This is a genomic window from Actinomadura parmotrematis, from assembly GCF_019458805.1.
GTDB classification, from domain to species: domain Bacteria; phylum Actinomycetota; class Actinomycetes; order Streptosporangiales; family Streptosporangiaceae; genus Spirillospora; species Spirillospora parmotrematis.
Genome location: NZ_JAIBOA010000012.1, coordinates 110687 through 224693 on the forward strand (window position 1 = coordinate 110687; position 114007 = coordinate 224693).

The 114007-nt window shown below is 74.7% G+C and carries 103 protein-coding genes (2 of these 103 cut by a window edge); 45 read left to right on the top strand and 58 right to left on the bottom strand.

Going from position 1 to position 114007, the window contains the following annotated elements:
• Window positions 1–1758: the 5' portion of a hypothetical protein gene (locus K1Y72_RS19720; protein ID WP_220167859.1), read on the bottom strand. 297 nt of this gene lie to the left of the window's left edge; the window shows 1758 of its 2055 coding nt (coding positions 1–1758); it begins with the start codon at window positions 1756–1758; the stop codon falls past the left edge of the window.
• 187 nt (window positions 1759–1945) lie between these two features.
• Between K1Y72_RS19720 and K1Y72_RS19725 the strand changes: the two genes are divergently transcribed.
• The 5 genes from K1Y72_RS19725 (at window position 1946) to K1Y72_RS19745 (ending at window position 10486) form a co-directional block, all read left to right on the top strand.
• Entirely contained in the window at window positions 1946–2797 is an 852-nt protein-coding gene (locus K1Y72_RS19725; protein WP_220167860.1) for a TIGR03089 family protein, read from the top strand.
• A 106-nt stretch (window positions 2798–2903) separates the two neighbouring features.
• Window positions 2904–4304, top strand: coding sequence for an LCP family protein (locus K1Y72_RS19730; protein ID WP_258572894.1), 1401 nt, complete (start codon window positions 2904–2906; stop codon window positions 4302–4304).
• A gap of 78 nt (window positions 4305–4382) precedes the next feature.
• On the top strand, window positions 4383–5567 hold the full coding sequence (locus K1Y72_RS19735; protein WP_220167862.1) for an acyltransferase family protein: 1185 nt from the start codon (window positions 4383–4385) through the stop codon (window positions 5565–5567).
• 139 nt (window positions 5568–5706) lie between these two features.
• Window positions 5707–9243 (top strand): bifunctional glycosyltransferase/CDP-glycerol:glycerophosphate glycerophosphotransferase, encoded by a 3537-nt coding sequence (locus K1Y72_RS19740; protein ID WP_220167863.1) that lies wholly within the window; start codon window positions 5707–5709, stop codon window positions 9241–9243.
• Window positions 9244–9475: 232 nt separating this feature from the next.
• On the top strand, window positions 9476–10486 hold the full coding sequence (locus tag K1Y72_RS19745; protein WP_220167864.1) for a CDP-alcohol phosphatidyltransferase family protein: 1011 nt from the start codon (window positions 9476–9478) through the stop codon (window positions 10484–10486).
• 64 nt (window positions 10487–10550) lie between these two features.
• On the opposite strand, the gene K1Y72_RS19750 is transcribed toward K1Y72_RS19745, so the two are convergent.
• From K1Y72_RS19750 to wecB, 9 genes are all read right to left on the bottom strand, one after another.
• Window positions 10551–12563 carry a glycosyltransferase family 2 protein gene (locus K1Y72_RS19750; RefSeq protein WP_220167865.1) on the bottom strand — a complete coding sequence of 671 codons (2013 nt, stop codon included), beginning with the start codon at window positions 12561–12563 and terminating at the stop codon, window positions 10551–10553.
• 208 nt (window positions 12564–12771) lie between these two features.
• Entirely contained in the window at window positions 12772–14313 is a 1542-nt protein-coding gene (locus K1Y72_RS19755) for a DUF6020 family protein (RefSeq protein ID WP_220167866.1), read from the bottom strand.
• Entirely contained in the window at window positions 14310–15620 is a 1311-nt protein-coding gene (locus tag K1Y72_RS19760) for a lipopolysaccharide biosynthesis protein (protein ID WP_220167867.1), read from the bottom strand. Before K1Y72_RS19760 ends, K1Y72_RS19755 begins: the two co-directional genes overlap by 4 nt.
• Window positions 15617–16054 (bottom strand): DUF2304 domain-containing protein, encoded by a 438-nt coding sequence (locus tag K1Y72_RS19765; RefSeq protein WP_220167868.1) that lies wholly within the window; start codon window positions 16052–16054, stop codon window positions 15617–15619. Before K1Y72_RS19765 ends, K1Y72_RS19760 begins: the two co-directional genes overlap by 4 nt.
• The gene (locus K1Y72_RS19770) at window positions 16051–16743 is read right to left on the bottom strand and encodes a glycosyltransferase family 2 protein (protein WP_372452933.1); all 693 of its coding nucleotides are present in this window, start codon (window positions 16741–16743) and stop codon (window positions 16051–16053) included. The genes K1Y72_RS19765 and K1Y72_RS19770 overlap by 4 nt, the downstream gene beginning before the upstream one ends.
• 493 nt (window positions 16744–17236) lie before the next feature.
• Window positions 17237–18751 (bottom strand): hypothetical protein, encoded by a 1515-nt coding sequence (locus K1Y72_RS19775; protein WP_220167869.1) that lies wholly within the window; start codon window positions 18749–18751, stop codon window positions 17237–17239.
• A 120-nt stretch (window positions 18752–18871) separates the two neighbouring features.
• Complete coding sequence (locus K1Y72_RS19780) at window positions 18872–21070, bottom strand: glycosyltransferase (RefSeq protein ID WP_308287147.1); 2199 nt, start codon at window positions 21068–21070, stop codon at window positions 18872–18874.
• Window positions 21071–21081: 11 nt separating this feature from the next.
• Window positions 21082–21768: a hypothetical protein gene (locus tag K1Y72_RS19785; RefSeq protein ID WP_220167870.1), complete on the bottom strand. Its 687-nt coding sequence runs from the start codon at window positions 21766–21768 to the stop codon at window positions 21082–21084.
• Window positions 21761–22867, bottom strand: coding sequence for a non-hydrolyzing UDP-N-acetylglucosamine 2-epimerase (wecB, locus tag K1Y72_RS19790; protein ID WP_220167871.1), 1107 nt, complete (start codon window positions 22865–22867; stop codon window positions 21761–21763). Before wecB ends, K1Y72_RS19785 begins: the two co-directional genes overlap by 8 nt.
• 23 nt (window positions 22868–22890) lie before the next feature.
• Between wecB and K1Y72_RS19795 the strand changes: the two genes are divergently transcribed.
• From K1Y72_RS19795 to K1Y72_RS19805, 3 genes are all read left to right on the top strand, one after another.
• The gene (locus K1Y72_RS19795; RefSeq protein ID WP_308287148.1) at window positions 22891–24339 is read left to right on the top strand and encodes a glycosyltransferase family 4 protein; all 1449 of its coding nucleotides are present in this window, start codon (window positions 22891–22893) and stop codon (window positions 24337–24339) included.
• Between the two features lie 22 nt (window positions 24340–24361).
• Window positions 24362–25627 carry a nucleotide sugar dehydrogenase gene (locus K1Y72_RS19800; protein ID WP_220167872.1) on the top strand — a complete coding sequence of 422 codons (1266 nt, stop codon included), beginning with the start codon at window positions 24362–24364 and terminating at the stop codon, window positions 25625–25627.
• A 104-nt stretch (window positions 25628–25731) separates the two neighbouring features.
• The gene (locus K1Y72_RS19805; RefSeq protein WP_220167974.1) at window positions 25732–26844 is read left to right on the top strand and encodes a glycosyltransferase family 4 protein; all 1113 of its coding nucleotides are present in this window, start codon (window positions 25732–25734) and stop codon (window positions 26842–26844) included.
• 139 nt (window positions 26845–26983) lie between these two features.
• On the opposite strand, the gene K1Y72_RS19810 is transcribed toward K1Y72_RS19805, so the two are convergent.
• On the bottom strand, window positions 26984–28777 hold the full coding sequence (locus K1Y72_RS19810; RefSeq protein WP_220167873.1) for an outer membrane protein assembly factor BamB family protein: 1794 nt from the start codon (window positions 28775–28777) through the stop codon (window positions 26984–26986).
• Between the two features lie 45 nt (window positions 28778–28822).
• Here K1Y72_RS19810 and K1Y72_RS19815 point away from each other — a divergent pair, with 45 nt between their 5' ends.
• The 8 genes from K1Y72_RS19815 (at window position 28823) to K1Y72_RS19850 (ending at window position 35723) form a co-directional block, all read left to right on the top strand.
• Window positions 28823–29419: an HD domain-containing protein gene (locus K1Y72_RS19815; protein WP_220167874.1), complete on the top strand. Its 597-nt coding sequence runs from the start codon at window positions 28823–28825 to the stop codon at window positions 29417–29419.
• Between the two features lie 13 nt (window positions 29420–29432).
• Entirely contained in the window at window positions 29433–29930 is a 498-nt protein-coding gene (locus K1Y72_RS19820) for an SRPBCC family protein (protein WP_220167875.1), read from the top strand.
• A 31-nt stretch (window positions 29931–29961) separates the two neighbouring features.
• Complete coding sequence (locus K1Y72_RS19825) at window positions 29962–30657, top strand: acetoacetate decarboxylase family protein (RefSeq protein WP_308287149.1); 696 nt, start codon at window positions 29962–29964, stop codon at window positions 30655–30657.
• Entirely contained in the window at window positions 30654–31409 is a 756-nt protein-coding gene (locus tag K1Y72_RS19830) for an SDR family NAD(P)-dependent oxidoreductase (RefSeq protein ID WP_220167876.1), read from the top strand. Before K1Y72_RS19825 ends, K1Y72_RS19830 begins: the two co-directional genes overlap by 4 nt.
• A 13-nt stretch (window positions 31410–31422) precedes the next feature.
• Window positions 31423–31914 carry a cupin domain-containing protein gene (locus tag K1Y72_RS19835; RefSeq protein WP_220167877.1) on the top strand — a complete coding sequence of 164 codons (492 nt, stop codon included), beginning with the start codon at window positions 31423–31425 and terminating at the stop codon, window positions 31912–31914.
• 105 nt (window positions 31915–32019) lie between these two features.
• Window positions 32020–34419 carry a HelD family protein gene (locus tag K1Y72_RS19840; protein ID WP_220167878.1) on the top strand — a complete coding sequence of 800 codons (2400 nt, stop codon included), beginning with the start codon at window positions 32020–32022 and terminating at the stop codon, window positions 34417–34419.
• Between the two features lie 88 nt (window positions 34420–34507).
• On the top strand, window positions 34508–35383 hold the full coding sequence (locus K1Y72_RS19845) for a hypothetical protein (protein ID WP_220167879.1): 876 nt from the start codon (window positions 34508–34510) through the stop codon (window positions 35381–35383).
• 4 nt (window positions 35384–35387) lie between these two features.
• Window positions 35388–35723, top strand: a complete 336-nt coding sequence (locus K1Y72_RS19850; RefSeq protein ID WP_220167880.1) for a hypothetical protein — start codon at window positions 35388–35390, stop codon at window positions 35721–35723.
• A gap of 164 nt (window positions 35724–35887) precedes the next feature.
• Here the strand turns inward: K1Y72_RS19850 and K1Y72_RS19855 are convergent, their stop codons facing one another.
• From K1Y72_RS19855 to K1Y72_RS19880, 6 genes are all read right to left on the bottom strand, one after another.
• Window positions 35888–36769 carry a glycosyltransferase family 2 protein gene (locus K1Y72_RS19855; protein ID WP_220167881.1) on the bottom strand — a complete coding sequence of 294 codons (882 nt, stop codon included), beginning with the start codon at window positions 36767–36769 and terminating at the stop codon, window positions 35888–35890.
• Window positions 36769–37629 (bottom strand): CDP-alcohol phosphatidyltransferase family protein, encoded by an 861-nt coding sequence (locus K1Y72_RS19860; protein ID WP_258572901.1) that lies wholly within the window; start codon window positions 37627–37629, stop codon window positions 36769–36771. Before K1Y72_RS19860 ends, K1Y72_RS19855 begins: the two co-directional genes overlap by 1 nt.
• Window positions 37619–38692, bottom strand: a complete 1074-nt coding sequence (locus K1Y72_RS19865; protein WP_220167883.1) for an iron-containing alcohol dehydrogenase family protein — start codon at window positions 38690–38692, stop codon at window positions 37619–37621. The genes K1Y72_RS19860 and K1Y72_RS19865 overlap by 11 nt, the downstream gene beginning before the upstream one ends.
• A gap of 70 nt (window positions 38693–38762) precedes the next feature.
• Window positions 38763–39497: a phosphocholine cytidylyltransferase family protein gene (locus tag K1Y72_RS19870; protein WP_220167884.1), complete on the bottom strand. Its 735-nt coding sequence runs from the start codon at window positions 39495–39497 to the stop codon at window positions 38763–38765.
• Complete coding sequence (locus tag K1Y72_RS19875) at window positions 39494–40138, bottom strand: DUF5941 domain-containing protein (protein WP_220167885.1); 645 nt, start codon at window positions 40136–40138, stop codon at window positions 39494–39496. The genes K1Y72_RS19870 and K1Y72_RS19875 overlap by 4 nt, the downstream gene beginning before the upstream one ends.
• A complete protein-coding gene (locus K1Y72_RS19880; RefSeq protein WP_220167886.1) occupies window positions 40135–41664 on the bottom strand; it encodes a CDP-alcohol phosphatidyltransferase family protein in 1530 nt (509 codons plus the stop codon). Before K1Y72_RS19880 ends, K1Y72_RS19875 begins: the two co-directional genes overlap by 4 nt.
• A 99-nt stretch (window positions 41665–41763) precedes the next feature.
• On the opposite strand from K1Y72_RS19880, the gene ispD reads away from it, so the two are divergent.
• Together ispD and K1Y72_RS19890 are read left to right on the top strand one after the other, a co-directional pair.
• A complete protein-coding gene (ispD, locus tag K1Y72_RS19885; protein WP_220167887.1) occupies window positions 41764–42471 on the top strand; it encodes a 2-C-methyl-D-erythritol 4-phosphate cytidylyltransferase in 708 nt (235 codons plus the stop codon).
• The gene (locus K1Y72_RS19890) at window positions 42468–43229 is read left to right on the top strand and encodes a glycerophosphodiester phosphodiesterase (protein ID WP_220167888.1); all 762 of its coding nucleotides are present in this window, start codon (window positions 42468–42470) and stop codon (window positions 43227–43229) included. The genes ispD and K1Y72_RS19890 overlap by 4 nt, the downstream gene beginning before the upstream one ends.
• Window positions 43230–43332: 103 nt before the next feature.
• On the opposite strand, the gene K1Y72_RS19895 is transcribed toward K1Y72_RS19890, so the two are convergent.
• Both K1Y72_RS19895 and K1Y72_RS19900 read right to left on the bottom strand, forming a co-directional pair.
• A complete protein-coding gene (locus K1Y72_RS19895) occupies window positions 43333–43974 on the bottom strand; it encodes a hypothetical protein (RefSeq protein ID WP_220167889.1) in 642 nt (213 codons plus the stop codon).
• 70 nt (window positions 43975–44044) lie between these two features.
• A complete protein-coding gene (locus tag K1Y72_RS19900) occupies window positions 44045–45109 on the bottom strand; it encodes a glycosyltransferase family 2 protein (protein ID WP_220167890.1) in 1065 nt (354 codons plus the stop codon).
• 225 nt (window positions 45110–45334) lie between these two features.
• Here K1Y72_RS19900 and K1Y72_RS19905 point away from each other — a divergent pair, with 225 nt between their 5' ends.
• Window positions 45335–47008: an LCP family protein gene (locus K1Y72_RS19905; RefSeq protein WP_220167891.1), complete on the top strand. Its 1674-nt coding sequence runs from the start codon at window positions 45335–45337 to the stop codon at window positions 47006–47008.
• A gap of 212 nt (window positions 47009–47220) precedes the next feature.
• Here the strand turns inward: K1Y72_RS19905 and K1Y72_RS19910 are convergent, their stop codons facing one another.
• From K1Y72_RS19910 to K1Y72_RS19920, 3 genes are all read right to left on the bottom strand, one after another.
• Entirely contained in the window at window positions 47221–47463 is a 243-nt protein-coding gene (locus K1Y72_RS19910) for a hypothetical protein (RefSeq protein WP_220167892.1), read from the bottom strand.
• A 203-nt stretch (window positions 47464–47666) separates the two neighbouring features.
• The gene (locus K1Y72_RS19915) at window positions 47667–48533 is read right to left on the bottom strand and encodes a helix-turn-helix transcriptional regulator (protein WP_220167893.1); all 867 of its coding nucleotides are present in this window, start codon (window positions 48531–48533) and stop codon (window positions 47667–47669) included.
• A 487-nt stretch (window positions 48534–49020) separates the two neighbouring features.
• Window positions 49021–49653: a TetR family transcriptional regulator gene (locus tag K1Y72_RS19920; RefSeq protein WP_220167894.1), complete on the bottom strand. Its 633-nt coding sequence runs from the start codon at window positions 49651–49653 to the stop codon at window positions 49021–49023.
• A 96-nt stretch (window positions 49654–49749) separates the two neighbouring features.
• On the opposite strand from K1Y72_RS19920, the gene K1Y72_RS19925 reads away from it, so the two are divergent.
• On the top strand, window positions 49750–51000 hold the full coding sequence (locus tag K1Y72_RS19925) for an acyltransferase family protein (protein WP_258572905.1): 1251 nt from the start codon (window positions 49750–49752) through the stop codon (window positions 50998–51000).
• Here the strand turns inward: K1Y72_RS19925 and K1Y72_RS19930 are convergent.
• Window positions 50993–52162, bottom strand: a complete 1170-nt coding sequence (locus K1Y72_RS19930) for an acyl-CoA dehydrogenase family protein (RefSeq protein ID WP_220167895.1) — start codon at window positions 52160–52162, stop codon at window positions 50993–50995. The two genes, K1Y72_RS19925 and K1Y72_RS19930, sit on opposite strands and share 8 nt — an antisense overlap.
• A 100-nt stretch (window positions 52163–52262) precedes the next feature.
• Here K1Y72_RS19930 and K1Y72_RS19935 point away from each other — a divergent pair, with 100 nt between their 5' ends.
• Window positions 52263–53597: a UDP-glucose dehydrogenase family protein gene (locus tag K1Y72_RS19935; protein WP_308287151.1), complete on the top strand. Its 1335-nt coding sequence runs from the start codon at window positions 52263–52265 to the stop codon at window positions 53595–53597.
• Window positions 53598–53604: 7 nt separating this feature from the next.
• On the opposite strand, the gene K1Y72_RS19940 is transcribed toward K1Y72_RS19935, so the two are convergent.
• The gene (locus tag K1Y72_RS19940) at window positions 53605–54513 is read right to left on the bottom strand and encodes a zinc-binding dehydrogenase (protein ID WP_220167897.1); all 909 of its coding nucleotides are present in this window, start codon (window positions 54511–54513) and stop codon (window positions 53605–53607) included.
• 83 nt (window positions 54514–54596) lie between these two features.
• On the opposite strand from K1Y72_RS19940, the gene K1Y72_RS19945 reads away from it, so the two are divergent.
• The 4 genes from K1Y72_RS19945 (at window position 54597) to K1Y72_RS19960 (ending at window position 57045) form a co-directional block, all read left to right on the top strand.
• Window positions 54597–55220, top strand: coding sequence for a TetR/AcrR family transcriptional regulator (locus K1Y72_RS19945; protein ID WP_220167898.1), 624 nt, complete (start codon window positions 54597–54599; stop codon window positions 55218–55220).
• A gap of 93 nt (window positions 55221–55313) precedes the next feature.
• Window positions 55314–55895, top strand: coding sequence for a Uma2 family endonuclease (locus K1Y72_RS19950; RefSeq protein WP_220167899.1), 582 nt, complete (start codon window positions 55314–55316; stop codon window positions 55893–55895).
• A gap of 143 nt (window positions 55896–56038) precedes the next feature.
• Complete coding sequence (locus tag K1Y72_RS19955) at window positions 56039–56632, top strand: Uma2 family endonuclease (RefSeq protein WP_220167900.1); 594 nt, start codon at window positions 56039–56041, stop codon at window positions 56630–56632.
• 17 nt (window positions 56633–56649) lie between these two features.
• On the top strand, window positions 56650–57045 hold the full coding sequence (locus tag K1Y72_RS19960; protein ID WP_220167901.1) for a CoA-binding protein: 396 nt from the start codon (window positions 56650–56652) through the stop codon (window positions 57043–57045).
• Here K1Y72_RS19960 and K1Y72_RS19965 read toward each other — a convergent pair.
• Window positions 57042–57515, bottom strand: a complete 474-nt coding sequence (locus K1Y72_RS19965; RefSeq protein WP_220167902.1) for an SRPBCC family protein — start codon at window positions 57513–57515, stop codon at window positions 57042–57044. The genes K1Y72_RS19960 and K1Y72_RS19965 overlap by 4 nt on opposite strands.
• Window positions 57516–57634: 119 nt before the next feature.
• Between K1Y72_RS19965 and K1Y72_RS19970 the strand changes: the two genes are divergently transcribed.
• Together K1Y72_RS19970 and K1Y72_RS19975 are read left to right on the top strand one after the other, a co-directional pair.
• Window positions 57635–58882: an ion channel protein gene (locus K1Y72_RS19970; protein WP_308287153.1), complete on the top strand. Its 1248-nt coding sequence runs from the start codon at window positions 57635–57637 to the stop codon at window positions 58880–58882.
• 318 nt (window positions 58883–59200) lie between these two features.
• Window positions 59201–59716, top strand: a complete 516-nt coding sequence (locus K1Y72_RS19975) for a hypothetical protein (RefSeq protein ID WP_220167903.1) — start codon at window positions 59201–59203, stop codon at window positions 59714–59716.
• 117 nt (window positions 59717–59833) lie between these two features.
• On the opposite strand, the gene K1Y72_RS19980 is transcribed toward K1Y72_RS19975, so the two are convergent.
• The gene (locus K1Y72_RS19980; protein ID WP_308287154.1) at window positions 59834–60148 is read right to left on the bottom strand and encodes a winged helix-turn-helix transcriptional regulator; all 315 of its coding nucleotides are present in this window, start codon (window positions 60146–60148) and stop codon (window positions 59834–59836) included.
• Between the two features lie 103 nt (window positions 60149–60251).
• On the opposite strand from K1Y72_RS19980, the gene K1Y72_RS19985 reads away from it, so the two are divergent.
• The gene (locus K1Y72_RS19985) at window positions 60252–60905 is read left to right on the top strand and encodes an NADPH-dependent F420 reductase (RefSeq protein ID WP_220167905.1); all 654 of its coding nucleotides are present in this window, start codon (window positions 60252–60254) and stop codon (window positions 60903–60905) included.
• Window positions 60906–60918: 13 nt separating this feature from the next.
• Here the strand turns inward: K1Y72_RS19985 and K1Y72_RS19990 are convergent, their stop codons facing one another.
• The 3 genes from K1Y72_RS19990 to K1Y72_RS20000 all read right to left on the bottom strand — a co-directional run bounded on the left by K1Y72_RS19990 (window position 60919) and on the right by K1Y72_RS20000 (window position 63298).
• Window positions 60919–61359: a PaaI family thioesterase gene (locus K1Y72_RS19990; protein ID WP_220167906.1), complete on the bottom strand. Its 441-nt coding sequence runs from the start codon at window positions 61357–61359 to the stop codon at window positions 60919–60921.
• 254 nt (window positions 61360–61613) lie between these two features.
• Complete coding sequence (purE, locus tag K1Y72_RS19995; RefSeq protein WP_220167907.1) at window positions 61614–62120, bottom strand: 5-(carboxyamino)imidazole ribonucleotide mutase; 507 nt, start codon at window positions 62118–62120, stop codon at window positions 61614–61616.
• On the bottom strand, window positions 62117–63298 hold the full coding sequence (locus K1Y72_RS20000; RefSeq protein WP_220167908.1) for a 5-(carboxyamino)imidazole ribonucleotide synthase: 1182 nt from the start codon (window positions 63296–63298) through the stop codon (window positions 62117–62119). The genes purE and K1Y72_RS20000 overlap by 4 nt, the downstream gene beginning before the upstream one ends.
• A 250-nt stretch (window positions 63299–63548) precedes the next feature.
• Between K1Y72_RS20000 and K1Y72_RS20005 the strand changes: the two genes are divergently transcribed.
• Window positions 63549–64130, top strand: a complete 582-nt coding sequence (locus K1Y72_RS20005) for a GtrA family protein (protein ID WP_220167909.1) — start codon at window positions 63549–63551, stop codon at window positions 64128–64130.
• 4 nt (window positions 64131–64134) lie between these two features.
• Here K1Y72_RS20005 and K1Y72_RS20010 read toward each other — a convergent pair whose 3' ends face one another.
• Both K1Y72_RS20010 and K1Y72_RS20015 read right to left on the bottom strand, forming a co-directional pair.
• Window positions 64135–65412: a sensor histidine kinase gene (locus K1Y72_RS20010; RefSeq protein ID WP_220167910.1), complete on the bottom strand. Its 1278-nt coding sequence runs from the start codon at window positions 65410–65412 to the stop codon at window positions 64135–64137.
• A gap of 102 nt (window positions 65413–65514) precedes the next feature.
• A complete protein-coding gene (locus tag K1Y72_RS20015; RefSeq protein WP_220167911.1) occupies window positions 65515–66186 on the bottom strand; it encodes a response regulator transcription factor in 672 nt (223 codons plus the stop codon).
• A gap of 124 nt (window positions 66187–66310) precedes the next feature.
• On the opposite strand from K1Y72_RS20015, the gene K1Y72_RS20020 reads away from it, so the two are divergent.
• Window positions 66311–66781, top strand: a complete 471-nt coding sequence (locus K1Y72_RS20020; RefSeq protein ID WP_220167912.1) for a hypothetical protein — start codon at window positions 66311–66313, stop codon at window positions 66779–66781.
• Here K1Y72_RS20020 and treZ read toward each other — a convergent pair.
• Genes treZ through glgX form a run of 3 tightly spaced genes read right to left on the bottom strand, consistent with a single transcriptional unit; the run spans window position 66744 to window position 72851 of the window.
• On the bottom strand, window positions 66744–68498 hold the full coding sequence (gene treZ / locus K1Y72_RS20025; protein WP_220167913.1) for a malto-oligosyltrehalose trehalohydrolase: 1755 nt from the start codon (window positions 68496–68498) through the stop codon (window positions 66744–66746). The genes K1Y72_RS20020 and treZ overlap by 38 nt on opposite strands.
• Window positions 68495–70732 (bottom strand): malto-oligosyltrehalose synthase, encoded by a 2238-nt coding sequence (gene treY, locus K1Y72_RS20030; protein ID WP_308287155.1) that lies wholly within the window; start codon window positions 70730–70732, stop codon window positions 68495–68497. Before treY ends, treZ begins: the two co-directional genes overlap by 4 nt.
• Complete coding sequence (glgX, locus tag K1Y72_RS20035) at window positions 70725–72851, bottom strand: glycogen debranching protein GlgX (protein ID WP_220167914.1); 2127 nt, start codon at window positions 72849–72851, stop codon at window positions 70725–70727. The genes treY and glgX overlap by 8 nt, the downstream gene beginning before the upstream one ends.
• Window positions 72852–73069: 218 nt before the next feature.
• Between glgX and K1Y72_RS20040 the strand changes: the two genes are divergently transcribed.
• Window positions 73070–73375 (top strand): (2Fe-2S)-binding protein, encoded by a 306-nt coding sequence (locus K1Y72_RS20040; protein WP_258572911.1) that lies wholly within the window; start codon window positions 73070–73072, stop codon window positions 73373–73375.
• Between the two features lie 114 nt (window positions 73376–73489).
• Window positions 73490–73987: a bacterioferritin gene (bfr, locus tag K1Y72_RS20045; RefSeq protein ID WP_220167916.1), complete on the top strand. Its 498-nt coding sequence runs from the start codon at window positions 73490–73492 to the stop codon at window positions 73985–73987.
• Between the two features lie 58 nt (window positions 73988–74045).
• On the opposite strand, the gene K1Y72_RS20050 is transcribed toward bfr, so the two are convergent.
• Together K1Y72_RS20050 and K1Y72_RS20055 are read right to left on the bottom strand one after the other, a co-directional pair.
• Window positions 74046–75089: an adenylate/guanylate cyclase domain-containing protein gene (locus tag K1Y72_RS20050; RefSeq protein WP_220167917.1), complete on the bottom strand. Its 1044-nt coding sequence runs from the start codon at window positions 75087–75089 to the stop codon at window positions 74046–74048.
• A gap of 68 nt (window positions 75090–75157) precedes the next feature.
• Window positions 75158–76027, bottom strand: coding sequence for a biotin--[acetyl-CoA-carboxylase] ligase (locus tag K1Y72_RS20055; RefSeq protein WP_220167918.1), 870 nt, complete (start codon window positions 76025–76027; stop codon window positions 75158–75160).
• Between the two features lie 83 nt (window positions 76028–76110).
• Here K1Y72_RS20055 and K1Y72_RS20060 point away from each other — a divergent pair, with 83 nt between their 5' ends.
• Complete coding sequence (locus K1Y72_RS20060; RefSeq protein ID WP_258572913.1) at window positions 76111–76884, top strand: enoyl-CoA hydratase/isomerase family protein; 774 nt, start codon at window positions 76111–76113, stop codon at window positions 76882–76884.
• 10 nt (window positions 76885–76894) lie between these two features.
• Here the strand turns inward: K1Y72_RS20060 and K1Y72_RS20065 are convergent, their stop codons facing one another.
• Window positions 76895–77362 (bottom strand): GNAT family N-acetyltransferase, encoded by a 468-nt coding sequence (locus K1Y72_RS20065; RefSeq protein WP_220167919.1) that lies wholly within the window; start codon window positions 77360–77362, stop codon window positions 76895–76897.
• Window positions 77362–79995 carry a phosphoenolpyruvate carboxylase gene (locus tag K1Y72_RS20070; protein WP_220167920.1) on the bottom strand — a complete coding sequence of 878 codons (2634 nt, stop codon included), beginning with the start codon at window positions 79993–79995 and terminating at the stop codon, window positions 77362–77364. Before K1Y72_RS20070 ends, K1Y72_RS20065 begins: the two co-directional genes overlap by 1 nt.
• A 107-nt stretch (window positions 79996–80102) precedes the next feature.
• Between K1Y72_RS20070 and K1Y72_RS20075 the strand changes: the two genes are divergently transcribed.
• The 4 genes from K1Y72_RS20075 (at window position 80103) to K1Y72_RS20090 (ending at window position 84392) form a co-directional block, all read left to right on the top strand.
• Complete coding sequence (locus tag K1Y72_RS20075; RefSeq protein ID WP_220167921.1) at window positions 80103–81698, top strand: acyl-CoA carboxylase subunit beta; 1596 nt, start codon at window positions 80103–80105, stop codon at window positions 81696–81698.
• 27 nt (window positions 81699–81725) lie between these two features.
• Window positions 81726–81968 (top strand): acyl-CoA carboxylase subunit epsilon, encoded by a 243-nt coding sequence (locus K1Y72_RS20080; protein WP_220167922.1) that lies wholly within the window; start codon window positions 81726–81728, stop codon window positions 81966–81968.
• A gap of 135 nt (window positions 81969–82103) precedes the next feature.
• Window positions 82104–83189, top strand: coding sequence for an NYN domain-containing protein (locus tag K1Y72_RS20085; protein ID WP_220167923.1), 1086 nt, complete (start codon window positions 82104–82106; stop codon window positions 83187–83189).
• A gap of 69 nt (window positions 83190–83258) precedes the next feature.
• Complete coding sequence (locus K1Y72_RS20090) at window positions 83259–84392, top strand: YncE family protein (protein WP_220167924.1); 1134 nt, start codon at window positions 83259–83261, stop codon at window positions 84390–84392.
• Between the two features lie 102 nt (window positions 84393–84494).
• Here K1Y72_RS20090 and K1Y72_RS20095 read toward each other — a convergent pair whose 3' ends face one another.
• Window positions 84495–87383: a BTAD domain-containing putative transcriptional regulator gene (locus K1Y72_RS20095; RefSeq protein ID WP_220167925.1), complete on the bottom strand. Its 2889-nt coding sequence runs from the start codon at window positions 87381–87383 to the stop codon at window positions 84495–84497.
• A 294-nt stretch (window positions 87384–87677) separates the two neighbouring features.
• Window positions 87678–88019 carry a DUF4288 domain-containing protein gene (locus K1Y72_RS20100; protein WP_220167926.1) on the bottom strand — a complete coding sequence of 114 codons (342 nt, stop codon included), beginning with the start codon at window positions 88017–88019 and terminating at the stop codon, window positions 87678–87680.
• A gap of 98 nt (window positions 88020–88117) precedes the next feature.
• Between K1Y72_RS20100 and K1Y72_RS20105 the strand changes: the two genes are divergently transcribed.
• The 3 genes from K1Y72_RS20105 to K1Y72_RS20115 all read left to right on the top strand — a co-directional run bounded on the left by K1Y72_RS20105 (window position 88118) and on the right by K1Y72_RS20115 (window position 89878).
• The gene (locus K1Y72_RS20105) at window positions 88118–88741 is read left to right on the top strand and encodes a LysE family translocator (protein WP_220167927.1); all 624 of its coding nucleotides are present in this window, start codon (window positions 88118–88120) and stop codon (window positions 88739–88741) included.
• A gap of 103 nt (window positions 88742–88844) precedes the next feature.
• Window positions 88845–89585, top strand: a complete 741-nt coding sequence (locus K1Y72_RS20110) for an HAD family hydrolase (protein ID WP_220167928.1) — start codon at window positions 88845–88847, stop codon at window positions 89583–89585.
• Window positions 89582–89878, top strand: a complete 297-nt coding sequence (locus K1Y72_RS20115; RefSeq protein WP_220167929.1) for a cold-shock protein — start codon at window positions 89582–89584, stop codon at window positions 89876–89878. Before K1Y72_RS20110 ends, K1Y72_RS20115 begins: the two co-directional genes overlap by 4 nt.
• A 12-nt stretch (window positions 89879–89890) precedes the next feature.
• Here K1Y72_RS20115 and K1Y72_RS20120 read toward each other — a convergent pair whose 3' ends face one another.
• Genes K1Y72_RS20120 through K1Y72_RS20160 form a run of 9 tightly spaced genes read right to left on the bottom strand, consistent with a single transcriptional unit; the run spans window position 89891 to window position 96323 of the window.
• Window positions 89891–90313: a TadE/TadG family type IV pilus assembly protein gene (locus tag K1Y72_RS20120; RefSeq protein ID WP_308287156.1), complete on the bottom strand. Its 423-nt coding sequence runs from the start codon at window positions 90311–90313 to the stop codon at window positions 89891–89893.
• A complete protein-coding gene (locus tag K1Y72_RS20125; protein WP_258572918.1) occupies window positions 90310–90750 on the bottom strand; it encodes a TadE family protein in 441 nt (146 codons plus the stop codon). Before K1Y72_RS20125 ends, K1Y72_RS20120 begins: the two co-directional genes overlap by 4 nt.
• Complete coding sequence (locus tag K1Y72_RS20130) at window positions 90747–91175, bottom strand: TadE family protein (RefSeq protein ID WP_220167982.1); 429 nt, start codon at window positions 91173–91175, stop codon at window positions 90747–90749. Before K1Y72_RS20130 ends, K1Y72_RS20125 begins: the two co-directional genes overlap by 4 nt.
• Window positions 91175–91390 carry a hypothetical protein gene (locus tag K1Y72_RS20135; protein ID WP_220167930.1) on the bottom strand — a complete coding sequence of 72 codons (216 nt, stop codon included), beginning with the start codon at window positions 91388–91390 and terminating at the stop codon, window positions 91175–91177. Before K1Y72_RS20135 ends, K1Y72_RS20130 begins: the two co-directional genes overlap by 1 nt.
• A gap of 34 nt (window positions 91391–91424) precedes the next feature.
• Window positions 91425–92342, bottom strand: a complete 918-nt coding sequence (locus K1Y72_RS20140; RefSeq protein ID WP_220167931.1) for a type II secretion system F family protein — start codon at window positions 92340–92342, stop codon at window positions 91425–91427.
• Complete coding sequence (locus tag K1Y72_RS20145) at window positions 92339–93301, bottom strand: type II secretion system F family protein (RefSeq protein WP_220167932.1); 963 nt, start codon at window positions 93299–93301, stop codon at window positions 92339–92341. The genes K1Y72_RS20140 and K1Y72_RS20145 overlap by 4 nt, the downstream gene beginning before the upstream one ends.
• Window positions 93298–94602, bottom strand: a complete 1305-nt coding sequence (locus K1Y72_RS20150) for a TadA family conjugal transfer-associated ATPase (protein ID WP_220167933.1) — start codon at window positions 94600–94602, stop codon at window positions 93298–93300. Before K1Y72_RS20150 ends, K1Y72_RS20145 begins: the two co-directional genes overlap by 4 nt.
• Window positions 94603–95454, bottom strand: coding sequence for a CpaE/TadZ family protein (locus tag K1Y72_RS20155; protein ID WP_258572920.1), 852 nt, complete (start codon window positions 95452–95454; stop codon window positions 94603–94605).
• 2 nt (window positions 95455–95456) lie between these two features.
• The gene (locus K1Y72_RS20160) at window positions 95457–96323 is read right to left on the bottom strand and encodes a hypothetical protein (protein WP_220167934.1); all 867 of its coding nucleotides are present in this window, start codon (window positions 96321–96323) and stop codon (window positions 95457–95459) included.
• A gap of 342 nt (window positions 96324–96665) precedes the next feature.
• Here K1Y72_RS20160 and K1Y72_RS20165 point away from each other — a divergent pair, with 342 nt between their 5' ends.
• Window positions 96666–101123 carry an FtsK/SpoIIIE domain-containing protein gene (locus tag K1Y72_RS20165; RefSeq protein WP_220167935.1) on the top strand — a complete coding sequence of 1486 codons (4458 nt, stop codon included), beginning with the start codon at window positions 96666–96668 and terminating at the stop codon, window positions 101121–101123.
• A 74-nt stretch (window positions 101124–101197) separates the two neighbouring features.
• On the opposite strand, the gene K1Y72_RS20170 is transcribed toward K1Y72_RS20165, so the two are convergent.
• From K1Y72_RS20170 to K1Y72_RS20195, 6 genes are all read right to left on the bottom strand, one after another.
• The gene (locus tag K1Y72_RS20170; protein WP_220167936.1) at window positions 101198–101941 is read right to left on the bottom strand and encodes a hypothetical protein; all 744 of its coding nucleotides are present in this window, start codon (window positions 101939–101941) and stop codon (window positions 101198–101200) included.
• A 98-nt stretch (window positions 101942–102039) separates the two neighbouring features.
• A complete protein-coding gene (locus K1Y72_RS20175) occupies window positions 102040–102627 on the bottom strand; it encodes a hypothetical protein (RefSeq protein ID WP_220167937.1) in 588 nt (195 codons plus the stop codon).
• Entirely contained in the window at window positions 102624–104636 is a 2013-nt protein-coding gene (locus K1Y72_RS20180; RefSeq protein WP_220167938.1) for a hypothetical protein, read from the bottom strand. Before K1Y72_RS20180 ends, K1Y72_RS20175 begins: the two co-directional genes overlap by 4 nt.
• Window positions 104636–104875, bottom strand: coding sequence for a hypothetical protein (locus tag K1Y72_RS20185; RefSeq protein WP_220167939.1), 240 nt, complete (start codon window positions 104873–104875; stop codon window positions 104636–104638). Before K1Y72_RS20185 ends, K1Y72_RS20180 begins: the two co-directional genes overlap by 1 nt.
• A 214-nt stretch (window positions 104876–105089) precedes the next feature.
• Window positions 105090–105362, bottom strand: a complete 273-nt coding sequence (locus K1Y72_RS20190) for a WXG100 family type VII secretion target (RefSeq protein ID WP_220167940.1) — start codon at window positions 105360–105362, stop codon at window positions 105090–105092.
• Between the two features lie 286 nt (window positions 105363–105648).
• Window positions 105649–106188, bottom strand: coding sequence for a hypothetical protein (locus tag K1Y72_RS20195; RefSeq protein WP_220167941.1), 540 nt, complete (start codon window positions 106186–106188; stop codon window positions 105649–105651).
• A 119-nt stretch (window positions 106189–106307) separates the two neighbouring features.
• On the opposite strand from K1Y72_RS20195, the gene rpmG reads away from it, so the two are divergent.
• Window positions 106308–106472: a 50S ribosomal protein L33 gene (rpmG, locus tag K1Y72_RS20200; protein WP_220167942.1), complete on the top strand. Its 165-nt coding sequence runs from the start codon at window positions 106308–106310 to the stop codon at window positions 106470–106472.
• Complete coding sequence (locus K1Y72_RS20205; RefSeq protein ID WP_220167943.1) at window positions 106469–106714, top strand: type B 50S ribosomal protein L31; 246 nt, start codon at window positions 106469–106471, stop codon at window positions 106712–106714. The genes rpmG and K1Y72_RS20205 overlap by 4 nt, the downstream gene beginning before the upstream one ends.
• Before the next feature lie 94 nt (window positions 106715–106808).
• On the opposite strand, the gene K1Y72_RS20210 is transcribed toward K1Y72_RS20205, so the two are convergent.
• Both K1Y72_RS20210 and K1Y72_RS20215 read right to left on the bottom strand, forming a co-directional pair.
• Entirely contained in the window at window positions 106809–107108 is a 300-nt protein-coding gene (locus K1Y72_RS20210; protein ID WP_220167944.1) for a hypothetical protein, read from the bottom strand.
• Window positions 107109–107184: 76 nt separating this feature from the next.
• Window positions 107185–108207, bottom strand: a complete 1023-nt coding sequence (locus tag K1Y72_RS20215; RefSeq protein WP_258572932.1) for an SPFH domain-containing protein — start codon at window positions 108205–108207, stop codon at window positions 107185–107187.
• Between the two features lie 186 nt (window positions 108208–108393).
• On the opposite strand from K1Y72_RS20215, the gene K1Y72_RS20220 reads away from it, so the two are divergent.
• The gene (locus K1Y72_RS20220; protein ID WP_220167945.1) at window positions 108394–110157 is read left to right on the top strand and encodes an acetyl/propionyl/methylcrotonyl-CoA carboxylase subunit alpha; all 1764 of its coding nucleotides are present in this window, start codon (window positions 108394–108396) and stop codon (window positions 110155–110157) included.
• A 16-nt stretch (window positions 110158–110173) separates the two neighbouring features.
• On the opposite strand, the gene K1Y72_RS20225 is transcribed toward K1Y72_RS20220, so the two are convergent.
• Complete coding sequence (locus K1Y72_RS20225) at window positions 110174–113005, bottom strand: hypothetical protein (protein WP_220167946.1); 2832 nt, start codon at window positions 113003–113005, stop codon at window positions 110174–110176.
• 173 nt (window positions 113006–113178) lie between these two features.
• On the opposite strand from K1Y72_RS20225, the gene K1Y72_RS20230 reads away from it, so the two are divergent.
• Window positions 113179–114007, top strand: partial view of a hypothetical protein gene (locus K1Y72_RS20230; RefSeq protein WP_220167947.1) — the 5' portion only. Its footprint extends 545 nt past the window's final position; only the first 829 of its 1374 coding nucleotides appear in the window; it begins with the start codon at window positions 113179–113181; the stop codon falls past the right edge of the window.

The following is a 114007-nucleotide window of genomic DNA, read 5'->3' on the forward strand; positions in this document are numbered from 1 at the left end:
GTCCACGACGATGATCGAGTGCCCGGCGCCGCCGAACGCGGTGCACATGCGGCGCACCGCGGCGACCTCGCCCCGGTCGGTGCGCGCGGCGGCGAGGCCCGCCGAGGAGATCGCGACCGGGACCGCCAGCGCGGCGGCGGCCGCGACGGCGGCGGCGCGGACCGCCCACCGGCCGTACCCGGCGCGCCGGACCCGGCGCATCGCCCAGGCGGTGCCCCAGAGCGCGAGGAGCAGCAGGCCCGGGACGACCACCGCGACGAGCCGCCGGGTCGCCCACGGGTGGTCCGGGGTGATCGCCGGGCGGACCAGGGTGGTCAGCGTCGTCCACATGATCGCCGCGAACGGCGCGAGCCACTCGGCCGACCGGCCGCGCAGCAGCCGCCGCGCGAGCAGCGCGGCGCCGAGCACCGCGAGCAGCAGGGCGGGCACGCCGATGTACCAGATCACCCAGTACAGCGACAGCTCGCCGTACTGGCGGGTGCCGTCGACCGGCAGCCCGTCGATGCGCTGCACCGCCTCGATGAAGCCGGCGTTCAGCCGGTCGTCGGCGTTGGCCGGGACGCGGCGGACGGTCTGGAAGGCGGGGCGGGCCGCGAACGCCGCGAACACCAGCAGCGTCAGCACGGCCGCGGCGCCCGGCAGCCGGCCGCGCGCGACGGCCCGCCCGGCGGCGGCGAGCCGGTCCGCCGCCGCCGGCGCCCGGAGCACCACCACCAGCCCGGCCGTCGCGGCGATCACCAGGGCGGTCATCGCGAGCAGCGGCTCGACCGAGGCGTGCAGGTAGTGCAGGTAGGGCCGGGACAGCACGAACCCCTCCAGCAGCCCGGCGCCCGCCCCGACCGTGAGGCCCGCCGCGAACGGGTACCCCGAGCGGCGGCGGCGCGCGACGAGCAGCCCGGCGAACGCCACGAACGGCAGCAGGTCGCGCAGCGCGTCGATGCGGGTCAGCACGATCAGGCCGAGGGTGAGGCCGGCGAGGAACGCCTTGGAGCGGACCGTGCGGGTCCGCCCGGACGCCGCCGCGGCCCGCACGTCGTACAGCAGGGCGAGCGCGCCGAGCAGCATGACGAGGGCGGGCAGCTCGCTGAGCGTCGTCCGCGACACCCAGATCATCGGGGTGGTGAGGGCGAGCAGCAGCGCCCCGGCGGGCGCCCAGCGCGGCCCGACGTAGCGGGCGACGACGCCGCCGAAGGACAGCACGCACGCGGCGCCGAGCAGCGGGCCCATGAGCAGCAGCCCGTGCGTGCCGCCGATCCAGGCGCCGAAGGCGAGCAGCAGCGGCAGGCCCGCCATGAACTGCGGGACGAGGACGTCCCCGGGCTGCTCGTAGAAGGCCGGGCTCGCGTAGCCGAGCGCCGGGTCGTCGCCGCCGAAGGCCCAGCGCATCTGCGGGATCGGCAGCGAGCCGTGCTCGGCGAGCCAGGTGCCGAACTGGGCGTAGGACGCCGGGTCGCGGCGCACGATGATCTGCTCGGCGCACATCCAGGACTGCACGGCGAGGAACACCAGGGCGACCGCGATGACGCCGCCCGTCGACCACCAGGACACCCGGCCGAGGACGCCGTCGCCCGCGCTCTCGGGGTCGGGGTCGCGCAGGCCGAGCCAGAGCAGCACGGCGGCGACCGGCGGGACGAGCAGGAGGGCGGGGCCGAAGCGGAACAGGTCGGCGAACAGCAGCGGCAGGCCGACGGCGAGCCCGGCGACGGTGAGCAGGGCGGGGGCGACCGTGAGCCGCGCGAGCAGCCGGCCCGCGCTCACATGTGCCCCCTGGGTGTCAGATGCGGGTGCCGGTGCGCCGCCCCGTGCCACCTGGGACGGTCCCGCCCGCCGGGCGATCCGGTCGATCGGGGCCGATCGTACTCACGCAGGGTGACCGGAGCAAGCGGGCCGCGCGCCGCCCGCCCGGTGCGGGCGGGCGGGCCGCGCCGGCCCTACGCTCGCCCCTATGACCACCTCGGACCCGGCCGGGCTGCTCCGGCACCGCGTCGCCGCCGATCCGGCGCGGCCGCTCGTGACCTTCTACGACGACGCGACCGGCGAGCGGATCGAGCTGTCGGCGCGCACCTTCGACAACTGGGTCGCCAAGACCGCGAACCTGCTCGTCGACGGCCTCGCCGCCGAGCCGGGCACGCCGGTGGTGCTCGTGCTGCCGCCGCACTGGCAGACCGCGGTCTGGCTGATGGCGTGCTGGACGGCCGGCGCCGTCGCCGTCCCGGTGTGGGACGCGGCGGGGGGCGGGCCGGCGGCGCTCGCCGAGGCGGCCGGCCCGGCCGTCACCGGCGGTGACAGCGGTGACTACATCGTCGTCGCGGCCGAGGAGGCGCTCGCGGACGCTCTGGCCGCCTTCCCGGACGCGGCGGAGGTCGTCGGGCTGTCCCTGCACTCGCTCGGTGGCCCGCTCGCCGCCGTCCCGGGCGGCGTCACCGACTACGCGGCCGAGGTCCGCGGGTACGGCGACCGGTTCGCCGCCGCTACCCCGATAAATCCTGACGAACCGGCCCTGGTCATGACAAAGATCACATACAGTGGGGCCGAGCTGGTGCGAGAGGCCCGCGCCGCGGCCGCGAAATGGGAGCTGGACGTGCAGGACCGCCTTCTGGTTGACATGCCGTTCGTCACATGGGACGGCCTTCTGGCCGGACTGCTCGCACCGCTAATCTCAGGATCTTCCGCAATAATCCAACGCAACCCCGACGAAGCTCGTCGCGAGCGTCGTATCGCCCTGGAGAACGTGACCGCGGTGGCGGGTGCGGCCGGATGGAATGACGCATCCGGGTCCGTGCGGCGCCTCCCCTGACCTACCCTCTGTCTCCCGACCCCCTTGGGCGTCCCGAGACTCCCGACCCCCAGAAAGCGGGCCTTCACGCCCTGCGCCGGAGCCGATGAACAGTAACCCGTTGTACATGGAGTACGTCGACGACGCCGATCCGCAACCGCCGCGCCGGCGCGGTTGGCGCATCCTCGGCTGGGTGTCGGTCGGCCTGTCGGCGGTCATGGTGGCCGGATCCCTCACCGCGTACGGCTTCTACCGCGACGCCATGGGCAACATCGGCCACCAGAACCTGGACGACGTCGGGCCCGACCGGCCGAAGAAGCTGAACAGCGCGCTGAACATCCTGATGATCGGCTCCGACACCCGCGCGGGCGCGAACGCCTCCTACGGGCGGTCGATGAAGAACGAGGCGCCGCGCTCGGACACGATGATCCTGCTGCACCTGTCCCCGGGCGGCACCCAGGCGATGGGCATCAGCTTCCCGCGCGACCTCATGGTGCCGATCCCCTCCTGCAAGACCGGGACCGGCTACTCGGCGGCGACCAACCGCGGCCAGATCAACTCGGCCTTCACCACCGGCGGCGCCAAGTACGGCGCGCTCTGCGTGGTGAAGACGATCGAGAAGATGAGCGACATCCACATCGACCACTTCATGCAGGTCGACTTCACCGGGTTCAAGTCCATCACGACCGCCGTCGGCGGCGTCCCGGTCTGCCTGCCGAAGGACGTCGACGACAAGGACTCCAAGCTGCACCTGTCCAAGGGGCGGCACGTCATCAAGGGCGAGACGGCGCTCGCCTACGTGCGCAACCGGCACGGTCTCGGCGACGGCTCCGACACCCAGCGCATCAAGCGCCAGCAGCAGTTCATGGGCGCCCTCGCCAACAAGGTGCTGAGCGCGGGCACGCTGTCCAACCCCACCAAGCTGTTCAAGCTGGTGCAGGCGGGCACCCAGTCCCTCACCACCGACACCCAGCTCAACGCCACCGGCATCATGTCGATCGCCAAGGGCATGTCGGGGATCTCCTCGGGCAAGCTGCGCTTCGTCACGGTGCCCTCCGGCCCCGACCCGCTGGACCCGAACCGGGTCGCGCTGACCTCGGCCGCGCAGCCCTTCTTCCAGACGATCCGCAACGACAAGACGGTGCAGACCGAGACCAAGCAGGCCGCCCCGAAGATCCCGGCGAGCCAGGTGCGGGTCCGCGTCTACAACTCCTCCGGCATCTCGGGCCGGGCCGGCCGGGTCGCCCAGGACCTGGAGGCGCAGGGCTTCCAGGTGGAGGTGGCCGGCAACGCCCCGAACAGCGCCACCACCAAGGTGATGTTCGGCAGCGGCGCCGACCAGCAGGCCGTCACCCTCGCCCAGGCGCTGAAGAACGCCCCCGCCCCCGCCGCCCGCGCGAAGGGCGTCGCCGGCACCGTCGACCTGTTCATCGGCGCCGACTACGAGGGCCTGCGCGCCAAGTCCGGCATCCCGACCCAGCAGGGCGAGATCCGGGCCAGCGACGACATCTGCAAGAAGACGACCTGATCCGGCGGGCCGGACCCGCCGCGCACCGCTCCGGGTCCGGTCCGCCGGCCGGGTGACGCCGACCCGTCCGGAAGGCCCATGATCCACACCACCGGTTCCCCCGCTCCCCCGCCGGCCCCCGCACTCCCGCCCGGCGCCCCCGCCCCCGCCCCCGCGGCCGGGAGCGCGGACGCCCCGCCCGCCAGGCCGCGCCGGCAGCGCGACCCGTTCTTCGACAACGCCAAGTTCCTGGCGATCCTGCTGGTGGTGATGGGGCACTGCCTCGCGCAGCTGCTCAACGTCGACTTCGCGCGCGGGCTGTACATCTTCATCTACATGTTCCACATGCCGCTGTTCATCGTGATCACCGGCTACTTCTCGCGGAACTGGACGTTCTCCGGCGGCAAGGCCCGCAAGCTCATCACCAACGTCGGCGTGCCGTACGTGGTGTTCGAGATCGCCTACTCGGTGTACGACTGGCTGGTCGGCCGCAACGACCTGGAGATCAGCCTGCTCAAGCCCTACTTCCTCACCTGGTTCCTCTGCGCGCTGTTCATGTGGCGGCTGTCCACCCCGGTCTGGCAGCAGATCCGCTGGCCGCTCGCCGTCGCGCTGGTGTTCTCGCTGCTGTCCTACATGAGCGACCTCGGCGGCACCTTCAACATCCACCGGGTGATCGGGCTGCTGCCGTTCTACGTGTTCGGGCTGATGCTGAAGCCCGAGCACTTCGAGATCGTCAAACGGCCCGCCGCGCGCGTCGCCGGGATCGCCGTCCTCGCCACCGGCCTCTGCGTGTCGTACCTGGCCATGCACCACATGAACAAGGACTGGATCTACTGGAAGGACCCGCACTCCGAGCTCGGCGTCGGCAACCTCGTCGGCACCGGCATGCGGCTCGGCATGTTCGCCTGCTCCATCGTGCTCGTCGCGGCGTTCCTCACCCTGGTCCCGAAGCGGCACACCTGGTTCACCGCGCTCGGCTCCACCACCCTGTACGCCTACCTGCTGCACGGGTTCGTCACCCGCCTGCTCCAGTTCGCCGGCTGGTGGGGCGAGCCCTGGATGCACACGATCCCCGGCGTCCTCGCGGTGATGGCGGGCGCCTGCGTCGTCGGCACCTTCCTCTGCTCCAAGCCGGTCGTGAAGTGCATGAGCTGGGCCCTGGAACCCAAGATGACCTGGGCCTTCACCGGCCTCCGCCGCCCCGGCGCGTCCCGCCCCGTCGGCGCCCCCGCCGCCCCGGCGGGCGCCCCCGGCGGCCCCCCGCCGGGCCCCGGCCGATGACGCCGCCCGGCACTGGCCCGCGACCCCATCCGATAATCTGCCATCCGTCCCCCCAGCGCCCGCGGGGCGCTTCCGCCCGTGCCGCCTCGGCGCGGGCGACCGTGACGGCGCCCGGCGCGCCGGTGTGATCAGGAGAGACGTGTCACCGCTGCTCAGCGTCGTCGTGCCGTTCTACAACGTCGAGGAGTACCTCGCGGACTGCCTGGAGTCGGTGCAGCACCAGACGCTCCGCGACGTCGAGGTGCTGATGGTCGACGACGGCTCGCCCGACGGCAGCGCCGAGATCGCCCGCCGGTTCGCCGCCGCCGACGACCGGTTCACGCTGATCACCCAGGAGAACCAGGGCCTCGGCCCGGCCCGCAACACCGGCGCCGCCGCCGCCACCGGCACCTACCTGGCGTTCCTGGACTCCGACGACGTGGTCCCGCGCTACGCCTACGAGCTGATGGTCGGCACCCTGCAGGAGACCGGCTCGGACCTCGTCGCGGGCGCGGTGCGCCGCCTCACCTCGGCCGGCCCCCGCCGGTCCCCCATGCACACCGAGATGTTCCGGGTCACCGACAAGCGGACCCACGTCTCCCGGCGCCCCGACCTGCTCGGCGACCGCACCGCCTGGAACAAGGTGTTCCGCCGCGAGTTCTTCCGGGAGCACGGCTTCGCCTTCCCGGCCGGGCTGTACGAGGACGCGCCCGTGACGATCCCGGCCCACTTCCTCGCCTCCGCCGTCGACGTCCTGGACGACGTCGTCTACTACTGGCGCGAGCGCGAGGGCGAGTCCCAGTCGATCACGCAGCGGCGCACCGAGCCCGGCAACCTGGAGGACCGGGTCCGCAGCACCCGCGCCGTCACCGACTTCCTGAAGGACCGCTCCCCCGAGCTCTGGCGCGCCCAGCTCACCTCGGTGCTCGCCGGGGAGCTGCCGCTCTACATCGACGTGGCGGGCGACGGCGGCCCCGAGTACCGCGAGCGGCTGCGCGCGCAGGTGAACGAGGTGCTCGCCGAGACCGACGCGGGGATGATGCGCGAGCTGACCGCGCTGAAGCGGCTGAAGTACCACTTCGTGTCCACCGGCCGGACCGACGAGCTGCTGACCATGCTCGCCTACCAGCAGGCGCAGATCTTCACCGCCGACGTGGTGCGCCGCGGCGACCGCTGGTACGGCGTCTACCCGTTCTTCGACGACCCCGCCCGCGGCGTCCCCGACGAGCTGTACGACGTCACCGACGAGCTGTCCTTCATCGGCCGCGCCGACACCGCCTGGTGGCGGGACGGGCGGCTGCACATCGCCGGGCACGCCTACATCACCCGCATCCCGATGACGCCCCCCGGCGAGCCGGAGTCGCCCGCGGTGCGGGTCTGGCTCCAGCACACCCGCTCGGGCGCGACCGTCGAGCTGCCCGCCGCCCGCGTGCACCGGCCCGACGTGTCCGCCGACGCGCGCCGCGCCGCCGCCGACTACGACTGGGCCGGTTTCAAGGTCGAGGTGGACCCCGCCGACCTGAAGGCGGGCAAGTACCGGTTCCTGCGCTCCGCCTCGCTGCCCGGCCTGAAGGGGTTCCGCACCGGCAACTGGGAGCTGCACGCCGAGGTGACCGCGCCCGGCGGGCTCGCCCTGCGCGGCCCCGTCGGCGGCCCGCGCCGGAGCGACGTGCGCTGGGCCAACGCCTGGCAGGCGGGCCGGGACCTGTCGATCCGCCCGGTGACCATGCCGGGCGACCGGTTCGCGCTCCAGGTCCGCGCGCTCACCGCGCAGGTGACCGAGGCCCGCGTCGAGGGCGACGGCATCGTCCTCGCGGGCCGCCTCGCCGGCCACCGCTCCGGCACCGGCGAGCTCCGGCTGGACCGGCGCCAGGGCATGGACACCGTCCGGCTGCCCGCCGCCCTGGACGGCGGCTCCTTCCGCGCCGTGATCCCGGCCGGCGCCATGGCCTCGCACTCCCCGGACACGGCCGCCGGCCCGTCCGCCTGGGTCGCCGAGGGCCTCGACTGGGACGTCTCGCTCGCGCTCCCGGGCACCGCCAAGCCGCTCCGGCTGACCGTCGCCGACGACGTGGACCTGCGGCACCCGCTCGGCTCCGACGAGCTCGTGGTGACCCGCACCAAGTTCGGCAACCTGCGGATCATCGAGCGCTCGCTGCGGCCCTCGGTGACCAGCGCCGCGTGGGGGCCGGACGGCCGGCTCGTGCTGCGCGGCGAGCTGGCGGGCGACGACCGCCCCGAGCGGATGCTCGTCCGGCTGCGCGGCGGCGGCGACACCGCCGAGTTCCCCGTCTCCTGGGACGGAGCGCGGTTCACCGCCGAGTTCGATCCGACCCGCGTGCCGCAGTTCGGGCAGCTGCTGCCGCTCGCCGGCGGGTTCTGGGGCTTCTTCGTCCGGGTCGGCGCCCGCGAGGTGCCGGTGTCGGTGGCGCGCAGCTCGCTCGCCGACCTGCCGCCGCAGGAGTTCGCCGGCCTGCACGAGCTGCGCCTGCACACCTACCAGGGCGACTCGCTGCGGCTGGAGGTGCGCACCGCCCTCGCCGACGAGGAGCGCGGCGTCTTCGGCCTGAAGCGCATCGCGCTGCGCGAGTACCCGGCGTTCCGCCGCCAGCCGCTCCGCGACCTCGCGGTGTTCGAGAGCTTCCGCGGCCGCCAGTACTCCGACAGCCCCCGCGCGATCTACGAGGAGATGGTGCGCCGCCGTCCCGACCTGGAGTACGTCTGGATCACGCTGGACGGCCGCTACCAGGCGCCCGAGGGCGCCCGCACCGTCCTGCAGGGCAGCCGCGCCCACTTCGAGGCGCTCGCGCAGGCCCGGTACCTGGTCGGCAACGACCCGATGCCGGAGTGGCTGGACAAGCGCGCGGGCCAGTTCTACCTGCAGACCTGGCACGGCACGCCGCTGAAGCGGATCGGCTACGACATCGAGCGGCCCCAGTTCAAGAACGCCCAGGACTACCTGCGCCGGTTCAGCGCCGACGTCGCCCAGTGGGACGCGCTGGTGTCGCCCAACCCGTTCTCCTCCCCGATCATGCGGCGGGCGTTCCGCTTCGACGGCGAGCTGCTGGAGTCCGGCTACCCGCGCAACGACCTGCCGGTCCGCGGCGACGCCGAGCGCGCGTCCGCCGTCCGCAAGCTGCTCGGCGTCCCCGAGGGCAAGCGGGTGGTGCTGTACGCGCCGACGTGGCGCGACGACCAGGCCCGCGCCGGCGGCTACAGCATGGACCTGCGCTTCGACCTCGACGCGGCCCGCGCGGCCCTGTCCGACGACCACGTGCTGCTCGTCCGCGGCCACTTCAACCTCGGCGGCGGCGTGACCGGCGCGGACGGCCGGTTCGTGGTGGACGTGAGCCGCTACCCCGACATCGCCGAGCTCTACCTGGTCTCCGACATCATGATCACCGACTACTCGTCGGTGATGTTCGACTTCGCCGTCACCGGCCGCCCCCAGCTGTTCTTCACCTACGACCTGGAGCGCTACCGCGACCAGCTCCGCGGCTTCTACTTCGACCTGGAGGCCGAGTCGCCGGGGCCGCTCGTGGCCACCTCCGACGAGCTGATCGCCGCGATCCGGGACGTGGACGACCTCACCCCCGGGTACGCGGACCGCTACCGCGCGTTCCAGGCGAAGTTCTGCGCCTGGGACGACGGGAACGCCGCGGCGCGGGCGGTCGACCGGATCCTCGCGGGGCCCTGACCGGCGCGTCCGCGCGGTGCCGGCCCCGGCACAGGGTGATCACGAACGGGCCACAGGGCGAATATGTGGCGAATGTCCGGTGACCGGCACCCGATAGCATCGGTCTCCGGCGCTCCCGGGCGACGGCGTGCGATCGTGGGGGACGAGGCGCGCCGCGCACTTCCCAGGCTCCCGCGGCCCGTCCCACGGCGCGACCGGGAGGCCACGTTCCATGATGAAAGGACAGCTCTCCATGGCGAACTTCACGCTCGACGACGTCCGGCAACGGACGTACAAGGCGCGTGACGCGTGGTGGACGGTGCTGCTGGTCGATCCGCTCGCCTCCCGGCTGGTGCGCTTCACCGCGAACCGCACCCGCGTGACGCCGAACCAGCTCACCGTCGGCGCGCTCATCCTCGGCCTCGCCGCCGGCGCCTGCTACGCCGTCGCGACCTGGCCGTTCCTGCTGCTCGGCGCGCTCCTCTACCACCTGTCCTTCACGCTCGACTGCATGGACGGCAAGATCGCCCGGTTGAAGGGCACCGGCTCGGTGTTCGGCGCCTGGCTGGACTACATCTTCGACCGGGTCCGCGTGCTCGCCTGCGCGATCGCGCTGATGGGCGGCCAGTACGCCGCCACCGGCAACGTGGCGTACGTGTGGACGGCCGTCGCCGTCGTGTTCCTCGACATGCTGCGGTACATGGACGCGCTGGAGATCTACAAGGTCCGCAACCAGATGCGCTCCAAGCTGGTGAAGGGCCGCGAGGAGGCCGCCGCGCTCCAGCTCGCCGTGCGGCAGGCGCGGGGCGAGGCCCCGGCGCCGGGCGAGGTCGGCGCCGAGCTGTCGTCGGCCGACGCCGCGATCGGCACCGACCCCGAGGCCGACATGGAGGAGCAGGTCGTCGGCGACGCGCCGAACCCGAACGCCGAGCTGCAGGCCGGCTTCAACAAGCGCTTCCCCTGGTACGCGCGCATCCGCAACGTGCTGCTGCGCGGCCGGATCCGCCCCCACCTGATCAGCGGCATCGAGTTCCAGATGGGCGTGTTCATCGTCGCCCCGGTGATCGCCGCCGCGCTGCCCGGCGCGATCATCCCGGTCACCGTGCTGTCGGCGGTCGGCATGCTCGCCTTCGAGCTGGTGATCATCTACAAGTTCTACCTGTCCAGCCGCGACTACAGCCGCAGCATGGCCAAGCTGGACGCCAAGATCGAGGGCTACCGGGCGCAGCTGCCCGCCGAGCAGGAGTTCGGCGCCACGGTCTAGCGGCCCCGCCCCTTCGAGCCCCGGACGGCCTCGCCGTCCGGGGCTCGCGCGTCCGCGGGGCCGGTCAGGCCCGGCCGAGGAGGCGGCGCAGCACCCGCAGCCGGCCGCCGCGGGCGGGCGCGGCCCGCACCAGCGACAGGTTGCCCTTCTTGGTGCGCACCGCGTCCGGAGCGGCGGCCGCCTCCGGGGCGGCCGGGGCGCGGAACCGCACCGTGCCCCCGGCCACGCTGATCTCGTAGGACACGTCCCAGATCCCCTCGGGCAGGTCCTCCAGCGGCAGCTCGGCGGTGATGCGGCGGCGCTCGGGGCCGTCCGCCGCGACGGCGGCGGCGACGGCGCGGACCTCGTCGCCGTGCCGGCGGCCGAGCAGCACCCGCACCTCGACGCGGTCGGCGCCCGGGAGCGCGGTGGCGATCCCGGCCGCCAGCCGGCGGCGGCCCGGCCCGGCCGGGTGGACGGTGGCGCCCTCGACGGGCGGCGCGGCGCCGCCGGTGCGGCCGACGAGCAGCGCGAGACCGCCCGCGTGCGGGGTGAAGTAGGGGGTGACGACGGGCGGCCCGGCCGCGACCGCGGCCACCCGCGCGCCCGGCGCGGCCGGGTCCTCGCCGGCGCCGTCCGGGCGGGGGCCGTCCGGGCGGGGGCGCAGCAGGCGCGTCTCGGCGACCACGCCCTGGAGGGAGACGACGGCGTGCGCGTCCCACCGGCCGGCGGGCAGCGGGCCGCCGTCCGCGACGGTCCCGAGGTCGATCATCGCGGTGCGGAGCCGGGGCGCCGCGGCGGCCGGGGCCGCCGCTCCCCGGCCGGCGGCCGGTGGAAGCGGGTAGGGGTCGAAGGGGACGCGGTACTCGCGCTCCCCGCCGCGCTCGCGGAGGGCGAGCTCGACCCGCTGCGCCCGCTCGTCGACGCGCTCGGCGCGGGCGTGCCCGTCCACGGCCAGGTACCCGGCGTCCCAGCGGACGGCGGTGACCGTGCCGCTCGCCCGCAGGGGCTGCCCGGACAGGAACATCTCGTCGGGGATGGCGAGCTCGGCGGCGCGGAAGAAGCCGGGGTAGGCGTGGTAGGTGCGGCGGCCGTCCACCACGATCGGCGGCTGCTGCTCGGCGTGGACGCGGGCGAGCTCGTCCACGAGCCCGTCGTGGCCCGACCGCAGCAGGTGGGCGAGCACCCGGTTGTAGGGCGACAGGTCCTTCAGCGCGCCGTGCCCGGCGTACCGGCGCACCAGGGCGCGGGCGCCCTCCTTGGTGTCGCGGCGCTCGGTGTCGTCGAAGGAGGGGTAGCGGCGGTCGAACCGGGAGAACACCTCGTAGGCGAAGTGCCGGCGGAGCAGCCGGTCGCGGACGGGGCCGGGCTCGGTCCGCTCGGTCACGTAGGCGAGCAGCTTGTCGATCTCGGGGAAGTAGTCGCGGGCGGGCGCGCCGCCGACCTGCAGGGCGCTGGTGCCGTCGGACCGGTCGACCCAGTAGTAGCAGTCGTAGTCGGCGAGCACCGACACGCCCTTGGCCTCGAAGTAGGCGCGCACCGCGAAGATCTGGTCCTCCCCCGACAGGACCCGCTCGGGGAAGCGGATGCCGTGCTCGTCGAGCATCCGGCGGCGGTACAGCTTCAGCGCGGTGAGGCTGCCGTACAGGTTGGGGACGGCGTCGTGGATGGTGGTGAAGGGGACGGTCCGCTCGAACAGCGCCCGGTTGACCCGGCGGCCGACGCCCACGTACTTGGGCACCACCACGTCGGTGCCGTTCTCGTCGGCCATCGCGACGCAGCGGGCGAGCGCCTCGGGGCCGAGGTGGTCGTCGGCGTCCAGGAAGAACACGTACTCGCCGGCGGCGGCGTCCAGCCCGGTGTTGCGGGGCCGGCCGGGGCCGCCCGAACCGGTCGCGTGGCGCAGGACGGTGACGTGGGGGTGCCCGGCGGCGAGGCGCTCCAGCTCCTCGCCGCTGCCGTCGGTGGAGGCGTCGTCCACGGCGATGAGCTCGACGGCGCCGGGCGGCATCGTCTGCTCCAGCACCGAGCGCACGGTCAGCTCCAGGCTGGGCCTGCAGTTGTACACCGGCACGATGACGCTGACTCTCGGATCCACCTTCTCCACTCCAGGGCTCGACGCGAAGGCCGCAGAACGGCGAGCCGAGGACCTGGACCGCCCTCCAGGGGCGGATGCCTGGAGGAGGGCCCCTGGGGTGGCAGGCGATCCTGCAATCCCGGCGGATGCCATGGGCCGAAGCCGGGTCGATCCTATCGAAGGGACGCCACCGGGACGGTTGCGACGCGAGGAGTCCCGGCGCTTCCCGCTAGGGCTCGCGGTCGCCCTGGGCGGTCGCGCCGGCCGGCTCCTGCGCGGGCTCCGGCTCGGGTTCCGGCTCGGGTTCCGGCGCGGGCGGCTCCTCCTGCGGTTCCCGCGCGGCGGGGGGCGGCCCGGTGCGGGACGCGGCGCGGCGCGCTCCGGCGAACGCCAGCGGGACGGCGAGGACGCCGATCAGCATCGGCCCCGGCATGTAGCGGAACAGCTGGGCGGGGTTGGCGGCGAGCACCGACAGCTGCCCGGCGACGATCATGGCGGTGAGGGCGAGCGCGGCGGGGCTCCGGCGGCGCCGCGCGTACAGCGCGATCGCCGCGATGCCCGCGTAGCACCAGATCGGGGCCCGCCAGAGCAGGAACTCCAGCTGCTCCATGCGGCTCGCCCGCAGGACGAACACCATCGCGTCGCGCTCGGGCTGCAGGAGCGGGCGCGTCCTCAGGTCGGCCAGGTAGGGGTTGCCCTCCATCCGGCCGCCGGGCGCCGCCCAGCCGAACCGGTCGGGCGTGACGCCGCCCTCGCCGACGATGGTGTGCCCGTCCAGCTCGCGCGGCCCCGGCCAGATCCGCCAGGCGATGGAGCCGCGGCAGACGCGGGCGCCGATCGCCGCGTCGGGGGTGCGGCGCAGCGTGCGGCCCCACAGCGCGAGCAGCTCGTCGGTGCGCCCGTCGGCGACGGTCTTGTCGAACCGGGGCCGGTTGGTCAGCCAGTCGGAGCTGTAGCAGCTCGTCCCGGCCTGGTCCCAGAACCACAGCGGCGCGACCTCGGCCATGACGGCGCGGTCCCGCGCGGTGAAGGTCTCCGGGCGGTCGTGGTAGGTCACCGCGATGTCGGCGTACGCCGAGGCGTAGGTGAGGCTCGGCTGCGCCGCCTCGATCTTCAGGGCGGGGTAGACGAGCGAGGTCAGCACGAAGGAGAACGCGATCGGCACGAGGGTGAGGGCGAGCAGCCGCGCCCAGTACCGGCGGAGCGCGATCACCAGGACGGGGACGGCGACGAGCGCCGTCAGGAACCCGTTGTTGCGGAACAGCACGAGGCCGAGGAAGCCCGCGCCGATCAGCCAGAACGCCCGCGCGGGCGGCGCCTCGCCGGCGAGGCGCCGGGCGACGATCCGGCCGGTCGCGGCGAACACCACGACCGCCGAGATGGTGAACGGCACGTCCTTCCACACGAACGAGGGGAACTGGCCGAGCGAGGGGATCGCCACCGCGACGAACGCCGCGAGCGCGGCCCAGCGTGCGCGCACCCCGAGGTCGTGCAGGACGTCGGCGGCGTAGGCGAGCGCCACCGCCCACAGCACGACCTGGAGGAAGGTGAGGGTGGCGAGGGTGCCGGTGCCCTTCAGCGACAGCCAGACGAGCCCGTCGTAGGGCACCGAGTGGTTCGCCATCCAGTGCCCGGTGGTGACGTGCCACACGTAGGCGACCGAGTCGTAACTCATCGCCCCCGGGTAGAAGGCCGCCCACCAGAGGAGCAGCACGACCTGGCAGACCGCGTAGACGGCGAGCGGGAGCCGCAGCCGTGCGGGAAGTCTCAAAGGGTCACCATTCCATCGTCGATCCGTCCCCCCGCGGGGACCGTGGCGCGGGCGGCGCCCGCCAGCCGCAGCCCGAGCAGCAGGACCGCCGCGGCGCACGACAGCACGAGCGCGACCTCGACCCGCGGGAGCACGTCCATGGGGAGCAGGCAGGCCAGCACGAAGACCAGCAGCGCACCGGCCCACCCTAGGCCGTTGCCGGCGTGCCTGCCGAGCGCGACGAGCCCGGACTGGAACACCTGCGCGATCATGTAGAGGGCGGTGGCGCCGGCGAGCACCACGATGTCGAGGCGGCCGAGGTGGAAGCCGGCGCCGAACGCCAGGTGCAGCACCTGCGGGCCGGCCAGCGCGGCGCCGAGCACGCCCGCCGCGCCGACGGCGCCGGTCGCGGCGAGCACCCGGCGCAGCTCGCGGCCGAACGCGGGCCGGTCGCCGGCGGCGAGCGCCCGCGACAGGCCGGGCAGCAGCACCGCCTGCACCGCCTGGAACAGGAACAGCGGGACGCGGGCGACGACGAACGCGGCGAGGAACCGCCCGGCGGCGTCGCTGCCGGGGTCCAGCAGCCGGACCGCGACCATCGCGGCGTTGGCGACGCCCTGCGCGCAGACGGCGGCGAGCAGCAGCCAGCCGAGGTTCACCGAGATCTCCGACCAGGCCGCGGCCGGGCCGGGGCGGAGCGCGGCGCGCGTCCCGGGGGCGGTGGCGAGCACCGACAGCAGCGGCGCGGCCGCGAGCAGCCAGGCGTAGGGGGCGGCGGTGTGCACGCCGGCCGCGAACAGCGCGAGGCAGCCGGCGATGCGGACGCCGCCCTCCAGCCCGAGCTGGGCGGAGTACCAGCCGAACCGGCCGGTGCCCGAGAACGCGCCGCGGGTGACGTACTGGGCCGACATCGCCGCGAGCGCGGCGCCGAGCGCGAGCAGCGGCGCCCAGCGGCCGTCGAACAGCCGGCCGACGAGGGCGGGGGCGAGCAGCGCGCCCGCCGCGAGGAGCACGGCGAGGACGGCGGCGGCGCCCGCGGCGGTGCGGGCGAGCACCGGGGCGCCGCCCTGGCCGAGCTGCCCGCGGTGCGCGAGGGCCCGCCCGGCCTCCTGCTCGAACGGCAGGAAGGCGCCGATGCCGAAGGTGTAGACGAGCGTCCACAGCGTGGACAGCGAGGCGAACTCGCGCGGTCCGACGGCGCGCGCCGACAGGACCAGGTAGACCGTCGCCGACACGCCGAGCAGCACCAGCCCGGCACCGACGATCATGGTGCCCCGGCCGGCGGTCGGCGCGGCGCGGCGGCCGGGGGGTGCCGTCGCCGCGCTCACCGGCGCTCGGGCCGCTCGTCGCGGGGCTCCGCCGAGGCGGCGGGCGCGGTACCGGCGGGCGCGGCGTCCGGGCGCTGGAGCAGCGCCGCGCAGCGGCCCTCGTGCTCCAGCCGGTCCAGGCGCTCCAGGCCGATCGTCTCGGCCAGCGTGCGCACCTTGTCCTCCAGCCGGCTCACCTCCGAGCTGAGCTGCACGTTCGCGGTGAGCAGGACCAGGCTCGCCCCGAAGAACAGCAGGTTGGCCGGCACCTGCACGCCGGTGATGTCGGCGAGCCAGGTCAGCACGTCCGGGAAGATCGCGAGGACGGCGATGGCGACGGCGACGAGCACCCACACGACCGCGTACTTCTCGCGCAGCCGGCGCCGCCGCAGCATCTCGAAGATCACCAGCATGGAGATGCCGGCGCCGAGCAGCCCGAGGCCGTAGACGTTCACTCCGGCCGCACCTTCTGCGGGCGGACGAGCGCCATGCCGAGCGCGACGACGGCGCGGCAGAGGTAGATCGCGGCGCGCACCGGGGACTGGCTCGCCCGGCCGCCCGCGCGCGGCCGCATCGCGACCGGGAGCTGGCGGACGGTGCAGCCCGAGCGGATCGCGATGACCAGCGTCTCCACCGTGTCGCCGAGGTACTCGGCCGGGTAGTGCTCGGCGAACAGCTCGATGGCGCGCGGCCCGGCCGCGCGGAACCCGCTGGTCGTGTCGGTGAGGCGGGTGCCGGCGAGGCGCGACAGCACCGCCGACAGCATGACCATGGCCCAGCGGCGCGGCCCCCGGCCCGCCGAGTAGGCCCCCTCGCCGGCGAAGCGGGCGCCGACGACCACGTCGGCCTCGCCGAGCGCGGCGACCAGCGCGCCGATGTAGGAGGCGTCGTGCTGGCCGTCGCCGTCCACCTGGACGACCGACCGGTAGCCGTGCGCGAGGGCGTACCGGTACCCGGCGCGCATCGCGCCGCCGACCCCGAGGTTGAAGGGGAACTGCACGACGGGGGCGCCGGCGTCGCGGGCCGCGCCCGCGGTGTTGTCGCTCGACCCGTCGTCAACGACGAGCACGTCCACCGGCGGCTCGCAGAGCGCGAGCTCGGCGAGGACGCCGCCGATGCTGGCCTCCTCGTTCAGCGCGGGCACGACGACGAGCGTCGCGGCGCGCGGCGGCTCCCCGGCGTCGCCGGGCGGTGCGTCCGTGGCGAGTTCGGAAATGGTGCGGCCCTCCGTTCCCCGTCGCCCCGGCGCCGCGGGGGCGCCGGGACGGCCCCCTCCGCCGGGCGGAGGAGGCTTCCTTGCGGATGTGCGTCGCCGGGGCCCGCGGGCCGGCCCCCACCGGCGCGCCCCGGCGGGTCAGGGCGTGGGCCGGCGGCATGGGACCGGACGTCGGTCCGGCTGTCGCGCGTCCACCGGCGCCGCCGTGCGAGCAGGGCGGTGAAGGCCGACCGGCGGAGCGGGCACGGCCCACGACGAGAAGACCAGGGCAATCCGTGAGTATAACGACGCGGGCGCGCCGATCGTGCCCGGCGCGCGCGGGCGGGCTCCCTTCGGCTCACCTGGCCCATGACGGCCCTGTACCCCGGAAACCACCGGACCCTTCCCCCCGAAAGGGTTCTTTGCCCCCGGCCGGGGACCGCTAGAGCCGGCCCGCCTCCTCCACCGCCCGGTCCTCGGCGGGGGCGGGCGCGGGCCGCCGCCCCGGCTCGCGGACGCAGGCGAGGACGGCGGCCAGCACCGCGAACGGGACGGCCGGCAGCACGTACCGGTAGTCGAAGTCGGCCGTGGCGGCCGGCACGACGAGCAGGGCCAGCCCGACCGACCAGGGCAGCAGCACGGCGCCGCCGAGGCGCCGGATCCGCAGGACGATCCCGGCGAGGCCGACCGCCAGCATGATCCCGAGGGGCGTGCCGTGCAGGTAGGCCCAGGACTGGTAGCCGCGCATCGTCGCCGCGTAGGGCTCGACGACGCGCACGTCGGCGGTCCGGCCCCCGTACAGGCGGCCGGGCACCGCGTCCCGGTCGGTGATGGCGGCGCCGACCGGGAACTCGTACGTCCGCATGATCGCCGCCGACGGGTAGGCGGTGCGCCGCCAGGCGAAGGCGCGCCAGGTGTCGCGCCAGACCACCGCCAGGTAGTCGCCGGGCTGCTCGGTGATCGCCGCCGTCGCGAACGCGCCGGCCAGCTCGTTGGCCTGCGGGTCGTACAGCCCGCCCGGCAGCTGCCGGAACCCCGAGTTCCCGCCCCACAGCGCCGACAGCGCCGGCGCGTACGCGGGGTTGGGCGGGATGCCGTCCCGGCAGAGGATCGCCACCCGCGGCTCCGGCTTGATCACCGAGCACTTGGCGAACGCGACGGTGCGGCCGTACAGCCAGATCTTGTCGGTGGTGGTGATGGAGTAGGTGCCGTAGAAGGCGTGGAACCAGGTCATGTAGGCGGCGACGGGCAGCACCGCCGCGGCCGCGGCGGCGGCGATCGGCCGCCAGCCCGCCCGGCGGAGCGCGAGGCAGACCAGCACGACGATCAGCATGGGCAGCCCGACCGAGCGGACCATCGCGGCGGCCGAGACGGCCAGCCCGGCGAGCGCGCCCGCCCACCAGCTCGTCCGCCGCCGCCACATGACGAGGGCGACGCCGGCGACCAGCCCGAAGGTGAACAGCGAGTCCGACATCATCATGTGCTCGAGCTGGATCGTGTACGCGTCGTAGAGCACCGGGACCGTCGCGAGGGCGGCGACCGCCCCCGCGAGCAGGGGCCACCGGGGCCGGGAGGCGAGCACGGCCCGCCGGCACAGGGCGTAGACGATGACGCCGACGAGCAGCCCGAGGGCGTGCTGCGCGGCGAGCACCACGCGGAAGTCGTGGGCGGGCTTCAGCAGCAGCAGGAACAGCGAGTACCCGCCGGGCCGCAGCTGCGAGGGCCGCCCGTCCAGCGCCGTCTGGAGGTAGGTGTGCGAGTCGCCGAACAGCCCCATCGTCGGGTAGCCGCGGATCGCCGTCCAGCGCAGCCAGGCCGCGCCCGCGAGGACCACCGCGAACAGCCCGTGCGCGCGCAGCCACCGCAGGAGGGACCGCGCCCCCGACCCCGCCGCCTCCACCACGCGCTCCTGCGACGGCACGCTGCGAACGGCCGCCTTCGAGACCCTCTCAAGCACCCTGGCTCCGTAGCTGGATCCGCTCGGCCGACACCCGCCCGAAAGCGCCGGGCCTCCCGCCAGAGCATAGTGCCGGGGGGCCCGGAGCCTTGCCACAGCACGCTTTCGGCGGTTCCGCCGTCAGCGCATCATGGCCGGGCCGAGGTCGGCGGGCGCGTGCCCGGCGAGGGCGTCGACGAGCTGCGCGCAGACCTCGTCCAGGCCGTAGGCGGCGCGGACCTGGGCGCGGCCGTCGCGCCGGTCGGCGTCCCAGCGGCCGAGCCGGACGGTGTCGGCGATCGACTGCGCCATCTCCGTGGTGCTGCGGTGGATCCACCGGGTGTCGTAGATGGTGTCGGCGCCCGGCCAGTTCAGCAGGGCCGGGACGGCGCCCGCCGCCATGCCCTCGGCCGGTGCGAGGTGGAAGCTCTCGTCGTCGCTGGTGGACAGCACGAACCCGATGCGGCGCAGCCACGCCGCGACGTCGCGCCCGTAGTCGTCGAAGACGACGCCGCCCGACAGCAGCGGCGAGCGCCGCACCCGCCGGAACGCCTCCTCGAAGTGGGCGCGCTCCTCGGGCTTCTGCCAGATCCACCAGTAGTCCCACGGCAGCTTGGACTTCACGAACAGCGTGAACCGCGGGTCGTCGCGGCGCAGCTCCTCCAGCACGTCCAGGGCCAGGTCGAAGCGCTTGCGCGACGGGGCGAGGCCGATGAAGCCGAGGTGGTGCTCGGCGCCCTCCAGCTTCGGCCGGTCGAGCTGCTTGTCGTCGACCCAGTTGGGGATGACGACGACCTTGTCCGACGGCCAGCCGGTCTTGGCGAGCGTCAGGTCGCGGTAGTGCGGGCTGACGCAGATGACCTTGTCGACGTTGTCGATGGCGAGCTTGCGCGGCCAGTCGGCGTACAGCTCGAACCGGTGCAGGCGGACCAGCAGCCGCTGCCCGGGGCGCTTCCGCTCGGCGTACCAGAGCGCGTTCGGGCCGCACCACTCGCAGAGGATGACGTCGGCCCAGTCGAGCAGCTCCTCGCCCTTGGCCGGGTCGTGGACGCGCAGCGCCGACCAGTGGTCGACGCGGACCTCCATGTCGGGCCGCGAGTTCAGGTAGTCCAGCAGCCGGGTGAAGAACTTCAGGTCGTGCCCGGCGATGCCGACGCGCAGCTTGCGGCCGCCGCCCGCCGCGAGGACCTTCTCGTCGGCGGCGGGGAACGCGTCCGCGAGGTATCCGGCGAGCCGCGCCGACGAGGCGTCCAGGGTGTAGTCCTCGGCGGCGGCGCGGCAGCGGGCGGCGGCCAGCGCGTACAGCTCGGGGTCCTTGGCGACGCGGTCGAGGGCGTCGGCGACGTCGTCCTCGGTCGCGACGAACAGCGGGTAGTCGGCGCCGAACAGCCGCTCGTGCATGGGCGTGCGGTTCAGCACGACCGGCACGTTGAGCAGGCCGCACTCCAGCAGCTTGGTCGACAGCTCCAGGCTGGAGTCCAGCGACGGGTGCCGCCAGGACAGGCCGACGTCGCAGGCGGCGGTGAGCCGCATCGCCTCGGCGCGCGGGTGGCCGCCGTGCCAGACGACGCCGGGCGCCGACTCCAGCGCGGCCTGCATGCGCGGCGCGTAGCCGGGGTCGCCGGGGTCGACGTGGACCTTGTCGCCGATCATGTGGACCTCGGCGTCCACGGTGAGCCGCGCGGGCAGCCGCGTCATCTCGTAGGTGTTCCAGCGCGGCGCGAACTTGCCCGTGTAGACGAGCTTCAGCGCGCGCCCGGCCGGGGCGCCCTCGGCGCGCGGCTCCAGCCCCTCGGGCAGCGCCACGACCGGCGGGAACAGCACGCTCTTGCCGGCCGTCGCGGGGACGGCGCTCTCCATGAAGCAGCGCAGCTCCTCGGTCTGGCAGAGCAGCATCCGGGAGGCGTCGGCGATGCGGCGCAGCTCCCCGAACGCGGCGCCGGTGAACTCGGCCGGGTGCTGCGGGACGTCGGTGAGGTACGTCCAGAGGCGCCCGGCGAGCGGCCCGGCGGCGAGCTTGGCGGCGATCTGCCGGCCGCGCACCACGACCAGGTCGAACGGGTCGGCCTCGTCCAGCTCGGCGAGCACCCCGGCCGCCCAGCGCGGCACCATGACGGCGTGGTCGGGGATGCGGCCGGCGGCGTGCGGGCTGTGCACGGTGACGCCGGGCAGGCCGCGCAGCGGGTCGACGAGGCGGCCGGTGCGCACCGGCGCCTTCAGCACGAGGGTCACCTCGCAGCCGGCGCGGGCCAGGGACTGCACCATGCCCTGGACCCAGATCGCCGAGCCGTCGATCAGGTTCAGATCGACGTCTCCGTAGACGAGGGCGCGAAGCGGCACGTTGGTTCCTTTCACGGGACGAGCAGGTCGGCGAGCTGGACGGGCGCGGTCGCCCGCGCGTCCCACTCCAGGCAGGCCAGGGTCGGCGGCGGGTTCTCGCCCCACAGCACCACGGGCAGCTCCCGGGCCTTGGCGATCCGGCGCAGGTCGTGGACGGCGCGGTCGCGGTCGTACATGCCGGGCTGGCCGAGGTAGGCCCACGGGCCGCCGGGCGCGCCCGCCGTCGTGTCGATCAGCAGCAGGTCGGCGTCGGCGGACGCCAGCACGATCTTGGCGTCGTGCGGGTAGAGCGGGACCGTCCGCGCGTGGTCCGCGAGCGCGTCCCGGGTGCCCGCGCCGAACACGCCCGCGACGATGAGCGTGGTGCACGGGTTGGCGACGAGCAGCCGGTCCTCGGGCCGCTCGGCGGCCTCGAACACCGCGGCGTCGCCGCCCTTGACGGCGGGCGCGGCCTGCGGGACGTGCCGGTTCTTCCACAGCCGGTACAGGTCGCGCGGGAGCCGGGTGCCGCGCTTGGGGTTGCGCGCGGTGCCGGCGAGCAGCCGCCCGGCCTGCCAGGTGGTGGAGCCCTCCAGCGCGGCGAGGCGCTTCTCGGCGAGCGCGAGGCGCTCGTCCCGGTCGCGCAGCGCCGAGCGCAGCTTGGCGGCCTGCTGGTGCGCCTTGGCGAGCGCGGCGGCGTCGGAGGCGGGGTCAGTCACCGAGGAACTCCATGATCACGTCGGCGATGCGGGGGCCGGCCTGGCCGTCCCACAGCGGCGGCTTGCGGTGCTCGGCCGCCGGTTCGGCGTCGAGGGCCTTGCGGACGGCGGGGACGAGCTCCTCGAAGGTGACGAGGCGGTTCGTCCCGTGGGTGAGGGTGATGGGCCGCTCGGTGTTCGGGCGGACCGTCAGGCAGGGCACGCCGAGGATCGTCGTCTCCTCCTGGAGGCCGCCCGAGTCGGTGACGACGGCCGCGGCGCCGCGCACGGCGGCGATGAAGTCGATGTAGCCGAGCGGGTCCAGGACGTGCACGCGCGGGTGGTCGTCCAGGCCCGCGGCGAGCAGCGTGGCGCGGCCGCGCGGGTGGACGGGGATGACGACGTCGGCGAGGTCGGCGACGCCGTGCAGCTGCTGCACGAGGGCCGCCGCGGTCTCGGGGTCGTCGACGTTGGCGGGCCGGTGCATGGTCGCGAGGACGTACCGGTCGGGCAGGCCGTGGGCGGCGCGGACGCGGGCGGTGTCGAACCGGTCCAGGTTCCGCAGCAGCGTGTCGATCATCGGGTTGCCGACCAGGTGCGTCCGGTGCACGTCCACCCCCTCGGCCGCCAGGTGGCCGATCGCCTCGGGGCTGGTGACCAGGCAGAGGTCCGACAGCTGGTCGGTGAGGCGCCGGTTGACCTCCTCGGGCATGGTCATGTCGAACGAGCGGAGGCCCGCCTCGACGTGCGCGACGGGGATGTGCAGCTTGGCCGCGACGAGCGCGGCGGCGATGGTGGAGTTCACGTCGCCGTACACGATGACGAGATCGGGTGAACGGGTCGTGAACTCCGCCTCAAGCCCCGTCATCAGGGCGGCGGTCTGCCGGGCATGGCTCCCCGACCCGACGCCGAGGTTCACGTCCGGCTCGGGCAGCCCGAGCTCGTCGAAGAACACCTCGGACATGGCCCGGTCGTAGTGCTGGCCGGTGTGCACCACCACCTGCTCGACGCCCCGGCCCGCCAGCGCCCGGATCACCGGCGCGGCCTTGACGAAGTTGGGGCGCGCCCCGAGGACGTGCACCAGCACGTGCGAAGCCGTCATCATTTGCCTTTCGTTCATCGGGGTCGCCTACGCTCCCCGCCGTGTCACCGAGAACCACCGCGCCGAAAACGGCGATCTACCTGCTGGGTTCCGCCTGCCGCCAGCTCCGCGACGACCCGGGGCGGCTGCCCCGGCTCGCGGCCAGGCTGACCCCCGTCCCGGCCGTCCGCCGGTCCAAGCTGGCGCTGCCCCGCCCCCGCGACCCGCGGCGCGAGTCCGCGGACCTGCAAAAACTTCTTGACGCTCCGGCGGCCTCCCCGAGACCCGGGCCCCACCTCACCCCGGGGAACGGACCGCGGACCGTCCTCATGTTCGTCACCAATGCGTTGCCCGTCACGAACGCGGGTTACACCGTCCGGACGCATCGCGTCGCGCTCGCCCAGCGCGAACTCGGCCTGGCCCCGCACGTGGTGACCCGGCCCGGCTACCCGCTGGGCCAGGGCGTCCGCGACGCCCGCGCCCGCGTCGACGTCGACGGCGTGCCCTACCACCGGCTGCTGCCGTGGCTGCCCGCCGCCGACCCCGTCCGCGACGTCGCCCAGGGCGCCCGGCTCGCCGGCCGCCTCATCGACGAGCTCCGGCCGGGCGTCCTGCACGCCGTCAGCAACCACCAGAACGCGGCGGTCGCGCTGGCGGCGGGCCGCCGGCACGGGCTGCGGGTCGTCTACGAGGTGCGCGGCTTCCTGGAGGACTCCTGGCTGTCGCGCGACCCCGCGCACTCGCCGGACGACGACTTCTACCGGCTCACCCGCGCGCTGGAGACCCGCCGCATGGCCGAGGCGGACGCCGTCGTCACGCTCGGCGAGGCGATGCGCGCCGAGATCGTCTCGCGCGGCGTCGACCCGGCGAAGGTGTTCACCGTCCCGAACGGCGTCGACGACGCGTTCCTGGAGCCGCTGCCCGACGGCGCGCCGCTCCGCGCCGAGCTCGGCATCGCGCCGGACGCGACCGTCGTCGGCTTGACCTCGTCGTTCTACGGCTACGAGGGCATCGGCACGCTCATCGACGCGGCCGCGCTGCTCCGCGACCGGGGCACCCCGGTCGTGCTGCTGCTCGTCGGCGACGGCCCCGAGCGGGGCGCGCTGGAGCGGCGCGCCGCCGAGCGCGGCGTGCGCGCCGTGTTCACCGGCCGGGTGCCGGTCGCGGCGGTTCGCGGGTATCACGCGGTCCTCGATGTCTTCGCGGTCCCCAGAACGGCCGACCGAGTTTGCCAATTGGTGACCCCACTCAAACCGATCGAAGCGATGGCAGGGGGAATCCCTGTCATAGCAAGTGATGTCAAGGCACTCCGCGAAATCGTGGAACCCGGCGTGACAGGGACGTTAACACTTCCGGAAGACCCGGGAGCCTGGGCCGATTCTCTCGGTTCGCTCATTTACAGTCCCGAACGACGCCGAAAAATCGGACAGGCCGGTCGGGATCAGGTCAGGGCGGAACGCACGTGGCGTGCCGTCGCCTCCCGCTACCGGGCGGCCTACGCAATCGAATGATCTTCGCGAAGGGAGCCACCTGGTGGATCTGGTGGTCATCGGGCTCGGCTACGTCGGGCTGCCGCTGGTGCGCGAGGCCGCCGCCGCGGGCCTGCAGACCGGCGGCCTGGACCTGAACGCCCGGGTGGTGGACGGCCTCGCCGCGGGCCGGTCGCACATCGACGACGTGTCCGACGCCGAGGTGGCGGCGATGCTCGCCGCCGGCTTCCGGCCGAGCACCGACGAGAGCGTGCTGGACGGCGCGCAGACCGTGGTGGTCTGCGTGCCGACCCCGCTGTCGGAGGAGGGCGGCCCGGACCTGCGGGCCGTCAAGGGCGCGGCCGCGGCCATCGCCCGCCACCTGCGGCCGGGCGTCCTGGTCGTGCTGGAGTCCACCACCTACCCCGGCACGACCGAGGAGGTGCTCCGCCCCCTCCTGGAGGAGGGCTCCGGCCTGACCGCGGGCACCGACTTCCGCCTGGCGTTCTCGCCCGAGCGCATCGACCCGGGCAACCCGGTCTACGGCGTCCGCAACACGCCCAAGATCGTCGGCGGGCTGACGCCGGCGTGCGCGCAGGCCGCCGCCGCCTTCTACGGCAAGTTCGTGGAGCGGGTCGTGCAGGCCAAGGGCACCCGCGAGGCCGAGATGGCCAAGCTGCTGGAGAACACCTACCGGCACGTCAACATCGCGCTGGTCAACGAGATGGCGGTGTTCTGCAACGAGCTCGGCATCGACCTGTGGGACGCGATCGACTGCGCCGCCACCAAGCCGTTCGGGTTCCAGGCGTTCCGGCCCGGCCCCGGCGTCGGCGGGCACTGCATCCCGATCGACCCGAACTACCTGTCGTACAAGGTCCGCTCGCTCGGCTACCCGTTCCGGTTCGTGGAGCTGGCCCAGGAGATCAACGACCGGATGCCGCGGTACGTCGCCGAGCGGGCGCAGCAGCTGCTGAACCGCGAGGGCCGGGCGCTGAAGGGCGCCAAGGTGCTGCTGCTCGGCGTCACCTACAAGGCCGACATCGCCGACGAGCGCGAGTCCCCGGCCCGCCCGGTCGCCCGCCGCCTCGCCAAGCTCGGCGCCGACCTGGCCTTCCACGACCCGTACGTGACGCGCTGGTCGGTGCGGGACGAGGAGGTGCGGTACGCCGGCGACGACCTCGCCGCCGCGCTGGAGGACGCCGACCTCGTCGTCGTCCTCGCCGACCACGCCGAGTACGACGCCGGGCTGCTGTCGCGGCACGCGCGGCTGCTGTTCGACACCCGCGGCCGCACCCGCGGAATCCGCAGAGAATCCGTCGAACTGCTGTGACAGGCACCCTGAATGCGCCCCGCGTTCACCCGGGGGGCGCCCGGAATTCACCGGCGCCGGGAATGGTCTCAACGGCTCATCGAAACACTTCCGGAGTGAGTGGAATGCGGGTCTGCGTTTGCACGATCGTGCACCATCCCGAGGACGCCAGGATTCTGCACCGGCAGATCCGCGCCCTGCTCGACGCGGGCCACGAGATCACCTATATCGCCCCCTTCCGCGCGTGCAACGTCACGCCGTGGCGCGAGGTGAGCCCGGTGGACGTCCCGCGCGCCACGGGCCGCAAGCGGCTCGCCGCGCTGCGCGCCGCGCACCGGGCGCTGGAGGAGCATTCGGCGTACGCCGACCTGGTGCTGCTGCACGACCCCGAGCTGCTCGTCGGGCTGCCCGCCACGGTGCGGCGCCGCACCGTCGTGTGGGACGTGCACGAGGACACCGCGGCGGCGCTGTCGGCCAAGGGCTGGGTGCCCGGCCCGGCCCGGCCGCTGCTCCGCCCGCTGGTGCGCCGCCTGGAGCGGCGCACCGAGGACCGCCACCACCTGCTCCTCGCCGAGAACGGCTACGTCGACCGGTTCACCCGGGCGCACCCGGTCGTCCCGAACACCACCTACGTCGCCGACCTGCCGCCCGGCCCGCCCGACGACCGGCGCGCCGTCTACGTCGGGCACCTGTCGGTGGCCCGCGGCGCCCTGGACATGATCGAGACGGCCCGGCTGCTGGCGCCCGAGGGCGTCCTGGTCGAGCTGATCGGCTCGGCCGACGCGGACGTCCGGCCGGCGCTCCGCGACGCCCAGCGCGAGGGGATCCTCCGCTGGTACGGGTTCGTCCCGAACGACCGGGCGCTCCGCATCGCCGCGGGCGCGATGGCGGGCCTCGCGCTGCTGCACGACGAGCCGAACTACCGGCACTCCATGCCGACCAAGGTCGTGGAGTACATGGCGCACGGCATCCCGGTGGTGACCACGCCGAACCCGCCGGCGGTCGGGATCGTCGAGCCGACCGGCGCCGGGATCGTCGTCCCGTTCCGCGACCCGCGGGCGGCCGCCGACGCCGTCCGCCGCCTCCGCGCCGACGTCGAGCTGCGGACGGCCGCGGGCAAGAACGGCTACGCCGCCGCCCGCGCCCAGTACCACTGGCCGGCGCAGGCCGAGACGTTCGTCGCCCAGCTGGAGACCTGGGGCGGCCGCTCCCCCGCCTCCCTCACCGAACCCGCCTGACCACCCTCCGCACACGACCACCCGGTCACCCTCCGTCGACTTGCGGCGTGTTGGCCTGCGGGAGCGCTCCCATCGCCCAACACGCCGCAAGTCGACGGACGGCGACCAGGGGGTCATGCGCGGAGGGTGACGGGCGCGGTCAGGACGGCGGGGGGACGGCGGGGGGCGGGGCGGCCGGGGGGAGGCGGGTCGCGAGGACGGCGGCGAGGCGCTCGGCGACGCCGGGGAGCTGCGAGGCGCTGACGACGACGATCGTGCGGTCCACCCGCACCGCGACCGTCCCGGCGGTCGGGCCGAGCTCGTACACGTCGTCGCCGCCGAGGTCGAAGCGGTGCCGGGCCTCGGACTGGACGTCGGCGAGCGCGTCCATGAGCTGCGCGGCCGACGCGCCGTCCGGCGCGACCCAGCGGACGGCGACCCGCACCGCGCGCGCCCCGGCGGCGCCGCGCTCGTCCTGCTTCGGCGTGTAGGTGCAGGCGGTCGGGCGCGGCAGCGTCACCGGCCCGACCGACGACCGCTCGGCCCGCACGCTGTAGGCGGGCAGCCGGGCGGCGGTGAGGTCGCCGGGCTTCAGCAGCGCGCAGGCGTCCGGCCACCGGGCGGCGGGGACGCCGCCGAGCTCGGCCGGTCCGCTCCGGGTGAGGCCGCGGCGGAGCACCAGCAGGTGCGCCGCGCCGGTCGGGCGGGGCGCGGCCTCGGGCAGCGCCACGTAGAGCATCCCGCCCGCCGCCGCCATCCACGGCACCGCGCCGTCCAGGTCGGGGTCCAGCGCGAACGGGACGGGCACCGTGGACGCGGCGCCGTCGGCGGGCGACACCAGGTCGACGCCCGCGGGCAGCAGCCCGGGAGCGAGCCGCGGCCGCAGCGCGTAGATCCGGCCGCCGGCGGCGGCGAGCGCCGCGTAGGCCGGGGTGTCCTGGCGCCACAGCATCCGGCGGGCGACCGGGTCGACGGACTCCATGACGGCGGCGTCCGGGGGCGCGTCCGCCGGCCGGTACACGACGATCAGGCGGCCGTTCTCGGCCAGCGCCGGGCACATGCCGTCGCCGCACACCTCGTCGCCGGGCCAGACCGCGAACGGCTCGCCCGCGGTGTCGAAGGCGCGGAGCGCGGTGCCGTCGGCGGCGAGGGTGAGGCCGCCGCGGACCGAGACGCGGGGCGCGAGCGGCGAGCCGAGCGGCCGGTCCCACAGGATGCGGCCGGTGCCGGGGTCCAGGGCGAGGAGCCGGCCGCCCCCGGCGCAGTCCAGCGCGAGCGCGGCGAGGCCGTCCTCGGCGTCGGCGGGCGCGGGCGCGTCCTCGAACAGGCGGCAGCCGGCCGGGACGCGCAGGTGCCAGCGGCGCGCGCCGTCGCCGGCGGCCCGGCCGAACACGACGGCGCGGGTGCCGTCGGTGGTCAGCACCGTGCCGGACCCGGCGGGCCAGCGCAGCGTGGCGCGCGAGCCCTCGGCGGGCCGCTCCCCCGACGCGCGCCAGAGCAGCGCGCCCGACAGGGCGTCGAAGGCGACGAGGCGCCGGTCGGCGCGGTGCCCGTCGCGCTCCAGGTAGGCGGCGAGCCGCCCGCCGGTCGCGGCCCAGCCGAGCAGCGACCAGCCGGCCCGCCGGTAGGACCAGCGCAGGTCGCCGGTGCGGGCGTCGCGGACCTCCAGGCCCCGCCCCGACGCGGTGACGACCTGCCCGTCGGCGAGCAGGTGGGCGACGCCGTCGTACCCGGCGACCGGGCCGCGGTGGACGCGCGTCGAGCGCTCCCAGCTCACCGCCAGCGGGCCGGGCGGCGGCCCGCTGTCAAGCTGCCGGGCGAGGGGGTCGGCGGTCTCGGTGCGGCGCACCTGCCACCACTCGGCGGCGAGCACGTACCGGTCGACGAGGACGGCGGCGAGCGCGAACGCGGCCAGCACGGCCAGCAGGCCGAGGACCGGCCGTCGCCCGCTCACCACGGTCCCTCCCGTACTGTCGCGCCGTCCCGTTACTGTCGTGCCGTGCAGACCTTCACCTCGTGGCGGACCTGGGACGAGGCCCGCGCCGCCCTCGCCGGCGACCTGGACGCCGCCGCCCTGGACCGGCTGGACCGGGCGGCGGAGGCGGCCCGGAGATGGCACGGTACCCAGCTGCGGCCCACCGGCGTCCCCTACATGGAGCATCTGCTGGAGGCGCTGGAGGTCCTCGTCCGCGGCGCGGGCGTCACCGATCCTGCCATCCTCGCCGCCGCGCTGCTCCACGACGCCGTCGAGGACACCCCCGCCACCCTCGCCGACGTCGAGGCCGCGTTCGGGCCGGAGGTCGGCGAGCTGGTCGACTGGGTCACCAAGCCGCCGGCCGGCGGGCCGGGCCGGCAGGCCAAGCGGGCCGCGAAGGCCGCCTACCTGCGGCGGCTGCGGGACGCGCCCCGCGCGGCGGTCCTGGTGAAGCTGGCCGACCGGGTCAGCAACACCCAGACGCTGGAGGACATGCCGGCCGACTTCCAGCGCCGCTACTACGCCGAGACCGTCACCTACATCCAGCCGCTCGCGGCGGACGAGCCGTGGTTCCGCGACTGGTACGCGGGGTGGGCCGAGCGGTACGCGCACCTGCGCTGACACAATCCGTCCCATGGAACGCGAATGGGTCGTCGAGGAGAGCGTGCCGGTGGCGGCGTCCCCGGACGCCGTCTACGCGGCGGTGGCCGATCCGCGCCGGATGCGCGAGTGGAGCCCCGAGCTGTTCGCCGTCTGGGTGCGCGGGAAGCGGGTCGCCGAGGGCACCCGCTTCGTCGGGTTCAACCGGATCGGCTGGCGCGTCTGGTTCACCACCTGCGAGGTGACGGCGGCGGTGCCGGGGCGGGCGTTCGCGTTCCGGGTGTCGACGTTCGGGATGCCCGTCGCGCTGTGGGGCTACCGCGTCGAGGGGACGGGCGAGGGCACGTCCCGGCTCGCCGAGTACTGGGAGGACCTGCGGCGCGACGGCCGCAGCGCCGGCCTCGTGTCGCTGCTCGGCCGCGTCGGCACCGGGGTGCCCGCCGCCGAGCGGGCCGCGGTGAACCGGCGCGGGATGCGCACCACGCTGGAGCGGATCCGGGCGTCGCTGGAAAGCACCGCGCCCCGCCGGTGACAACAAAACAAGAACCTGTTCTACTAATCCTGTGACGAACGAGTCCCCTGTGATCCAGGGCGAGCGGGTCGCGCTGCCGGTGGAGATCCGCGACGCCGCCGTGGCGTCGGCGATGTTCGCCGTGCCCGCGCCCGCCGCGCGCGACCTCATCGCCTACGCGGGCCTGGCGCCCGCCGCCCGGTTCGGGCGGGCGGTCTGCTCGCTCGCCGCCGTCCGCTACGCCGACGGCGACCTCGGCGCCTACCACGAGTTCGCCGTCGCGTTCCTCGTCCGCGACCCGGTGGACGGCGGGATCGGCGCGTTCATCCACTGGCTGCCGGTGAACCAGTCCTTCACCTTGGAGGCGGGCCGCTCCATCTGGGGCTTCCCGAAGGAGATGGCCGACATCCCGCTGGACCTCGCCGGGCGCGTCAAGCGCTGCGCCGTGCGGTTCGGCGGGCGCACCGCGCTGGAACTCGCCGTCCGGCCGGGCGCGCCGCTGCCGACGCGGTCCGCCGCGCCGTCCATCGTCGCGTTCTCCCACCTGGACGGCGTCACCCGCCGCATCCCGTGGACCGTCAGCCCCACCGGCGTCCGGATGCGGCCCGGCGGCGCGACGCTGCGCCTCGGCGACCACCGCGTCGCGGACGAGCTGCGCGCCCTCGGCCTGGACGGCGCGCGGGCGCTCAGCACCAGTACCGTCACCCGCATGACCATGAGCTTCGCCGGAGCGGAGGAGGTCCGATGACCGGTGCGCGCACCGCCCTCGTCACCGGCGCGGGCAGCGGCCTCGGCGCCCTCGCCGCGCAGCGCCTCGCCGCCGCCGGCTGGGACGTCGTCGCCCTCGACGTCGACGAGCCGGGCCTCGCCGCCACCGCCCGCCGCTCCCCCACCCTGCACACCCGCGCCTGCGACGTCACCGACCCGGACGCGGTCGCCGCCGTCGCCGCCGAGGCCGGGCCGCTCCAGCGCGTCGTGCACGCCGCCGCGATCAGCCCGCTCGTCCCGGCGCTGGACCAGCCGGTCGAGGACGTCCACCGGGTGCTGCACATCAACTTCCTCGGCACCGTCCACGTGGTGCGGGCGGCGCTGCCGGCGATGCTGGACGCCGGGCGCGGCGAGATCGTGCTGTTCTCCTCCCTCGCCTCGCTCGTCCCGGGCCGCCTGACGTCGGCGTACGCGGCGGCCAAGGCCGCGGTGAACGCCTACGCCGAGTCGCTGCTGATCGAGTACGGCGGACGCGGCGTGACGTTCCGCGTCGTCGTCCCCGCCCAGGTCGACACCCCGATGTACCGGCGCCAGGCCGCCGCGCACCCCAAGGCGACGGCCGGCATGAAGGGCATGGACCCCGGCGCCGTCCTGGACGCCGTGGACCGCTCCCTGGCCCGCCCCGAAGGCGACCTCTACGTCTACCCTGGGACCGTCGCGCGCCTCACCGCCGCGACCAAGCGGCACTTCCCCACCCTGATGCGCCGCGTCCTCGACAAGCAGACCTCCTGACCCGGAGCCCTCCATGACCTACCCGCCGCCCGTCTACCACGGCGAGAACGGCGAGATCAGCGCCGTCCTGCGCCCCTCGGACCAGGGCCCCGACCTCGTCTACCCCGGCTCGGGCACCCGCGTGCACTACCTGGCGACGGGCGCGACCACCGGCGGCCGCTTCGGCCTGTACCGCTGGGAGATGGGCCCCGGCCGCAGCGGCCCCGACCCGCACTTCCACCGCACCATGCAGGAGTCGTTCTACGTCCTGGACGGCACCGTGCAGATCTACGACGGGACGGACTGGCGCGCCTGCCGCTCCGGCGACTTCGTGCACGTCCCCGAGGGCGGCGTCCACGGCTTCCGCAACGAGTCCGGCGAGCCCGCCGCCATGCTCATCCACTTCTCCCCCGGCGGCCCCCGCGAGCCCTACTTCGAGGGCCTCGCCTCCTTCGCCGTCAACGGCCGCCCCTCCGCCGAGGAGCTGGCCGCCTTCTACCGCCACCACGACAACCACTTCGTCTGACCGCGCGCGCCCGTGCACGTGCGGGCGGTGGCCGGGGCGGGTCGCGCGGGACGGGCGCGGCACCGCATAAGCTGGCTCCTTCCCGGATCAGGAGGAGCAGCCCGCATGTCGTCCCCGGTCACCGGCCCGGCGTCCACGGTCAAGGACCGGGAGATCGCGGCCGAGCAGCGCTACGTCGACGTCGCCTACGAGCGGCTCGCGGAGATGCGCGCCGACGCCCAGGCCATGCTGCGCGAGGGCTTCCGGATCGCGCAGGCCGGCACCAAGGCGTCGCTGGTCGACCGCGACGCGATGGTGCACCAGGCCTCGCTCCGCGCGCAGGCCCTCGACGTCGCCGACGACGGCCTGGTCTTCGGCCGCCTCGACCTGTTCCCGCGCGAGCCCGAGAACGGGCAGCAGCCCGGCCGCATCGTCGACGGCTGCGAGGTCCGCTACATCGGCCGCATCGGCGTCCGCACCAGCGAGCACGACTCGCTCGTCATCGACTGGCGCGCCCCCGCCGCCGAGGACTTCTACCGCGCCACCCCCGAGGACCCGCGCGGCGTGATCCGCCGCCGCGTCCTGCACTCGCGCGGCCACGCCGTCGTCGACCTGGAGGACGACCTCCTCGACCCCGACGCCGCCGGTGACCTCACCATCGTCGGCGACGGCGCGTTCCTCGCCTCGCTCGCCCGCACCCGCGAGGGCGCGATGCGCGACATCGTCGCCACCATCCAGCGCGAGCAGGACGAGGTGATCCGCGCGCCCGCCGAGGGCACCGTCCTCGTCCGCGGCGCCCCCGGCACCGGCAAGACCGCCGTCGCCCTGCACCGCGTCGCCTACCTGCTGTTCCGGCACCGCCGCCGGTTCGGGTCGCGCGGCGTCCTCGTCGTCGGCCCGAACCGCCGCTTCACCGCCTACATCGAGCGGGTGCTGCCGTCGCTCGGCGAGGGCTCGGCGACGCTGCGCTCGCTCGGCGACCTCGTCGCCGGCGCCACCGCCACCGTCCACGACACCCCGGGCCTGGCCCGGCACAAGGGCTCGGCCGCCATGGCGCACGTGCTGCGGCGCGCCGTCGCCGACCAGGCGCCGGGCGCGCCCGGCGAGCTGCGCGTGGTGTTCCGCGGCACCGTCGTCCGGCTGGACCGGCCCGCCCTCGACAAGATCCGCGCCGACGTGCACCGGCGCGTCCGCGGCAGCGTCAACGCGGGCCGCCGCCAGGCCATCGACGCGCTGCTGGACGCCCTGTGGAAGCGCCTCGCCGACACCGGCGGCCCCGACGCCGACGCCGACGACGGCCAGCTCGGCCTGTGGAACGCCATCCTCGCCGCCGACGGCCTGGAGCAGCTCGACCGGCCCGGCGGCACCGCCGCCGCGTCCGACCGGTCCCGGTTCGACGCCGTCGTCCGCGAGCAGCGCGCCTTCACCGCCTTCCTCGCCGCCTGGTGGCCGATCCGCCGCCCGCAGGACGTCCTCGCGTCCCTCGGCGACCCCGAGCGGCTGCGCCGCGCCGCCGCCCGCGACCTGCCGGCCGACGCGATCGGCCCGCTCGCCGCGTCGTTCGCCGGCCCCGCCCTCAGCTACCAGGACGTCGCCCTCCTCGACGAGCTGGACGCCCTGCTCGGCGCCCCGCCGCGGCCCCGCCGGACGCCCGAGGGCGAGGACGACCCGTTCGTCGTCGACGGCGTCAACATCCTCACCGGCGAGGAGGTCGCCGACGAGTCGTGGGAGCCGCAGATGCAGGAGCTCACCACCTCGATGGAGCGGCTGGAGCGGTCGCGGCGCGTGGACGACGGCGTCGTCGACGAGCGCCCCGAGTACGCGCACATCGTCGTCGACGAGGCGCAGGACCTGTCGCCGATGCAGTGGCGGATGCTCGGCCGCCGCGGCCGCCAGGCCAGCTGGACCGTCGTGGAGGACCCGGCGCAGAGCGCCTGGGAGGACCTGCCCGCCGCCCGGCAGGCGATGGAGGCCGCCCTCGGCGGCGAGCAGCCCCGCTCGCGCGGCCGCTCCCGGCGCCCCCGCAAGCCGCCGGCGCGCCGCACCCGCCACGAGTACGAGCTGACCACCAACTACCGCAACTCGACCGAGATCGCGGCGGTGTCCTCGCGCGTCCTCGCCCTCGCCCTGCCGGAGGCCCGCCCGGCCCGCGCCGTCCGCGAGTCGGGCCTGGACCCCGTCGTCACGGTCGTCGCCGACCCCCGCGCCGCCGCCCGCGCCGCCGCCGAGGAGCTCCTCGGCCAGGTCGACGGCACCATCGGCGTGATCACCCCGCTGTCCTGGCCGGCCGCCGACCGCGCGGCCCTCACCGCGGGCCTGCCCGACCGCGTCCAGTCCCTGGACGTCCTGGAGGCCAAGGGCCTGGAGTTCGACGCCGCCGTGATCGCCGCCCCGGAGACCGTCGCCGCCGAGTCCCCGCGCGGCCTCCGCGTCCTCTACGTCGCCGTCTCCCGCGCCACCCAGCGCCTGACCGTCGTCACCACCGACCCGCAGTGGCGCACGACCCTGCTGGAGGACGGGGCATAAGGGACGTCTCGGCTTCGCCCCTGTGTTCGTTTTTTCAATATCGAGCAAAACCCAGTGTGATCTTTCCGCCACTCCTAGTGTCCATCTCATGCCTGCAAGCCGTGAACACGAGGCGATCGCCGACCTCTTCCGCTGGAATCCCCATCTGGCCGCGGAGATCCTTGACGTCCTGCCCGGCGTGGACCTCCCCGAGTACCTGGAGGCGTGCGAGAGCTCGGAGTCGCACACCGACGCCCACGTCAGCGAGTTCAAGAGCGACTCGACCGTCCTGCTGAAGGACGCCGACGGGAACCCGCGCTGCGGCGTCATCGTGGAGGTCCAGCTCTCGCCGCCCCGCACCAAGCGGTGGACGTGGCCGGTGTACCTGTCGCTGTTCCGCGCCCGCAACAAGTGCCCGGTCGTCCTGCTGGTGATCGCCCCCGACCCGTCCATCGCCGCCGCCTGCGCCCACCCGATCATCACCGGCCACCCGAAGTACGTCCTGATCCCGATCGTCGTCGGCCCCGACCGCATCCCCGTCGTGACCGACCCCGCCGAGATCGTCGCCGACCCCGCCATGTCCGTCCTCTCCGCCGCCTTCCACGCCACCGGTCCCCACGGCCCGGACATCCTGGAAGGCTTGGCCGAAGGCGCCCAGCTCCTTCAGCAGCAGGCCCCCGACGAGGGGGAAAGGTACATTGACAGTGTTCTCGCGGTTCTGCCTCGGGCACTCAGAGACTCGATGGAGAAGAAGATGGCGATGACCGGCCGGTACGAGTACAAGAGCGACCTCCTGCGCAACAACTTCGCCAAGGGCGAGCAGAAGGGGAAGATCGAGAGCACCATCACCGTGCTGGAAGCCCGCGGCTTCAGTGTGGACGACGACACCCGCGAACGGGTCCTCTCCTGCGGGGACGCCGCCGAGGCCGACCGACTTCTCACCCGCGCCGCCATCATCGAGTCCCTCGACGAGCTCTTCGAGTAGCTGTATGGCGTCGCGCGAGTACCGGTACAAGAGCGAGTTCGCCGAGCGGCACTTCGCGATGGGCTACGCCAAGGGTTTCGCGAAAGGTTGGGCCAGGTCCTGCGCTGGAGAGTTCATGCGGAGCCGGACCGATGGCCCGGCTGTGTACTCGGCCAGGGAACTGGTGGAGGACCTGGCCGAGGGGCTGGCGGAAGGCACGATCGAACTTCTGGAATACCGCCGCTTCACAGTGGACGGCGGTATCCGCATGCGCATCGGTTCCCGCAAGAACGTCGCCGATGCGCGCCGGATGCTCGACCGGGCGGCCCTTGTCGCGTCGCCCGAGGAGCTCTTCGACTGACGGAAGTCGCAAAGGCCCGCGGCCCGGCCACCCGCACCGACCACCCGGTCACTACATGTTGAGATGCGGCGTGTTGCCCACTTTGAAGATCGAAAGTGGGCAACACGCCGCATCTCAACGAGTGGTGACCGGGTGGTCGGGGGAAGCGAGAGGTCGGGGCGGCGTCAGATGATCGGGGGGCGGCCGGTGCGGGTCATGCGCCAGGCGGTCTTCCAGGAGATGGGACGGCGGGGGCCCGCCGGCTTGCGCCAGCCTTCGAGGAAGCCCTTGAACCAGGGCTTCAGGGCCCTCACGCTGCGCTCGCGCAGCAGGGTCATGCCGACCCAGACGCCGAGGTAGGCGAAGGCGAGGGGCCAGGGCAGGTTGCGGCGGGCCAGCCAGACGCGGTTGCGGGCGTTGTAGCGGTAGAACATCTCGTGCCGCGTCGGCAGCACCGCCGGGTGGAACATGACGGCCGAGGCGTCGTAGACGATGCGGTAGCCGGCGTTGAGGACCTGCCAGGCGAGGTCGGTCTCCTCGTGCGCGTAGAAGAAGTCCTCGGGCAGGCCGCCGCCCGCGTCCCAGGCGGCGCGGCGGACGGCGCAGGCGCCGCCGAGGAAGGTGGTGACCTCCGAGGAGCGCTCGGGGTCGCCGGCGCGGAGGCGCGGGACGTGGCGGCGCTCGCCCCGGCCGCCCTCGGGGTCGCGGACGCGGAACGAGACGATCCCGAGGTCGGGCTCGGCGGAGAACCGGTCGCGCAGGTGGGCGCCGAGGCGCGGCGAGCGGTACCAGCCGTCGTCGTCGAGGAACAGCACGACGTCGCCGGACGACGCCGCCACCCCCCGGTTGCGGCCCGCCGGGATGCCGACGTTGGTCGGCAGCCGCAGGATCTTGACGCGCTCGTCGTCGAACGGCGCCCGCCCGGCGCGGTCGCCGGCGGGGTCGGCGCCGTTGCCGACGAGGACGACCTCGACGTCGACGTGCTCCTGCTCCAGCGCGCTGTCGATCGCCCGGGCGAGCTCCTTCGGCCGGTTCCCCATGGTGAGGACGACGACGGACAGTTTCATTACTTCAGTCTCCGGGAGGCGAGGATGCTGACCAGGTGCAGCAGGGTCTGCAGCAGGGCGACCGCGGCGACGGCGACGGTGAGGCCGCGCAGGAACACCGGCGTGTCCGCGCCGAGGACGGTGTCCAGGGCGGCGGCCGCGAGGATGAGCAGCGACAGCTCGACGGCCCCGATGATCCGGTGCAGCTTCAGCATCGACGCGGCCTGCCGGGCGAGCGCGATGCGGGTGGAGCGGGGGCGGAGCGCCCGGTCGCCGCCGGTCGGGTCGGCGGTCAGGCCGGACTTGGCGCGGGCCACCACGACGTTGTCGGTCTCGGCCTTGATCAGCGCGGCGCCGAGGGCGGCGAGCAGGCCGAGCTCGACGTACCCGCCGTTCGACCAGCCGCCCTGCGCGGCGAAGCCGAGCCCGGCGAGCAGCGCGACCTCCGACAGGTAGTGGCCGATGCGGTCCAGGAACACGCCCGCGACCGACGTCTGCCGCAGGTAGCGGGCGACCTCGCCGTCGATGCAGTCGAGCAGCAGGTAGAGCTGGATGAGGACGGCGCCGCCGAGCGCCGTCCAGACCTGCGCGCCGACCGCGACGGGCAGCGACACGACGGCGCCCGCGGCGACGCCGCTCAGCATCATCAGATAGGTGAGCTGGTTGGGGGAGAACCCGAGCCGCAGCGCCAGCCACGAGAAGTAGGGCGACAGGCTCCGCATGTAGAGCCGCCCGGCCCAGTGCTCCTCGTTGCGCCGGTCCTTCAGGCCGGGGGGCTGCCCGTACCGGCGGACGTCGGCGACGCCGGCCTGGCGGCGCGAGGGCCGCAGGTCGTCGCCGGCCCGGATGCCGCCGCCGGGGGGCGGGGCCTCAGCCTCCATGGGCTTGGACATACTGGTGCACCGCCTTGTGCGTCGCGGCCTCGTCGAGCCCGAGATGTTCCAAGATCGTATAGCGCCCGGGACGGGTGCGCGGCGCGTACTGGACGGCCGCGGCGAACTGCTCGGCGGTCAGCCCCACGTGCTCGGGCAGCCAGGGCAGGCCGTGCCGGTCCAGGCACGCGATGATCTCGGCCAGCCGCTCCGCGCCGTCCCCGAGATGGGTGGCGCGGAGGTGGTAACAGAATGCCGCACCGATGCCCGCCAGCTCGCCGTGATTGGCGGTTCCGGGGTAGAGCTGGTCGATGGCGTGCAGGATCTCGTGGTCGCCGCCGGACGCCGGCCGCGAGTCCCCGGCGAACGACATCGCCATCCCGGACAGGACGAGGCCCTCGGCGAGGACGGTGAGGAACCGGTCGGACTCGATCGACCCCGGCTGGTGCAGCAGCGCCTCGGCGGCGGTGCGCGCCACCGTGAGCGCCATCCGGTCGATCTTCTCGCCGCACTCCTCGCCGGCGAGGAGCCAGTCGTCGACGGCGGAGAAGTTGCTGACGACGTCGCCGACGCCGGCGCGCACCAGCTCGGGCGGCGCGGCCCGCACGTAGTCGAGGTCGACGACCATCGCGAGCGGCATGACGACGCCGAACGAGCCCTTGCCCTTGTCGTGGGTGAGGGACGCGACCGGCGAGCAGATGCCGTCGTGGGACAGGTTCGTCGCGACCGACACCATCGGGATGCCCGACAGCGTCGCGGCGTACTTGGTGGCGTCGATGGTGCGGCCGCCGCCGATGCCGACGACGGCCTCGTACGAGCCGGCGCGCAGCGACGAGCCCAGGGAGACGGCGGCGTCGACGGTGCCGCCGTCCACCTGGAACACCTCGCACTCGGTCAGCGAGGCGCGGACGTGCTCGGCGATCTGGTCGCCCTGGCCCGGCCCGACCGCGATCGCGACGCGGCCCTCGGTGGCGATGCGCCGGTCGGCGAGCAGGTTGCCGAGGTCGGCGACGGCGCCGCGGCGGACGTCGATGGACAGCGGGGCGTTGAGCATCCGCGTGAGCAGGGGCATGGGCCTTCCTTCGAGCTTCGTCGGCCGGCGTGCTCCCGGGCAGGGAGACCGATCGGGGAATCGGTCGGGATCAGTAGGTGACGGCGATCTCGCGCGCCTTGGCGAGGTCGTCGTGGTTGTCGACCTCGACCCAGGCGACGTCGCCGATCGGCGCGACGCCGATCTTGAAGCCGCGGCGGACGAGCTCCTGGTAGCCGTCCTCGTAGTACTGGTCGGGGTCGGCCTCGAACGTCGCCTTGAGGGCGTCGGCGAGCTTCTCGCCGGCGGCGGGCTCCAGCAGCGTCGCGCCGATGTACTCGCCGGCGGCGTCGGCCGGGTCCATCAGCTTGGTGATGCGCTCGACGTGCCCGTCCGCGTCGAGGATGACCTTCATCTCCTCGTCGGCGAGCTTCTTGACGTCGTCGACGGCGAGGACGATGTCGGCCTTGCCGCGCGCCGCGAGCAGCGTCTTCTCGACGCTGACGGGGTGGACGGTGTCGCCGTTCACCATGAGGACGCCCTTGGCGAAGTGCTCGCGGGCGAGCCACATGGAGTAGGCGTTGTTCCACTCCTCGGCCTTGTCGTTGTGGACGAGGGTGATCGTGACGCCGTAGCGCGCCTCCAGGTCGGCCTTGCGGGCCTCGACGGCCTCGGCGCGGTAGCCGACGACGATGACGACGTCGGTGAGGCCGACCTCGGCGAGGTTGGCGAGGGCGATGTCCAGGATGGCGGTCTCCCCGTCCACCGGGACGAGCGCCTTCGGCAGCGTGTCGGTGTACGGACGCAGTCTCCGGCCGGCTCCCGCCGCCAGCACCATCCCGATCATGTGTTCCCATCCTCCAGATCGACCATCACGCCGCTGCCGCGGCTCGTCCTCGACCACGTCGAGACGCTCTCGCCCGCGAACAGGACGCCGAGGTAGACGGCGAGCGAAGCGTACGCGAACGCCAGGAGCCCGGAGAGGCCGAGGAAGGCCACGATGAGCATCCGGCCGTCCCAGCCGAGGCCCGCGCGGAAGATCCACTCCGGCGGCCACAGGCCCTGCCGGGCGCGGTACACGGTGTCGTAATGGTGGTACGCCAGGACCGCGATGAGCACATAGATCAGCGGTGCCGGCACGCCCTGCGCGAACCCCAGTACAGCGAGGTAACCATACTCGATCGCGCGAATGAAGGGTGGGACAAGCCAGTCCAAACGCCCGTTATGGGGATGTCCTGCTGCCGGGCCGGTGAGGAGCAGCGCCACGGCGGGCGCGAACAGCGCGGGCGTCTGCTGGTCCCCGACGCCGCTGCAGAGCAGCACGGCGGTGACGGCGAGGGCGACGGCGGCGCCGGGCAGCGGCGGGATGTGGCCGCGGGCGAGGGAGCCGAGCGTCCGGCTGATCGGCCCGTCGTCGCGGTAGGCGAGCAGCGCCTCCGACGCGGCGGGGGCGACGGCGGGGGCGCGGTCGCGCGGGGCGGTGGTCATCGGGGCAGGGTCCTCAGCACTCGTCCGGTCAGGGTGTAGGCGCCGCCGACGGCGCCCCAGGCGAGCAGCGCGACGAAGGTGACGCGGGCGTCGAACAGCGCCGCGGTGATCGAGATCAGCGCGAACCGCTCGCCGATCGGGAAGACGACCATCTTCTTGAGCCAGTGCAGGGCCCGCACCCGGCTCGTCGCGGCCGACAGGCGGGCGACGGCGCCGCCGCGCCCGGCGGCCGGGGCGGTCTCCGCCCGCGCGGCCGCCCCGTCGCCGGCGACGCCCAGCGGGACCCCGGCGGGCGCGGCGGCCGCGGCCCGCGCCGGCCGCACCCCGAACGAGAAGTCGATCATGTGCCGGACGGTCTGCAGGCAGAGCGCGGCGACGGCGAGCGGCCAGACGTCCCCGCCGTCCACGCCGCTGCCGGCCGCCGCCGCGGTGGACCCGACGGCGAGCCCGGCGAAGACGGTGTACTCCTTGGCCCGGTCGAACACCGCGTCCAGCCAGGCCCCGAGGACGCTGAACTGGCGGGTGTAGCGGGCGAGCTGCCCGTCCACGCAGTCGAAGACGAACGACAGGTAGAACAGCGCGGCTCCGGCGACCATGCCGGTGCGGGTGCCGGCCGCGAACCAGACGGCGGCGATCACGGCGAGGCCCATCGACAGGCAGGTCACCGTGTTGGGGCTGAGGCCGCGCCAGGCCGCGAGCCGCACCAGGTAGGGCGACCAGCTGCTCACCGCGAAGGTGGTGAAGAAGCCGTCGTTGCTCTTCACCGCCGCCTTCAGCCGGACGGCGCGCTCGTCGACGCCGTCCACCGCCGCCGACGCGGCCTGCGCGGCGGGCTCGTCGTCGGCGCGCAGGCACGGCAGCCCGCCGGCGTCGAGGGCGGTGACCGGGACGCCCGCGCGCACGAGTCCGACGAGCAGCAGCGCCAGCGGGTCGGGCTCTCCCTCGCCGGCCGGCTCGGGCAGCGCGCCCGGCGCCTCCAGCAGGCCGGCGAGCCGCTCGGCGGTCTCGGCGAGCGTCTCGAAGCGCGGCCGACCGACCCGCAGCACGCCGGGGAAGGCCGCGTCCGGGCCGGTGACCTGGTGGAAGGCCGACCCGGCGGACACGACCGTCCCGCGTGCGCGGCGGACCGGCGCCGCGCCCGCCCCCGCGTCGGCGGCGGTGACGGCGGTGACGGTGGTGCGGGCGTCGCGGACGAGGCGGGCGAGCAGCTCGCCGCCGGTCGCGAGGTCGCCCGGGAGCAGGAGGAGGGGGCCGCGGGTGAGCCGGGCCAGCCGGGCGATCTCGCGCAGGTCGGCGGCCGGGTCCGCGCACTCGATCACGTCGTGCCCGTCCTTGCGGAGCAGCGGCGCGTGCTCGGGACGGGTGACGATGTGGCGGTCCGGTACGTTGAGGGCCGTGAGGCGGCGGCAGAGGCGGGTGAGCAGGGTGGGCGGGTCGTCGCCCGGCGCGCCGGGCAGCACCGCCGCAGGACCGGGCTCGGGTCCGCCCCGGGCGGTCCCGGTCGCGATGATTACCGCTACGGTCATCGGCGCCTCCCCGGCGTCGGGTCAGGGATTCTGAACACAATGACTGCAAAGAGTAGCGGCTCGGACACGTTGCGCAGCGGCAACGAGGGGGGCGCACCCATGCGGACGGTCGCGGTGGTGCTGGCCGGCGGGATCGGCCAGCGGGTCGGCGCGGGCCGGCCGAAGCAGCTCGTCGAGGTCGGCGGGCGGCCGATCCTCGCGCACGCCGTCGAGGCGTTCGACGCGCATCCCGGCGTGGACGCCGTCGTGGTCGTGATGGCCGCCGGGCACCTGCGCGCGGCCGCCGCGATCGCCGCCCCGTTCGGCAAGGTCGCCGCCGTCATCGAGGGCGGCGACACCCGCACCGCGTCCACCGTCGCGGCCCTGCGGGCGCTGGACGGCGAGGCCGGCGACGCCCGCGTGCTGTTCCACGACGCGGCCCGCCCCTTCGTGGACGCCGCGGTGATCGGCCGGGTGCTGGACGCGCTCACCGGCGCGGAGGCCGTCGCGGTCGGGCTGCCGTCGGCCGACACGATCGTGGAGGTCCGCGACGGCGTGGTCGTCGCGATGCCGCCGCGCGACTCCCTCGCCCGCTTCCAGACGCCGCAGGGGTTCCGGCTCGGCACGCTGCGCCGCGCCTACGAGCTGGCCCTCGCCGACCCCGCCCTGCGCGCCACCGACGACTGCGGCATCGTGCACCGCTACCTGCCGGACGTGCCGATCCGCGTGGTCGCGGGCAGCGAGCGCAACCTCAAGGTGACCCACCCCCTGGACGTCGTGGTGGCCGAGCACCTGGCCGCCGCCCCCGAGCACCCGGAGCACGCATGATCTTCCAGCGCCCGCCCGCCGTGATCGGGCACCGCGGCCTCGGCGCGGGCGAGCTCCGGCCCGCCGGCGCGGACGCCCCGGTCGCCGAGAACACCGTCGCGTCGATCCTCGCCGCCGTCGCGGCGGGCGCGTCCTGGGTCGAGATCGACGTCACCCGCACCGCCGACGACGAGCTGGTGCTGCGGCACGACCCGACGGGCCCGGACGGCGCGTTCCTCATCGACCGCCCCGCCGCCGCGACCGGCCTCCCCCGGCTCGCCGACGTGCTGGCCGCGCTGCCGCCGGAGGTCCGGCTCGACATCGACGTCAAGACCATCGCCGAGGACGCGGTGGACGCCCCGTCGCGGCGCACCGGCGCGCTGCTGAAGCCGCTGCTGGAGCGCGAGGCGCGGCGGCGCGAGCTGCTCGTCACCTCGTTCGACCCGGCGCTGCTCGCCCAGCTCCGCGCGGAGCTGCCGCAGGTGCCGGTCGGGCTGCTGACGTGGCTGCGCCACCCGCTCTGGCACGGGCTGCCGACGGCGGCGGGGCTCGGCTTCCAGGCGCTCGGCGTGCACACCGGCTCCTGCGGGTTCGAGCACCCCGACTCGCGGCTCCGCCCGCTCGGCTTCTACGTCGACACCGCGCACAAGGCGGGCCTGGAGTTCCTCGTCTGGTGCCCGTCCGCCGAGGCGGCCCCCGCCTACGCCGCCGCGGGCGCCGACGCCCTCGTCGTCAACGACGTCCCCGGCGTCCTGTCCGCCCTCGCCCCCACCCCCTGACCGGCTGGTCACCCAACGTCGAGATGCGGCGTGTTGGCCCCTGGGAGCGCTCCCAGGGGCCAACACGCCGCATCTCGACGGGCGATGACCGGGTGGTCGGGGGTCAGCGCTGGTCCTCGCCGCCGAACATGCGGGTCCACTCGCCGCCCTCGGCGGGCTGGTCGCGGCCGGAGAGCGGGGGCGGGGCGTTGCGCGGGCCGGCGCCGCCGTAGCCGGGCGGCAGCGGCCCGGCCGAGGGCGGCGAGGACGGCTGCGGGGACGCGGCGTGCCGCGGTCCGATCGGCTCCATGCCGGCCAGCGGGTTCACGTCGTCCAGGTCGTCGCGGCGGCGGCCCCGCCACCGCGACGGCGCCAGCGACGCGACCAGCAGGATCAGCCCGAACGCGAGCAGCAGGCCGAGGCCGCCGAGCGAGGTGTAGCCGACGTCGAACCTGTGCGGCAGCTTGCCGCCCGTCCAGTCCACCGCCTTGCGCAGGTCCCACGCCCACAGCCCGCCGGCGGCGGTGAAGGCGAGGCCCGGGACCAGCGAGGCGAGCGGCGAGATGCGGGTCCCGACGAGCAGCGCGATGAGGACGGCGGCCCCGCCGAGCAGCGCGTAGGGCAGCCAGCGGTCGTCCCACGTGGCGCGGAAGCTCTGCAGCACGTAGTTCGCCTGGTAGGTGCCGTAGAACAGCGCCGCCGCGAGGGCGGGCGTGGCGACGACCCCGGCCAGCAGGCCGAGACCGTGTCGTGCGCCGTTGGACATGTGCGGCCTCCTTCTGGGGCGAATCTAGCCCCCGGACCGCACGGACCGCCGTCCGATTCGACCTTTTTAATCAGGATTTCGCCGGGGTGGGCTGTCCGAGCCGCGGCGGGCTGGTGAGGAAGCCGACGCCCCACGACACGTGCATCGTCGCGAACACCAGCGGCAGCCGCACCCACGCCGCGAGCGGCAGCCCGCGCCCCTCGACCGCCGCGCCGGCGACCATCGCGAGGGCGTAGCCGCCGGGCAGCAGCCAGCCCGGCCAGAACCCGAACAGGCCCGCGACGACGCCCGCCGCCATCGCGACGACCGCGATCGGCGGCGCCAGGTAGCGCAGGTTCAGCGTGCCCTGGTGCTCGCGCCCGACGACGCGGCGCCACCGGCCGGTGTGGAAGTACTGCTTGGCGAGCGCCCGCAGGTTCGGGCGGGGCCGGTAGGTGACGCGCATCCGCGGCGTGAAGAAGATCCGCCCGCCGGTCTGCCGGATGCGGTGGTTCATCTCCCAGTCCTGCGCGCGCACGAACGTCTCGTCGTAGTAGCCGACGCGCTCCAGCGCGCTCCGCCGGAACGTGCCGAGGTAGACCGTCTCGACCTCGCCGGCCTCGCCGCCGGTGTGGAAGCGGGCGTTGCCGACGCCGAGCTTGGACGTCATCGCGCGCGCGACGGCCTGCTCGAACGGGCTGACGCCCTCGGCCGCCATGATCCCGCCGACGTTGTCGGCGCCGGTCGACTCCATCGTCTCGACGGCGGCCCGCACGTAGTCGGCGGGCAGCAGCGAGTGGCCGTCCACCCGCACGATGATCGAGTACTGGGACGCCTTGATCGCGATGTTGAGGCCCTGCGGGGTGCGCCCCGTCGGGTTCGGCCGCACCACGATGCGCGGATCCCCGGCGGCGAGGCGGGCGGCGATCTCCTCGGTGCGGTCCTTGGACGGCCCCACGGAGAGGACCAGTTCGAGCTCGCCCGGGTAGTCCTGGGTGAGGATGCTGCCGACGGCGTCGGTGAGGTGCCGCTCCTCGTTCAGCACCGGCATGATGACCGAGACGGCGGGCCAGGTGCGGTCCGCGGTCGGCTGCTGCTCGGTGGGCTGGTCGGCGGCGGGCTGCTGGGCACGCTGGGCGTGGGGAGACGGGTTCATCGCTCACGGGCGGCTCCGACCTGCGGCGGAGCGGGGCCCACTGTCCTTTCTGGCTCGCAGTCCGGACCCGGCCCGGTGGCCGGTCGCCGGGCCCGGGGTCAAGACGGCGCCACGTTACTGCAAGGACACGAACGCCCGGTAGCGAACGGTCCGGGGTCGTCCACTTTAGAGTGGTGGAAACTCGCGACAGAAGCACCGGAACGTTACGGGGGAGGCGGCGGCCGCATGGCAGACGGGTACGGCTCGGGACGCGACGGCGCGGGGCGCGGCCGCGGGGACTCCGGCGACGAGCCGATGGAGCGCTACTTCCGTCCCCGCCCCGGCGCGGCGACCCCCGGCGACTCCGGCGAGCAGGCCATCGACGGGGTGCGGGTGGAGGGCGCCGCCGCGCCGCGCGTGCCCGTCGAGTCGCGCGGCCCGCGCCGTCCCGGCCCCTCGCTCAGCCCGCGCGCGGCGCTGTCGGCGCGCCGCCAGCGCCGCTTCCTCATGGTCACCGGCGGCGTGTCGGCGTTCGTGCTGCTCACCTCGGGCGGCGCGTGGGCGTTCCAGAACTACGTCGCGGGCGCCATCGGCAAGGTCGGGGTGAACGGCCTCAGCGGGTCCGACGGCCCGAAGGGCGCGATGACGATCCTCGTCGCCGGCGTCGACCGGCGCGAGGGCCTCACCCGCGCGCAGCAGCGCGCCGCGCACCTCGGCCACGACGCCGGCGAGCGGTCCGACACGATGATGCTGCTGCACGTGTCGCGCGACCACGACCGGGTGTCGGTGGTGAACCTGCCGCGCGACTCCTACGTGACGATCCCCTCGCACAAGTCGAACGGGTCCGAGGGCGCGAAGGGGTCGTTCGTCCCGAGCCGCCCCGGCAAGCTCACCTGGGCGTACCAGTTCGGCGGCCCCGACCTCACCGTCGAGACCATCAAGCAGGCGACGAACGTGTCGATCGACCACTACGTCGAGGTCAACTTCTACGGCTTCGTGAACATGGTGGACGCGCTCGGCGGCGTGCAGATCTGCACCGAGCAGGCGATCGACGACCCCAAGAGCGGGCTGCGGCTGCCCGCCGGCAAGTCCAAGGTCGACGGGCTGAAGGCGCTCGCCTACGCGCGGGCCCGCTACACCCTCGGCGACGGCACCGACCTCGGCCGCATCGACCGCCAGCAGGCGTTCATGGCGGCGCTGATGAAGCAGGCGCTGTCGTCCAACACCTTCGGCGACCCGGTGAAGTCCACCCGGTTCATGAACGCGGTGCTGAAGGCGCTGCGCGTCGACAAGGACCTCGCGGGCAACCTGCCGAAGCTCGCCGACCAGATGAAGCACCTGTCGACCGACAGCGTCACCTTCGCCAAGGTGCCGCTGTCCAACCCCGGCTACAACGTCGTCATGTGGAACGCGTCCGCGCCGCAGTCCACCGTGCAGTGGGACCGCGGGGCGGCCGCCGACCTGTTCTCCCGGTTCCGCCACGACGAGCCGCTGTCCGGGGAGAAGGAGGCGTCCGCGACGCCGTCCGCGTCCGCGTCGGCCGACGCGCCGACGGTCGCGCCTGCGGAGATCCAGGTGCGGGTGCTGAACGCCGTCGGCACCCGCGGCCTCGCCGGCCGGGCGGGCGACGACCTGGCGGGCGTCGGCTTCCGCGTCACCGTCGTGCCGGGCGTGGCGCGCCGCGGCCTCGCCACCACCCTGATCCAGTACGGGCCGGGGCGGGCCGACTCGGCGAAGACGCTGGCGGCGGCGATCCCGGGCGCCAGGCTGAAGAAGGTCGCCGCGCTCGGCGACCACGTGCAGGTCCTCGTCGGCAAGGACTGGGACGGCGCCACGAAGGTGAAGGTGGCGGGCGCGCCGTCGGCGGCGGCGTCCCCGGCGGTGCAGACGGGGACGGCCACCCAGAAGCTCTGCAAGTGACGGCGCACTAGGCGGCGGGTGTTCGCGGCGCGGCCGTCCGCTCCGTTGCGGACGGCCGCGCCCGAGCACCCCCCTCCTGGCAGGTCGTGGACCTGTGCCGCCGGAGCCGGGCAGGGTCACCGGCGGCACAGGCCGTCCAGGGGCGGGCCGGGGCCCGCGGGCGGCGCCGCCGGGCGGGCGCGCCGCACCCGGCGGGGGTGGTTCCCGGGACGTCAGCCGATGACGTGCAGCGCGCCGATCACCTCGGGCCAGCGGGCGTTGGCCACCGCGGCGCGGGTCGCCGGCGACTCCTCGACGATCTCCCGCCCGCGCACCCGCCGGATCCGGCGGATCCAGCGGAGCCCGCCGCCCGACAGGAGCTGGTACTGCACGGTGCGGCGCGGCGACGTCTCGGCGATGATGCGGGCGTCGGCGGCGGGACCGCGCACCGTGCGCCACTGGATGGTCTCAGTCACGACTCGTCCGTTCAGATCTTCAGGGGCAGGGGTCGGGGACGCCCCGGCGCTGGACGGGCGGCGGGAGCGCGGTGGTGCGGGTGCGGGGTGCTCGGGGTCGGGGTCGGCGGGGTGGACGCGCGGGCCGGGAGCCGGGCCGTGGTTCCGCGGCTCCCGGCCCGCGCCGCTTTTCCCCTCGGGGGTCCGCTCCTCGGGCGGCCCGGCTAGCGGGCGGGGGCGAGGCCGCCCGGCCGGGTGGCCCAGTTCGCGAGCAGGCGCAGGGAGTCGGCCGCCGGGCTGCCCGGCGGCACGGTGTGGATGCAGAGCGTCTGGTCGGGGTCGGTGGGGAAGGTCAGCGACTCGCACGGCAGCGTGATCTCGCCGACCACCGGGTGCCGGTAGACGCGGAGGCCGCCGGTGAAGTTCGCGACCTCGTGGCCCGCCCAGAGCCGGCCGAAGTCCTCGCTCTTCACCGACAGCTCGCCGATGAGGTCGGTGAGCAGCGGGTCGCCCGGGTGGCGGCCGGCCTCCAGCCGGAGCGCGGTCACGGTGATCCAGGCGACCTCGTCCCAGTTGCCGAGCAGGCTGCGCGCGTAGCCGTCCAGGAAGACGAACCGGGCGACGTTGCGGTCGCGGCGCGGCAGCGCCTCCCAGTCGACGAGCAGCGCGCGGGCCAGCACGTTGGCGGCGAGCACGTCGGTGCGGCGCCCGAGGATCAGCGCCGGCGCGACGTCGTCCACCGTCTCCAGCAGCCGGTAGAGGCCCTCGCGGACCCGCTGCGGCGGCTCGACCGGAGCGCCGTCGCGGCGGCGGGCGGGGCGCGCGATGCGGAAGAGGTACTCGCGCTCGGCGCCGTCCAGCCGGAGCGCGGCGGCGACGGCGTCGAGCACCTCCTCCGAGACGGTGCGGTTGCGGCCCTGCTCCAGCCGGACGTAGTAGTCGGCGCTGATGCCGGCGAGCTTCGCCAGCTCCTCGCGCCGCAGGCCGGGGACGCGCCGCCCGGTCCCGCCGGGGTCGATCCCGGCCGTCTCCGGGCTGAGCCGGGCGCGCCTGCTGCGGAGGAACTCCCCGATCTCAGATGGAGTGGTCATGGTCACAACTATCCACCCCCGGAAGGGTGCAGAACGGCCGCAAGGTGGGTCCACTGCACCCACGCCAAACGGTGTATCGGAAGGAGGAAGAAGAATAAAAGGTGCACTGAAAGTTATTCAGGGACGCCCGCAACAAGCGAGCCCCGTTCGGCCATCCCCACCCCGCCCACCGCACCACCACCCCATCACACACCGCCGCCAGATCCGCCGCACCCACCGGCACCCCGACCGCACCCGGCGAGCGCCCCGCCGTCCCCGCCCCCAGCCCCGCAGCACCCACCGAACCCCCCACCCGTCGGCCAGCATTCACCGGCGACGGCAGTCGAGCGGCGCCCGCCCCGTTCCCACCACCCATGACCAGCCGGTCACTCAAAGTCGAGATGCGGCGTGTTGACCTCCTTCGATCTTCAAAGCGCGCAACACGCCGCATCTCAACGAGGAGCGACCGCCTGGTCATGGCCGGCGGCGGGACGGCGGGCAGGGCCGCTCAGGCCGTCGGGTCTGTGGGGGTCGTCGTGTCCGCCAGGGCGGCGAAGGCGCGCTCGACCAGGGCCGCCAGGTCGGCGTCCGGGTGGCGGCCCCAGATGCGGGCGGCGGCGAGCAGAGCGGCCGCACCGGCGCCGACGGCGACGGCCGGGTGGGGATCGCGGTCGCCGTCGACGCCGAGGCGGGCGGCGACGATCGCGATGGACTCCTCCTCGGCGGCGGTGCCGATGCGGCGCAGCGCGGCGGCGAGGGCGGGCTCGCTGAAGGCGAGCTCCAGCAGCTCGCGGGCGCCCTCGCGGCGGTTCCAGCCCGGCTCGTCGGGGTCGGCCAGCCAGGCGCGCAGCGCCCCGAGGTAGGCGGCGACGGGCGGCTCGCCCGGCGGGCGGGCGGCCAGCGCGGCGTTGATCCGGTCGAAGTCGGCGCGCAGCGGGTCCAGGACCGCGTCCTCCTTCGAGCCGAAGTACCGGCTGAAGGTGCGCCGCGACACGTCCGCGCGCTCGGCGACGTCCTCGACGGCGACGGCGGCGACGCCGCGCTCCCGCGCCAGTTCGAGCGCCGCCCGCGCCATGGCGGCGCGCGTCTCGCGCGCCTTGCGCCCGCGGCGCCCGGTGGTGCCGGAACGCTCGCTGCTCACACCGCCATTCTATGAACAATGTCCCACTGCGCCAAAAAGGCCGCGAACGTGCGCGGGACGCTCCGCCTCCCCCGGACTCTCGTATCCTGCTCCCCCATGACCACCAGGACGCTCGCGCCGCCCCGCGACGAGGGCGGCGCCCGGCCGGCGGCGGGCGGCCCGTCCCGGCTCGCCTGGCTGGACGCCCTGCGCGGCGTGGCCGCGCTCGTCGTGGCGCTGCACCACGCCACCTATGATTACCTGCCCGGACCCCGCGCCGCCCTGCTCGCCTGGTTCGATCCCGGTACCTACGGCGTCATGGTCTTCTTCCTGGTGAGCGGCTACATCGTCCCGGCGTCGCTGGAGCGCGGCGGCGACGTCCGCCGCTTCTGGATCGGCCGGCTGTTCCGCATCTACCCGCTGTGGCTGGTGGCGTGCGGGGCGGCGGTCGCGCTCATGGCGGCGGGCCTCTACCGCGAGCGCGGCGGGCCGGGCCCGGCGGTCGCGGTCCTCGCTCACGTCACGATGATGCAGGACCTGCTGGCCGTCCCGAGCGTCCTCAACGTGCTGTGGACGCTGTCCTACGAGATGGCGTTCTACCTGCTGGTCGTCGCGCTGTTCACGGCGGGCCTGCACCGGCGCTCGGCGCACCACGCGCTGCTGTTCGCGGCGGGCGCGCTCGTCCTCGGGGGCCTGCCGCCCGCGCTGCTGTCGGTGCGGGCCGGGGTGGGCGCGGTGGCGGTGGGGGCGGCCGCGCTGACGGCGGCCGCGATCGTCCTGGCGGCGCGCGGGCACCGGCTCGGCGGGCTGCTCGGCGCGGTCCCCGCGTTGCTGCTGGTCGTGCTGAACGGCCGGGTCGGCGCGGCCGAGGGCCTCACCATCCTCGCCGTCATGTTCGCCGGGACGGCGGTGTACCGGATCGAGCGCGGCGAGCTCGCGCCGCGTCCGGCGCTGCTCGGGCTCGGCGCCGTCCTGGTGACGGCGCTGGTCGCCGCCGCCGTCCATCTGGACGCGGCCGCGCGGAGCTGGTCGCTGGCGCTCGCGGCGGCCGCCGCCACCTTCGGGCTCGGCCTGCTGGCCCGCCGCCTCCCGATGCCGCGCGCCCTCGTCGCCCTCGGCGTGATCAGCTACTCGGTGTACCTGCTGCACCCGGTCCTGCTCGCGATCTTCCGCGTGCTGCTCGGCGGCAACGGCCCGGACCGCCCCGACCGCGGCAGCGTCCCGCTCCTGCTCCTGTTCACCGCCGTCCTCCTCGCCCTGAGCTGGACGACGCAGCGCTACGTCGAGGCCCCCATGCAACGCCTCGGCAAGCGCCTGGCCCGCCCCGGACGGCGCGCGTCCGGGGCGGCGGCGGGGCGGCCTACTTGAGGAGCTGGCGGGCCATGACCATGCGCTGGATCTGGTTGGTGCCCTCGTAGATCTGCGTGATCTTGGCGTCGCGCATCATGCGCTCGACCGGGAACTCGCGGGTGTAGCCGTAGCCGCCGAGGAGCTGGACGGCGTCGGTGGTGACGTCCATCGCCACGTCGGAGGCGAGCGTCTTGCAGGCCGACGACACGAAGGTCAGGTCCGGCACCTTCTCGCCGAGGAACGCCCGCTCGGACTTGATCGCGGCGTGGTAGGTGAGCTGCCGGGCGCCCTCCAGCCGCATCGCCATGTCGGCGATCATGAACTGGACGCCCTGGAAGTCGGCGATCGCCTTGCCGAACTGCCTGCGCTCCTTGACGTACCCGATCGCGTAGTCGAGCGCGCCCTGCGCGATGCCGAGGGCCTGCGCGGCGATGGTGATGCGGGTGTGGTCCAGGGTGGCGAGCGCCGTCTTGAACCCGGTGCCCTCGGCGCCGATGATGCGGTCGGCCGGGATGCGCACGTCCTCCATGATGACGGTGCGGGTCGGCGAGCCCTTGATGCCGAGCTTGCGCTCCTTCTCGCCGAACGACACGCCCGCGTCGGCCTTCTCCACCACGAACGCGGAGATGCCGCGGGCGCCCGCCGACGGGTCGGTCACGGCCATCACCGTGTAGTACTCCGACACGCCCGCGTTGGTGATCCACATCTTGGTGCCGTTCAGCACCCAGGAGTCGCCGTCCCTGACGGCGCGGGTCTTCATGCCGCCCGCGTCCGAGCCCGCCTCGGCCTCCGACAGCGCGTAGGAGAACATGGCGTCGCCCGAGGCCACCCGGGTCAGATACTTTTTCTTCAGCTCCTCGGAGCCGGACAGCAGCACCGGCACCGTGCCGAGCTTGTTGACCGCCGGGATCAGCGACGAGGAGGCGCACGCGCGCGCGACCTCCTCGATGACGATCACGGTGGCCAGGGCGTCGGCCCCGGCACCGCCGTAGGACTCGGGGACGTGCACGGCGTGCAGGTCGTTCTGCCGCAGCGCGTCCAGGGCCTCCTGCGGGAAGCGGGACTCCTCGTCGACCGCCGCGGCGAACGGGGCGATCTTGGCATCGGCGAGCTCGCGCACCGTCTGCCGCAGGAGCTCGTGCTCCTCCGACGGGGCGTACGTGGGAAAGTCGGCACTCATAGCGCGAATGCTACCCGCCAGTACGGATCGGCCGGCGGCGCAGGTGCCACCCGGGGCGGGTCCGCCCGCGGGGACGTCAGCAGCAGAGAGGAACAACGCCGTGACGCACCGCCTGACGGTGATCGGGACCGGTTACCTGGGCGCCACGCACGCCGCCTGCATGGCCGACCTCGGCTTCGAGGTCCTCGGCCTGGACGTGGACGCGGCGCGGATCGCCCGCCTCGCCGGCGGCGACCTGCCCTTCTACGAGCCGGGCCTGCCCGAGCTGCTCCGCAAGGGCCTCGCCTCCGGGCGGCTCCGCTTCACCACCTCCTACGCCGAGGCCGCCGAGTTCGGCGACGTCCACTTCGTCTGCGTCGGCACGCCGCAGAAGGCCGGCGAGTACGCCGCCGACATGTCGTACGTGGACGCCGCGATCGACGCCCTCGCGCCGCTGCTCGCCCGGCCCGCGCTCGTCGTCGGCAAGTCCACCGTCCCGGTCGGGACGGCCGAGCGGCTCGCCGCCCGCCTCGCCCGGCTCGCGCCGGCGGGCGACGGCGCCGTCCTCGCCTGGAACCCCGAGTTCCTGCGCGAGGGCTTCGCCTGCCACGACACCCTGCACCCCGACCGGATCGTCGTCGGCCTGCCCGGCGACGCGGCCGCGGCGGCGGGCGCCGAGGCGGCGCTGCGCGAGGTGTACGCGCCGATGCTGGCGGGCGGCACGCCGTTCATCACCGCCGACTACCCGACGTCGGAGCTGGTCAAGGTGTCGGCGAACGCCTTCCTCGCCACCAAGATCTCCTTCATCAACGCGATGGCCGAGGTCTGCGAGGCCGCGCACGCCGACGTCACCAAGCTGTCGGAGGCTTTGTCGCACGACGACCGCATCGGCGGCAAGTTCCTCGGGCCCGGCCTCGGCTTCGGCGGCGGCTGCCTGCCGAAGGACATCCGCGCGTTCATGGCGCGCGCGGGCGAGCTCGGCGCCGACCAGGCGCTCACCTTCCTGCGCGAGGTCGACGAGATCAACATCCGCCGCCGCATCCGCATGGTCGACATCGCCCGGACCCTGCTCGGCGGCTCGTTCATCGGCCGCACCGTCGGCGTCCTCGGCGCCGCGTTCAAGCCCGAGTCCGACGACGTCCGCGACTCCCCCGCCCTCGACGTGGCCGCCACCATCCACGCCCAGGGCGGCAAGGTCACCGTCTACGACCCGCAGGCGATGGCGAACGCGCGGCGCGCGCAGCCGTCCCTGTCGTTCGGCGAGTCCGCCCTCGACGCGGCGCGCGGCGCGCACGTCGTGCTGCTGCTGACCGAGTGGGCCGAGTTCCGCGAGATGGCCCCGGGCGGGCTGGCGGCGGCCGTCGCCGAACGCAACATCGTCGACGGCCGCAACGCCCTGGACCCGGAGGTCTGGCGCGCGGCGGGCTGGACCTACCGCGCCCTCGGCCGCCCCTGACGGCGCGTCAGCCGACGTCCAGGACGGCCTTGCCGTGCAGGCGGCGGTCGAGCAGGAGCCGGACCGCCTCCGCCGCCTTCTCCCAGGAGCCGCGCCAGGAGATCTGCGGGTCCAGGTCGCCCGCCGCGACCCGCTCGGCGAGCCACGCCAGGTCGCGGGCGAGGCCGGCGCAGGCGGGCAGGAAGAACGTGACGATCGACCGGTCGTGGCGGCCGGCGTCGCCGAACAGGGCGCCGTAGGGCAGGTGCTCGGCGGCCCCGGCGGCGTGGCCCGCCGCGACCAGCGTGCCGCCCTCGGCGAGGCGGGCGTGGGCCTCGACGAGCGTCGCCCCGCCCACCAGGTCCAGCACGCCGTCCACCGGCGCGTCGAGGTCGGCGGGCGAGGCGACGGCTTCGTGCGCGCCGAGCTCGCGCAGCCCGTCGGCGTGCCGCCCGGCCGCGATGACGTGCGCGCCGCCCCGCCGGGCGAGCTGCACCGCGTACCGGCCGACGCCGCCGGACGCCCCGGTGACGAGGACCCGGCGGCCGAGCAGCGGCCCGAGCCGGTGCAGGGCGCGCAGCGCGCTGCCGCCGGCGACCGGGACGGTCGCGAGCGCGCCGGGGTCGGCGCCGGCCGGGGCGGCGCCGAGGAGCGCGGTGTCCACGGCCCGCAGCTCCGCCCAGGCGCCGTCCATGCCGAGCGTGACGACCGGCGTCCCGGCGGGCGGGCCGGAGCCGTCCGCCGCCGCGGCCTCGACGATCCCGGCGGCGTCCCAGCCGGGCACCGTGCCGTCCGGGGCCTGCGCGAGGACGACCGTCGCCTCGCCGTGGTTGAGGGAGGTCGCCGTCACCCGCACGAGCGCCTGGTGCGGGGCGGGGCGGGGGTCGGGGACCTCCGCGAGGCGGAGACCGGGACCGTCGACGGTCAGGGCGCGCATGTGAACCTCCACCGAGAAGCTTTTGCCACTGAGTGGCATAAACCTACAGGGGGCATCCGCTCCCGCGATACCCTCGGCGGGCGATGAACGAGACGTCCCTGCGCGAACGCAAGAAGCTCCGCACCCGGCACGCCCTGATCGACGCCGCGCTGGCCGGCTTCGCCGAGCACGGCTTCGACGGCGTCACCCTCGACGAGCTGTGCGCGCGGGTCGAGGTGTCCAAGCGGACCTTCTTCCGTTACTTCACCGGCAAGGAGGACGTCGCGTCGTCCCCGACCCAGGACCTGTGGACGGCGTTCCTCGCCGAACTGGAGGCCCGCCCGGCGGGGGACGGCGGCCCGCTGCTGTCCTTCCTCGGCGACCGCCTGCTGGCCGCCCTGGACGCGATGCCCGCCGAAGGCTGGGCGGACCGCGTCCTGCTGAGCCGCCGCGTCGCCGCCGCGACCCCGTCGGTCAGCGCCCACGACCTGCAGTTCTGCGACCGCACCACCCGCGCGTCCCTGGACGTCCTACACCGCCGCTTCGCCGTCCCCGCCGCCCCGGACCCCCGCCCCCGGCTGGCCCTGGACCTGCTCGTCGCCGCCTTCCACCACGCCCTGGACGAGTGGACGCGCGCCCCGTCCCCGACCCGCGACGCCCTGGCCGCCCACCTCCGCGCGACCCTGGCCGCCGCCCCGGGAGCCGTCACCCTGACGCTCGCCCCCTGACCGCCCGCCCGGCGGCGCCGCGGTGCCCTAGCATGGGAGGAGCGATTGCAGAACGTGATCCGTCTTGACACGGATCGTGACGAAGGAGGGGCGATGGGCCCGGCCCGTGAGTACGGTCCCGACCGTGGACCGAACACCGTCGCCGACCTCGACGCCCTGCCCGACGAGGGCAAACGGTACGAACTCGTACACGGCTGGCTGATCGAGATGTCGCCCAGCGCCCTCCACGACTACATGGCCGAAGCGCTCAAGGACCTGCTCCGGCCGCTCACGCCTCCGGGCCACCTCCTCAAAGGCCCGTGGGACGTGCAGATGCCGGAGGGGTCGATCTACTCGCCGGACGTGGTCCTGCTCGACGCCGAGGCCTACCGCAACGCCGCCATCGAGGACCGCCGCGCCGTCACCGGCGACGACGTGCTGTTCGTCGCCGAGGTCCAGCGCCCCCGCAGCGGGAGCTGGAAGACCGTCCACAACACCAAGGTCCGGGATTACGCGCTCGCCGGTATCCCGCACTACTGGATCATCGACCTCAAGGAGACGCCCCGGCTCAGCGTCTACCGGCTCGGGGACGATCGCACCTACCGGCTGGTCGCGCAGACCGAGGGCGCGGAAGCCCTCAACGTCACCGAACCGTTCGCGCTCTCGGTCAAGGTGTCCGATCTGCTTCCGCGCTAGCGCGGCGGGAGAGGACCGGGACCCGGCGGCGGCAAGGAGGACGTCGAGGCGTCCCCGCCCGGCGGCGGCGCGGTGCCCTAGCATGGGAGGAGCGATTGCAGAACGTGCTCCGTCTTGACACGGATCGTGACGAAGGAGGGGCGATGCGCCCGGCCCGTGAGTACGGTCCCGACCGTGGACCGAACACCGTCGCCGACCTCGACGCCCTGCCCGACGAGGGCAAACAGTACGAACTCGCCCACGGCTGGCTGATCCAGATGTCGCCCAGCGTGCAGCATGACGAGACCGTGGAGGACCTCCGGGAGATCCTGGCGCCCGCCGTCCCCGCCGGGTTCTCCCTGCGCAGCCCCTACGACGTGCGGATGCCGGACGGCTCGATCTACAAGCCCGACCTGGCCGTGATCGATACCGAGGCCATCAGAACGGCGCGGCGCGAGGACCGCCGTGCCGTCAGCGGCGACGACCTGCTGCTCGCGGTGGAGGTCCAGCGTCCGGGCAGCGGGAGCAGGAACACCGTCCACATCACCAAGGTGAACGACTACGCCAGGGCGGGCATCCCGCACTACTGGATCCTCGATCTCGACGACGTCCCGGTCCTGTCGGTCTACGCCCTCCGCGAGGGCCGCGTCTACGAACGGATCCACCGGGCGACCGGCGACGAGGTCGCCGAGCTCACCGAGCCGCTCGCCGTCCGCTTCTCGCCCGCTTCCGTCGTCACGGGAAGCCTGGACGGCTGAGCGGGGTTGTTCCCCCCATGGCGGACAACGAGATCGACCGGATGCTGGACGCGCGCGTGTGGGCCTTCGTCGGGCTGAGCGGCGACCGGACGCGCGAGGTGTACCGGCAGGCGAGCCTGATGCAGCAGCGCGGCAAGAAGATCGTCCCGGTGCACCCGGACGGCGGCGAGGTGCTCGGCGAGAAGGTGTACGCCTCGCTCGCCGACGTCCCGGACGCGATCGACGTCGTCGGCGTCTACCGGCGCTCGGAGTTCGCGGGCGCGGTGGTCGACGAGGCCGTCGCCGCGGGCGCCAAGGGCGTGTGGCTGCCGCTGAACGTGATCGACGACAGCGCCGCGCGGCGCGCCCGCGACGCGGGCCTGGACGTCGTCATGGACCACTGCCCCGCCGTCGAGTGGGCCGCCCGCCGCTAGGCGTTCTCGACGGTGCGGGCCAGGATGCCGAGGGTGGCGCGCAGGCCGGCCTCGGGGATGACCGGGAAGACGCCCTTGCCGCGGTACTCCTCGTGGATACGGCTCCAGTCGTAGTACGAGGTGACGCGGGTGCCGCCCTCGATCGGCGCGAGGCGGTAGCCGTACAGGTGCTCCAGCTGGGGGCGGATGCGGCCGCGGACCGTCCACTCGATCAGCGCGTCGGGCTCGTAGGCGGTGATGACGACGGTGACGTCGTAGCGGCCCATCTGCGGGTAGTCGTTGAGGGACTCGCGGTCCATGTGGACGGCGAAGGTGTCGCCCACCGCGCCGACGGGGCCGCCCTCGGCCGACTGGAGCATGCCCGAGCTGTCGATCGCGACGTGCCCGCGCGGGTCGCGCAGCAGCGCGAACACCTCGGCGGGCGTGGCGCGGACGTCACGGGACACCTCGAAACGCTCGATCTCGTCCATCCGGGCATCCTCGCACGGCGGTCCGCGACCGGATCTGGCGGGGACATGCCGGTTCTTGCCCCGTAGCCGACCCGCGGACCGTCCTTCCCTGGGAATGACCTTCCCCGGGAGGTGGTGCGGTGACGTCGGCGCGGACGCTGCTGCCCTCGGTGGTCCCGGCCCTCGCGGTCGGCGTCGGGTCGGGCCTGGTGCTGTACGCGGTGGACGCCGTGGCCGAGGCCGGAGAGCACCTGCTGTGGACGGACCTGCCGCGCGCGTTCGGCGTCCCGGACGGCAGCGGGCTCTGGACGTTCCTCGTCCTCGTCCTCACCGGCGTCCTCGTGGGGCTCGTGCTGTGGCTGGTGCCGGGGCACGGCGGCCCGGACCCGGCGACGGAGGGGCTCGTCGCGCCGCCCGAGCCCGTCCGGGTGCTGCCGAGCCTGCTGCTGGTGACGGTCCTCACGCTCACGGGCGGCGTCAGCCTCGGCCCGGAGAACCCGATCACGGCGGTGAACATCGCGCTCGCGGCCTGGCTCGGCTCCCGCCTCGTGCGGGGGTCGGACGCGGGGTTCTGGCTGGGCCTCGCCGCCGCCGGGACGATCGGCGCGCTGTTCGGGACGCCCGTCGCCGCCGCGCTGATCCTCTCGGAGATGCCGCTCGGCCGCGCCGGCGTCCCGCTGTGGGACCGCCTGTTCGCGCCGCTCATCGCCGCCGCGGCCGGCGCCCTCACGACGGTCCAGCTGGGCGAGCCGCTGGCGGCGATCCCGATGCCCGCCTACCCCGGCTTCCACGCGCTCGACGTCGTCACCGGGTCGGCCACCGCGGCGGCGGCGTGCGGGCTGGGCCTGCTCGCCGTCCTCGCCTTCCCGTACGCGCACGCCGCGTTCCACCGGATCGGGCATCCGCTGCTCATGGTGACGGCGGGCGCGGTGCTGCTCGGGCTGCTCGGCGCGCTCGGCGGCCGGATCACCCTGTTCAAGGGCGTCACCGAGATGGTCGAGCTGGTCGAGACGGAGGGGACGCGGACGGCGGGCGGCCTGCTGCTCGTCGTCGTGGTGAAGCTGGCGGCACTGGTGATCGCCGGGACGTGCGGGTTCCGCGGCGGCCGGATCTTCCCGGCGGTGTTCACCGGCGCGGCGTTCGGGCTGCTCGCCCACCACCTGGTCCCGTCGCTCCCGCTGCCGCTCGCGGTCACCGCGGCCGTCGCGGGCCTGCTCGTCGCCGTCACCCGCCAGGGCTGGCTGAGCCTGTTCACCGCCGCCGCCCTCTCCGGCGACCTGGCGCTGCTCCCCGTGCTCTGCGTGACGATCCTCCCCGCCTGGCTTCTCGCCACGGGCCGCCCCGAAATGCAGATCCGCACGCCCGGCCCCTCCCCCGAACCCGCCTGACGTCGGCAGGGGTAGGGCTGGCCCCCCTGGGGGTTCCGGCGTGGGGGTGGCTCGCCGTCGCCCACGGACTCCTCGGACGGTCCGCGGTGAATCCGCTGCTCCAGCTGCCGACCGTGTTCGCGCCCGCACACCGGCGCCCTCGGCGTCACCCTGCTGACGGCCGTCCCCCTCGGCGCCGTCGCCGCCTGGCTCCTGTCCACCGGCCGCCTCGACGTCCCCGCCGGTCAGCCGGGACGGGCGTGTAGGGCGTGATCGGCGGGGCACCTGCCCGCCGTGGCGACTTGGCGGGATCGCATCAGGACGGCGCCGCTGTGGCAGGTGGCGCTTCTCTCGTTCGTCTACCTCGCGGCGCTGTTCGGCGCCACGGGGCTGACCGTCGCGTTGCTGGTTCCGGCTCGGGTGCGGGCGGCGGTGCCTCTGCTGCTGGCGCTGACCGCGGCGGGCACGGTCCTGTGCGTCGTCGCGGCCGGCCTCGCGCGGTACCACGACCGGCGGACGACCGGCCCTCTGCCCCGGGAGGCGCGGACCGCGCTGGCCCGCGCCGTCCGTACCGGCGAGCTCCCCGACGACCCCGCGCTGGACGGGCCGCTGCTGGCGCTGCTGGAACGGGACGCCGCCGCGCGCGACCGGCTGAGGCGGTGGCGGTTCGTCCTCGTCCCCGTGTTGCTCGCCTGGCTCGCCGTGATCGTCTACACCGGCGAATTCCGCTGGGGCCCGTTTCTCGGCATCCTCGTCACCTCGGTGTTCTCGGCCTTCCTCCAGCGCGGCCGGCGCGACGCCCTCCGCCGCCTGGAGACCGCCGTGCGCGCCCGTCTCGGAGAAGAGGCCACATGAACGATCGCACGCAGCGGCGGGTGTTCGCGGTCGTCCTGGTCGTCGCGGGCGTGGCCGTGCTGTGGACGAGCGTGTTCCTTCGGGCACGGCGCCGCCCGCGCACCCGCTGACCTGCGGCTACATCGCGGCGAGCTCGTCCTGGTGCTCGACGGCCCACGTGGCGAGGTGGGCCAGCGGGCCGCGCGCGAAGGACGCTCCGAGCGGGGTCAGCTCGTAGACGGCGGCGCCGCCCGGCGCCCGCGCGACCAGGCCGTGCGCCACCAGCCGCCGCAGCGACTCCGTCAGCGCCTTGTCGCTCACCCCGGCGATGCGTTCCAGCAGGACGCCGCGCCGGGTCGGGCCGGGGCGGAGCGCCGAGACGACGACCGGGTCCCACGTGTGGCTGATGAGGTCGGCGGCGGCCCGCACATGGCAGTCCGAAACGAAGGTCACGCAGCCTGTTCCCGTCACCCCTCCAGTATCCCCGCCCGCTCCTACCGAATGGTAGGAACCGGCCTCCTAGCGTCGTCCGGAACACCTGACGAAGGAGAGTCGCATGAGGATCGGACTGCTGGGCACGGGGAACCTCGCCGTGATGCTGGGGAGCGCGTGGGCGGCCGCCGGGCACGACCTCGCGGTCACCGGCCGCGACGCCGGCCGCGCGAAGGCCGCCGCGGAGGCGATCGGCGCCGCCGCGACGCCCGTCGAGCCGGGCCGGCTCGCGGACGGGGCGGACGCCGTCGTGGTCGCGATCTCCTGGACCGGCCTGGCGGACGCGCTGCGCCTGGTCGGCGGCCCGGACGGCGCGCTGGCGGGCACGACCGTCATCGACGCCACCAACCCCGTCGACTTCGCGACCGGGCGCCTGCTCCTGGAGACGGGATCGGCCGCCGAGCTCGTCGCCGGGCTCGCGGCGGGCGCCCACGTGGTCAAGGCGCTGCACCTGTTCGCGGGCGCGTCGTGGCCTTTCGCGGGCGAGGCGGACGCCGCGCCCGTCGTCGCGCTCTGCGGCGACGACGCCGGCGCGCTCGCCCGCACCGCCGAGCTCGTCGGCGGCCTCGGCGCGCGGTCGGCGGTGCTCGGCGGCCTGGACGCCGCCCGGCAGGCCGAGGAGGCGGCCGGGTTCGTCATGCGGGTCGTCGCGGCGGGCGCGAACCCGCGCCGCGCCGTCCCGGACGTCGATCCGGCCCTGCTCCGCGCGGCCGGCTGACCCGCGCCGCGCGTCAGGGGCCGCCGTCCTGGATCTTGGCGGTGGCGGTCGCGACGGCGACGGGGCGGTCCCGCGCGTCGAGCAGCTCGCCCGCCAGGAACGCGATCTCGCGCCCGCGCCGCACGACCCTGCCCCGGCCGACGAGGCGGCCGGGGCGGGCCGGGCGCAGGAACTGCACGTGCAGGTCGAGGGTCGGCGCGAACGCGCCCTCGGGCAGCAGCGCCGCGAGCGCCGGGTTGAGGGTGTCGTCGAGCATCGCCGCGAGGAAGCCGCCCTGGATCGCCCCGGCGGGGTTGGTGAACCGCTCGTCGGCGGTGAACGCGACCTCCACCGTCCCGGCGCCGGCGTCGACCGCCACCGGCTCCCAGCCGAGCAGGACCGCCGAGGGCGGCACGGGCCGCCGCCCCGCCAGGACGTCCCAGAAGTAGCCGCGCCGCTCCGCGTCCCCAGTCATGATCCTTATTGAAGCAAGCCGCGCCCGGCCGCCCGCGGGCGGCTCCGGGCGGCGCCGTCCAGCCGATGCCCTGGAGTCCCTGTGGCCGCCCGCCCAGACGTCGGACTGGCCGCTCGCCCCCTCCCCGCACCCACGACCACCCGGTCACCGCTCGTTGACTTGCGGCGTGTTGCCCTCTGGGAGCGCTCCCAGCGGGCAACACGCCGCAAGTCAACGGCGGGTGGGCGGGTGGTCACCAGCGGGGGGTGGCGGGGTCAGCGGGACGCGCGGAGGCGCTCGCCCTTGGCCTTGGCCTGGGTGTAGAGGTCGCGCTGGAAGGCGGTCATCTTCGCGCGGAGCGCCGGGTCGGCCGCGGCGAGGATGCGGACGGCGAGCAGCCCGGCGTTGCGGGCCGCGCCGACCGCGACGGTCGCGACCGGCACGCCCGCCGGCATCTGCACGATCGACAGCAGCGAGTCCATGCCGTCCAGGTACTTCAGCGGCACCGGGACGCCGATCACCGGCAGCGGCGTGACGGACGCCAGCATGCCCGGCAGGTGCGCCGCGCCGCCCGCGCCCGCGATGATGACGGCGAGCCCGCGGGCCGCCGCCTCCTCGCCGTAGGCGATCATGTCGTGCGGCATGCGGTGCGCCGACACCACGTCCGCCTCGTGGCCGACGCCGAACTCCTCCAGCGCCTCGGCCGCCGCCTTCATGACGGGCCAGTCCGAGTCGCTGCCCATCACGACGCCCACCCGCACGGGCGCGCCCGCCTCGCTCATCGGTGCTCCCCCATCGCCGAGCCCCAGCGCAGGAAGTCGGCCGCGTGCCGGGCGCGGGCGCGGACCTCGGCCAGGTCCTCGCCGAGCGCCGTCACGTGCCCGATCTTGCGTCCGGGGCGCACGTCCTTGCCGTAGAAGTGCACCTTGACGGCCGGGTCGTGGGCCATCACGTGCAGGTACCGCGGGTAGATCGCGGCCTTGTCGCCGCCGAGCACGTTCGCCATGACGACGACGGGCGCGGCGAGGTCGGCCGAGCCGAGCGGCAGGTCGAGGACGGCGCGCAGGTGCTGCTCGAACTGCGACGTGCGGGCGCCCTCGATCGTCCAGTGCCCGGAGTTGTGCGGCCGCATCGCCAGCTCGTTGACGAGCAGCCCGCCGCCCTCGGTCTCGAACAGCTCGACCGCGAGCAGCCCGGTGACGTCCAGCGCGTCGGCGATCCGCAGCGCGAGGCTCTGCGCCTCGGCCCGCAGGTCGCCGGACAGGTCCGGGGCGGGGGCGAGCACCTCGACGCAGATGCCGTCCTCCTGGACGGTCTCCACGACGGGGTAGGCGGCGCCCTGGCCGTGCGGGGAGCGCGCGACGAGCGCGGCGAGCTCGCGGCGGAACGGCACGAACGCCTCCGCCATCAGCGGGACGCCGGACGCGACCAGGTCGCCGACCAGATCGGCCGCGTCGGCGGGCTCGCGGACCACCCAGACGCCCTTGCCGTCGTAGCCGCCGCGGGTCGCCTTGAGGACGACCGGCCAGCCGTGCTCGGCGCCGAACGCCTCCACCGCCTCGGCGGCGCCGTCCGCCGGGATCGGCGCGTACGCCGGGCAGGGCGCGCCGAGCGCGGTCAGCCGGTCGCGCATGACCAGCTTGTCCTGGGCGTGGGCGAGGGCGGGGGCGCCGGGGCGGCAGGGGACGCCGGTCGCGGTGACGGCCGCGATGTGCTCGCCGGGGACGTGCTCGTGGTCGAAGGTGACCACGTCGCAGCCGTCGGCGAAGGCCAGCAGGTCGTCCAGGCCGCGGTCGTCGCCGACGCGGACGTCGGTGACGACCTGCGCCGCCGACTCCGCCGGGCCGCCCGCGAGCACCCGCAGGTGCACGCCGAGCGCGATCGCCGCCTGCTGGGTCATGCGGGCCAGCTGGCCGCCGCCCGCCATGCCCACCACGGGCATCTGAGCTGCATCTGTCACGGCGGTAAGGCTATCCGGCGCCGCCCCGTGACCGGATACCGGCGAACGTTCGAGAGCGCCCCGGCGTCCAATCCGGTATGCCCCTCTCGTCCGGACTCGCCGTGGAATGGCCGAGGCCCCCCGGGAACGTCCGCGTTCCGGCGCCGGACGCCCCGGGTGCGTCTATCCTCGTGCTACCTCCTGCTGCACATCCGCTGGTCGCCACCGTGCCCGTACCCCGCCGGTGCCCCGAAAAGGACGGTCCCCTTCCGTGAGCCTGCTCACCGGTCTCCACCGGCGCTTCGCGCACCTCGTGCACGAGCTCCTGAAGTTCGGCAGCGTCGGCGCGCTCGCCTTCGCCATCACCCTGGCCACCGGCAACGCGCTGCACGTCGGCCTCGGGCTCGGCGAGCTCACCGCCACCGGGATCGCCACCGTGGTCGCCACCACGTTCGCCTACCTCGCCAACCGGTACTGGACGTTCCGGCACCGCGACCAGAGCGGCCTCGGCCGCGAGTACGTGCTGTTCTTCGCGCTGAACGGCGTCGGCCTGGTGATCACCTGGCTGTTCCAGGGCGTCACCAAGTTCGTGCTGGACCTGCACGGCCCGCTCGCCTACAACGCCTCGCTGATCATCGGGACGGCGGCGGCGACGCTGTTCCGCTACTGGTCCTACAAGCGCTGGGTGTTCCTGCCGCCGGACGCGCCGCCCGTCGCGCCCGCCTCCGGCCTGCCCGAGGCCCCCGAGGCCCCCGAGGCCCCCGAGCCGCCCCGGCCCGGGCATCCCGGCGGGCGCCGCCTCGGCTCCCCGCCGCGCCCCGAGGGCTACGCCGAGTTCACCGGCACCCGCTGAACCGTCACGTCGGGCCGATGACGACCCGCTCCTCGGCGAGGCGGGCCTCCGCCGCCGGCCGCAGGAAGATCCCGAAGACGGCGGGGCGGGCCCCGACGAGCTCCAGCCGGCCGCCGTCGACGACGGCCAGCGAGCGGGCCAGGTAGAGCCCGAGGCCGGTGCCCTTGCCGCTGGACACGCTCCGCTCGAAGATGCGCGCCTCCAGCTCGGGCGGGATGCCCGCGCCCTCGTCGCCGACCTCGACGACGACCGAGCCCGCGCCGGGCTTGGTGCGGATGGTGACGGTGCCCGAGCCGTGCACGAGCGAGTTGTCCAGCAGCGTCGCGACGATCTGCGACAGGCCCTCGGGGCTGGTGACGGCGGCGAGGTCGCGCTCGCCGGTCAGCTCGATGGCGCGGCCGTCGCGGCGGAAGATCGGCCGCCACTCCTCGATCTGCTGGGCGATGATCTGGTCGATCGGCGCGGCGACCGCCTGCCCCGTCCGGTCGTGCCGGGCGCGCGCGAGGAGCTGCTCGACGACGGCGACGAGCCGCTCGGCCTGGGCGATCGCCGCCGCGCCCTCCTCCCGCACGACGTCGGGGTACTCGGCGGCCTCGATCATCTCCTCCAGCCGCATGGACAGCGCGGTCAGCGGCGTGCGCAGCTGGTGGCTGGCGTCGGAGGCGAACTCGCGGCTGGCGGCCAGCAGGTCGGCGATGCGGACGGCGCTGCGGTCCAGCACCTCGGCGACCCGGTCGAGCTCGGGGATGCCGTAGCGGCGGCGGCGCGGCCGGGCGTTGCCGGTGCCGAGCCGGTCGGCGGTCTCGGCGAGGTCGACGAGCGGCAGGGTGAGCTTGCGGGCCTGGAACATCGCCAGGCCGACGGTGACGGCGACGCCGAGCAGCGCGAGGCTGCCGATCAGCAGCAGCTGGCGCAGCGCCTCGTCGCGAACCTCCCGCGCGGGGCGCTCCACGACGACGTGGACGCCGCCCGCGGTGGCGGGCGCGGTCAGCAGGTCGGTGCCCGCGGCGGGCTTCGCGCCGGCGGTCACCGTCCGCCCGCCCGGCAGGGTAATGACGATATATCGCCCCGGATAGGTCTGCGCGATCTTGCCGCCGTCGACCCGCTCGCTCGCGCCGAGGTTCAGCGTGACCCCGCCGACGATGGACGCGGCCTCGCGGGCGAGCGACTGCCGCGCCTCCTCGTAGATCAGCTTGTGCGTGGCGTAGGCGAGGGGGATGCCGAGGAGCAGGATCGCCACGACCGCCACCGCGAGCGTCGACAACAACAGCCGGCGCCTCATCAGGGCTCCTTCGAGAAGAGGGGAGCCATGATCATGCGGGCCGCGCCGGGGGCCTCTCGGGACGGCCGGCCCGGCGGTGCCGCATGACCATGGCGGACGGGATCAGTCGCCGCGCTCGAACCGGAAGCCGACGCCGCGCACCGTGGTGATGTAGCGCGGGCTGCCGGCGTCGTCGCCGAGCTTGCGGCGGAGCCAGGAGATGTGCATGTCCAGCGTCTTGGTGGAGCCCCACCAGTTGGTGTCCCACACCTCGCGCATGATCTGCTCGCGGGTCACGACCTTGCCGGCGTCGCGCACCAGCACCCGCAGCAGGTCGAACTCCTTGGTGGTGAGCTGGAGCTCGGTGTCGCCCATCCACGCGCGCCGCGACTCGGCGTCGATGCGGACGCCCTGCACGATCGGCGTCTCGGTGCTGCCGCGGCGGAGCAGCGCCCGCACCCGGGCGAGCAGCTCGGCGAGGCGGAACGGCTTGGTGACGTAGTCGTCGGCGCCGGCGTCCAGGCCGACGACGGTGTCGACCTCGTCGGCGCGGGCGGTCAAGATGAGGATCGGCACGCCGTGCCCCTCGGCACGGACGCGGCGGGCCACCTCCAGCCCGTCCAGCTCGGGCAGCCCGAGGTCGAGCACGATGAGATCAACGCCGCCCCCGAGGGCGCGCTCCAGCGCCTGCGGACCGTCCGGGCTGACTTCGACGGTGTACCCCTCGCGCCGCAGCGCACGGGCGAGAGGCTCGGAGATGGACGTGTCGTCCTCGGCGAGCAGTACTGAGGTCATGAACCGATCGTATGACCATTCATGAACGTTTCCTGGCAACCGCCGCGCTCTTGACCTGCGATTTGCCACTCGTAGTACATCCTCGAACACGGACCTACTCCACCGGAACGGGAGGTAGGGGGGCGTGGTGACCCTCGACGCGACCGTCGCGCGGGCGGTCGGCGCGGTGCTGCTCCTCTCGCTGTCGGCCGTCTACTTCGTGTCGCTCCCGCTGGCTTTCGCCCAGGACGGGTACTTCGGTGTGATCGTCCTGCTGGCGGCGGTCGTGCCGTTCGCCGGCGCGGCGGCGCTGTGCGCCGAGGGCCGCGACCGCGTCTGGTGGTACGTCCTCGCCGACGGGCTGCTGAACGCCGGCGGCGTCGTCGCGACGCGCACCGCCGGGCTGCCGTTCGTCCCGCACCGGGTGACCGGCTGGGAGCGCCACGACACGCTGACGCTGCTGTTCCTCGGCCTGTCGTCCGGCGGGCTCGCCGCCTGGGTGCTGGTCGCGCGGTGGCTCGCGCGCACCCGCCTGCGGCCCGTCCTGTCGGCCGGCGAGCGCGCCGAGCGGCGCGCCGTCACCGAAGGATCGCCGCCGACGACCCCGGAAGACTGACCCGCCCGTCCACCAGCCCGACCAGCGGATCCGCGGCGAGTATCAATTCGGTGACGCCTGGGACGGGCAGCAGCTCGGGCGTGTCGCCGAGGTTGACGGCGAGCACGACGCCGCCGCCGTCGGGACGTCCGCCGCGCCGCACGACCAGCCACCGGTCGCCGGTCTCGACGTGCGTGCCGGTGAGGCGCGGGTCGGTGAGCTCGGGCGTGGCGCGGCGGAGCGCGATGAGCGCCCGGTACCAGTCGAGCACGTCGCGATGCACGGGCTTGCCCGGCTCGTCCCAGTCCAGGACCGACCGGCGGTGCGTGTCGGGGTCCTGCGGGTCGGGCACCTCGCCCTGCCAGCCGTGCCCGGCGAACTCGCGGGCGCGGCCCTCGCTGACGGCGCGCCCGAGGGCCGGGTCCTGGTGGTCGGTGAAGTAGCACCAGGGCGTCCCGGCGGCCCATTCCTCTCCCATGAACAGCATGGGGGTGAACGGTGACAGCAGCAGGAGGGCGGCGCCCGCCTTGAGCATTCCCGGGGAAAGCGTGGCCGAGATCCGGTCTCCGGACGCCCGGTTGCCGACCTGGTCGTGGTCCTGGAGGAACGCCACGAACCGCGAGGCGGGCGTGCGGAGCCGGTCGACGGGCCGCCCGTGGTGGCGGCCCCGGTAGGTGGACATCGTCCCGTTGTGGACGAACGCCTCGGTGAGCGCCTTGGCGATCGTCGCCGTCGACCCGAAGTCGCCGTAGTAGCCCTGCCGCTCCCCCGTCAGGGCGGCGTGCAGGGCGTGGTGGACGTCGTCGTTCCACTGCGCGTCCAGGCCGTACCCGCCGGCCTCGCGGGCGGTGATCAGGCGCGGGTCGTTGAGGTCGGACTCGGCGATCAGGAACAGGGTCCGCCCGAGGTGCGCCGACAGGCCCGCCACCGCCGCCGCGAGCGCCTCCAGGACGTGCACGGCGCCGTGGTCGGCGAGGGCGTGGACGGCGTCCAGGCGCAGGCCGTCGACGTGGTGGTCGCGCAGCCACATGAGGGCGTTGCCGACGATGAACGCGCGGACCTCGTCGGCGCCGTCGCGGTCGAGGTTGACGGCCTGCCCCCACGGCGTCGGGTAGGCGTCGGTGAAGTAGGGGCCGAACGCGCCGAGCCGGTTGCCGTCCGGGCCGAGGTGGTTGTAGACGACGTCGAGGACGACGGCGAGGCCGCGCGCGTGCGCGGCGTCCACGAACCGCTTGAAGCCGTCGGGGCCGCCGTAGGGCTCGTGCGGCGCCCACAGGTGCACGCCGTCGTAGCCCCAGCCGTTGCGGCCGGGGAAGGACGCGACGGGCATCACCTCGACGGCGTCCACGCCGAGGTCGACCAGGTGGTCGAGGCGGCCGATGGCGGCGTCGAAGGTGCCCTCGGGCGTGAACGTGCCGATGTGCAGCTCGTACAGGACGCTGCCGGCGAGCGGGCGGCCGTGCCAGTGCGCGTCGGTCCAGGCGAACCGGCCGTGGTCGTAGACCCGCGAGGGGCCGTGGACGCCGGCGGGCTGCCAGGGCGAGCGCGGGTCGGGCAGCACCTCGTCCGCGCCGTCCAGGACGTACCCGTAGTCGGTGCCGTGCCCGGCGCCCGCGACGTCCGCCGCCCACCAGCCGGGGCGGCCGTCCACCGGTTCCAGGGCATGCCGGCCGCCCGCCTCGACCTCGACGCGCCCGGCGAGGGGCGCCCACACCTCGAAGCGGTGGGAGTCGGTCACGTGGGGTCCTCCTCGGGGACGAGCAGCGCGACGGGCAGGGCGGCGAGGATCGGGCCGAGGTCGGGGCGCTCGTGGACGGCGCCGGTCAGCACGTCCCGCCAGGCGTGCCCGCCCGGCAGGTCCAGGGCGGTGCCGCCCCAGCCGCCGCGCCGCTCCAGCCCGGCGGGCAGGCGGGTCGCGACGGTGACGGCGCGGCCGCGCCGGAACGCGACGGCGTGCCCGGCGGCGGGGCCGGTCGCGGCGACCGGCTCGTACCCGCCGTCCGGCCCGAACCACTCGGGGTGGCCGCGGCGCAGCCGGAGGGCGCGCGAGGTGACGAGGAGCTTCTCGTCGTCGAGGTCCTGCGGCGGGCGGCCGCTGTCCAGGCGGGTGAGGCGGGCGCGGCGGCGCCCGTAGTCGACCGGGCGGCGGTTGTCGGGGTCGACCAGCGACAGGCCGGTCAGCTCGCAGCCCTGGTAGACGTCGGGGACGCCCGGCATGGTGAGCTGCACGAGCTTCTGGCCGAGCATGACGTCCCGCGCGTACGGCGAGATCAGCGCGACGAAGCCCTCGATGTCGGCGGTGAGGCCGGGGTCGGCGAGGACGCGGGCGGCGAAGCCGAGCACGCCCTCCTCGTACCCGGCGTTCTGGTCGACCCAGGACGTCGCGGTCTTCGCCTCGCGCATCGCCTTGGTGAGGAACTCGGCGAGCCGGTCCCCGGTGAGCGGCCAGGCGCCGGCGAGGGTCTGCCAGAACAGGTACTCCAGGTCCGGTTCCAGCGGCGACCCGCCGGGGAACCAGCCCCGCCAGCGCTCGACGGCCTCGCCCCAGCTGCCCGGCAGCTCGGCGAGGACGGCGAGGCGGGCGCGGACGTCCTCCTGCCGCTTGGTGTCGTGGGTGGACAGCGTCGTCATCGTGGCGGGCCGCTCGCGGGCCGAGCGGGCGGCGTAGGCGTGGAAGTCCTCGGGGCCGACGGCGAACCGCTCGGGGTCGCCGCCGACCTCGTTCAGCGCCGCCATCCGGTTCCACCGGTAGAAGGCGGTGTCCTCGACGCCCTTGGCGGCGAGCGGCGCGGCCGTCTGCTGGAACCGGACGACGAACTCGGCGGGCGCGCCGTCCAGGCCGAGCGCGAGCCGGACGAGCGCGTCCAGCGTGCCGTGCAGGTCCTCGGGGAGGCGGGCGCGGGCCGCGTCCGCCGCCCGCTCCAGGACGGCGACGGCCTCGGGCGGCGCCTCCTCGCCCGGCACCACGTAGGCGCGGTAGACGGGCACGGCGGCCAGCAGCTCGACGAGCGCGGGCCGGTGGCGGGGGTCCTCGCCGCGGAAGGCGGTGAGGACGCGGAGCAGCCGGTCGGTCTCGGGCCGCAGCGCGTTCTCGGCGGCGAACCGCCGGGCGGTGTACTCGATCTCGGCGAAATCGGCGGTCGCGCCGGTCGCCGCCGCGTAGATCTTGGTGAGGGGCCGCTCGCCGGCCGGGTCGACGAACAGGCCGCCGACCATGCCGAGCGCGTCGTAGCCGGTGGTGCCGTCGCAGCGCCAGTCGGCGGGCAGCGCCTCCTCCCCGGTGGTGATCTTCTCGACCAGCACCCAGGTGCCGGGCAGCGCCGCCAGGTAGCCGCGCGGGTCGGTGAGGCCGTCGGGGTGGTCGATGCGCAGCCCGTCCACCAGCCCCTCGCCGATCATGCCGAACAGCACCGCGTGGGTCCGCTCGAACACCTCCGGGTCCTCCTGGCGGAGGCCGATCAGCCCGGAGATGTCGAAGAACCGCCGGTAGTTGGGCTCGCCCTGGCCGGGCAGCACCAGGCGCCCGCCGCCCGCGTCCCAGTCGACGTCGAACCAGGCCGCGTAGGGCGAGTCCGGGCCGTCGGCGATGACGCCGGCGAGCGGCTTGTTCAGCTCGGGCGGCGACGGGACCGCCATGTGGTTCGGCACGACGTCCACCAGCACCCGCAGGCCCGCCGCGTGCAGGCGGACGGCCATGGCGCGGAACGCGTCCGCGCCGCCGAGCTCGGCCGACACGCGGTCGTGGTCGACCACGTCGTAGCCGTGCGTGGAGCCGGGCGCGGCCTGGAGCACCGGCGACAGGTAGACGTGCGAGACGCCGAGGGAGACGAGGTAGGGCGCGAGGGCGGCGGCCTCGGCGAAGCCGAAGCGGTCCGCCGGGTCGTCGCCGCGCAGCTGGAGGCGGTAGGTGCCGGCCGGGAACGCGTCGTCGGGGGCGGCCCCGGAGGCGTCGGACACGGAGGCGTCAGACACGGCGCAGGACCTGGATCGAGCGGGCCTCCACCGAGATCGTCTCGCCCGACTTCACGACGGGCGACTCGGACTCGGCGAGCATCGGGTCGGCGGTGTCGAGCACCTTTCTCCACATCCCTCCGTAGCGGGCCGTCGGCAGCCCGAACCGCAGGTCCTCGTAGTGCGCGTTGAACAGCAGCAGGAACGAGTGGTCGGTGATCGGCATGCCGCGCCGGTCCGGCTCGCCGATGGCGTCCCCGTTCAGGAACACGTACATCGACTTGTTGTAGCCGGCCTCCCAGTCCTGCTCGCCCATCTCCCGGCCGCCCGGGGTGAACCAGACGAGGTCGGCGAGCTCGCCGGTGCCCTCGGCGGCGCCCTTGAAGAAGCGGCGCCGCCGGAACACCGGGTGCTTGCGGCGCAGCTTGGCGAGGCGCTGCACGAAGTCCAGCAGCGGGAAGTTGTCGCGCAGCCCGTCCCAGTTGACCCAGGAGATCTCGTTGTCCTGGCAGTAGGCGTTGTTGTTGCCGCCCTGGGTGCGGCCGAGCTCGTCGCCGTGCGACAGCATCGGGACGCCCTGCGACAGGAACAGCGTCGCGAGGAAGTTGCGCTTCTGCCGCTCGCGCAGCGCCAGGATGTCCAGGTCGTCGGTCGGGCCCTCCTCCCCGCAGTTCCACGACCGGTTGTCGTCGCTGCCGTCCCGGTTGCCCTCGCCGTTGGCGTCGTTGTGCTTGACGTCGTAGGAGACCAGGTCGTGCAGCGAGAACCCGTCGTGGCAGGTCACGAAGTTGATCGAGGCGTTGGGCTTGCGGCCGTCGTCGGCGTACAGGTCCGAGGAGCCGGTGAGGCGGGTCGCGAAGTCGGGCAGCGTGTCGTTCCGGCCGCGCCAGTAGTCGCGGACCGAGTCGCGGTACTGGCCGTTCCACTCGGTCCACAGCGGCGGGAAGTTGCCGACCTGGTAGCCGCCCTCGCCGACGTCCCACGGCTCGGCGATCAGCTTGACCTGCGACACGATCGGGTCCTGCTGGACCAGGTCGAAGAACGCCGAGAGCCGGTCGACCTCGTGCAGCTCGCGGGCGAGCGTCGCGGCCAGGTCGAAGCGGAACCCGTCGACGTGCATCTCGGTGACCCAGTAGCGCAGCGAGTCCATGATCATCTGAAGGACGTGCGGGGACCGCATCAGCAGGCTGTTGCCGGTGCCGGTGGTGTCCATGTAGTAGCGCGGGTCCTCGTCCACCAGCCGGTAGTAGGAGGCGTTGTCCAGGCCGCGGAACGACAGCGTCGGCCCGAGGTGGTTGCCCTCGGCGGTGTGGTTGTAGACCACGTCGAGGATGACCTCGATGCCCGCCGCGTGCAGGGCCTTCACCATCGCCTTGAACTCCAGCACCTGCTCGCCGCGCGCGCCGCCCGCCGCGTACTCGTTGTGCGGCGCGAAGAAGCCGATGCTGTTGTAGCCCCAGTAGTTGCGGAGGCCGCGCTGGGCCAGCGAGTCGTCGTGCACGAACTGGTGCACCGGCATCAGTTCGAGGGCCGTCACCCCGAGCTTCTTCAGGTGGTCGACGATCGCCGGGTGGCCGATCGCGGCGTAGCTGCCGCGCAGCTCCTCGGGGATGTCGGGATGGCGCTCGGTGAGGCCCTTGACGTGCGCCTCGTAGATCACCGTCTCGTGGTAGGGGGTGCGCGGCGCCCGGTCGTCGCCCCAGTCGAAGTAGGGGCTGACCACGATCGAGCGCATCGTGTGCGGCGCCGAGTCGGCGTCGTTGGTCGACCACGGGTCGCCGAACCGGTAGCCGAAGCACGCCTGGTCCCAGTCGATCCGCCCCTCGATCGCCTGCGCGTAGGGGTCGAGCAGCAGCTTCGCGGGATTGCAGCGCGCGCCGCGCGCCGGATCGTAGGGGCCGTGGACGCGGTACCCGTACCGCTGCCCCGGCATGACGCCGGGCAGGTAGGCGTGGTGCACGAACGCGTCCGCCTCGGGCAGCACGATGCGGGTCTCCCGGCTCCCCGGATCCTCCGCCGGCCCGTCGAACAGGCACAACTCCACTCGCTCGGCCGCCTCGGTGAAGACGGCGAAATTGGTGCCCGCCCCATCGAAATGGGCCCCCAGGGGGTAGGCGTCCCCCGGCCATACCTGCGCCACAGTGCGGTCCTTCCGTCGTCGCGACAGGTTTGCTTCCCCTAGAGGGTTAGATCACACCGTTGGTTGCGTCACTGGCCAGAACCGACATCTTTCAGCTACGTTAGGGGAGCCTAACCTTAATAAGGCCGCCCTCAGCGGTGTTCGATCTCGCCTCCGACCACCCTCCTACCCACCCCCGCCCGCTCCGCGCAGGCAACGTCGCAGAAAGGTCCCTCCGGATGTACGTGTGCGTGTGCAACGCGGTGACCGAGGACGATGTGCGCGGCTGCCTGGCGGCGGGGTGCGGTTCGGCCAAGGAGGTCAAGGCCGCATGCGGCATGCAGCCCGGCTGCGGATCCTGCACCAAGCGGCTGTACGGCCTGATCAGCGAGCACAGGACGGCCAGCGAGCTGGTCGACGCGCTGACCGGCGGGCCGCTGCCGCTGGAGGTCGTCCCCGCGGACCCGGCCGCGCCCCCGGCGCCGGCCGCCCCCCAGACCTGGCCCCAGCCGATCGCCGGGGAGGACGCCACGGCAGCCGCCTGAGCCGCCCGGCCCCGTCCGGGCCGGCCCCACGGCACCCGCACCGCGCCTGCGAGACACGCGCCGTGCGGGGTTCAGTGCTGTCAGCAGGTCGCCATCCGTGCAACGATGACCCCCATGGAAGGCGACAAGGACATCATCGCGCTGCTCAACGAGCAGCTCACCGCGGAACTGACGGCCATCAACCAGTACTTCCTGCACTCCAAGATGCAGGAGCACTGGGGCTACACCAAGATGGCCAAGTACACCCGGCACGAGTCCATCGACGAGATGAAGCACGCCGAGCGGCTCACCGACCGGATCCTGTTCCTGGAGGGGCTGCCGAACTACCAGAAGATCGGGACGCTGCGCATCGGGCAGACGATCCTGGAGCAGCTGGAGTCGGACCTCGCCATCGAGCACGAGGCGGTGAACCGCCTGCGCCCCGGCATCGAGCTCATGCGCTCGCGCGGCGACATCACCTCGGCGAACATCTTCGAGGACATCCTCGCCGACGAGGAGCAGCACATCGACTACCTGGAGACCGAGATCTCGCTCTTCCGGGCCCTCGGCGAGCAGAACTACTACCAGCGCCTCACCGACCACCCCGGCGAGGACGGCGGGTCGGCGTACTGAGCGTCCGCCGGGACGCCCCGCGCACCCGACCCCCCGGTGGTCGAGGACGTGCGGGGCGTCAGTCCGGCGGGACGGCGCCGCGCCCCCAGCCCTCGGCGGGCGGGGCGGCGCCGGTGGCGCGGCGGAGGACGGACGGCTGGACGATGCCGAGGCCCCGGACGGGCCGCTTCACGATCGTGGTGATGTCCAGGTCCGGGTCGCCCTCCAGCCGGGCGGCGAGCTCGCCGTCCACCATGACGGCGCCGGGGCGGGCGAGCGAGGTGAGGCGCGCGGCCAGGTTGACCGTGGTGCCGAACACGTCGCCCATCAGCGGCAGGACCGGGCCGTAGGCCATGCCGACGCGGACGTCGGGGATCTCGGTCTCGTCCTTGATCTGCTCGGCGATGGTGAGCGCGATCTCCGCGCCGATCCGCGGATCCTCGGCGCAGAACAGCACCTCGTCGCCGAGGGTCTTCACCAGCCGGCCGCCGCAGGAGGCGATGATGTCGGCGGCGGTCTCCTCGAACCACTCCACGACGCGGGCGAGCTCCAGCTCCTCGACCTCGCGGCTCATCTGGGTGAACGAGACCATGTCGGCGAACCCGACGGTGGTGACCGCGCGGCCGGGCGCCGCGCCCCCGCGGGTCGCCGCCGAGGCGAGCGCCCGGGTGCCGGCCGCGGCGAGCTGGCGCCGCCAGGCGTGCACGACGAGCGGCTCGAACTCGCCGATGTGCTTCTCCGCGATCTCCACGATGAGCCGCACCGCCTCGGGCGTCGGCGCGTCCTCGGGCCCCGCGGTGATCATGTTGGAGAGCAGGTTGACCTGCCACTCGGCGAGGCGCGTCATGGTCTGCCCGAAGGCGCGCACCAGCCGGATCACGCCGTCCTCGTCCAGCACCCCGTCGTCCATGAGGCGGCGGATGCGGCAGAGCGCGGCCACGTCGCCCTCGGTGTAGGCGACCGCCTCGTCGGGCATCGACGGGTACCCGAAGGCGCGCCAGAGGCGGCTGGAGAAGCCGCGGCTGACCCCCGACAGGCGGACGGCGTCCCCGCGGGTGTAGCGCAGTTCGCCGCCGAGCAGGAGCTCCTCGATCTCCTTGGGGTCCGGCAACCCTGCTGACATTCCCCTGCCCCCTCCGGCGGCGGCGTCGTTCCTCGCGACATATCGTGGCAGATCGGGCACGGTTCGGGTCAGCCGGGTGTCCTGCGGACGTGCACCACGTCGCCCGCGCTCACCGCCTCCGCGCCGCCCGGACCGGCCACCACCAGGCGTCCCGCGGCGTCCACGTCCCGGGCGACGCCGCGCAGGACGCGGTCGCCGGGCAGCTCCACCCGCACCTCGCCGCCGAGCGTGGCGCTGAGCTCGCGGTAGGCGGGGCGGAGGCCGCTCGCGTCGGCGTCGCCGCCGAGCGCCGTCCACTCCCGGTACCAGGTCTCGAACTCGCGGAGGATCGCGCGGAGCAGCGACGCGCGGTCGCTGAGCGGGGCGCCCTCGACGGCGAGGGACGTCGCGGTGTCCACCGGCAGCTCCTCGCGGCGCAGCCCGACGTTCAGGCCGATGCCGACGACCAGGGCGTCGCCCGTCTTCTCCGCGAGGATGCCGGCGAGCTTGCGGTCGCCGACGAGCAGGTCGTTCGGCCACTTCAGGCGGACGTCCACGGCGGTGTCGCCGCGCGCGTCGCCGAAGTCGCCGGCCTCGACGCGGGCGGTCATCCGGCGGACGGCGGTGGCGACCGCGAGGCCGGTGAGCAGCGGCAGCCAGCCGATCCGCTCGCCCGGCACGGCGGGCCGCAGCAGCATCGAGAACGTCAGGCCCGAGCGCGGCGGCGCCGTCCAGGTGCGGCCGAGGCGCCCGCGCCCGGCGGTCTGCAGCTCGGTGACGAGGAGGGCGCCCTCGGGCGCGCCCGCCGCCGCGGCGGCGGCGAGGTCGGCGTTCGTCGAGCCGGTCTCGGGCACGACGCGCACGTCCCGCCAGAGGCCGCCCTCCCGGGCCAGCGCGCGTTGCAGGACCCGCTCGTTCAGCGGCGGGCGGTCCAGATCGGCGTACGGTGACTCGCTCACCCGTCCATCCAACCTCACAGATCACCGGATGCGTCCCCCAGGTCGCCGCGATCGCGCCGGGGGCGGTCGTTAGAGTGCGGCGCATGGATGGTGTGACGCTGCGGCGCGACGGGCATGTGGCCGAGATCGTTCTGGACCGGGCGGAGGCGCTGAACGCGCTGTCCACGGCCATGGCGCGGCGGCTCGCGGCCGTGTGCGCCGAGGTCGCCGCGGACGCCGGGGTGCGCGCGGTCGTGCTGTCGGCGGCGGGCGCCAAGGCGTTCTGCGTCGGCGCCGACCTCAAGGAGCGCAACTCCATGAGCGACGCCGACCTGCTCGCGCAGCGGCCGGTGTTCCGGGCGGCGTTCGGCGGGGTGCTGGACCTGCCGCAGCCGGTCGTCGCGGCCGTCCACGGGTACGCGCTCGGCGGCGGCTGCGAGTTCGCGCTGTCGTGCGACCTGGTCGTCGCCGACGAGAGCGCGGTGTTCGGGCTGCCCGAAGTCGGCGTCGGCCTGGTGCCGGGCGGCGGCGGCACCCAGCTCGCGCTGCGCCGCCTCGGCCCCGGCCGCGCCGCCGACCTGGTGCTGACGGGCCGCCGCATCGGCGTCGAGGAGGCCGTCGCCTACGGCCTGGTGGACCGGCGGGTGCCCGCCGGGACCGTCCGCGAGGAGGCCCTGACGATCGCCGCGACGATCGCCGGCAACTCCCCCACCGCCGTCCGCGCCGCCAAGCGCGCGCTCCGCCTCGGCGCCGGCGTCCCCTTGGCCGCCGGCCTCGACATCGAGGACAACGCCTGGCGGACCGTCGCGTTCTCCGCCGACCGCCGCGAGGGCATCGCCGCCTTCGCCGAGAAGCGCAAGCCCCGCTGGCCGTCCTGACACCCCTTTCTCACCCGACCACCCGGTCATGGGGTGGGGGTAGCTGTTTGGCCATGTGGACGACGTGGCGGCCGCCGATGTCGTCGCGGCGGGTCTCGCGGTAGCCGAGCCGCTCGTAGAGCGCGATGTTCGACGTCATGAGGGCGTTGGTGTAGAGCCGCAGGGACGGCAGGCCGAGGGCGCGGGCGCGCTCCTCGGCGAACGCCAGCAGCCTCCGCCCGAGGCCGCGCCCCTGCGCGGCGGGCGCGACGGCGACGTTCTCCACCAGCAGTGCCCCGTCCTCCGGCACGAGGACGATCAGCGCGGCGGGCGCTCCGGTGACGAAGACGCGCCCGGCGGCGATGAGCGCGCCGTAGTCGGCCTCCATGGGGAGCGGGCGGATGCCGATCAGCTCCGCCCAGGGCGCGTAGGCGGCGTCGACGATGTCCTGCACCGGCCCGCGGTCGGCGGCGACCGCGGGCCGGATCGGGGACTCCATCAGCCGGTGTTCTGGAGCCCGGCGGCGACGCCGTTCACCGACAGGAGCAGGAGGTCCTCCAGGCGCTTGCGCTCGGCCTCGTCCGCGACGCCCGCACGGAGCGCGGTGAGGGCGCGGAGCTGCAGGTGCGAGAGCGCGTCCACGTACGGGTTGCGCAGCTCGACGGCGCGGGAGAGGACCTTGCGGTTCTCCAGCAGCCGCTCGTGGCCGGTGACGGCGAGGACGAGCGCGCGGGTCCGGTCGTACTCGGCGAGGACGGTCTCGGCGAGCTCGGGCCGGTCGCCGAGGGCGAGGTAGCGCTCGGCGATCGCGCGGTCGGACTTGGCGAGGCTCATCTCGGCGTTGTCCAGCAGCGACTGGAACAGCGGCCACGCCTCGTACGCCTCCTGCAGCTCGGCGAGGTCGGCGCCGTCGCCGGACACGGCCGCGAGGCCGCTGCCGAGCCCGTACCAGCCGGGCAGGTTGACGCGGGTCTGCGTCCAGGCGAACACCCACGGGATGGCGCGCAGGTCCTCCAGGCCGCGGGCGGCCTTGCGGCGCGCCGGGCGCGACCCGATGCGCAGCTCGCCGATCTCGCCGAGCGGGCTCACCCGGCCGAACCACTCGGCGAACCCGTCCGCCTCGATCAGCGACCGGAACGCGGTGCGGGCCGCGTCGCTGATCTTGTCGGCGAGGGGGCGGAACCGGTCGGCGGCGGCGCGCGCCCGGTCCTCGACGGCGGCGGTGGAGGCGAGCAGCACCGCGTTGGTGACCTGCTCGACGTGGCGGCGGGCGATCTGCGGGTGGCCGTAGCGGGCGAAGATGACCTCGCCCTGCTCGGTGACCTTGAACCGGCCGGCGACCGACCCCGGCGCCTGCGCGAGGATGGCGCGCCCGGCCGGGCCGCCGCCGCGGCCGAGCGACCCGCCGCGGCCGTGGAACAGCGTCAGCGTGACGCCGTTGCGCTCGGCCCACGCCGCGAGGGCCTCCTGGGTGTCGTAGAGGCGCAGGGTGGCGCTGGTCGGGCCGAGCTGCTTGGCCGAGTCGCTGTAGCCGAGCATGACCTCCATGCGCCGCCCGGTCGCGGCGAGCCGCTCCTGTACAGCGGGGATCTCCAGCATGCCGTCGAGGACGTTGACGGCGTTCTCCAGGTCCTCGCCGGTCTCGAACAGCGGGATGACGTCGAGGACGGGCGCACGGTCGCCGAGCGAGGCGGCCAGCTCGTAGACGTTCGCCATGTCCTCGGCGGACCGGGTGAACGACACGATGTAGCGGCGCGCGGCCCGCTCCCCGAACCGCTGCTGGATCCAGGCGACGACCCGCAGCGTGTCGATGATCTCCTCGGTCATCTCGCCGCGCTCGCCGCCCGCGCGGACCTCGGCGAGGGCCTGCGCGTGCAGCTCGGAGTGCTGGCGGATCTCCAGCTCGGCGAGGTGGAACCCGAACGTCTCCACCTGCCAGATGAGGTGCTGGACGCGCCCGTACGCCTGCCGGGCCGCGCCGGCGGCCGCCAGTGACTCCTGGACGACGCGCAGGTCGGCGAGCAGCTCGTCCGGGGAGGTGTAGGCCAGGTCGGCGTCGCGCGAGCGGGTCGCGCCGATCCGCGCGGCCGCGTACATGAGGAGCTGGCGGTGCGGCTCGCCCGGCGAACGCTTGGCGATCTCGGCGAGGCGCGCCGGGTGCGCGGTGCGGGCGGCGGCGAGCGCGTTGCGCAGCTCGGCGGAGGCGGGCGTGGTGGTGTCGTGGACGGTCAGCTCGCGGCCGATGCGGGCGCACGTCGCCTGCAGGGCGCGCAGCACGTGGTCGGCCTGGATCAGCACCGCGTCCCGGGTGACCTGCGCGGTGACGAACGGGTTGCCGTCGCGGTCGCCGCCGATCCAGGACCCGAACCGCAGGTAGGGGCGGGCCTTCGGGGGGCGGGCGCCGACGCCGTCGGGGTCGATGGCGCGGTCCAGCGTCCGGTAGATCTGCGGCACCACCCGGAAGATCGTCTCGTCGAACGCGGCCATCGCGGTGCGGACCTCGTCGAGGGGGTCCATCTGGGCGTGCCGGCGCAGCGCGGTCCGCCAGAGCAGGTCGATCTCCTCGCGGAGGCGGCGCTCGATGTCCTCGCGCTCGCTCTCCCCCGGGCCGGCGTTCAGCGCGGCGAGCAGGTCGCTGATCCGCTGGATGGCGGTGACGACGGCGCGGCGCCGCGCCTCGGTCGGGTGCGCGGTGAAGACGGGCCGGAACTCCAGGCCGTCGATCGCCGCGGCGAGCGCGGCCTCGCCCGCCGCCGCGCGGATCTCCTCGGCGGCGGCCGCGACCGTGCCGCGCACCGGGCCGTCGCCGGGGACGTCCCGCTCGCGCAGCGTGCGGATGCGGTGGTGCTCCTCGGCGAGGTTGGTCAGGTGGAAGTAGACGGTGAAGGCGCGGGCGACCTGCTCGGCGCGCTCCAGCGTCCAGCCGTCGACGAGGGCGGTGACGTCGGCGCCGTCGACCTCGCCGCGGCGCGCGCCGATCACGGCGTGCCGCAGCCGCTCGACGTCGTCCAGCAGCTCGCGGCCGCCGTACTCGACCAGGCCGTCGCCGAGCATGGTGCCGAGCAGGCGGACGTCGCGGCGGAGCGGTTCGGGCAGGTCCTGCCGGCGGGATTCGCGCGTGTTCGTAGCCACGGCACCAGCGTAGTGAGGGGGTCCCGGGCGCCCCGACACCGGCCGCCGCACCCGGTCGCCGTACCCGGTGCCGATGCCCGAATCAGCGGCCGGTTACCCTGGCCCGCATGGCGATGGAAGCTCCGGAACCCCCGGTCGACAAGATCGACGTCCACACCACGGCGGGGAAGATCGCGGACCTGGAACGCCGCCGCTACGAGGCGGTCCACGCGGGTTCGGCGGCGGCTGTGGAGAAGCAGCACGCCAAGGGCAAGATGACCGCGCGCGAGCGGATCGACGCGCTGCTGGACGAGGGCTCGTTCACCGAGTTCGACGAGTTCGCGCGGCACCGCTCCACCATGTTCGGGCTGGAGAGGAAGCGGCCCTACAGCGACGGCGTGGTGATCGGCCACGGCACCGTCGACGGCCGCCCGGTCTGCGTGTTCTCCCAGGACGTCATGGCGTTCGGCGGCTCGCTCGGCGAGGTCTACGGCGAGAAGATCGTCAAGATGCTGGACCTGGCGCTGAAGACCGGCTGCCCCGTCGTCGGCATCAACGAGGGCGGCGGCGCGCGCATCCAGGAGGGCGTGGTCGCGCTCGGCCTGTACGCCGAGATCTTCAAGCGGAACGTGCACGCCTCCGGCGTCATCCCGCAGATCTCGCTGATCATGGGGGCGACGGCCGGCGGGCACGTGTACTCGCCCGCGCTCACCGACTTCATCGTCATGGTGGACCAGACCTCGCACATGTTCATCACCGGCCCCGACGTGATCAAGACGGTGACCGGCGAGGAGGTCACCATGGAGGAGCTCGGCGGCGCCCACGCGCACAACAGCCGCTCCGGCGTGGCCCACTACCAGGGCGACGACGAGGCCGACGCGATCGAGTACGTCAGGGCGCTGCTGTCGTACCTGCCGTCCAACAACCTGTCCGACCCGCCCGCCCTGGACGCCCCCGCCGACCCGGCCGAGACGGTCGACGAGCTGGACACGCTCATCCCGGACTCGCCGAACCAGCCCTACGACATGCACACCGTCATCGAGGCCGTCCTCGACGACGGGGAGTTCCTGGAGGTCCAGGAGCTGTTCGCGCGCAACATCATCGTCGGGTTCGGACGGGTCGAGGGCCGCTCGGTCGGCGTCGTCGCCAACCAGCCGATGCAGTTCGCCGGCACCCTGGACATCGACGCCTCGGAGAAGGCCGCCCGCTTCATCCGCACCTGCGACGCCTTCAACGTCCCGGTGCTGACGTTCGTGGACGTGCCCGGCTTCCTGCCCGGCACCGACCAGGAGTGGAACGGCATCATCCGGCACGGCGCCAAGCTGCTGTACGCCTACGCCGAGGCGACCGTCCCGCTCGTCACCGTCATCACCCGCAAGGCCTACGGCGGCGCCTACGACGTCATGGGGTCCAAGCACCTCGGCGCCGACGTCAACCTGGCGTGGCCGACCGCGCAGATCGCGGTGATGGGCGCGCAGGGCGCCGTCAACATCCTGTACCGGCGCGAGCTGGCCGCCTCCGACGACCCGGACGCGCGCCGCGCCGAGCTGATCACCGAGTACGAGGACACCCTCGCCAACCCCTACATCGCCGCCGAGCGCGGCTACGTCGACGCGGTGATCAAGCCGTCGGAGACGCGCGGGCAGGTCGTGAAGGCGCTGCGGGCGCTGCGCGAGAAGCGGCAGACCCTGCCGCCGAAGAAGCACGGGAACATCCCGCTGTAGGGCGGGCGGGACGACGAGGGGAGAGCTGTGGGCAGCGAGGGCAAGCCGTTCCTTCAGATCGTGCGGGGCGATCCGGGCCCCGAGGAGATCGCCGCGCTGGTCGCCGTGCTCACCGCGCGCGCGCAGGCGGCGGCCGCTGCCCGTGACGGCGGCGTCGCCGGGCCGCCGTCGCGCTGGGCCGACCGGTCGCGGCTGCTGCGGCGGCAGGCCGCGGCGGGCGTCCGCCCGGCCGGGCCGGGCGCGTGGCGGGCGAGCGGCCTGCCCTCCTGACGGGACGCCTGCGCGGGGCGCGGAACGGCCCCTCGCGGGGGCGGTGTGCGCAGGGCGTGCACGGGGACATGCTCAGGGACATGTAACCGTGGTTCGCGCCCTGGAAAGGGCCTTGCACGAATAAGGTGAAAGGCCATGGCCACCTCGGAGTTCGTCCCACAGCCCGCGCGGTACGCCGTCTTCGTCGACGCCGGCTACCTCTACGCGGCCTCCGGTGCGCTGCTGCTGAACTGCAGCTCGCGCCGCGAATACCGGGTCGCCGCCGACCCCCTGATCAAAGCGCTCTGCGACCAGGCGGCCGACAAGCTCCGGGGCGAGCTGCTCCGCGTCTACTGGTTCGACGCCGCGCCGAAGCGGCAGCCGACCGTCGACCAGCGCGTCATCGCCAACCTGCCGCTGGTGAAGCTGCGGCTCGGCAACCTGAACGCGCAGGGCCAGCAGAAGGGCGTGGACGCCCAGCTCCGCGCCGACCTGGAGGCGCTCGCCCGGCACCGGGCCATCACCGACGCCGTGCTGCTCGCCGGCGACGAGGACATGCTGCCCGCCGTCGAGGCGGCGCAGCGCTACGGCGTGCGCGTCCACCTGTGGGGCGTCGAGCCGACGCACGGGTCGAACCAGGCCGAGTGGCTGGTGTGGGAGTCCGACACCGTCGAGGTGCTGCCGTCGGACTTCCTGCGCCCCTACTTCAGCAAGGCCGCCGGGCTGCCTGCCCCGGCAGCGGGCAGCCCCGCCGCGGCCGCCGCCATCCGCGAGGCCGCCGCCGCGGCGGCGAACCACCGGGCGTCGGTGCCGTCGCCCGCCCAGGTGTTCGCGGGCCGCGCGCCCGCCGCCAAGCCGGTGCCGGCGGCGGCCGCCGCCGTGCGGGCGCCCGCGCCGGTGACGCCCGCGACGGTCGCCGCCTCGCTGCAGGCCGCCGCGGCCGGCGCCACGTCGATCACCGCGGCGGCCGACGCCCGGCTCGGCCCCGACCGCGACCACATGATGGAGATCGGCGAGCACGTCGCGCAGAAGTGGATCTTCGAGCGGGGCCGCGACAACATCCGCGACCTGCTGCCCGGCCCGATGCTGCCGCTGGTCATCGACAAGGAGCTCCTGATCGAGGCCGAGAAGGAGCTCGGCTCCTCGCTCCGGCCCTACCAGGAGGCGCGCAGCTGGCTGCGGGACGGCTTCTGGGAGCGCGTCTACCGCGAGTTCGGCATCGGCATCGGCACCTCCGACTGACCCGCCCGTCCGGTGCCGTTCCGGTGGTTGCCCGGACACGCGGAGTGATCGGCCGGTAGCGTCCCGCCCGTGACGACGGGACGAGGGCGCGGCGCCGCCCGCCTGGCCGCGGTGGCGGCGGCGGGCGCGCTCGCGCTCGGCTGCGAGTCGCCCGTGCCGTTCTACCGTCCCGGCGCGGGCGCCCCGGACGGCCCCGTCGCCGCGCTCGGCGCGCCCGCGCCCTACGTCGCGCCGGGCCCGCGCCCGCTGCCGTCGCTGGACGCCCGGACGGCGGTGTACGCCGGGACGGGCCCGGGGATGCTGGCGCCCGCCGCGCGCCGCAGCCCGCCGCGCCTCTACGTCGCGGGCGGCGGGGCCGTCGCCGTCGTGGACGCCCGCACCGGCCGCGTCGTCCGGCGGGTCCGGGCGCCGGGCGCCGACCGCGTCACCCAGTCGTGGGACCTGCGGCGCCTCTGGACGACCGGCGCCCGCACCGGCCCGCTCGGCCGCGCCGCCCGGCCCGGCGCGGGCGGCGTCCTGTACTTCACCCCCGACGGGCGCGAGGCGATGACCCTCGACGGGCGGCGGCTCGTCTTCCGCGCCCCCGGCACCCTGCGGGCGCGCGGCACGCTGCGGCTGCCGTGCGCGCCCGGCCACGCCGACTTCTCCGCCGACGGCGCGTTCATGCTGGCCAGCTGCGGTTCCGGGCGCGTCCTGCGGATCGACCCGGCGCGCCGGCGGGTCACCGGGACGCTGCCGCTGCCCGGCGGCGCGGCCCCCGGCGACCTGCGGCTCGCCCCCGACGGCGCCGCGTTCTTCGTCGCCGACGCCGCCCGCGGCGGGGTCTGGACGATCGACGGGGCCGCGCTCCGCAGTACCGGCTTCACCCCGACCGGCGCGGGCGCCCGCGCGCTCGCGCTGAGCCGCGACGCGCGCCGCCTGTTCGTCCTCGGGACGGCGACGCTCGCGGCCGTCGACACCGCCGCCGCGCAGACCGTCACCCGCTGGCCGCTGCCGCCCGGCGGGCCGCTCGCCTCCGGCGGCGTCTCGGCGGACGGGTCGCTGCTCTGGCTGATGTCGGCGGCGCGCGGCACCCTGTACGCGCTGTCCACCGGCGACGGGCGGCTGCTGCACCGGTTCCGCGTCGGCGGCCGCCCCCGCTCGGTGACGGTGCTGCCCCAGCCGGGCCGCCACACCCTCGGCGGCCCCGGCCTCTACCGCTGACCGCCCGGTCACCGTTCGTTGAGATGCGGCGTGTTGGCCTGTGGGAGCGTTCCCACAGGCCAACACGCCGCAAGTCGACGTGCGATGACCGGGCGGTCGTGGTCAGTGGGCGCGGACGCGGGCGCCGGCGGGGGCGAGGTCCTCGATGAGCGACTCGGTCTCGGGCTGCAGGCGGTCGATCATCGGGTCGCGGGCCAGGTGGTCGCGCAGCTCGTCCACCACGACCTGCACCTGCGCGGCGTCGCCGAGCGCGTCGGTGGCGCGCAGCAGGTCGCGCCAGAGGCCCTCGTCCTCGGGCGCCAGGCGGAGCGCGGCGCGGGCGGCGCCGGCGGCCGCGCGCGGGTCGCCCTCGTCCAGGCGGAGCACGACCAGGCGGTGCGCGACGTCCACGACGCGGGCGGCCGCCTCGTACTCCAGGCTCGTCCCGGCGAGCCACCCGTACCGGCCGCGGGGGCGCCCGGCGAGCAGCGGGCCGCGCACGAGGTCCAGGGCGTAGGACATGTAGGCGCTCTCGGACGCCGGCTCGGCCGCCGACCGCCACACCAGCCACCGGAACACCGCCCAGTCGACCCGCACGTCCGAGCCGAGCCGGATGCGGCCCCGGTCGTCGTAGTACAGGTTCGGGCGGCCGCGCGCGTCGCGGCCGAGCCAGTCCGACACCCGCGCGATCGTCGCGTCCCGCACGCCGGTCGACACCCCGCGCGGCCAGACCGCGCCGCCGAGCACCGTCGGGTGCACGCCGTTCGGGTGCGTGGCGAGGAACACCAGCACCTCGGTGCACAGCTCGCGGCGCGCCTCGTCCATCGGGCCCGGCGCGGTGACCTCGATCGGGCCGAGCAGCCGGATGTCGGCCGCCGACCGCTCGGCGGACGGCGGCTCGGCCTCGCCGTCGTGGCCGGGCAGCGGCACGGCGGGCGCGGACGCGGCGTGCCGGAACAGCTCGAACACGCCGCGGTACTGGTCCTCGGTGACGAGCTGGGCGTCCACCTCGAACCCGAGGACGCCGGCCCGCAGCCGCCCCTCGGCGTCCAGCTCCCACGTCCAGGTGGCGCCCTGCACGTCGCCGGGCACCAGGTGCCCGGCCGCCATCCGGGTGCCGGTGCGGGCGAGCGCGACGAGCCGGTCGGCCTCCCGCTCGGTCGGCTCGTCCGCCATGATCAGGTAGTGCGGCATCCAGGCCTCGCCGAACACCCCGCGGCTCCGGCCGGTCAGCACCGAGTCGACGCCGGACGCCGCGAGCGCCTGCCGCACCTCCTCGCCGCGGCCCTCCAGCTCCGGCAGCGCCTCGTCCAGCGACGACACGGCGCGGATGCGGTCGGGGGCGACCTCGGTGATGCCCTCGCCGAACTCCTGCCCGAACCCGACGACGGTGATCCGCATGTGGTCGGACCAGCGGTTGGTGGCGAGCTCCAGGGCGAGGGCGGCGAGCGCGGCGCGGCGCGTCGCCTCGTCCCCGGCGAGCGCGATGAGGCCGTGCGCGGCCTCCAGGTCGACCAGGATGCGGCCGTTCTCGTTCGTGCCGATCGACACGAGGCCCGGGTAGGGGGCGAGGACGTCGGACAGGTCGGCGTCCTGGAGGCCGGCGAGGGCGCCCGCGTCCAGGCGCCACACCTGCCCGTCGTCGTGGGCCTGCCAGGGCGCCGGCGGGGTGCGGTCGGCGGGCGCGATCCACAGGTCGAGGCTGCCGGGGCCGAGGTGCACGCCGTAGACGGTCGGCAGGGCGCGGCCGCCCGCCGCCATCTGCTTGGACAGCTGGCGGAGGCCGAGGTCGAGGAGGCGGGCCGCGTCGTCGTCGGCGCCGACGCGCAGGGCGTGCTCGGTGACGGCGGCGCGCCCCTCGGGCGGCGGGACCATGTGGCCGAAGGCGCGCTGCCACATCTGCGTGCGGCGCCTGCGGCCGAGCGCGCCGAGCAGCCCGGCGGCGAGCAGCGACGCGAGCGCGAGGCCGTGCGGCCACTCGATGTCGAGCTTGACGGGCGCCTCGTGCTCCTTGCCGGGGACGTGCGCGCCGCCGCTGTCGGCACCGCCGCCGAGGGTGGCGGACGGCTGCGGCGCCGGCGCCCGGGGCGCCTGCGGGGCGGGCTGCGCGGCGTGCGCGGGCGGCGGCTTCGGCTGCTCCTGCTTCGGCGGCGCCTGCCGCTGCGCGGGCGGCTCGGGCGCGGGCTTCTCCGCCGGCGGCTCCGGGTGCGTGTCCCTGTGCGGGTGCCCGTAGCGGTAGTAGTCGTCGAGCTGGTCGGCGGGGATGACCTGCGCGCCCTTGGCGTCGTGCGGCATCTCCAGCACCCAGCCGGGCCGGATCAGGCTGGCGATGTGCAGCTTGGTGCCGTCGGGCTGGACGCGGCCCTTGTTCAGCTCGTAGATCTCCTTGTAGCGGCGGCCCTCGCCGAGGCTCTTCTCCGCGATCTCCCAGAGGCTCTCGTGGTGGCGCCCGGACGGCGGCTGCACCCGGTAGATCTTGGTGGTGCGCTCCTTGGCGTCCGGCAGGTCCGCGGCGGAGTGCGCGGCGACCTGCCGCACGGTCGCCGGGGGCGCCTGGTGGAACTCGGCCGCCTGCGGCTGCATCGCCGGCGCCCGCGTCAGACCGCTCCCGGCAAAAGCCGGCATCACCGCCGTCGTCGCGCTGAACAGCAGCAGCGCCGTGACGACGAGGCGGTGCACGAGGCTCTGCGTCCCGCCGGCGAGCGGCACCCGCACCGGCACGCCGACGCCGCGCACCCCGGCGTACACCTCCACGACCACGCAGAGTGCCAGCTGCAGCCAGGCCAGCCAGACGAGCACGACGAGGACGGTCAGCAGCGTGCTCGGGCCGACCTGCTGCGTCAGCTCCGCCTCGCTCGGCAGGTGGTCGGGGACCGGTGAACCGAACAGGGTCAGCAGCGCGTACGGCACTCCGACGAGCAGCGCGGCCAGGGCGAGGAGGGCGCCCAGCCCGGCGAGCACGTCTCCCGCGCCGCGCCGGTGCTTGATCTTCACGGGCTGTCGGGTCGCCATCACATCCCCGCCGGTTCATCCGATGTCGCTGTTTCGGTGGAGCACTCGCCGTGGCTGACATCGTAGACGCGACCGCCCCGTACGCAATGGCGGGCGTCTCCCGGCCCAATTGCGAAGCTGTCACGGTCCACCGTCAAGGCCCGGCGGCGGAGACCGTCCGTCCCTTCCGCCTCATTGGCGCGCAGCCGTCACAGCAATTCTTCCGCGGCCGTGCCACCCTGCACTTACATGATCTTTTTTCGGGCCGCCGCGACGAATTCGGCGGCCCCGCATTCCGCGCGCCGCCGATCGCGTTCACGCAGTTGAGTCCCGCTGTCGAGAAAAGCGCTCCCCGAGCTCCCCGAAGGGCCGCCCGTCCTCCCCGAAAATCTCCATGTACCGATCGAGGCGCGTGAACGACCGGTCGAGCAGATCCCCGTCGCCGTCCTCGTCCAAGTCGATCTCCTTCACCTCGGCCAGCCCCAGGAAGCGCCAGACGACGGCTTCCCCCTCCCCGTTGACGCCCTCGGTCTCCCCCTCGCGCCCCGCCGCCTCGGCCCGCTCCACCGCGTCTTCCTCGGACGCGGCGCGCACGAGCCGCACCGTCTCCCAGTACAGGTCGACGCGTCCCGCCACCGTGATCTCGTACAGCAGCACGGCGGCGTACCGTCGCCCCGCCCCCGCCCCCCGCTCGCCCATGGCGTTACGATCCCCGCGCCCGCCCGGATCCGAACCCCTCTCCCCCGGAGGCCGCCATGTCCGCCCTCGTGTTCCTCGGCGCCTCGCTGCTGCTCGCGCTGACGCCGGGCGCCAACAACCTGCTCGCCCTGCAGAACGCGATCCGGCACGGGCGGCGCCTCGCCCTGGGCGCGCTCGCCGGCCGCCTCGCCGCCTTCGCCATCATGATCACCGCGGTGGCGGCGGGGCTCGGGCCGCTCCTCGCCCGCTCCGAGCGGGTCCTCACCACGATCAAGTGGCTCGGCGTCGCCTACCTGCTCTACCTCGGCGCCCGCACGCTCTGGGACGCCCTGCGCCGCCCCGCCCCGGACGCCCCGGCCGAGGACGCGCCCGCGGACGCGCCCGGCCTGCGGCCGCTCGCGCGCAAGGAGTTCCTCGTCGCGATCACCAATCCCAAGGCGCTGCTGATCTTCACGGCGTTCCTGCCGCAGTTCATCGACCCGGGCATGTCGGCGCCGCTCCAGTTCGCCTGGCTCGGTCCCCTCTACCTGCTCGCCGAGTCGCTCGCGGCGACCGCCTACTGCCTGCTCGGCGGCGCCCTGAAGGCGATGCGCACGTCCCGCGCCTTCCGCCGCCGCCTCGACCAGGGCACCGGCGCCGTCCTCCTCGGCCTCGCCGCCCTCCTCGCCGCCGACCACTGACCCGCCGCCGCGTCCGGGCTACGTTGAAGCCATGCGCGCCCGGCCGCCCGACACGGGCGAGGACCCCACCGCACTCCCCCCCTTCGAGCGGGGAAGGGCGCCGGTGACTCGCGGACTGGTCCTCTTCGACCTCGACGGGACGCTGTTCGACCACCGGGCGTCGATGCTCGCCGGGGTGGGGCGGCTCATCGCGGACGCGGCGGTGCCCGCGCCCGATCCGGACGCGCTGGTGCTGCTCTGGCGCGAGCTGGAGGAGCGCCACATGCGCGAGTTCCTGGACGGCGCGTGCTCGTTCGCCGAGCAGCGCCGCCGGCGGCTGCGCGGCTTCCTGCCCGCGCTCGGCGAGCCCGTCCCGGCCGACGACGCGGGCCTGGACGCCTGGTTCGCCGGGCGGTACCGGCCCCATTACGAGGCCGCCTGGCGGGCCTTCCCCGACGCGCGCCCCTGCCTGGACGCGCTGCGGGCGCTGCCCGCGCCGCCGCGCGTCGCCGTCCTCACCAACGGCGACGCCGCGCAGCAGGAGGCCAAGCTCGCCCGCATCGGCCTGCGCGACCGGTTCGAGGCCGTCCTCACGCCCGCCGACCTCGGGACGGCGAAGCCCGACCCGGCCGCGTTCACCGCCGCCTGCCGCCTGCTCGGCGCCGCCCCTGACTCCGCCGTCAGCGTCGGCGACTGGTGGGAGGGCGACGCCGTCGCCGCCCGCCGCGCGGGCCTCACCGGCATCTGGCTCGACCGCGGCCCCGACGTGACCTCCGAATGGCCCGCCGACCCCGGCGACGTCCCCCGCATCGACCTCCTCACCGACCTCCCCGCCCACCTGTTACCGGTAGGTTCGGAGACATGAGCGACCAGCCGGTCACCGGCACCGTCAAGGAGTGGCACGACGAGGACGGCTGGGGCGTGCTGACCTCGCCCGGGGTGCCGGGCGACGTCTGGGCGCACTTCTCGATGGTCCGCACCGGTGGCTCGTACGCGACCCTCGCGACCGGCGAGACCGTCGAGTTCACCTGGGAGCGCGGCGACCAGGACGGCTACGCCTACCGCGCGATCGACGTCCGCCGGCCCGGCGAGCCCGAGCGGCCTCCGGCCGACGGCGGCCCCGGTTACACCTCCGAGGTGCGCGTCACCTACGAGTGACGCCCGGGGACGTCAGTTCCCGGTGACGGGGACGGCGCTGGCGGTGGCGGCCATGGTGAAGTCGCCGAGGCCGGGGATGATGCCGAGGATCTGCGGGTGGACGGTGATCTGGACGCGGACGGTGACGCGGTCCTGGGTGGCGGCGCAGTCGCTGCCGCTGACGCGGGTGTCGTAGTCGGCGAGCAGGTCGCAGGCCGCCGCCTCGGCGCGGCCGGGGTCGATGACCGGCCGGCCCGTCTCGCGGAGGGCGGCGTCGTCGATCTGGTTGGCGCCGGCGCGGGCGGCCTGCTCGGCCATGTCGGCGGCGCGCTGGCGGGCGTGGATGGCGAGGCCGCCGTCCACCAGCAGGCCCGCCAGCATCAGCACGACGGGCGTGAACAGCACGACGTACAGCGAGATCGTCCCGCGGTCGCGGCGGTCGCGCGGCCCGGTCACGGCGCGTCCCCGCCGCCGCGGTAGGTGTACTCGTCGACGGGCGCGACGGCGCGGCCGGTGAGGCGCTTGGTGCCGGGCAGGCCGATGAGGGCCATGTCGCCGAGGTCCACGTCGCAGCTGATCGTCACCGCGACGCGGCCGCCGGGCCCCCAGTCGCCGAGGTCCACCGCGACCTGCGGGCCGCCCGCGCACCAGGACCGGCCCGCCAGGCTGTCGTCGGCCGACTCGCGGGCCAGGTCGGCGGCGCCGCCCGCCGAGCGGGCCACCGACGCCGAGCGGACGGCGTCGCGGGCGGCGCCCTCGACCTGGCTGCGCGCGTCCACCAGCCGGCCGAGGCCCGCCAGGAACAGCAGGAACATCACGAACAGCGGGGTCGCGATCACCATCTCCAGCGACATGGCGCCCCGGTCGCCGCGGCGGCCCGTCCGGCGGCTCATCCGGCGCCCCCCTGGCAGGCGGTGCCGGCGCCGACGTCGGGCCGGAAGCACTCGACGGGGCCGCGCGAGCGCTGCGTCACGTGGACGGTCATGAACGGCACCACCCGGATCGCCGTGCCGCTGACCTGGACCCAGCGCTGGTCGCCGCCCTCCCCTGAGGTGACGGTCAGGCCGGCGATGAGGTGCGGGCCGATCTGGTCGACGTCGCGGCGGGCGCGGTCCTCGGCGGCGGCCTGCCAGCCGCCGCCGGCCGGCGCGGTGCGGGCGACGCGCGCGCCGGCCTGGGCGGCGGCGAGCGCGACCTGGCGGGCGTGGTAGACCATCGCGAACTGCACGGTGGCCAGCAGCACCAGCACGATGATCGGCGTGAGCAGCGCGAACTCCAGCGCCGAGGCGCCCCGGTCCTCGCTCCACCGCCCGGCCATCACTCGGTGTCGGTGTTGATGGTGTTGGCCTTGTCGATGATCAGTTTCTTGATGATGGCGGCGATGGTCACCGTGATGACCGCCAGCACCGCGGTGATGATCGCCCACTCCAGGGCGGACGCGCCGCGGCTGAGGTCCTCGCGGCGGGCGCGGTCCAGCCGGACGGCGAGCAGCGCCCGCAGGTAGACGACCGCCGGGTCGTTGAGGGGGTTCATCGGCTTCTCCTGATCGAGGGGGACGGGGGTGCGGTCAGGTCGCGATCAGCCTGATCAGCGCGGGAAAGGCCAGGAAGATCATGAAGGCGACGCAGAACAGCAGCTGCGCGACCATCATCGACTGGGACCGCTCGCCGGCGCGGCCCTCCAGCTCCGACAGCTCGCGGGTGCGCATGGACGCCGCCCGCGCCCCGAGCGACCGGCGGATCTGCGCGCCGTCGTCGGCGACGAGCGACAGCGCGCCCGCGAGGTCGGTCAGCTCGGCGATGCCGAGCTCGTCGCCGAGCCCGCCGAGCGCCTGCCAGGGCGTCTGCCCGACGATGCGGGCGTTGCCGAGCGCGTCGCGGAGCCGCTGCATGGCCCAGCCGTCGCCGACCGACGCGGCGGTCATCAGCGCCTCGTGGACGCCGCGGCCGCCCGACAGGTTCATCGACACCAGGTCCAGGAACGCGCCGACGGCGTGCCGGAAGTCCTGCCGGCGGGAGGCGGCCTCCTGCCGGAGCTGGAGGTCGGGGATGAAGAAGAACACGCCGGCGAGGAGCAGCCCGGCCCACAGCGGGACGAGCAGCCCGCCGCCGAGGTCGAGCAGCTCCAGGTACATGCCGATCAGCGGCAGGAACACCAGGACGGCGGCGGGCAGCAGGAACTTGGTGGCGAGGAACGCCTCCAGCGACCGGTCGGTGACGGCGAGGTCGGAGCGGACCGACTGCAGCCGCCAGCCCCGCGCGTCGCAGAACCGCACCAGCTCGCGGCCGAGCCGCGCGCGCAGCACCCCGACCCGCTCCAGCGGCGGGAACGTCCGCTCGGCGCCGGCCTCCTCCGCGTCGCGGTGGCGCGCGGCGTCGAACGCGGCGAGCCGCGCCGACAGGCCGGGGCGGCGCGGGAACAGCGCCCGGACCAGCAGGTACAGGCCGGCGCCGACGAGCGCGCCCGCGAGGATCGCGCCGGTCACCGGGGGCCTCCCCCGCCGGCGTCCATGGTGTGGCGGCCGCGCAGCGCCGCGGCCCGGCCCTGCCAGCCCGCGACGGTGCTCGGGACCTGCTCGGGGACGCCGGGCCGGCCCGCGCCGCCGCCGAGGAACCGGCTCGGCAGCTCGTAGCGGGCGAGCCGCCGCAGCCAGAGGAACGCCGCCGCGTACAGGGCGATGACGACGCTCAGCATGAGCTGCCCGAGGACGCCGTCGTAGGGCTCCACCCAGGAGTGGTTGAGCACCGCGAGGCCGAGGGCGCTGCCGACCGACACCCCGACGACGATGCGGACGCTGCGCCGCGTCGCGCGCCGGTCGGCCTCCACCCGGCGCCGCATGTCGAGCTCGGCGCGGGCCGAGGAGGCGAGCGCGCCGAGCATGTCGCGGAGGCCCGGCCCGCGCAGCTTGGCGTTGAGGACGAGCGCGGCGACGACGAGGTCGGCGGACGGGTCGTCGAGGTCGTCGGCGAAGCGGCGGAGCGCGTCGGGCATGGGGACGCGGGTGTGGAGGCGGTCGACGAGGTCGCGGAGGGGCCGCTGGAGGGCGGGCGCGGCGGCGCGCAGCGAGGACGGGATGGCCTGCTCCAGGCCGACGGCGCCCGCGATGGTGTCGCGCAGTGACTCGGTCCAGGCGGCGAGGCCCTCCAGCCGCGCCATCGCGACGCGCTCCTCTCGGGCGCCGCCCGCCAGGCCGTTCCAGCCGAGGACGAGGACGCCGGTGCCGGCGGCCGCGACGACCCAGCGCGTCGTCACCAGGACCGCGACGGCCGCGACGACGGCGACGGCGGCGCGGGTGCTGACCGTCCGCAGCAGCTCCTCGCGGCTCCGCGCGGGTTTGCGCGCCGCGCGGACCGGCATCCCGCGCAGCGCCGCGATCAGCAGCACCAGGCCGCCGCCGGCGAGCGCGCCGGTGATGATGGCGAGCAGGACGTCGGGGGCGGTCACCACGCACCGCCGAGGGAGGTGTCGTAGCCGAACTCGGCGAGCTCGTCGGCGCAGGCGATCGGCGCGGCGGGGACGGCGGCGCCGCGCGCCGGGTCCAGCGCGAACACCTCCGACGACAGGACGCGCCCGTCGCAGCCGGTGACCTCGCGGACGCTGGCGACGTAGCGGCGGAGCCGCCCGCCGCGCGCGTAGTCGTTGCGCTTCTCGATGAACACGACGAAGTCGATGGCGCCCGCGATCAGCATGTGGGTGGCCTCGGTGGGGAGCCGCTCCTCGGACTGGATCGCGTAGGTGGCGATGCGGTTGAACACCTCCATCGAGGAGTTCGCGTGGATCGTCGACAGCGACCCGTCGTTGCCCTGCGTCATCGCGTTCAGCATGGTGACGATCTCGTCGCCGAGGACCTCGCCGACGATGACGCGCGAGGGGTTCATGCGGAGCGAGCGGCGCACCAGCTCGGCCATGGAGATGGCGCCCTGCCCCTCGGAGTTCGGCAGCCGCTGCTCGAACGCGATGCAGTTGGGGTGCAGCTCGGGGAACGCGTCGAGGCCGAGCTCCAGGGCGCGCTCGACGGTGATGAGGCGCTCGTGCGCGGGGATCTCGTTGGCGACGGCGCGGAGCAGCGTCGTCTTGCCCGCGTTGGTGGCGCCGGCGAACATGATGTTCTTGCGGGCGTGCACGGCGGCGCGCAGGAACCGGCCGACGTCCTCGCTGAAGGTGCCGGTGCCGACGAGGTCGGACAGGAACACCTTGCCGAGGCGGGCGCGGCGGATCGACAGCGCGGGCCGCACGGTGACGTCCATGACGGCCGACAGCCGCGACCCGTCGGGCAGCCGCAGGTCCAGCTGCGGGTTGGCGGTGTCGAACGGCCGCGACGACAGGCCGCTGTAGGCGGCGAGGATCTGGATGAGCTCGACGAGCTCCTCGTCGCTCTCGGCGACCGGCTCCGCCAGCACCTCGCGGCCGTCGGCGTAGCCGAGGAACACGCGGTCGCAGCCGTTGATGTCGATGTTCTCGATCTCGGGGTCCTCCAGCAGCGGCTGGAGCCGGCCGACGCCGAACAGGGCGGCGTGCACGCCCGCGGCGAGCGCCTCCTCCTCCTCGGCGTTCGGCGGGCGGCGCCCGGAGGTGATCTCGCCGCGGGCGAACTCCTCCAGCACCTGCCCGATGAGGGCGCGCGCGAACTGCCGCTCGTCCTCGCCCGACATGGGGGCGAGGCCGCTCGCGGCGTCGAGGCGGCGCTGCTGGGCGAGGCGGTCGCCGACCTCCTGGCGGAGCCGCTTGACCAGGCCGTGGTCCACCTACAGCCTCCCTTCCTCCAGCAGCGGGACGGGCGGGGGCTCGGCGGGGCCGGCGCCGGCGCGCTCGCCGCGCAGCCGGTCGGCGCGGGCGGTGAGGCCGGCGGCGACCTCGCGGGCCGAGCGGACCAGCAGCGAGCGGTCGAGGCGGCCGCCCCACTGGCCGGACAAAAGGTCGGCGCCCTTGGGGTCCAGGGCGAGGCCGCCGAGGACGCCGACGGGGTGGCCGGCGCCGTCGCGGCGGGTGATGATGCGGTCGACCTCGGCGACCGAGGCGCGGAAGTCGCGCGGGTCGGCGAGGACGAGGACGGCGATCGGCGGGCCGCCGCGCAGCCCCTCGCTGAGCGCGGCGACGCGCTCGCGCAGGTGCGCGACCTGCTCCAGGGTGGCGCGGGTGACGAGGACGACGAGGTCGGCCTCGCGCATGAGGTCCAGCAGCGGGGTGCCGGCGCCGAGGCGGCCGCAGTCGGCGAGGACGTCCACCTGGCCGAGGCCGGCGAACGCGCGGCCGAGCGGCCCCCACAGCCACGTCATGCCCTGCGCCTGCTCGGCGCTGGTGATGCCGACCAGCACGTCCAGGCCGCCGACGAGGCGCTGGCAGTGCTCGGCGACCTGCTCGGGCCGCAGCCCGCGGCGGGCCGTCGCGGCGAGGCTGAGCAGGCCGCGCGAGGGGTTCAGCATGCCGCCGCCGCTCTGCCCCTCGGGCGGCGCGGCGGGCAGCCGGTAGACGAGGTCGCCGCCCGCCTGGTCGCATTCGGCGACGAGGACGGGCCGCGGCCAGACGGCGCCGAGGGCGACGGCGGTGGTGGTGACGCCGGGCGCCCCCTTGTCCGCCGCGAGCGCGATGAGGGCCACCGTCAGCCCCCGCCGGGCGCCGGGGTCTGCGTGGTGGCGGGCGGCGTCGCGGCGCCGCCGTCCCCGCCGCCGGTCCCGCCGCCGCCCGCGCCGCCCGTCCCGCCGCCGGGCGCGACGCGGCTGCCCTCGGGGACCAGCGCCACCGCGACGGCCTGCGCGGACGCGGCCTGCGCGAGCGCGGGGGCGTCGGCGGGCAGCACGGCGACGTCGATCGAGGTCGCGTCGGAGCGCAGCCGGTCGCCGCCGCCGCGCGCCACGTTCACGATGATGGCGTCGCCCGACAGCACCGTCCCGGCCTTCGGCCCGCTGCCGCCGCTCCCGCCGCCGACCGCGTACAGGCCGACGCGGCGCCCGTTGGCGAGGCCGCCCGCCGGGAACTGGCCGGGCTTCAGCGACAGCCCGACGACGAGCCGCCCGCGCGCGGGCGCGGTGTCGCGGCTCAGCATCGCGTTGGTCAGCAGGGTGCCCTTGACGAGCGGGACGGCGGCGTAGGTGCCGGTGACCTTGGCGTGCTCGGACCAGTTGAGGAACTGGATGCCGGTGTCGCCGATCTGCGCCTCGCGGAGCGCGCCCGCCGGGATCCGCTGCCCGGCCGCGACCGGCTCGGCGATCACGATGGCCGACACCCGCTGGCCGCTCGCCATCACCAGGTAGGCGCTGGCGAGGGCGCCGCCGAGGATCAGCAGGACGGCGAGGGCGGCGAGGGCGGGCTTGCGCTCGCGGGGCGCCGCCGGCAGCCGCTGCCCGCCCGCCGCGCCGAGCCCCGACCGGCCGAGTCCGGGGCCCGCGCCCGCCGGCGGTGTCGTGGCGACCCCGCCGGAGACGCCGCCGGAGGCGGCCGAGTGGTTGGACTTCATCGCCTTGCCCACGCGTCCCTTCCCGCCTTCCGGGCCCCGCTCCCGGCGGGGGCCCGGCACCACCGAGCGCTCCATGCTCGCCGGGACCCGAACGCCGCGTCAATGGATTCGGCGGGTTGAGGCCGTAGCGTGACTCCCTGTGTCAGAACGAGCGGGGAATTAACTGATCGCACACGTTTTGACGAAGAGTCACGCAAAATACTGACAAGCCGGGAATGGTCAACGGTGTTCTCGGTCACCGTTTCCGCGGCGGCGGGCCCGCGCTCCGGCTGAGGCGGCGGCGCGTCATCTTCTAGGCTTGCCGGACGGGCTGCGCCGTGGCCGGACGCCGCGCCGCGCGATGGAGGAACCTTAATGCGGATCTCGTGCACGGTCCTGACCGGTGAGGGCCCCCGCGACATGGTGATCGAGGTCGATTCCGAAACAACGGTCGGCGAGGTCGCGCGAACGCTCTTCCGCGGTTCGGACGCGTCCAGGGTTCCGGTCGGCGCGCCCGCACCGGCCATTGTCGATCACAAGTGCTCGCTGTGGCTGGACGGCCGGATGCTCGATCCGCGCGCGCCCGCCGCGCGCGAGCTGCGCGACGGCGCCCGCGTCGCGCTCGACCGGGCGACCGCCGCCGCGACCGTGCAGGCCGAGCCGTCCGGGCTGGTGGAGGTCCGCGTCGTGGGCGGCCCGGCGGCCGGGCCGGTGCACCGGCTCGGCATCGGCCGCACCACGGTCGGCGCGGGCCCCGGCGTCGACATCGTCGTGGCGGACGCGGCGCTGCCCGCCGCCGCGCTCGCCCTCACCGTCACCCGCGAGGGCGTCCGGGTCGCGCCCGAGCCGGGCGTGACGGCGCTGCTGGACGGCGTCCCGCTGGAGGAGCCCGCGGCGTGGCGGCCGGGCGTGCCGCTCGCCGCCGGGTCCGGGGTGCTGATGCTCGCCGCGTCCGTGCCGCCCGACACCCACCTGGAGCCGCTGCCGGACGGCGGCCTCGCGTTCAACCGGCCGCCGCGCCTGCGGCCCGCGCACCGGCCGCGCCGCCTCACCGTCCCCAAGCGGCCGGTGCGCGACGCCCGCGAGCGGCTGCGGCTGTTCGGGGCGCTGCTGTTCTCGGCGTTCGGGCTGGTCATGGCGTTCGTGCTGGGCCAGTGGTGGTGGGCGCTGTTCGCGCTCGCCTGGCCGGTGATGACGGTCGGCGAGTGGATCGGCGACCGGCTGCACGGCCGCAAGTCCCACCGCAAGGCGCTGAAGGAGTACCAGGAGCGGACGGCCCGGTTCGGCGGCGAGCTGGAGCGGCTGCGGCGCGCCGACGAGGACGAGCGGCGCGGCGTCCACCCCGACCCCGCCGAGGTCCTGCTCACCGCGACCGGCCCGCGCCGCCGCCTCTGGGAGCGGCGGACCGGCGACCCCGACGCCCTGCACGTCCGGCTCGGCCTCGCCGACCTGCCGTCGCAGGTGGAGCTGGTCGGCAACACCCCGCCCGACGGGTCGCCCGCGGACGCGCCGCCGCCCGTCGCGCCGCCGGTGTCGCGGCTGGTGCCGGTCGCGCTGCCGCTCGCCGACCTCGGCGTCCTCGGCGTCACCGGCCCGCGCGCGTCGGCGCGGGGCCTGGCGCGGTGGATCGTCGCGCAGTCGGCGGTGCTGCACAGCCCCCGCGACCTGTCGATCGTGGTGCTGTCGGCCGACCGGGCGGCGGGCGAGGACTGGAACTGGGTGCGGTGGCTGCCGCACTGCGCGCCGCGCGAGGGCGAGGAGTGCAGCGCCCTCGTCGGCGCCGACGCCGAGTCCGTCGCGCACCGCGTCACCGAGCTCGCCATCCGGCTCACCGAGCGGCGCCGCGCCGCGCAGGCCGAGCAGGGCTTCTTCGGCCGGGACCGGCCCGCCGAGCACGCCCCCCGCAACGTGCTGATCGTCCTGGACGGGGCGCGGACGCTGCGGCGCGTCCCGGGCATGCCGATGCTGCTGTCGCGCGGCCCGGAGTTCGGCATCCACGCCGTCTGCATCGACGACGAGGAGAAGCTGCTCCCCGAGGAGTGCGCCGCCGTCGTCAGCGTCGGCGCCCTCGGCGCCCGCCTGCGCGGCCACGGCCTGGACGGCGCGGCGGTGCTGCTCGCCGACGAGGTGTCGGCGGCGTGGGCGGACCGCGTCGCGCGGGCGCTCGCGCCCGTCCGCGACGTGTCCCGCGAGGACGCCGCCGAAGGCATTCCCGGGGAGGCCCGGCTGCTGGAACTGCTCGGCATGACCGACCCGACCGCCGAGCACGTGCTGCGCTCCTGGGAGGCGACGGGCGGCCGCGCGACCCGCGTCCCGATCGGCGTCGGCGCCGACGGGACCTTCACCGTCGACCTCGCCGCCGACGGCCCGCACGGCCTCATCGCCGGCACGACCGGCGCCGGCAAGTCCGAGCTGCTCCAGACGCTCATCGCCTCGCTGGCCGTCGCGAACCGCCCCGACGAGCTGACGTTCGTCCTCATCGACTACAAGGGCGGCGCCGCGTTCGCCGACTGCGCGCGCTTGCCCCACACCGTCGGCATGGTCACCGACCTCGACGGGCACGCCACCGAGCGCGCCCTAGAGTCACTGGCGGCCGAGTTGCGGCGCCGCGAGGAACTGCTGTTCGCCGCCGGCGCCAAGGACCTCGACGACTACAACGAGCTGCGCGCGTCCCGTCCCGACCTCGCGACGGTGCCGCGGCTGCTGCTCGTCATCGACGAGTTCGCCGCGATGGTCGCCGAGCTGCCCGACTTCGTCACCGGGCTCGTCGACATCGGGCGGCGCGGCCGGTCCCTCGGCGTTCACCTGCTGCTCGCCACGCAGCGCCCGGCGGGCGTCGTCACCGCCGACATCCGCGCCAACACCAACCTGCGGATCGCGCTGCGCGTCACCGACCCCGACGAGTCCACCGACGTCCTGGACGCGCCCGACGCCGCGCAGATCCCCAAGGCGACGCCGGGCCGCTGCTACGTCCGGTCGGGCGCGGGCGCGCCGCAGGCCGTCCAGTCCGCACGGATCGGCGGGCGGCGGCCCGGCGCCGCGGGCGCCTCCACGAGCGTGGCGGCGCTGCCGTGGCAGGGCCTCGGCCGGCCCGTCCCCGCGCCGCGCGAGGCCGCCGACGACGCGGCCGCGGCCGTGACCGACCTCGCCGACCTCGTCGCCGCCGTCGCCGAGGCCGCCCGGCGCGCCGGGATCGGCCGGCAGCCGTCGCCGTGGCTGACGCCGCTGCCCGAGCGGATCCGGCTCGCGCCGCGCACCGCGGCGGGCGGCTCGGTCGTCGACGTCCCGCCGATCGCGTTCGGGATCACCGACCTGCCGGCCGTCCAGTCCCGCGAACCGCTCGCGCTGGACCTCGCGACGTCCGGGCACCTGTACGTGGCGGGGTCGGCGCAGTCGGGCCGCTCGACGGCGCTCCGCAGCATCGCCGGCGCCCTCGCGGGCGGCTGCTCCCCCTACGACGCGCACCTGTACGCCATCGACTGCGGCGCGAGCGCGCTGCTGCCGCTCGTGTCGCTGCCGCACACCGGCGCCGTCGTCACCCGCGACCAGCCCGACCGCTGCGAGCGGCTCCTCGCGGCGCTGTCGGCGGAGGTGTCGCGCCGCCAGCAGCTCCTCGCGGGCGCCGGCTTCGCCTCGCTCGCCGAGCAGCGCGCCGCCGTCGCCGCCACCGACCGCCTCCCCTGGATGGTGCTGCTCCTCGACCGCTGGGAGGGGTTCCTCGGCGCGTTCGAGCACTACGACTACGGGCGGCTCGTCGACACCGTCCTCCGGCTGCTGCGCGAGGGCGCCGCCGTCGGGCTGCGCGCGGTGTTCACCGGCGACCGGTCCGGGCTGAGCGGGCAGGTGTCGACGGTGTTCGACCGGCGGCTCGTCCTGCGGATGGCCGACCCCAACGACTACGGGTACGCGGGGCTGCAGGACAAGCAGGTCCCGGCCGCGATGCCGCCGGGGCGCGCGCTGGAGGTCGTCGCGCCGGGCATGCCGCCGCGCGAGTCGCAGATCGGGCTGCTCGGCGACGAACCGTCCGGAACGGCGCAGGTCGCGGCGCTCCAGGAGATCGCGCGGGCCTGCGCGTCCCGCTACGGCCGGGTGCCGGCCCGGCAGCGCCCCCTGCACGTGGACGAGCTGCCCGTCCGCGTCACCTACCGGGAGGCGATGGCGCTCGACCCCGACTTCACCGCCCCGTCCCCGCTCTGGGCGCTCACCGGCGTCGGCGGCGACACCCTCGCGCCCGTCGGGATCGACCTGCTCAACGACGGGCCCGGCTTCATCGTCGCGGGCCCGCCCCGGTCCGGGCGCTCGACGGCGCTCTGGACGATCGTCTGCTCGCTGCTCGACCCCGCCTCCGGGGGCGGGCTCGTCCCGGTCGTCCTGATCTGCCCGCGCCGGTCGCCGCTCCGGCAGCTCGCGGGGCGGCCGGGCGTCCTCGGCGTCCTCGGCTCGGACGCCGCGTCCGAGGACCTGGACGCCCTCATCGGCGACGAGCACCGCTACGTCGTCGTCGTCGACGACGCCGAACTCCTCGACGAGACCGAACTCGACGACGCCCTGCGCGACGTCCTCCGCACCGCCCGCGACGGCGAGCACGGCGTCGTCCTCGGCGGCACCACCGAGGACCTGGGGCGCGGCTACCGCGGCTTCATGTCCGACACGCGGCGGTCGCGGTCGGGGGTGCTGCTGTCGATCGAGTCCCCCGACGACGGCGACCTCTTCGGCCTCCGCCTGCCGCGCAACGCCGCCCCGGGCGGCCCCACCGGCCGCGGCCTCTTCGTCGCCGCCGGCGTCACCACCCAGATCCAGATCGCCCTCCCGCCCCCGCCCGACCCGTCCTGACCCCCCGGTCCCTCCTCGTCGAGTTGCGGCGTGTTGGCCTCTTGAAACGTTTCAAGAGGCCAACACGCCGCAACTCAACGGATGGTGACCGGGCGGTCAGGGGGTGGCGGTGCGGCGCGGGGCGGGGCCGCACCGGGGACGTCCTGGAGGTGACGGAGGTGCTGGAGGCAGGGCGAGCGGACGGTGACGGTCACGCCGCCGTCGTCCCCGGCGGCGAGGAGCTGCACGACGAAGCCGTCCTCGGTGCGGAAGGCGGTCTCGTAGTCGCGGCCGGTGGGGCGGCGGCCGTCCTGGAGGCGGACGGCGATGCGCTCCACCTCGTCCTGCCCGTGACCGGGCGGCGCGGGCAGGACCGTCCGGTACAGCAGGACGCCGCTGCCGGGCGGCTCGACGAGCGAACGGCGCGCCTTGTCGTAGCGCCAGCAGCCGCCCACGCGGCTCCGCGCGACCACCGGCGCCGGCGTCCTTTGCGGGCCGATCACGGCGCCGAGCTCGGCCTCCGCCCGACGACTGGCGGTCGCGGCGTCCATACGGCTGAACACGTCGACATAGGGGCGGTACATGGCCGCCGGGTCATAGAGCACGGGCGCCAGCCCGACCAGCCACCCCGAACTCACCACCGCGGCTGTCCCCCACCCGAGCACCAGCCCCGCCCCGAACGCCCGCCGCCCCCTGACCGCGCTCGCCGCCCCGCCCCCGAGGCACGCCACCCCGCACACCACCGCCACCCCGACAACGAGCGGCAGCGACGGCGGCCGGGGCATCCACGCCCGGTCGAGCGCCATCTCGAGCCCGAACGGCCACAGCAGCAACGGCACCGATAGAACGGCGCAGACCCCCAGCGCGACCAGGCCCCCGCCCGCAACACGCCTCATCCTCCGCCACCGCCCACCCCGCGCCAGCCCCTCCGCCGGTATCAAGAGGGCCGAGGCGTACAGCGATGCAACTCCCCGAACCGCCGCTCAGCAATCCGCATGAACTCCACAAGATCACCCAACGCATCCCGCCCGCGCACAACAGGCGGAATATCAATACTGATCCACGTGGCCCGCCCACCGCATTTGAACAGCGCGATCACGTAATTCGGACGTTGATCACCGCCAAGAGTGAAACGACTGACGGCCAGCCCGCGCCCCAGTTCCGGTGGCAGCCTGCGGACAGGGGAACGTCCCGAGCCACCCAGCCACGCCTTTTCTTGCCGCTCAATGACCTGTTCGCCATCGTTGTACGACCAGCTAATGCCGAGTAGCGCGGAATTTTGCGCCCCCCAGGCAAGACACAAGCCATAATCCGTCTGATGCCCATCCCAACGCCCGGCAAGCGACCCTGCCACACCGCTCACCTCACGAAAAGAATGCTCTGGAACCAGATCGCACAGGTAGGGCGCGGCATCCAAAATCAAGCGCGCAGGCGCGGTAGTCGGTTCATGAACTATGCTTTTCCCTTGGCAGCCGGACGCCAACATCACCACGAACAAGAGCTGGCCGGCGAGAAGTCGTCTCATGGCCGAGCGCCCGGCACACCATCAACGCCGACATAATGGCCGGATGCCCGGCGCCTGCCTTGATCTGCAGCGTCGGCGAACGCTGAAGAGAGGTGATTGGAATCAGAATTTTCCCCCGCCCACCGCAGGAACGAAATAAATTCTGTCGGCGTCATTGAAGCGACGGGTTTAATCTTCGGATGCGGACCCGGCGTGGCGAATGAAGCCCCCGCGATGTTGCGGTGCGCGTACCGGCCATGAGCGACAATAGAGGAGAGGATCAACTGACTAAAGAGCTTTTCCAAGGCCTCACCGTCGGTCGTAGGCGCGGTGACCCATACCTTCGCCCCCTCCTCTCGCTGCCGGACGATCAGATCGACGATCTGCTTACGTGCGCTCTCCACCGAAAGTTCGAGTGCGATATCGACCGCCTTGCCGGCCACCGGAACGTCACTGATCGGATTCTGCGGCGAGAAAAGGCCGACACCCATTTCGACATTCGAGCGAAGCTCATCGTTGACCTGATCGACGCGCGCCTTCTCCGCCCAGAGGTTCTGAGTCCGGGCCTCCAACAAGTGACCGAACATCTTTCCCTCCGGATCGACGACGTCGACCATATAGCGAGAATCGCGCGCAACGGCTTGATCGATCACCACCTTCGCATGGGCCGTCTGAGCATTGAGCAGCGTCGTAAAAGAAGCGGAATCGCGTGCTACGTAAAGCAGCAGGTAGTCCATGTCCACATCCGACATGGGAGTTCCTGTGTCCGTAGCATTGTTGCCGGAAGCCTGAAAGATGTCGTTGACTTTGATGATGTGCTTGGCGAGCGCCATGGCCATCGCCTGGCGCACCCCGGACATGGCGTCGAGTCCTGCGTCGTCGTGTCCCTTGATCTCCAAGTGTCCGTCCTTGCCGACCTCGAAGTAGCCCTTGGCGTCGGTGGCGAGGGTTTTGCCGAGGGCGAAGGTGAGGCGGGTGGACTCGGGGTCCTGGCCGGTGGTGGCGGTCTGGATGGCGCGGCCGAGGGCGGCGCCGTGGTCGCTCCGCGCCCACTGGTCGCGGCGGTCGTGCAGGAGGTAGCGGTAGTTGGGGCCGGTGGTGTTCGTCCAGCCCTTCGGGAAGGGGCCCATCGCTTGGTGGGACAGCAGGGCTTGGGCCGCGGCGGGGCCGGAGCGGGCGGCGGCGTCGAGGAGGTTGATCAGGTGGTCGTGGCCCGGGGTGAGGTCGGGCAGGGGCGGGCGGCCGTCGTGGCGGACGGTGCTGTCGAAGGCGATCATGTCGCTGCCGACGCGGGCGAAGAAGGCCGGGGAGAAGCGGGCGCCGGACGCGCCGATCAGGGTCGACAGCGTCTGGTAGCCCGCCCAGCCCGCCGGGGGCGCGCTGCGGGGCGGGGACGTGGCGCGGCCGGCGGCGGTGAGGGCGGTCAGGAACGGGTCGCCGACGTAGGACGGGCCGTGCGGGTCGGTGGTGAGGGCCAGGCCGCGGCCGAGCAGGGCGTGGAGGGCCCTGGTGTCGGCGTTCAGGCGGACGTCGCCGGGGTTCGCGGCGGCGTGGGCGCCGGCGCGGCGGGCCAGGTCGAGCATCGCGGCGGGGCCGAGGGCGTCGAGGAGGCCGCGGGCGAGGGCGGGGGTGAGGTCGGCGGCGGTGATGCCCGGGGACGCGCCGCGCCCGAGGCGCGCCGCGATGCGGCGGCCCTCCATGTAGGCGGTCTGGTCCGAGTACCTGTCCGGGAGGGTGAGGTAGGTACCGCCGGGGAGGCAGGTCTTGAGGGCGGGCGACTCGTGGTCCAGGTCGTGCGCCAGGACGTTGCGGCGGCGCAGGTCGGTGGACGCCTCGGCGGCCCAGGCGGCGAGGCGGCGGATCTCCTCGGCCGGGGCGGTGCTGACGCCCGCGCTGTGCAGCGCCTGCCAGAGCTGGTCGGCGAGGGTGGACAGGCCGGGCGCGGCCCGGGACATCTGCCGGGTCAGCTGGTCGAACTCGGCGAGCTTGACGCCGCAGGTGCCCGGCGCGAGCCAGTCGTCGGCGCCCATCAGAGCATCGGGCCGCGGCGCAGCCGCGCCTCGATGAGGTCGTGGGCCTTGCCGAGCTGCGCCTTCAGGGCGCGCTCGCCGCCGCTCAGGCGGGATCCGAAGCCGCCGGCGGACGGTCCGACCCAGGCGTGGTCGTCCATCGCGCGGCGCGGGCCGGCCAGCAGGTCGCCGTACTGCTCGGCGAGGGTGCCGATCCGGCTGAGCAGGAGTTGCAGCCGGAAGATCTCGGCCTCGTCCACGTCGCCTCCCTCGGGGGTCGTCGTGAGCCTGCCCGAGGATCGCGGTCCGCGCACGTCGGGTGACGCGATCGTGACGTACCGCGAGCGGGCGGGATGGGGCGGAGGTCCGGTGCGGGGAGCCGGAGGCGGGAAGGGGGAATGGAGCGGGCCCCGGCCTCGGGGGGATGGGCCGGGACCCGCGGTCCTGGGGGCGCGTCGAGCGCGCCGGGGGCGGCTAGCGGGTGGCCGCCTCGATGTTCTGCTGGGAGCGCTTGATGTCCTGGCTGCCCTGCTCCAGGGCGAGGGCCATCTTGTCGAAGGCGGTCTTGGCCTCGGCCCACGCGGAGCGGAAGCGGTCGGCGCCGGGGCCCCACCAGGCGGCGCTGCTGCTCACGGTGCGGCCGTTGAGGTCCTTGATGAGCGCGTCCAGGTTCTTGGAGTGCTTGCTGAACATGCGGGAGAGCTCTTCGAGCTCGCCGATGTTGGCGCCCCTCTTGTCACCGCTCATCGCTTGACCCTTTCGATTCTCGCCCGCGGGCGACGTCTTCTGACGGGATCGTTCTCAGGTCGTGCCTTTTGCAGAATGGCGCCAGCCTACGCCCCATCGATCACCGGAATCCAGGTCCGGAGGCCCGCCGGGACGCGTCCCCGCACGCCGGAACGGTGGCCGGATGCGGCCATCGGGGCGGCGGGCGTCACTCTCCGGAGTTCTTTTACCGGCCGACATGACGCGGCGTCAAGGAATTCTCCGCCCGGACCGTTGATCCAATTACCGCCATCTGAAGAAAAGAGTTTCAGCGATCTTGCCCGACGGGGTCGTTCAGCGGCCGCGCGCCCGGATCGAGCAGGCCCTCGCCGATGAGGACGAGGCGGGTGCCGACGGCGGCGAAGTCGAAGCGGCGCCGGACGGACTGGGTGAGCTCGCCGGTCCGGTAGCGGGCGGCGGTGCGCTCGGTCGCCTCCAGGGTGATGCGGTCGCCGCGCCGGACCGCCCGGCCGTCGCCGAGGGTGGTCCGCACGTCCAGGTAGGGCGGGCCGCCCGCGACGGGGGCGCGGTTGCGGGTCTCCAGCTCCTGGACGGCGCGCTCCTGCGCCTGCGCGACGCGCGGGGAGATCACCACGCCGAGGATCTCGGCGGGCGGCCGCCGCTCGTGGTGCCCGCGCTCGACGAGCGCGCTGGAGCGCAGCTGCAGGAGGGTGCGGGCGGCGGCGACGAGCTGGTGGGTGGTCTCGGCGTCCACGAAGGGGCGGTCCCGGTGCGGGGTGGAGGACGGCGCGAGGAGCGCGCAGGCGGCCAGCAGCACCGCCGCCCCGGCCTTGCCCGGCCCTCTCATGTCCCTCCCCGCGGGAGTCGTCTCGACCCGTGGCGAAGATACACCGGGCCGGGGCCCGCCCGCCGGAATGAAAACGGTTGTCGTTATGTTGGGACCGATCGAGCGAGCAAGGGGGCCCGATGGCACGGAACGCGCTCCGGCCGGTGATCAAGCTGAGGTCCACGGCCGGCACGGGTCACACCTACGTGACCACCAAGAGCAGGCGCAACGATCCCGACCGGCTGGCGTTGCGCAAGTACGACCCGATCGCCCGCACGCACACGACCTACCGGGAGGAACGATGAAGAAGGGGATCCACCCCGAGTACCGGCCCGTCGTCTTCCGCGACCCGGCCGCGGGGTTCGCCTTCCTGACCCGCTCGACGGCGGTCACCGACCGCACCGTCGAGTGGGAGGACGGCAACACCTACCCGGTCGTCGACGTGGACGTCTCCTCGGCCAGCCACCCGTTCTACACGGGCAAGAGCCGGCTGATGGACACCACCGGCGCCGTCGAGAAGTTCAACAAGCGCTACGGCAAGAAGTAGTACCCGGCCCGGCCGCGCTGCGTCGCCCCGTCGCGCGAGCCGCCGGAGACCCGCGCCCCGCGGCCGTTCGATCGGTCGCGGGGCGCGGCGCGTCTCAGGGGTCCTGCTGGCTGTTCAGGGCCGCGAGGCGGGAGCGGGCGCGCGCCATGGCCTCGTGGTAGGCCGACTCCCAGTCGGCGCTGTCGTCGGGGATGGCGGCGATCGCCTGCCGCCCGGTCTCGCGGTCGCCCGCGACCTGCCGGACGGCGACGGTCGTCACCCCGTCCCGCGACTCGGTCGCGATCTCCCAGCGGGCGGCCGGCGCCGGGGCCGCCGCGCCCCGCGCCGCGTACACGGCGAGGACGGCGACCACGGCGACCAGCAGCACCGCGACGATCAGGATGACCAGGCGCACGACCGCCTCCGTTCCCGCGCGTCCAGCCGACGGCGCGTCCTCTGCCCGGGCGGCTCGCCCGTGCTACTTGCCCGTGCTACTTGCCCGCGTACAGCGAGCCGTTCGGGTTGCCCGGGGCGTAGACGGTGATCCCCTGCGGGAGGGCCTTCAACTCCTCGATCCGCGCGCACGTCGGGCACTTGTTGTAGCCGTCCTGGCGGGCCTTGTTGGCGGCGGCCTCGGCCTTGGCCGACGCGACCTTCGCCTGCGCCTCGCTGACCTGCGCGAACGCGGCCTGCGCGCGGTCCACCGCGTCCTGCACCTTGCTCGGCAGGGTGACCCGGACGAGGTTGAAGTGGATGTTGGTGAAGAAGTTCCCGCCGAGGGTGCTCTGCAGGTCCTGCGCCAGGCTGGTGTTGATGGCGTTCTGCACCTTGGCGATGTTGCCGTTGTTGCTCTGCGGCTGCGCGCCCTGGCCGGTCCTGACCGGCGTCACCTGCGCGGTGTTCTGCACGAGGGCGCAGGACGAGACGAGCTCGGCGCAGCGGAAGCTGTTGACCTGGCTGCGCAGGTCGTTGTCGATGACGGGCCGGACGATCTGGTCCAGGAACGCCGACCAGCCCTCGTCGCCCTCCCAGGCGTAGGCGGTGTCGCCGCTGCCGCCGCGGAACTTGCGGGTGCCGTACTTGTCGTCGAAGGTGCGGAGCGCGGCGTGGTCGAGGTTGAGGGTGAAGTAGAGGGTGCCCTCGATGCCCATGTTGACGCCGTCGGAGCTCGGCACCGTCACCACGTCGACGCCGGTCTCGTCGCCCTTGGAGGAGTTCGAGGTGATGGTGTAGAAGCGCTGCTGCGCCGGGTACTTGTGGACCTTGGAGTAGAGGCCGACGTAGGTGCGCCCGGAGCCGGGGTCGATGATCTGGCGGATCCGGTTGTTGTCGAAGAAGCCGCCGTTGCGGACGACCGCGACCTCGCCGCCGCCCGTCCGCGAGTAGGCGCCGAACAGCGCGTCGAGCACCGGGATCCCCACCACGACGAGCACGACCGCGAGGACGATCGCGGTGCGGCGGCGCGGCATGCGCGCCCAGGCGCGGGGGGCCGGGCGGGGGGTCTTGTTGGTCATGGTCGTTCTCCTCTCGCGTGCGTCTGACGCACGCGCCCGGTGTTCGGATCCGCCCCGGCGCGGGGCCCGCGGGGCACCCCGCCGACCGGCGCGGACAAGTGGTGACTTACTCAACGGCGGGGTCTTCCGAGGGCCGCCCGGGGCGATTATCTAGACTGCGTGCGAGGTTGAGGGAGGAGACCCAACGTGCGCAAGGTCCTGATCGCCAACCGCGGTGAGATCGCGGTCCGAATTGCCCGCGCCTGCCGCGACGCCGGGCTCGCCAGTGTCGCGGTGTACGCCGAGCCGGACCTCGACGCGCTGCATGTGCGGGTCGCGGACGAGGCGTACTCCCTGGAGGGCCGCTCCGCCGCCGAGAGCTACCTGGACATCGGCAAGATCCTGAAGGTGGCGGCGGAGGCCGGCGCCGACGCCGTCCACCCCGGTTACGGGTTCCTGGCCGAGAACGCCGACTTCGCGCAGGCCGTCATCGACGCCGGGCTGACCTGGATCGGCCCGCCGCCCGCCGCGATCACCGCGCTCGGCGACAAGGTGCAGGCCCGGCACATCGCGCAGAAGGTCGGCGCGCCGCTCGTCGCCGGCACCAAGGATCCGGTGTCGGGCGCGGACGAGGTCGTGGCGTTCGCCGAGGAGCACGGCCTGCCCATCGCGATCAAGGCGGCGTTCGGCGGCGGCGGCCGCGGCCTGAAGGTCGCCCGCGAGCTGGGCGAGGTCGCCGAGCTGTACGAGTCGGCGGTCCGCGAGGCCGTCGCGGCGTTCGGCCGCGGCGAGTGCTTCGTCGAGCGCTACCTCGACAAGCCCCGGCACGTCGAGACGCAGTGCATCGCCGACCGGCACGGCAACGTCGTCGTGGTGTCGACCCGCGACTGCTCGCTGCAGCGCCGCCACCAGAAGCTCGTCGAGGAGGCCCCGGCGCCGTACCTGGACGAGCGGCAGCTCGACCTGCTGTACACCTCCTCCAAGGCGATCCTGAAGGAGGCCGGCTACGTCGGCGCGGGGACCTGCGAGTTCCTCGTCGGCCAGGACGGCACGATCTCCTTCCTGGAGGTCAACACGCGCCTGCAGGTCGAGCACCCGGTGACCGAGGAGGTCGCCGGCGTGGACCTCGTCCGCGAGATGTTCCGCGTCGCCGAGGGCGAGGAGCTCGGCTACGGCGACCCCGAGCTGCGCGGCCACTCGATCGAGTTCCGCTTCAACGCCGAGGACGCCGGCCGCGGCTTCCTGCCCGCCGTCGGGACGCTGACCGCGTGGGAGCCGCCGTCGGGTCCGGGCGTCCGCCTGGACTCGGGCTACGTCGCCGGGCAGACCGTGCCGCAGGAGTTCGACTCCCTGATCGCCAAGCTGGTCGTGACGGGCGCGACGCGCCGGCAGGCGGTGGAGCGCGCCCGCCGCGCCCTGGACGAGTTCGTCGTCGACGGCATGCCGACGGTGCTGCCGTTCCACCGGGCCGTCCTGGACGACCCGGCGTTCGTGCCGGCGTCCGACGACGAGCCGTTCACCGTCCACACGCGGTGGATCGAGACCGAGTTCGACAACACGATCGAGCCGTACGGCGGCGCGGTCGCCGAGCAGGACGAGGCGGGCGAGCGCGAGCGGGTGACCGTCGAGGTCGGCGGCAAGCGCATCGAGGTCGTGCTCCCGGCGGGCCTCGGCGCGTCCGCGGCGGCGGCGCCCGGCAAGGCGGCCCCGGCGAAGCGCCGGTCGGGCAAGAAGGGCGGCGCGGCGGCGTCGGGCGACGCGCTGGTGTCCCCGATGCAGGGCACCATCGTGAAGCTGGTCGCCGAGGACGGCGCGACCGTCGCGGCGGGCGACACCATCGTCGTCCTGGAGGCCATGAAGATGGAGCAGCCGCTGACCGCCCACAAGGCGGGAACGGTCACCGGCCTGGCCGCCGGGGTCGGCCAGACGGTGTCCAGCGGCGCCGTCATCTGCGAGATCAAGGACGCCTGAGCGGCCGTCCGCCCGGTCAGCCGAACGCGGGGACCGGGCGGACGCCGCTGTCGCAGCGGCCGAGGCGGACGCCGAGCGCGGCGGGGCGGCCGCCGCCCGCGCCGACGAACTCGCAGCCCGGCAGCCGGTCGGCGGCGAGCGCGATCCGCACGACGGCCATCGGGTCGCGGCGCGCGGCCTGGTCCGGGAAGTGCGAGCGGGTGTAGTCGAGCGGCCCGGTGACGCCGGTGAAGGGGTGCGTCTCGATGGCCTTGGCGATCGCCCGCAGGGCGGCGCGCCGGTCGCCCGCGGGCGCCGTGGGCGGGACGGCGCGCAGCAGCACGCCCGCGGCGTCGTAGGCCAGGCCGGCCCGCTCCCCCGTCCACAGCAGCCGGACGCCCGCCTTGGCGAGGTCGCCGGCGAGGGCGCGGTAGGCGGTGCAAAAGGTCGCGAGGCCCGGGTCGTGGCCGCGCGGGACGCCGCCGCCGGTGACGCACGCGCGCCCGGTCTCCAGGATCGCCAGGCCCTTGCTGACGTAGGAGACGCTGAGGCCGCCGTACTGGCCGATGCCGCTGCGCGCCGGGTCGGCGACGAAGCGGGTGACGGCGTCGGCGGCGATGATGAACGGCTGCCGTCCCCCGCACGCCTTCATCTCGCGCAGGAAGGCCGAGAAGTCGTCGCCGGTGGCGCCCGCGGGCACGTCGTGGCGGCCCGCGTACACCACGACCCACGACCGGTGGCAGAGCCCGGCGGCGGACGTGACGGTCCGGGGCGCGGGCAGGTCGCGGGGCCGGAGCCGCCGCAGGTCGGCCACCAGCGTCGACACGTACAGGTCGGGTTCGGAGTTCGGCGGCCGGTAGACGCGGATCGCGGTGGCCTCGGTCGCGCGGTCGGAGGCGTAGTCGCGGGCGGGCCGCCGGAACCACTCGGGGACGGCGAGCCGGACGTAGTCGTAGATCAGCCGGGCCTCGTCGCTGTTGGTGCCCGAGAGCTGGAAGTAGCCGGGCCAGGTGCCGTGCGGGCCGGCGCCGATGCCGTCGGCGGACAGGGTCGTCGCCAGGATCGGGACGTCGTGCCCGGCCAGGGCCGCGATCGCGGCCTTGACCTCGGGGACGCTGCGGTCCATGCCGACGACGCCGACCAGCGTCCGGTCCCGCTCGAACAGCGGGACGAGGCGGGCGGCGACGGTGGCGGCGGCCCGCATCCGCGAGCCGCCGTTGGCGACGACGATCCGCAGCAGCGGCCCGCTCTGCGGGTCGTTGGCGAGGCGCTGCGCGGCGAGCAGCCCCTCCAGCTCCTCGGCCTCGGCCGAGTCGTAGTCGTCGCCGGGCGCGGAGGTGAGTCCGGCGAAGTAGACGAGGCCGGCGAGGGGGCGGGCGGGGTTCGCGGCGGCGAGCCCGGCGGCCCGCGCGTTCTCCTTGAAGATCAGCTCTTGGTCGGTGCGGAGCCGCCGTGCCTGCACCGCCTGCTGCGGGCTGGGCGCGCCCCGCTCGGACGCCCCGAACGGGGTTCCGGCGGCGGCGAACCCGACGCATTCGGCGGCGGTGCCGCCCGGTGGCGTCCAGGGCTCGGCCGACGCCGCCGGCCACGCGGCGCCGCCCGTGCCGCACGGGCCGGACGCGACCGCCGGCCGCGCGTCCGTCCAGGGCGCCGCCGTGTACACCGCCCCGGCGGCGAGCGCCGCCGCCACCCCGGCGGCCGTCCACGGGACCGCCGGATGCCGGGCGGCGAACGGGCCGCGCGGCGGCGCCGGGCGCGGCGCGGCGGTGAACTCCGCCACGGCCGCGGCGGGCACCGCCAGGCGCAGCGTCCAGCGCGCCGCCTCCGCCTCGCCGAGCGGGGCGTCCCGGCGGCCGGCGGAGCGCGGCGGCGGGTCGGCGAGCCAGGCGTCCACCGCTGCGGCGGACGCGGGCGGCAGGCCCGGCGCCGGGCCGTCCTCGACGACCAGCACGGCGAGCGGGTCGGCGCGGCCGGTCAGCGCGCGGACGGCGGTGATCAGGCCGGGCAGGTCGGGGTCGGCCGCCGGGCCGGGCAGCGGCGTCCCGGCGTTGTCCAGGACCAGGACGGGCCGGGCCGTCCGCCGCCAGGTCGCGGGCTCCCACGGGCTGCGGCGGTAGGCGGCGCGCAGGTCCTCCAGGAAGGCGTGCGCGAGCAGCCGCAGCAGCTCGGGATGCTCCTCGGGGGTGCGCTGCCCGGCGGTGAGCCGGACGGCGAAGTCGAGCAGCCCCTGGTCGCGCGGGTCCAGGAACGGCTGCCGCAGCAGCCACCGCACCTCGCGGCCGAGGCCGGGGACGCCGCGCGTCCACAGCCAGAAGCGCAGCCGGGGGAACGCGGCGGCGACCATCCCGACCAGCCCGAGCAGCCAGCCCTGCACGCTCGCCAGGGGGCCGAGCAGCTCGGGCTTGGCGGCGCCCGAGCGCAGGGCGCGCAGGGCCGCGATGAGCGCCTCGGCGCGCAGCCCGAGCAGGCCGTTCGGCGCCGCCCCGGCGGGCGGGTCGTCCAGCCGGAGCGCGGCGAGCCACTCGACGAGCCGGTAGCGGGTGAAGGTGAGCTGCCGGTCGCTGGTGTTGAACTCCACGACGGCGCGGGCGAGCGGCGGCAGCAGCGCGGCCGCGACGGCCCGTCCCGCCGGGTCCTCCGGCTCCCCGTCCGGCCCGTGCGCGTCCACCCGGGCGAGCGGCCGCAGCCGCGACAGCCGGGGCACGATCGCCGCCGGATGCGCCTCCGGAGCCGCGTCCGGGCCCGCCGGGGCGAGCCGCACGACCGGCCGCACCGGATCGGCGCGCCGCCGCAGCACCCGGTCGGTGAACGTCGGCCGCCTCCACAGCCGCCCGAGCATCTCCCCCAGCGCTCCGCCGTCCTCGGCCATCCGCACCCCGCCTCCGCGCTCCGAACCGGTCGTTCAGGCTGCCATGAGACGCGGCCGGGCGGCTGCGGGTTCGCCCGGACCGGCCGCCCCCGGCCGGTCGGGACCGGGACGTCCCGGGCGGAACGGGACGTGCGGCTCAGCCGTCGTAAGAGGTAAGGAGGCAGACTGTCATCATGAGAACCGAGATCGTGTCCCGCCGCACGGGCCGCCGGACGGGCACGCTGCTGGGCGTCCTCGCCGCCGTCGCGGCGCTGCTGTTCGGGTTCGCGGCCCCGGCGGGCGCCGACACCAAGACCCAGATCGCCAACGGGCTCATGTCGTCCCGGCTGTACGTGACGTCGGACGTGGGCTCGGCGATCTCGGCCGGCGACCAGGCCCGTATGCGGCAGGCGCTGGACGGCTCCGGCGGCGCCGACGTCCGCGCCGTGGTGATCAAGAACGGCGTGCCGCTCACCGAGGTCCGGGCCATGCTGGTCTACGTCGCCGACACCGTGGGCAAGGGCAAGACCTACGTGGCGGTCTCCCAGGACGGCCAGTCCCTGCACGCGGTCTCCAAGGACCTCAGCGCCACCGAGATCAACCGGCTGACCGCCCAGGGCGCCAAGGGCGCCTCGGCCGCCGACCAGCTCATCGGCTTCACCCAGCGGGCCGAGAAGAAGGCCGATTCCGACTCCCGGTCCACCATGATCGGCCTGTTCGTCGTCCTCGGCGTGCTGATCTTCGTGGCGGCGCTGGTGGTGTTCCTCGTCCTGATGGCCCGCAAGCGCAAGCGCGAGCGGGCGGCCCGGCGGATGGCCGAGCTGAAGGAGGGCGTCCAGGAGGACGTGACGGCGCTCGGCGAGGACATCGCCCGCCTCGACCTCAATGTCATGGACCAGGGCCTGGACCCCGAGACCCGCTCCGACTACGAGCGCGCCCTGAACTCCTACGACGCGGCCAAGACGGCCACCGAGCGCGCGCAGCGCCCCGAGGACATGACCAAGGTCACCACGGCGCTGGAGG

Coding starts and splice junctions, on each gene's coding strand:
- K1Y72_RS19725 (WP_220167860.1), top strand. CDS start 1,946: ATGACCACCTCGGACCCGGCCGGGCTGCTCCGGCACCGCGTCGCCGCC.
- K1Y72_RS19730 (WP_258572894.1), top strand. CDS start 2,904: ATGGAGTACGTCGACGACGCCGATCCGCAACCGCCGCGCCGGCGCGGT.
- K1Y72_RS19735 (WP_220167862.1), top strand. CDS start 4,383: ATGATCCACACCACCGGTTCCCCCGCTCCCCCGCCGGCCCCCGCACTC.
- K1Y72_RS19745 (WP_220167864.1), top strand. CDS start 9,476: ATGGCGAACTTCACGCTCGACGACGTCCGGCAACGGACGTACAAGGCG.
- wecB (WP_220167871.1), bottom strand. CDS start 22,867: ATGAACGAAAGGCAAATGATGACGGCTTCGCACGTGCTGGTGCACGTC.
- K1Y72_RS19805 (WP_220167974.1), top strand. CDS start 25,732: ATGCGGGTCTGCGTTTGCACGATCGTGCACCATCCCGAGGACGCCAGG.
- K1Y72_RS19820 (WP_220167875.1), top strand. CDS start 29,433: ATGGAACGCGAATGGGTCGTCGAGGAGAGCGTGCCGGTGGCGGCGTCC.
- K1Y72_RS19830 (WP_220167876.1), top strand. CDS start 30,654: ATGACCGGTGCGCGCACCGCCCTCGTCACCGGCGCGGGCAGCGGCCTC.
- K1Y72_RS19835 (WP_220167877.1), top strand. CDS start 31,423: ATGACCTACCCGCCGCCCGTCTACCACGGCGAGAACGGCGAGATCAGC.
- K1Y72_RS19840 (WP_220167878.1), top strand. CDS start 32,020: ATGTCGTCCCCGGTCACCGGCCCGGCGTCCACGGTCAAGGACCGGGAG.
- K1Y72_RS19845 (WP_220167879.1), top strand. CDS start 34,508: ATGCCTGCAAGCCGTGAACACGAGGCGATCGCCGACCTCTTCCGCTGG.
- K1Y72_RS19850 (WP_220167880.1), top strand. CDS start 35,388: ATGGCGTCGCGCGAGTACCGGTACAAGAGCGAGTTCGCCGAGCGGCAC.
- K1Y72_RS19855 (WP_220167881.1), bottom strand. CDS start 36,769: ATGAAACTGTCCGTCGTCGTCCTCACCATGGGGAACCGGCCGAAGGAG.
- K1Y72_RS19860 (WP_258572901.1), bottom strand. CDS start 37,629: ATGGAGGCTGAGGCCCCGCCCCCCGGCGGCGGCATCCGGGCCGGCGAC.
- K1Y72_RS19865 (WP_220167883.1), bottom strand. CDS start 38,692: ATGCCCCTGCTCACGCGGATGCTCAACGCCCCGCTGTCCATCGACGTC.
- K1Y72_RS19870 (WP_220167884.1), bottom strand. CDS start 39,497: ATGATCGGGATGGTGCTGGCGGCGGGAGCCGGCCGGAGACTGCGTCCG.
- K1Y72_RS19875 (WP_220167885.1), bottom strand. CDS start 40,138: ATGACCACCGCCCCGCGCGACCGCGCCCCCGCCGTCGCCCCCGCCGCG.
- K1Y72_RS19880 (WP_220167886.1), bottom strand. CDS start 41,664: ATGACCGTAGCGGTAATCATCGCGACCGGGACCGCCCGGGGCGGACCC.
- ispD (WP_220167887.1), top strand. CDS start 41,764: ATGCGGACGGTCGCGGTGGTGCTGGCCGGCGGGATCGGCCAGCGGGTC.
- K1Y72_RS19890 (WP_220167888.1), top strand. CDS start 42,468: ATGATCTTCCAGCGCCCGCCCGCCGTGATCGGGCACCGCGGCCTCGGC.
- K1Y72_RS19895 (WP_220167889.1), bottom strand. CDS start 43,974: ATGTCCAACGGCGCACGACACGGTCTCGGCCTGCTGGCCGGGGTCGTC.
- K1Y72_RS19900 (WP_220167890.1), bottom strand. CDS start 45,109: ATGAACCCGTCTCCCCACGCCCAGCGTGCCCAGCAGCCCGCCGCCGAC.
- K1Y72_RS19905 (WP_220167891.1), top strand. CDS start 45,335: ATGGCAGACGGGTACGGCTCGGGACGCGACGGCGCGGGGCGCGGCCGC.
- K1Y72_RS19915 (WP_220167893.1), bottom strand. CDS start 48,533: ATGACCACTCCATCTGAGATCGGGGAGTTCCTCCGCAGCAGGCGCGCC.
- K1Y72_RS19925 (WP_258572905.1), top strand. CDS start 49,750: ATGACCACCAGGACGCTCGCGCCGCCCCGCGACGAGGGCGGCGCCCGG.
- K1Y72_RS19930 (WP_220167895.1), bottom strand. CDS start 52,162: ATGAGTGCCGACTTTCCCACGTACGCCCCGTCGGAGGAGCACGAGCTC.
- K1Y72_RS19940 (WP_220167897.1), bottom strand. CDS start 54,513: ATGCGCGCCCTGACCGTCGACGGTCCCGGTCTCCGCCTCGCGGAGGTC.
- K1Y72_RS19945 (WP_220167898.1), top strand. CDS start 54,597: ATGAACGAGACGTCCCTGCGCGAACGCAAGAAGCTCCGCACCCGGCAC.
- K1Y72_RS19950 (WP_220167899.1), top strand. CDS start 55,314: ATGGGCCCGGCCCGTGAGTACGGTCCCGACCGTGGACCGAACACCGTC.
- K1Y72_RS19955 (WP_220167900.1), top strand. CDS start 56,039: ATGCGCCCGGCCCGTGAGTACGGTCCCGACCGTGGACCGAACACCGTC.
- K1Y72_RS19960 (WP_220167901.1), top strand. CDS start 56,650: ATGGCGGACAACGAGATCGACCGGATGCTGGACGCGCGCGTGTGGGCC.
- K1Y72_RS19965 (WP_220167902.1), bottom strand. CDS start 57,515: ATGGACGAGATCGAGCGTTTCGAGGTGTCCCGTGACGTCCGCGCCACG.
- K1Y72_RS19985 (WP_220167905.1), top strand. CDS start 60,252: ATGAGGATCGGACTGCTGGGCACGGGGAACCTCGCCGTGATGCTGGGG.
- K1Y72_RS19990 (WP_220167906.1), bottom strand. CDS start 61,359: ATGACTGGGGACGCGGAGCGGCGCGGCTACTTCTGGGACGTCCTGGCG.
- purE (WP_220167907.1), bottom strand. CDS start 62,120: ATGAGCGAGGCGGGCGCGCCCGTGCGGGTGGGCGTCGTGATGGGCAGC.
- K1Y72_RS20010 (WP_220167910.1), bottom strand. CDS start 65,412: ATGAGGCGCCGGCTGTTGTTGTCGACGCTCGCGGTGGCGGTCGTGGCG.
- K1Y72_RS20015 (WP_220167911.1), bottom strand. CDS start 66,186: ATGACCTCAGTACTGCTCGCCGAGGACGACACGTCCATCTCCGAGCCT.
- K1Y72_RS20040 (WP_258572911.1), top strand. CDS start 73,070: ATGTACGTGTGCGTGTGCAACGCGGTGACCGAGGACGATGTGCGCGGC.
- bfr (WP_220167916.1), top strand. CDS start 73,490: ATGGAAGGCGACAAGGACATCATCGCGCTGCTCAACGAGCAGCTCACC.
- K1Y72_RS20050 (WP_220167917.1), bottom strand. CDS start 75,089: ATGTCAGCAGGGTTGCCGGACCCCAAGGAGATCGAGGAGCTCCTGCTC.
- K1Y72_RS20060 (WP_258572913.1), top strand. CDS start 76,111: ATGGATGGTGTGACGCTGCGGCGCGACGGGCATGTGGCCGAGATCGTT.
- K1Y72_RS20065 (WP_220167919.1), bottom strand. CDS start 77,362: ATGGAGTCCCCGATCCGGCCCGCGGTCGCCGCCGACCGCGGGCCGGTG.
- K1Y72_RS20075 (WP_220167921.1), top strand. CDS start 80,103: ATGGCGATGGAAGCTCCGGAACCCCCGGTCGACAAGATCGACGTCCAC.
- K1Y72_RS20085 (WP_220167923.1), top strand. CDS start 82,104: ATGGCCACCTCGGAGTTCGTCCCACAGCCCGCGCGGTACGCCGTCTTC.
- K1Y72_RS20095 (WP_220167925.1), bottom strand. CDS start 87,383: ATGGCGACCCGACAGCCCGTGAAGATCAAGCACCGGCGCGGCGCGGGA.
- K1Y72_RS20105 (WP_220167927.1), top strand. CDS start 88,118: ATGTCCGCCCTCGTGTTCCTCGGCGCCTCGCTGCTGCTCGCGCTGACG.
- K1Y72_RS20115 (WP_220167929.1), top strand. CDS start 89,582: ATGAGCGACCAGCCGGTCACCGGCACCGTCAAGGAGTGGCACGACGAG.
- K1Y72_RS20125 (WP_258572918.1), bottom strand. CDS start 90,750: ATGAGCCGCCGGACGGGCCGCCGCGGCGACCGGGGCGCCATGTCGCTG.
- K1Y72_RS20130 (WP_220167982.1), bottom strand. CDS start 91,175: ATGGCCGGGCGGTGGAGCGAGGACCGGGGCGCCTCGGCGCTGGAGTTC.
- K1Y72_RS20135 (WP_220167930.1), bottom strand. CDS start 91,390: ATGAACCCCCTCAACGACCCGGCGGTCGTCTACCTGCGGGCGCTGCTC.
- K1Y72_RS20165 (WP_220167935.1), top strand. CDS start 96,666: ATGCGGATCTCGTGCACGGTCCTGACCGGTGAGGGCCCCCGCGACATG.
- K1Y72_RS20175 (WP_220167937.1), bottom strand. CDS start 102,627: ATGAGACGACTTCTCGCCGGCCAGCTCTTGTTCGTGGTGATGTTGGCG.
- K1Y72_RS20180 (WP_220167938.1), bottom strand. CDS start 104,636: ATGGGCGCCGACGACTGGCTCGCGCCGGGCACCTGCGGCGTCAAGCTC.
- K1Y72_RS20190 (WP_220167940.1), bottom strand. CDS start 105,362: ATGAGCGGTGACAAGAGGGGCGCCAACATCGGCGAGCTCGAAGAGCTC.
- K1Y72_RS20195 (WP_220167941.1), bottom strand. CDS start 106,188: ATGAGAGGGCCGGGCAAGGCCGGGGCGGCGGTGCTGCTGGCCGCCTGC.
- rpmG (WP_220167942.1), top strand. CDS start 106,308: ATGGCACGGAACGCGCTCCGGCCGGTGATCAAGCTGAGGTCCACGGCC.
- K1Y72_RS20205 (WP_220167943.1), top strand. CDS start 106,469: ATGAAGAAGGGGATCCACCCCGAGTACCGGCCCGTCGTCTTCCGCGAC.
- K1Y72_RS20215 (WP_258572932.1), bottom strand. CDS start 108,207: ATGACCAACAAGACCCCCCGCCCGGCCCCCCGCGCCTGGGCGCGCATG.
- K1Y72_RS20225 (WP_220167946.1), bottom strand. CDS start 113,005: ATGGCCGAGGACGGCGGAGCGCTGGGGGAGATGCTCGGGCGGCTGTGG.